This window comes from Micromonospora sp. SL1-18 (assembly GCF_047921505.1).
In the GTDB taxonomy this organism is placed as follows: Bacteria; Actinomycetota; Actinomycetes; order Mycobacteriales; family Micromonosporaceae; genus Micromonospora.
Window position 1 is genome coordinate 1 of record NZ_JBLROA010000027.1, and the last position, 83939, is coordinate 83939.

87 protein-coding genes are annotated in these 83939 nt (G+C 72.8%); 34 read left to right on the top strand and 53 right to left on the bottom strand.

From position 1 onward, the window contains the following. The 5 genes from ACNAW0_RS15090 to ACNAW0_RS15110 form a co-directional block, all read right to left on the bottom strand. The coding region (locus ACNAW0_RS15090; RefSeq protein ID WP_416288480.1) for a hypothetical protein at nucleotides 1-1151 on the bottom strand (1151 nt) is incomplete at its 3' end. Nucleotides 1152-1265: 114 nt separating this feature from the next. After that, nucleotides 1266-2096, bottom strand: coding sequence for a carbohydrate ABC transporter permease (locus ACNAW0_RS15095; protein ID WP_416288481.1), 831 nt, complete (start codon nucleotides 2094-2096; stop codon nucleotides 1266-1268). Further along, on the bottom strand, nucleotides 2093-3052 hold the full coding sequence (locus tag ACNAW0_RS15100; RefSeq protein ID WP_416288482.1) for a carbohydrate ABC transporter permease: 960 nt from the start codon (nucleotides 3050-3052) through the stop codon (nucleotides 2093-2095). The genes ACNAW0_RS15095 and ACNAW0_RS15100 overlap by 4 nt, the downstream gene beginning before the upstream one ends. Nucleotides 3053-3147: 95 nt before the next feature. Beyond that, the gene (locus tag ACNAW0_RS15105; protein ID WP_416288483.1) at nucleotides 3148-3402 is read right to left on the bottom strand and encodes a hypothetical protein; all 255 of its coding nucleotides are present in this window, start codon (nucleotides 3400-3402) and stop codon (nucleotides 3148-3150) included. 92 nt (nucleotides 3403-3494) lie between these two features. Further along, nucleotides 3495-4022, bottom strand: coding sequence for a hypothetical protein (locus ACNAW0_RS15110; RefSeq protein ID WP_416288484.1), 528 nt, complete (start codon nucleotides 4020-4022; stop codon nucleotides 3495-3497). A 145-nt stretch (nucleotides 4023-4167) separates the two neighbouring features. Between ACNAW0_RS15110 and ACNAW0_RS15115 the strand changes: the two genes are divergently transcribed. Genes ACNAW0_RS15115 through ACNAW0_RS15125 form a run of 3 tightly spaced genes read left to right on the top strand, consistent with a single transcriptional unit; the run spans nucleotide 4168 to nucleotide 6616 of the window. Beyond that, a complete protein-coding gene (locus ACNAW0_RS15115) occupies nucleotides 4168-5523 on the top strand; it encodes a BTAD domain-containing putative transcriptional regulator (RefSeq protein WP_416288485.1) in 1356 nt (451 codons plus the stop codon). 17 nt (nucleotides 5524-5540) lie between these two features. Further along, nucleotides 5541-5933, top strand: a complete 393-nt coding sequence (locus ACNAW0_RS15120; protein ID WP_416288486.1) for an MmcQ/YjbR family DNA-binding protein — start codon at nucleotides 5541-5543, stop codon at nucleotides 5931-5933. Then, complete coding sequence (locus ACNAW0_RS15125) at nucleotides 5930-6616, top strand: HAD family hydrolase (protein WP_416288487.1); 687 nt, start codon at nucleotides 5930-5932, stop codon at nucleotides 6614-6616. The genes ACNAW0_RS15120 and ACNAW0_RS15125 overlap by 4 nt, the downstream gene beginning before the upstream one ends. Nucleotides 6617-6628: 12 nt before the next feature. Here the strand turns inward: ACNAW0_RS15125 and ACNAW0_RS15130 are convergent, their stop codons facing one another. The 9 genes from ACNAW0_RS15130 to ACNAW0_RS15170 form a co-directional block, all read right to left on the bottom strand. After that, the gene (locus tag ACNAW0_RS15130; protein WP_416288488.1) at nucleotides 6629-7105 is read right to left on the bottom strand and encodes a TIGR00725 family protein; all 477 of its coding nucleotides are present in this window, start codon (nucleotides 7103-7105) and stop codon (nucleotides 6629-6631) included. A gap of 147 nt (nucleotides 7106-7252) precedes the next feature. Further along, nucleotides 7253-8494, bottom strand: a complete 1242-nt coding sequence (locus ACNAW0_RS15135; RefSeq protein ID WP_416288489.1) for a beta-ketoacyl synthase N-terminal-like domain-containing protein — start codon at nucleotides 8492-8494, stop codon at nucleotides 7253-7255. After that, nucleotides 8491-9759: a beta-ketoacyl-[acyl-carrier-protein] synthase family protein gene (locus ACNAW0_RS15140; RefSeq protein ID WP_416288490.1), complete on the bottom strand. Its 1269-nt coding sequence runs from the start codon at nucleotides 9757-9759 to the stop codon at nucleotides 8491-8493. The genes ACNAW0_RS15135 and ACNAW0_RS15140 overlap by 4 nt, the downstream gene beginning before the upstream one ends. After that, a complete protein-coding gene (locus ACNAW0_RS15145) occupies nucleotides 9756-10163 on the bottom strand; it encodes a cupin domain-containing protein (protein ID WP_416288491.1) in 408 nt (135 codons plus the stop codon). The genes ACNAW0_RS15140 and ACNAW0_RS15145 overlap by 4 nt, the downstream gene beginning before the upstream one ends. Further along, nucleotides 10156-10881 (bottom strand): SRPBCC family protein, encoded by a 726-nt coding sequence (locus tag ACNAW0_RS15150; RefSeq protein ID WP_416288492.1) that lies wholly within the window; start codon nucleotides 10879-10881, stop codon nucleotides 10156-10158. Before ACNAW0_RS15150 ends, ACNAW0_RS15145 begins: the two co-directional genes overlap by 8 nt. Next, entirely contained in the window at nucleotides 10878-12347 is a 1470-nt protein-coding gene (locus ACNAW0_RS15155) for an acetyl-CoA carboxylase biotin carboxylase subunit (RefSeq protein ID WP_416288493.1), read from the bottom strand. The genes ACNAW0_RS15150 and ACNAW0_RS15155 overlap by 4 nt, the downstream gene beginning before the upstream one ends. Beyond that, complete coding sequence (gene accB / locus ACNAW0_RS15160) at nucleotides 12347-12820, bottom strand: acetyl-CoA carboxylase biotin carboxyl carrier protein (RefSeq protein ID WP_416288494.1); 474 nt, start codon at nucleotides 12818-12820, stop codon at nucleotides 12347-12349. Before accB ends, ACNAW0_RS15155 begins: the two co-directional genes overlap by 1 nt. A 115-nt stretch (nucleotides 12821-12935) precedes the next feature. After that, the gene (locus tag ACNAW0_RS15165; protein ID WP_416288495.1) at nucleotides 12936-14651 is read right to left on the bottom strand and encodes an acetyl-CoA carboxylase carboxyltransferase subunit alpha; all 1716 of its coding nucleotides are present in this window, start codon (nucleotides 14649-14651) and stop codon (nucleotides 12936-12938) included. Continuing rightward, nucleotides 14648-15010, bottom strand: coding sequence for a TcmI family type II polyketide cyclase (locus tag ACNAW0_RS15170; RefSeq protein WP_416288496.1), 363 nt, complete (start codon nucleotides 15008-15010; stop codon nucleotides 14648-14650). The genes ACNAW0_RS15165 and ACNAW0_RS15170 overlap by 4 nt, the downstream gene beginning before the upstream one ends. A gap of 439 nt (nucleotides 15011-15449) precedes the next feature. On the opposite strand from ACNAW0_RS15170, the gene ACNAW0_RS15175 reads away from it, so the two are divergent. The 4 genes from ACNAW0_RS15175 (at nucleotide 15450) to ACNAW0_RS15190 (ending at nucleotide 18160) form a co-directional block, all read left to right on the top strand. Then, nucleotides 15450-16310, top strand: a complete 861-nt coding sequence (locus ACNAW0_RS15175; RefSeq protein WP_416288497.1) for an AfsR/SARP family transcriptional regulator — start codon at nucleotides 15450-15452, stop codon at nucleotides 16308-16310. A 163-nt stretch (nucleotides 16311-16473) separates the two neighbouring features. Then, nucleotides 16474-16830 (top strand): TcmI family type II polyketide cyclase, encoded by a 357-nt coding sequence (locus tag ACNAW0_RS15180; protein ID WP_416288498.1) that lies wholly within the window; start codon nucleotides 16474-16476, stop codon nucleotides 16828-16830. Between the two features lie 220 nt (nucleotides 16831-17050). Next, nucleotides 17051-17776, top strand: coding sequence for a helix-hairpin-helix domain-containing protein (locus ACNAW0_RS15185; protein ID WP_416288499.1), 726 nt, complete (start codon nucleotides 17051-17053; stop codon nucleotides 17774-17776). Nucleotides 17777-17953: 177 nt separating this feature from the next. Next, a complete protein-coding gene (locus ACNAW0_RS15190) occupies nucleotides 17954-18160 on the top strand; it encodes a hypothetical protein (protein WP_416288500.1) in 207 nt (68 codons plus the stop codon). Nucleotides 18161-18168: 8 nt separating this feature from the next. On the opposite strand, the gene ACNAW0_RS15195 is transcribed toward ACNAW0_RS15190, so the two are convergent. The 3 genes from ACNAW0_RS15195 to ACNAW0_RS15205 form a co-directional block, all read right to left on the bottom strand. Then, nucleotides 18169-20277, bottom strand: a complete 2109-nt coding sequence (locus ACNAW0_RS15195) for an amino acid transporter (RefSeq protein ID WP_416288501.1) — start codon at nucleotides 20275-20277, stop codon at nucleotides 18169-18171. Between the two features lie 402 nt (nucleotides 20278-20679). Then, the gene (locus ACNAW0_RS15200; RefSeq protein WP_416288502.1) at nucleotides 20680-21450 is read right to left on the bottom strand and encodes a DUF5995 family protein; all 771 of its coding nucleotides are present in this window, start codon (nucleotides 21448-21450) and stop codon (nucleotides 20680-20682) included. Nucleotides 21451-21563: 113 nt separating this feature from the next. After that, complete coding sequence (locus ACNAW0_RS15205) at nucleotides 21564-24521, bottom strand: helix-turn-helix transcriptional regulator (RefSeq protein ID WP_416288503.1); 2958 nt, start codon at nucleotides 24519-24521, stop codon at nucleotides 21564-21566. 190 nt (nucleotides 24522-24711) lie between these two features. On the opposite strand from ACNAW0_RS15205, the gene ACNAW0_RS15210 reads away from it, so the two are divergent. After that, nucleotides 24712-26643, top strand: coding sequence for an AAA family ATPase (locus tag ACNAW0_RS15210; RefSeq protein WP_416288504.1), 1932 nt, complete (start codon nucleotides 24712-24714; stop codon nucleotides 26641-26643). Nucleotides 26644-26741: 98 nt separating this feature from the next. On the opposite strand, the gene ACNAW0_RS15215 is transcribed toward ACNAW0_RS15210, so the two are convergent. The 3 genes from ACNAW0_RS15215 to paaK form a co-directional block, all read right to left on the bottom strand. Beyond that, nucleotides 26742-27308 (bottom strand): dienelactone hydrolase family protein, encoded by a 567-nt coding sequence (locus ACNAW0_RS15215; protein WP_416288505.1) that lies wholly within the window; start codon nucleotides 27306-27308, stop codon nucleotides 26742-26744. A gap of 84 nt (nucleotides 27309-27392) precedes the next feature. Then, the gene (gene paaI, locus ACNAW0_RS15220; protein ID WP_416288561.1) at nucleotides 27393-27785 is read right to left on the bottom strand and encodes a hydroxyphenylacetyl-CoA thioesterase PaaI; all 393 of its coding nucleotides are present in this window, start codon (nucleotides 27783-27785) and stop codon (nucleotides 27393-27395) included. Between the two features lie 37 nt (nucleotides 27786-27822). Further along, nucleotides 27823-29130, bottom strand: a complete 1308-nt coding sequence (paaK, locus tag ACNAW0_RS15225) for a phenylacetate--CoA ligase PaaK (protein ID WP_416288506.1) — start codon at nucleotides 29128-29130, stop codon at nucleotides 27823-27825. A 145-nt stretch (nucleotides 29131-29275) separates the two neighbouring features. On the opposite strand from paaK, the gene ACNAW0_RS15230 reads away from it, so the two are divergent. Then, nucleotides 29276-29755 carry a FluC/FEX family fluoride channel gene (locus ACNAW0_RS15230; RefSeq protein ID WP_416288507.1) on the top strand — a complete coding sequence of 160 codons (480 nt, stop codon included), beginning with the start codon at nucleotides 29276-29278 and terminating at the stop codon, nucleotides 29753-29755. Continuing rightward, a complete protein-coding gene (crcB, locus tag ACNAW0_RS15235; RefSeq protein ID WP_416288508.1) occupies nucleotides 29752-30114 on the top strand; it encodes a fluoride efflux transporter CrcB in 363 nt (120 codons plus the stop codon). The genes ACNAW0_RS15230 and crcB overlap by 4 nt, the downstream gene beginning before the upstream one ends. Before the next feature lie 55 nt (nucleotides 30115-30169). Here crcB and ACNAW0_RS15240 read toward each other — a convergent pair whose 3' ends face one another. Together ACNAW0_RS15240 and ACNAW0_RS15245 are read right to left on the bottom strand one after the other, a co-directional pair. Then, the gene (locus tag ACNAW0_RS15240; RefSeq protein ID WP_416288509.1) at nucleotides 30170-30502 is read right to left on the bottom strand and encodes a hypothetical protein; all 333 of its coding nucleotides are present in this window, start codon (nucleotides 30500-30502) and stop codon (nucleotides 30170-30172) included. 96 nt (nucleotides 30503-30598) lie between these two features. After that, nucleotides 30599-31813 carry an MFS transporter gene (locus ACNAW0_RS15245; protein ID WP_416288510.1) on the bottom strand — a complete coding sequence of 405 codons (1215 nt, stop codon included), beginning with the start codon at nucleotides 31811-31813 and terminating at the stop codon, nucleotides 30599-30601. A 256-nt stretch (nucleotides 31814-32069) separates the two neighbouring features. Here ACNAW0_RS15245 and ACNAW0_RS15250 point away from each other — a divergent pair, with 256 nt between their 5' ends. The 3 genes from ACNAW0_RS15250 (at nucleotide 32070) to ACNAW0_RS15260 (ending at nucleotide 34388) form a co-directional block, all read left to right on the top strand. Then, nucleotides 32070-33353: an RNA-guided endonuclease InsQ/TnpB family protein gene (locus ACNAW0_RS15250; protein ID WP_416288511.1), complete on the top strand. Its 1284-nt coding sequence runs from the start codon at nucleotides 32070-32072 to the stop codon at nucleotides 33351-33353. Continuing rightward, a complete protein-coding gene (locus ACNAW0_RS15255; RefSeq protein WP_416288562.1) occupies nucleotides 33290-33622 on the top strand; it encodes a substrate-binding domain-containing protein in 333 nt (110 codons plus the stop codon). Before ACNAW0_RS15250 ends, ACNAW0_RS15255 begins: the two co-directional genes overlap by 64 nt. A gap of 70 nt (nucleotides 33623-33692) precedes the next feature. Continuing rightward, nucleotides 33693-34388, top strand: coding sequence for an alpha/beta hydrolase (locus ACNAW0_RS15260; RefSeq protein ID WP_416288512.1), 696 nt, complete (start codon nucleotides 33693-33695; stop codon nucleotides 34386-34388). Between the two features lie 5 nt (nucleotides 34389-34393). On the opposite strand, the gene ACNAW0_RS15265 is transcribed toward ACNAW0_RS15260, so the two are convergent. After that, nucleotides 34394-35569 (bottom strand): FUSC family protein, encoded by a 1176-nt coding sequence (locus ACNAW0_RS15265; protein ID WP_416288513.1) that lies wholly within the window; start codon nucleotides 35567-35569, stop codon nucleotides 34394-34396. 226 nt (nucleotides 35570-35795) lie between these two features. On the opposite strand from ACNAW0_RS15265, the gene ACNAW0_RS15270 reads away from it, so the two are divergent. Beyond that, nucleotides 35796-37226 carry a cellulase family glycosylhydrolase gene (locus ACNAW0_RS15270; RefSeq protein WP_416288514.1) on the top strand — a complete coding sequence of 477 codons (1431 nt, stop codon included), beginning with the start codon at nucleotides 35796-35798 and terminating at the stop codon, nucleotides 37224-37226. A 113-nt stretch (nucleotides 37227-37339) separates the two neighbouring features. Here ACNAW0_RS15270 and ACNAW0_RS15275 read toward each other — a convergent pair whose 3' ends face one another. After that, entirely contained in the window at nucleotides 37340-39937 is a 2598-nt protein-coding gene (locus tag ACNAW0_RS15275; RefSeq protein ID WP_416288515.1) for a discoidin domain-containing protein, read from the bottom strand. Between the two features lie 235 nt (nucleotides 39938-40172). Further along, nucleotides 40173-40295 (bottom strand): 50S ribosomal protein L36, encoded by a 123-nt coding sequence (locus ACNAW0_RS15280; protein ID WP_416288516.1) that lies wholly within the window; start codon nucleotides 40293-40295, stop codon nucleotides 40173-40175. Nucleotides 40296-40606: 311 nt separating this feature from the next. Between ACNAW0_RS15280 and ACNAW0_RS15285 the strand changes: the two genes are divergently transcribed. The 3 genes from ACNAW0_RS15285 to ACNAW0_RS15295 all read left to right on the top strand — a co-directional run bounded on the left by ACNAW0_RS15285 (nucleotide 40607) and on the right by ACNAW0_RS15295 (nucleotide 41846). Continuing rightward, nucleotides 40607-40912: a hypothetical protein gene (locus ACNAW0_RS15285; protein WP_416288517.1), complete on the top strand. Its 306-nt coding sequence runs from the start codon at nucleotides 40607-40609 to the stop codon at nucleotides 40910-40912. Next, nucleotides 40909-41313, top strand: a complete 405-nt coding sequence (locus tag ACNAW0_RS15290; protein ID WP_416288518.1) for a hypothetical protein — start codon at nucleotides 40909-40911, stop codon at nucleotides 41311-41313. Before ACNAW0_RS15285 ends, ACNAW0_RS15290 begins: the two co-directional genes overlap by 4 nt. A 113-nt stretch (nucleotides 41314-41426) precedes the next feature. Then, nucleotides 41427-41846: a hypothetical protein gene (locus ACNAW0_RS15295; RefSeq protein ID WP_416288519.1), complete on the top strand. Its 420-nt coding sequence runs from the start codon at nucleotides 41427-41429 to the stop codon at nucleotides 41844-41846. 5 nt (nucleotides 41847-41851) lie between these two features. Here ACNAW0_RS15295 and ACNAW0_RS15300 read toward each other — a convergent pair whose 3' ends face one another. Then, nucleotides 41852-42235 carry a winged helix-turn-helix transcriptional regulator gene (locus ACNAW0_RS15300; protein ID WP_416288520.1) on the bottom strand — a complete coding sequence of 128 codons (384 nt, stop codon included), beginning with the start codon at nucleotides 42233-42235 and terminating at the stop codon, nucleotides 41852-41854. Between the two features lie 88 nt (nucleotides 42236-42323). Between ACNAW0_RS15300 and ACNAW0_RS15305 the strand changes: the two genes are divergently transcribed. Then, nucleotides 42324-43142, top strand: a complete 819-nt coding sequence (locus ACNAW0_RS15305; RefSeq protein ID WP_416288521.1) for an MBL fold metallo-hydrolase — start codon at nucleotides 42324-42326, stop codon at nucleotides 43140-43142. Nucleotides 43143-43168: 26 nt separating this feature from the next. Here the strand turns inward: ACNAW0_RS15305 and ACNAW0_RS15310 are convergent, their stop codons facing one another. Beyond that, on the bottom strand, nucleotides 43169-44302 hold the full coding sequence (locus ACNAW0_RS15310; protein ID WP_416288522.1) for an FAD-dependent monooxygenase: 1134 nt from the start codon (nucleotides 44300-44302) through the stop codon (nucleotides 43169-43171). Between the two features lie 76 nt (nucleotides 44303-44378). On the opposite strand from ACNAW0_RS15310, the gene ACNAW0_RS15315 reads away from it, so the two are divergent. After that, the gene (locus tag ACNAW0_RS15315; protein WP_416288523.1) at nucleotides 44379-44993 is read left to right on the top strand and encodes a TetR/AcrR family transcriptional regulator; all 615 of its coding nucleotides are present in this window, start codon (nucleotides 44379-44381) and stop codon (nucleotides 44991-44993) included. Nucleotides 44994-45003: 10 nt separating this feature from the next. On the opposite strand, the gene ACNAW0_RS15320 is transcribed toward ACNAW0_RS15315, so the two are convergent. Further along, nucleotides 45004-46077 (bottom strand): DUF4037 domain-containing protein, encoded by a 1074-nt coding sequence (locus ACNAW0_RS15320; protein ID WP_416288524.1) that lies wholly within the window; start codon nucleotides 46075-46077, stop codon nucleotides 45004-45006. A 98-nt stretch (nucleotides 46078-46175) separates the two neighbouring features. On the opposite strand from ACNAW0_RS15320, the gene ACNAW0_RS15325 reads away from it, so the two are divergent. Continuing rightward, nucleotides 46176-47096, top strand: a complete 921-nt coding sequence (locus ACNAW0_RS15325) for a 5'-3' exonuclease (RefSeq protein ID WP_416288525.1) — start codon at nucleotides 46176-46178, stop codon at nucleotides 47094-47096. A 44-nt stretch (nucleotides 47097-47140) separates the two neighbouring features. Here the strand turns inward: ACNAW0_RS15325 and ACNAW0_RS15330 are convergent, their stop codons facing one another. Continuing rightward, the gene (locus ACNAW0_RS15330; protein ID WP_416288526.1) at nucleotides 47141-49942 is read right to left on the bottom strand and encodes a DEAD/DEAH box helicase; all 2802 of its coding nucleotides are present in this window, start codon (nucleotides 49940-49942) and stop codon (nucleotides 47141-47143) included. A gap of 87 nt (nucleotides 49943-50029) precedes the next feature. On the opposite strand from ACNAW0_RS15330, the gene ACNAW0_RS15335 reads away from it, so the two are divergent. Further along, entirely contained in the window at nucleotides 50030-50785 is a 756-nt protein-coding gene (locus ACNAW0_RS15335) for an HAD family hydrolase (RefSeq protein WP_416288527.1), read from the top strand. Nucleotides 50786-50850: 65 nt separating this feature from the next. Here ACNAW0_RS15335 and ACNAW0_RS15340 read toward each other — a convergent pair whose 3' ends face one another. Next, complete coding sequence (locus ACNAW0_RS15340; RefSeq protein ID WP_416288528.1) at nucleotides 50851-51777, bottom strand: diacylglycerol kinase; 927 nt, start codon at nucleotides 51775-51777, stop codon at nucleotides 50851-50853. 188 nt (nucleotides 51778-51965) lie between these two features. Here ACNAW0_RS15340 and ACNAW0_RS15345 point away from each other — a divergent pair, with 188 nt between their 5' ends. After that, nucleotides 51966-52541 carry a TOPRIM nucleotidyl transferase/hydrolase domain-containing protein gene (locus ACNAW0_RS15345; protein ID WP_416288529.1) on the top strand — a complete coding sequence of 192 codons (576 nt, stop codon included), beginning with the start codon at nucleotides 51966-51968 and terminating at the stop codon, nucleotides 52539-52541. Between the two features lie 75 nt (nucleotides 52542-52616). Here ACNAW0_RS15345 and tatC read toward each other — a convergent pair whose 3' ends face one another. From tatC to ACNAW0_RS15370, 5 genes are all read right to left on the bottom strand, one after another. Continuing rightward, nucleotides 52617-53549: a twin-arginine translocase subunit TatC gene (tatC, locus tag ACNAW0_RS15350; RefSeq protein ID WP_416288530.1), complete on the bottom strand. Its 933-nt coding sequence runs from the start codon at nucleotides 53547-53549 to the stop codon at nucleotides 52617-52619. 17 nt (nucleotides 53550-53566) lie between these two features. After that, entirely contained in the window at nucleotides 53567-53866 is a 300-nt protein-coding gene (gene tatA / locus ACNAW0_RS15355; protein ID WP_416288531.1) for a Sec-independent protein translocase subunit TatA, read from the bottom strand. Nucleotides 53867-54083: 217 nt separating this feature from the next. Continuing rightward, the gene (locus ACNAW0_RS15360) at nucleotides 54084-54332 is read right to left on the bottom strand and encodes a hypothetical protein (RefSeq protein WP_416288532.1); all 249 of its coding nucleotides are present in this window, start codon (nucleotides 54330-54332) and stop codon (nucleotides 54084-54086) included. A 10-nt stretch (nucleotides 54333-54342) separates the two neighbouring features. Then, nucleotides 54343-55350, bottom strand: coding sequence for a helix-turn-helix transcriptional regulator (locus ACNAW0_RS15365; protein WP_416288533.1), 1008 nt, complete (start codon nucleotides 55348-55350; stop codon nucleotides 54343-54345). Beyond that, the gene (locus ACNAW0_RS15370; protein ID WP_416288534.1) at nucleotides 55347-56345 is read right to left on the bottom strand and encodes a helix-turn-helix transcriptional regulator; all 999 of its coding nucleotides are present in this window, start codon (nucleotides 56343-56345) and stop codon (nucleotides 55347-55349) included. The genes ACNAW0_RS15365 and ACNAW0_RS15370 overlap by 4 nt, the downstream gene beginning before the upstream one ends. Nucleotides 56346-56476: 131 nt before the next feature. On the opposite strand from ACNAW0_RS15370, the gene ACNAW0_RS15375 reads away from it, so the two are divergent. Next, on the top strand, nucleotides 56477-57562 hold the full coding sequence (locus ACNAW0_RS15375; RefSeq protein WP_416288535.1) for a DUF3866 family protein: 1086 nt from the start codon (nucleotides 56477-56479) through the stop codon (nucleotides 57560-57562). A 34-nt stretch (nucleotides 57563-57596) separates the two neighbouring features. Here ACNAW0_RS15375 and ACNAW0_RS15380 read toward each other — a convergent pair whose 3' ends face one another. The 3 genes from ACNAW0_RS15380 to pafA all read right to left on the bottom strand — a co-directional run bounded on the left by ACNAW0_RS15380 (nucleotide 57597) and on the right by pafA (nucleotide 59986). Next, on the bottom strand, nucleotides 57597-58145 hold the full coding sequence (locus tag ACNAW0_RS15380; protein ID WP_416288536.1) for a carboxymuconolactone decarboxylase family protein: 549 nt from the start codon (nucleotides 58143-58145) through the stop codon (nucleotides 57597-57599). 221 nt (nucleotides 58146-58366) lie between these two features. Continuing rightward, nucleotides 58367-58561: a hypothetical protein gene (locus ACNAW0_RS15385; RefSeq protein ID WP_416288537.1), complete on the bottom strand. Its 195-nt coding sequence runs from the start codon at nucleotides 58559-58561 to the stop codon at nucleotides 58367-58369. Between the two features lie 66 nt (nucleotides 58562-58627). Next, on the bottom strand, nucleotides 58628-59986 hold the full coding sequence (gene pafA, locus ACNAW0_RS15390) for a Pup--protein ligase (protein ID WP_416288538.1): 1359 nt from the start codon (nucleotides 59984-59986) through the stop codon (nucleotides 58628-58630). Between the two features lie 128 nt (nucleotides 59987-60114). On the opposite strand from pafA, the gene rfbB reads away from it, so the two are divergent. After that, complete coding sequence (gene rfbB / locus ACNAW0_RS15395; RefSeq protein WP_416288539.1) at nucleotides 60115-61092, top strand: dTDP-glucose 4,6-dehydratase; 978 nt, start codon at nucleotides 60115-60117, stop codon at nucleotides 61090-61092. A gap of 111 nt (nucleotides 61093-61203) precedes the next feature. On the opposite strand, the gene prcA is transcribed toward rfbB, so the two are convergent. The 6 genes from prcA to arc all read right to left on the bottom strand — a co-directional run bounded on the left by prcA (nucleotide 61204) and on the right by arc (nucleotide 67002). Then, a complete protein-coding gene (prcA, locus tag ACNAW0_RS15400) occupies nucleotides 61204-62037 on the bottom strand; it encodes a proteasome subunit alpha (RefSeq protein ID WP_416288540.1) in 834 nt (277 codons plus the stop codon). A 66-nt stretch (nucleotides 62038-62103) separates the two neighbouring features. Continuing rightward, a complete protein-coding gene (gene prcB, locus ACNAW0_RS15405) occupies nucleotides 62104-62943 on the bottom strand; it encodes a proteasome subunit beta (protein WP_416288541.1) in 840 nt (279 codons plus the stop codon). Then, the gene (locus tag ACNAW0_RS15410; RefSeq protein ID WP_416288542.1) at nucleotides 62862-63206 is read right to left on the bottom strand and encodes an endonuclease domain-containing protein; all 345 of its coding nucleotides are present in this window, start codon (nucleotides 63204-63206) and stop codon (nucleotides 62862-62864) included. The genes prcB and ACNAW0_RS15410 overlap by 82 nt, the downstream gene beginning before the upstream one ends. Before the next feature lie 6 nt (nucleotides 63207-63212). After that, nucleotides 63213-63419 carry a ubiquitin-like protein Pup gene (locus ACNAW0_RS15415; protein WP_416288543.1) on the bottom strand — a complete coding sequence of 69 codons (207 nt, stop codon included), beginning with the start codon at nucleotides 63417-63419 and terminating at the stop codon, nucleotides 63213-63215. A gap of 105 nt (nucleotides 63420-63524) precedes the next feature. Next, complete coding sequence (gene dop, locus ACNAW0_RS15420; RefSeq protein ID WP_416288544.1) at nucleotides 63525-65042, bottom strand: depupylase/deamidase Dop; 1518 nt, start codon at nucleotides 65040-65042, stop codon at nucleotides 63525-63527. 178 nt (nucleotides 65043-65220) lie between these two features. Next, on the bottom strand, nucleotides 65221-67002 hold the full coding sequence (gene arc, locus ACNAW0_RS15425) for a proteasome ATPase (protein WP_416288545.1): 1782 nt from the start codon (nucleotides 67000-67002) through the stop codon (nucleotides 65221-65223). A 178-nt stretch (nucleotides 67003-67180) separates the two neighbouring features. On the opposite strand from arc, the gene ACNAW0_RS15430 reads away from it, so the two are divergent. Further along, entirely contained in the window at nucleotides 67181-67477 is a 297-nt protein-coding gene (locus tag ACNAW0_RS15430; protein ID WP_416288546.1) for a ferredoxin, read from the top strand. A gap of 101 nt (nucleotides 67478-67578) precedes the next feature. On the opposite strand, the gene ACNAW0_RS15435 is transcribed toward ACNAW0_RS15430, so the two are convergent. After that, nucleotides 67579-67716, bottom strand: coding sequence for an Arc family DNA-binding protein (locus ACNAW0_RS15435; protein WP_416288563.1), 138 nt, complete (start codon nucleotides 67714-67716; stop codon nucleotides 67579-67581). Nucleotides 67717-67729: 13 nt separating this feature from the next. Between ACNAW0_RS15435 and ACNAW0_RS15440 the strand changes: the two genes are divergently transcribed. Next, entirely contained in the window at nucleotides 67730-68818 is a 1089-nt protein-coding gene (locus ACNAW0_RS15440; RefSeq protein ID WP_416288547.1) for an RNA-guided endonuclease InsQ/TnpB family protein, read from the top strand. A 34-nt stretch (nucleotides 68819-68852) separates the two neighbouring features. Here ACNAW0_RS15440 and ACNAW0_RS15445 read toward each other — a convergent pair whose 3' ends face one another. From ACNAW0_RS15445 to ACNAW0_RS15455, 3 genes are all read right to left on the bottom strand, one after another. After that, nucleotides 68853-69425, bottom strand: coding sequence for a hypothetical protein (locus ACNAW0_RS15445; RefSeq protein ID WP_416288548.1), 573 nt, complete (start codon nucleotides 69423-69425; stop codon nucleotides 68853-68855). 204 nt (nucleotides 69426-69629) lie between these two features. Further along, nucleotides 69630-70604: a tRNA (adenine-N1)-methyltransferase gene (locus ACNAW0_RS15450; protein ID WP_416288564.1), complete on the bottom strand. Its 975-nt coding sequence runs from the start codon at nucleotides 70602-70604 to the stop codon at nucleotides 69630-69632. Between the two features lie 41 nt (nucleotides 70605-70645). Then, nucleotides 70646-71737: a site-2 protease family protein gene (locus tag ACNAW0_RS15455; protein WP_416288565.1), complete on the bottom strand. Its 1092-nt coding sequence runs from the start codon at nucleotides 71735-71737 to the stop codon at nucleotides 70646-70648. Between the two features lie 131 nt (nucleotides 71738-71868). On the opposite strand from ACNAW0_RS15455, the gene ACNAW0_RS15460 reads away from it, so the two are divergent. From ACNAW0_RS15460 to ACNAW0_RS15480, 5 genes are all read left to right on the top strand, one after another. After that, nucleotides 71869-72786 (top strand): PD-(D/E)XK nuclease family protein, encoded by a 918-nt coding sequence (locus ACNAW0_RS15460; RefSeq protein ID WP_416288549.1) that lies wholly within the window; start codon nucleotides 71869-71871, stop codon nucleotides 72784-72786. A gap of 129 nt (nucleotides 72787-72915) precedes the next feature. Then, entirely contained in the window at nucleotides 72916-74202 is a 1287-nt protein-coding gene (locus ACNAW0_RS15465; protein ID WP_416288550.1) for an RNA-guided endonuclease InsQ/TnpB family protein, read from the top strand. Between the two features lie 147 nt (nucleotides 74203-74349). Then, nucleotides 74350-75036 carry a response regulator gene (locus tag ACNAW0_RS15470; protein ID WP_416288551.1) on the top strand — a complete coding sequence of 229 codons (687 nt, stop codon included), beginning with the start codon at nucleotides 74350-74352 and terminating at the stop codon, nucleotides 75034-75036. A gap of 275 nt (nucleotides 75037-75311) precedes the next feature. Then, nucleotides 75312-76079 (top strand): ABC transporter ATP-binding protein, encoded by a 768-nt coding sequence (locus ACNAW0_RS15475; RefSeq protein WP_416288552.1) that lies wholly within the window; start codon nucleotides 75312-75314, stop codon nucleotides 76077-76079. Then, nucleotides 76079-78628: an ABC transporter permease gene (locus ACNAW0_RS15480; protein ID WP_416288553.1), complete on the top strand. Its 2550-nt coding sequence runs from the start codon at nucleotides 76079-76081 to the stop codon at nucleotides 78626-78628. The genes ACNAW0_RS15475 and ACNAW0_RS15480 overlap by 1 nt, the downstream gene beginning before the upstream one ends. Nucleotides 78629-78681: 53 nt before the next feature. Here ACNAW0_RS15480 and ACNAW0_RS15485 read toward each other — a convergent pair whose 3' ends face one another. From ACNAW0_RS15485 to ACNAW0_RS15495, 3 genes are all read right to left on the bottom strand, one after another. Then, nucleotides 78682-79326 (bottom strand): HAD family hydrolase, encoded by a 645-nt coding sequence (locus tag ACNAW0_RS15485; protein ID WP_416288566.1) that lies wholly within the window; start codon nucleotides 79324-79326, stop codon nucleotides 78682-78684. A 158-nt stretch (nucleotides 79327-79484) separates the two neighbouring features. Then, entirely contained in the window at nucleotides 79485-79697 is a 213-nt protein-coding gene (locus tag ACNAW0_RS15490) for a hypothetical protein (RefSeq protein ID WP_416288554.1), read from the bottom strand. A 106-nt stretch (nucleotides 79698-79803) separates the two neighbouring features. After that, entirely contained in the window at nucleotides 79804-80022 is a 219-nt protein-coding gene (locus ACNAW0_RS15495; RefSeq protein ID WP_416288555.1) for a hypothetical protein, read from the bottom strand. Between the two features lie 444 nt (nucleotides 80023-80466). Between ACNAW0_RS15495 and ACNAW0_RS15500 the strand changes: the two genes are divergently transcribed. Together ACNAW0_RS15500 and ACNAW0_RS15505 are read left to right on the top strand one after the other, a co-directional pair. Next, entirely contained in the window at nucleotides 80467-80868 is a 402-nt protein-coding gene (locus tag ACNAW0_RS15500) for a YciI family protein (RefSeq protein ID WP_416288556.1), read from the top strand. A gap of 3 nt (nucleotides 80869-80871) precedes the next feature. Continuing rightward, nucleotides 80872-82104, top strand: coding sequence for an RNA polymerase sigma factor (locus ACNAW0_RS15505; protein WP_416288557.1), 1233 nt, complete (start codon nucleotides 80872-80874; stop codon nucleotides 82102-82104). A gap of 46 nt (nucleotides 82105-82150) precedes the next feature. Here the strand turns inward: ACNAW0_RS15505 and ACNAW0_RS15510 are convergent, their stop codons facing one another. Both ACNAW0_RS15510 and ACNAW0_RS15515 read right to left on the bottom strand, forming a co-directional pair. Beyond that, nucleotides 82151-82330, bottom strand: coding sequence for a hypothetical protein (locus ACNAW0_RS15510; RefSeq protein ID WP_416288558.1), 180 nt, complete (start codon nucleotides 82328-82330; stop codon nucleotides 82151-82153). Between the two features lie 362 nt (nucleotides 82331-82692). Next, entirely contained in the window at nucleotides 82693-83532 is an 840-nt protein-coding gene (locus ACNAW0_RS15515) for an alpha/beta fold hydrolase (RefSeq protein ID WP_416288559.1), read from the bottom strand. Nucleotides 83533-83717: 185 nt separating this feature from the next. Here ACNAW0_RS15515 and ACNAW0_RS15520 point away from each other — a divergent pair. Continuing rightward, a partial coding sequence (locus tag ACNAW0_RS15520; protein ID WP_416288560.1) for a hypothetical protein occupies nucleotides 83718-83939 on the top strand: 222 nt, incomplete at its 3' end.

Consider the following 83939-nt stretch of genomic DNA (forward strand, 5'->3'; position numbering starts at 1 on the left):
ACGTGCGCAGAACCTCTGCGCTCCGACACGCTTTTGAGGGCCTCGGCGGTGACTCCCTTGGTCCACGCGGCCAGGCGCCGGTTGACGTTCTTCCCCAGCTTCTTACGGGCAGAGAAGCGTTTGGTGAGGTCCTCGGCGACCACGGTGGCGGCCTTGTCGACGACCTCGTGCACGGCGGTGAAAATCTCCGTGCGCACCCGCGCCCGATGCCGGGCGGCCTGCCGGTCCCGCTTCACGGTCCCGAGGTTGTTGGCCTTGATCCGGTGGGCCTTCGCGTGGGCACCGCGCTGGGCGGCGGTGTTGGCTATTGAGCGGAGCTTCGCCCGCCGGCGGTTGCGCTCCTTCAGCCGGTCCGACTCGCTGGTCAGTAGCTCGCCGAGCTGTTCACCGTGGGGCTCGCCGTCGGAGTCGGTGAGGGCTTCGGTGTAACCCTTGTCCACACCGAGGGTTGCCTCGCCGTGGGGCCGCTGCGACGACCGCATTGCTGATGCGTCGATCTGGTAGTGCACCTCGACACGGCCGCCCCGAATGATTAGCCGCAGCGTCCCGGTTGGCGCGACGGTCGTGGACAGCGGGACCCGCACCATCTTGCGGCGTTGCAGGCCGGGAATGGCCAGCCACAGCCGACCCCGCCCGTCAACAACGGTGTTGTACTGGTCGGCGCGCACCACGATCTGATCGTGTCCATGGTTCTTGCCGCGCTTCCAGTGCTTGCGCATCTGTCGAGCCAGGAACGGGTCGACAATCCACCGGTCGGTCTTTAGTGCGGTGAACATCCGCTTCAGCTCGGTCGGGTCGTCGGTGTGCCGGGCGATCGCCCGCCGTACCTTGGCCTTGGCCGCCTCCTGATTCGCTCCGATGTCGCCGATCGCGTCGCGGATTGTTTCCTTCCACGCGTTCGCCAGCACCCCGAACTGCACGTGCGTGCCGTCGGCCAACCACCGGTCCCGCACCTGCCGATCGGTCAACCCGGACCCGACACCGTTGACCGACCCATACCGCTGCCATACCTCGCTGCGCACCCGACCCAGCCGACGGGCCTGCTCCTGCAGGGCGGCGTACTTGCTCGAATTCAGAGCGGCTGAATACGCGATGCGGGTGACGCGGGCCATGATCCGGCCCTCCCCCTCCCACCGACGCACCCTACTCACCGAGCGACCAACCCGCTTAGCGAACTTGCCGATCCGATAACACGGCGCACAATAGTCTATTGTAGACACTTCTCGCCAGACAAGCCACCACTAGTCGCTGCTCCTTCTCTCGGTTCAACGCAGCGCGCCGGCGGTGAGCCCGCGCACGATGTACCGCTGACCGAAGATCACGACGGCCAGCGTGGGGAGCAGGGAGAGCGCGACGCCGGCGAGCACCAGTCCCGGCTGGGCGACTTCCGCGTCGTTGAGCTGCGAGATACCGATCTGCAGCGTCTGGAACTCGCTGTCCCGGATCAGGATCAGTGGCCAGAAGTACTGGTTCCAGGCCGAGAGGAAGACGTACACCCCGACCGCCGCGATGGACGGCTTGGACAACGGCACGATGACCCGCCACAGCAGCCGCCAGTGGCCGCAGCCGTCGATCACCGCGGCGTCCCGCAGCTCGCCAGGAAACTGCAGGAAGGCCTGGCGAAGCAGGAACGTGCCGAACGCTGAGGCGAGGAAGGGCAGCACCAGGCCGACGTAGGTCAGGCCGCCGCGGGCCAGCCCCCAACCGGAGATGGCCAGGTAGTTGGGGATGATGATGGCCTCCCACGGCACCATCAGGGTCGCGAGGAACAGACCGAACGTGGCGGCCCGGGCCGGCAGGCGGAGGAACGCGAACGCGTAGGCGGCGACGATGCTGGTGACGACCTGGGCCACGGTGATGGCCCCGGCCTGGACCGCGGAGTTGAGGTAGAAGCGGCCGAGCGGCACCGACCGGAACACATCGGTGACGTTCTGCCAGTGCAGTTCGCTCGGCACCAGGGCGGGCGGGTAGGTCGCCAGGTCGCCCGGGCCCATCACGGCGCCGACGAAGCCGTAGTAGACGGGGAACAGGACCGGGATCGCGGCCACGCCGAGCACGACATAGACGGCGACCTGCCCGAGGGAGAGTTTTCTCATCGGTAGTGCACCCGCCGTTCGAGGATGCCGAACTGCACGGCCGTGATGGCGAGCATGATGACCAGCAGCACGACGGCCTGGGCGCTGGCCGCGCCGAAGTCCGCGGAGCCGAAGGCGAACGCCTTCTCGTAGATCGAGTAGACCAGCGTGGTGGTGGCCTGGTCCGGCCCGCCCTTGGTCAGGATGTGGATCTGGCCGAAGCTCTGCAGGGCGTGGATCGTGGAGACCACGACGAGGAAGAACAGTTGCGGGGAGATCAGCGGCACGGTGATCCGGGAAGCCAGCCGCCAGCCGGTCGCGCCGTCCAGCCGGGCCGCCTCGACGACCTCGATCGGGATGGCCGCCACGCCGGCGGAGAGCACGAGGATGTTGTAGCCGAAGTTCATCCACACAGTCGCCGCGCCGACGGCGGGCAGCGCGATCGAGGGGTCCGTCAGCCAGTTAACCCGATCGATCCCGAACGCACCGAGCAGGCCGTTGGCCACCCCGATCGCCGGGTTGTAGATGACCGCGAAGACGACCGAGGCGGTGGCCACCGAGAACGCGAACGGCAACGCGAACGCCGTACGCAGCACCCGTACGCCACGGATGCGCGCCTCCAGCAACAGCACCACGGCGAGCGCGCCGATGACGGCGGGCACCACCGAGAAGAGCGTGAACAGCGCGGTCGTGGCCAGGACCCGACCGAACTCCGCCGACAGCATCTCCCGGTAGTGCGCCGCGCCCACGTACGCCGACGGGGCGCCGAAGATGTCGTTTCCGTGCACGGACAGGTACACGGTCCGCCCGAGCGGCCAGAACACGAACAGGGCGAAGACCAGCACCGACGGCAGCAGCAGCAGCCAGCCGAGACCGGCTTGGCGGAGGGGTCGTCCGGACCGGTTTCCGGAGCGCGCCGGTTCCGCGGTCCGGACACGGCCGCCGGGTGGCGCGCTGACGGTGCGAAGTGGAGGCACGGCAGCACAGTACCAACGAGATCGACCGAGAAGGATCCCTAAGCTCCGAGGAGGTGGCCGCGCAGGGCTCGGATCTCGACGCCGGGGAAGCAGCGCTAACGGGTCAGCGGCCGCTTGAGGTGGTAGCGGTGCACCTCGGTGCTGCCCTGCACGTTGTTCACGTCCTCGGCCGCGGTGACCAGCTCCCAGCCCTCGCGACCGACCCGGTTGAGGTGCGAGACCGCGGTGTCGCCGTACGGCGTCACGTCGGTGCGAGACCCGTCCGGGCCGTACCAGACGAACGAGACGGTGAAATTGCGACCCTGCCCCTGATAGCGGCGGACCAGCAGCGCGTACTCCCAGGCAACCATTCGTCCATTATCTACGGTCACGCGGGCGGCCGGGAGCACGGGGGCTGACCGGCCGCCACGTCCGGCGCCGGCCAGCCCTGGGCCTGGGAGAGTCAGTCCAGGTCCGTGCAGACGTTGTGGGTCGTGCCGTGCACCATGGTGAGAGTCTTGAAGTTCGACGGGGAGAACTTGACGATGAACTGCCCGTCGATGAGCCACTCGCCGCGCGGGAGGGTCCCCGCGTTCTCACCGAAGCCGAACAGCACCGGCCCGGTCACGTACCAGGTCATGGAGCCGTCCAGGGCGTACTCGACCATCGCCATGCCGCCCGCGTCCACCAGGGTGCTGGCCCCGGTCGCGGTGTTCGTCACCCGGACCAGGAGCGCACCCTGGTACATCTCCCGGCGCGGCGAACCGTCTGGAAACTCCGCCAGCACCAGCTTGCGAACCTCGTCCACCACGGACTCCAGGTGGATCGGGAAGTCGCATCGGGCGCCGGCAGGCTGGTCGAACGACGGCTGCGGAGCCGGCACCCAGCCGTGCCGGCCCCCGTTCCCGGCCGCCACCACCGGGGTGGCGGACATCGTGGCCGCCAGCACGCCGGCGACGAGGACGGACCCGAGGCTGAACATCCGACGCATGATCACTCCCATTCGTTGACGTACGTTCGGGACCAGCCTCGCCAGCGCCGCTCACCAGATCCTCACCACGCGTTCGGCAGTCCCGTCAGGAGCCCGGTTCGCCGATACGACAACCTGAGCCGGGTGCCAGGTGGTCACAACTGATATGGAATTCCGACTGCTCGGCCCGTTCGAGGCGTATCACGACAGCCAACCGGTCAGGCTCAGCAACCGGCGACAGGAACGGTGCCTGCTCGCCGTCCTGCTGCTCGACCCGGGTCGACTGGTCCGCACCGACCGGCTCATCGACCTGCTCTGGAACGGCCAGCCGCCGGCGTCGGCCCGGGGCGCCGTGCACACGTACGTCGGGCGGCTCCGCGCCGCCCTGACGCCGTACGGGGTGACGATCGGCAGCCGCCGCGACGGCTACCTGGTGGAGGCCGGCGGTCACCGTATCGACGTCGACGAGTTCAGCCTGCTCAGCTACCGGGCCGACGACGCCACCGAGCCCGCCGAGCGGCTGCGCCTGCTCGACCGGGCGCTGGCCCTCTGGCGCGGCCCGCTGCTCGCCGACACCGCCGACGAGGAGCTGCGCGAGCGGCTGCACGGGCCACTGGAAGAGCTTCGGTTCACCGGCGTCGAGCTGCGGGCCGAGACACGGCTCGCACTCGGCCAGCACGCCCGGGTGACCGCCGAACTGACCCCGCTGGTCGCCCGACACCCGACCCGGGAGCAGCTCGTCGCCACTCTGATGACCGCGCTGTACCAGGCTGACCGGCAGGCCGAGGCGCTCAACATCTACGAGACCACCCGGCAAGCCCTGGCCGAGAACCTCGGCGTCGATCCCGGCACGCGGCTCCGCGAGGTGCACCGGCGGATCCTCCGCGCGGACCACCGGCTCGACCGCCCGGGCCGCCGGCTGTACGAGGTACGCGTACGCGGCGAGACCCTGCCGTGGAGCGTCGGCGGGCACCCGGCGCTCGACTTCTGCAACACCTTCGCCGGCTGGCGGCACCCGGCGCCGCTGCCCGGCGCCGAGTGGCTGCGGGGCTACCGGACCCTGGCGGTGTGGACCGGTCACGTCGGGCTGGTCGACGACGTCGCAGTGAGCCGGCTCATCGAGCTGGCCCGGCGGGATCCCCGGGAGGCTGCCGCCGTGCTCGACGAGGTCCGGGCGCTGCGTACCCGGCTGTACGCCTGCCTCACCGACCCGGCCGACCACCGCGCCTTCGATGCGGTGGCCCGCCACGCCGAGGCGGCCGCGCAGGTGCAGGTGTTCCGGCGCGGGGTGGACGGGCGCGGCCGGTGGTGGCCGGACCTGCGGGCCGGGCTGCGGCTGCCCGTGCACGCGGTCGCCTGGAGCGCCGCCGAACTGCTGGTCGACCCGCGCCGGCACACCATCCGGGCCTGCCCCGATCCGGCGTGCGGCTGGCTGTTCCTCGACGGCAGCGGAATGCGCCGCTGGTGCAGCGTGGGCACGTGCGGCCGGTCGGGCGCGGAGGCCCGGTGCCGGATCGCCTGATCCGCTATCGTCGGCCCATGGCGACCTGGGACGACGTACGCCGGATCGCGCTCGCCCTGCCGGAGAGCACCGAGCGGGGCAGCTACGACAACCGGCCCGCCTGGCGGGTCCGGGACAAGGCCTTCGTCTGGGAGCGGCCGCTGCGCCGCGCCGACCTCGACGCCCTCGGCGACGCCGCCCCCGACGGCCCGATCCTCGGCGTCCGGGTGCCCGACCTTGGCGCCAAGGAGGCGCTGCTGGCCGACGACCCCACGGTCTACTTCACCACCCCCCACTTCGACGGGTACCCGGCCGTGCTGGTCCGGCTCGACCGGATCGACGTCGCGGAGCTGACCGAGCTGATCACCGAGGCGTGGTACGCCCGCGCCCCGAAGCGGCTCGCCGCCGCCCACCGGCCGGAGAACCGGTGAGCGCTCCCCCGCGTCCCGACTCGCCGGGTCGGATCCCGCCGGCTCAACAGACGCGGGCGCGAGTGGACGGGATCGTCTTCGACATGGACGGCACCCTGATCGAATCCCACGCGGTGGTGCCGGCCGCGTACCGTGCCGCCATCGTGGATCGTGGGGGGCCGGCGCTCTCCGACGCCGAGATCATCGCCGGATATTCGCTCGGTCCGCCGGCCGCGATGCTCACGCACCTGATGGGACGACCGGCCACCGAGGCCGACCTGGCCTGCTACCACGATCACCTTGCCAACCTCGCGGAGCGGGTGACGGTTTATCCCGACATGGCGGAAGTGCTGGCGGAGCTCGCCGCCCGGGTGCCGGTCGGCCTGTTCACCGGTGCCAGCCACCGCGCGGCCGAGATCCTGCTCGATCGGGTCGGCCTGCTCGGGCACTTCCGCGTCGTCCTCGGCGGCGACGAGGCTCCGCGTCCCAAGCCCTTCCCGGACGGCGTAGAGCGGGCCTGCCGGCTGCTGGGGCTGAAACCCCGCCGCGCCGCGTACGTCGGTGACTCGCCGCTCGATCTCCAGGCCGCCTGGGCCAGCGGCGCGGTGGCGGTGGCGGCCGGCTGGGGCCACCAGTACGACGCCGAGGAGCCCGCAGACCTGACCGCCGGCCGCCCCGCGGATCTGCGGTCCCTGCTCGACTGACCGATGCCCCGGTCATCCCGGCGGGCGCAGCGCGACGGCGACCGCCTCATCCGGCGTGTCGACGTGCCGGGGGCCAGGCACCGGGTTGCCGGCCGGGTCGAGGACGCGCCAGCCGCCGAGTACGACGACCGGGATGCCGCCCCGGCGCATCGCCAGCGCCACCTCACTCAGCGTCCCCCACGAGCCGCCGACGGCGATCACCGCGTCGGCGCTCCACACCAGGATCGCGTTGCGGGCCTGGCCCATGTTCGTCACCACGGACACGGACGCCTCGGCGGGGCCGGGGTCGCTGCCGTCGTCGGGGCGTACCCCGATCACCAGGCCGCCGCGGGACCGGGCGCCGGCCGCCACCGCGGCCATCACCCCGCCGCCCCCGCCGCAGAGCACGGTGACCCCGCGCTCCGCCAGCAGCTCCCCCACCCGCCGGGCGTGCGCCACCTCGGCCGGCGCCGCCTCCGCCGGCCCGCACACCGCCACCTGCACCCGCATCCCGCCATTGTCGCCACGACCCGCCGCGCCGGATGGCGACAAACTAGGAGAGGCGGGCCAGGATGCGATCGGTGGCGTGGGCGGCGATGCCCCCACATCGCGGTCGGGGAAATCGCCGTCGAGGGGCGAGTACGACCCCCTGGCCGGTCAGTCCGTCTGGGGTGGCGCGGCGCCGCGCAGCACCAACGCGCTGTTGAAGCCGTCGAAACCGCGCGCCCCGACCAGCGCGATCCGGCTGCGCGGCCGCCGCGGCGCGCCCAGGAAGGGCAGGTCACAACCCTCGGCGGGCCGTTCCGGGCCGGCCGAGGCGGGCAGCAGTTTGTGGTGGAAGGCGAGCAGCGCGGTCGCCGCGTCCAGCGCCGACCCGCCCTGGTGGGCCCGGCCGGTCAGCGGCTTCTGGGTGGTGACCGACGGGGTGCGCTCCCCGAACACTGCGCGCAGGGCCGCCGCCTCCGCCCGGTCGTACGCGGGCACGCCGAGCGCGTCCGGCCAGATCACGTCCACGTCGTGCGGGCGTATGCCGGCCCGGTCCAGGGCCAGCCGCAGCGCGCGGGCGTAGTGGGTCGGGTCCGGGCCGGCCGCCGGGTCGGTGGGCGCGGCGTCGTGGGTGGCCGCCCAGCCGGTGATCTCGCCGTAGATCCGGGCGCCCCGGTCCAGCGCGTGCCCCAGCTCCTCCACTACGAAGACGGCACCGCCCTCGGCCGGCACGTAGCCGCTGGCCCCGGCGTCGAACGGCCGGTACGCAGCCGCCGGGTCGGCGACGTCGCTGAGCAGCCCGGAGCGGAGCTGGCAGGCCAGCGCGTACGGGCTGAGCGGGCACTCGGTCGCCCCGGCGACCACCAGCGGGGTGCCTCGCCGAACGGTCCGCACCGCGTGGGCGAGGCTGTCCAGTCCGCCGGCCGCCTCGGACACGGTCACCCCGCACGGCCCCTTGAGCTGGTGGTGGATGGAGAGCTGCCCGACGCTGGCCGCGTAGAACCAGGCGATCGACTGGTACGCCCCGACGGTCCGGGTCGGGCCGCCCCACAGCCGTTGCAGTTCCCGCTGCCCGAACAGGTTGCCGCCGGAGGAGCTGGCCAGCGTGACCGCCCACCGGTACGGGTCGGGGGCCTGCTCGGGCAGGCCGGCGTCCCGCAGGGCCAGCCGGGTGGCGGCGAACCCGAGGTGGGTCCACCGGTCGGTCTGCACCCGCTGCCGGGTGTCGGCGTACCCGGCGGCGTCGAAGTCCGGCACCTCCCCGCCGATCCGCGTCGGGTAGCCGGTCGGGTCGAACAGGGTGATCGGCCCGGTGCGGCGGGTGCCGGCAAGCACCGCGGCCCAGTGCGCGTCGTTGCCGATCCCGGTCGGCGCCACCACCCCGATGCCGGTCACCACCGCTCGCGCGGTCACTGCCCCACCGCCAGCCGGCGGAAGATCATCGCGGACTGGAAGCCGCCGAAGCCGCTGCCGACCGACAGGGCCACGTCCACCGGCACCTCCCGCGCCTCGTTGGGCACGTAGTCCAGGTCGCACTCCGGGTCGCGAGTGGTCCAGTTGGCGGTGGGCGGCACCACCCCGTACTCGATGGCGAGCGCGCAGGCGGCCATCTCAATCGAGCCGATCGCGCCGAGCGAGTGCCCGACCATCGACTTGATCGAGCTGATCGGCACCCGGTACGCGGTCGCCCCGAGCGCCCGCTTGAACGCGGCGGTCTCGTGCCGGTCGTTCTGCCGGGTGCCGGAACCGTGCGCGCTGATGTACGACACGGCCGACGGGGCGAGCCGGGCCTGCCGCAGCGCGTCGGTGATGGCCAGGCCCATCTCCACCCCGTCGGGGCGCAGCCCGGTCATGTGGAAGCCGTTGCTGCGGCTGGCGTACCCGGCCACCTCGCAGTAGACGTGGGCACCCCGACGGCGGGCGTGTTCGGCCTCCTCCAGCACCAGCACGGCCGCCCCCTCGGCGAGCACGAAGCCGTGCCGGTCGGCGTCGAAGGGCCGGGACGCGTGCTCCGGGTCGTCGTTGTCGGGGCTGGTGGCCTGGATGGCGTCGAAGGAGGCGACGGTGACCGGGGAGATCGGGGAGTCGGCGGCGCCGGCGAGCACCACGTCCGCCTCGCCGTCGGCGACGAGCTGGTGGGCGTACCCGATGGCGTCGATGCCGGAGGTGCAGCCGGTGGAGATCACCTGCGCCGGGCCGTGCAGGCCGTGCCGGCAGGCCACGTCGGCGGCCAGGCTGCTGGGGACCAGCGCCTGGTAGAGGTAGGGCCCGCCGAGGGTGTGGTCGACCAGCCAGTGCCGGCCGGAATCGCTGACCCGGACGTACTCCTTCTCCAGCGCCATGGTGCCGCCGACCGCGGTGCCGAGCACCACGCCGGCCCGCTCCCGCTCGGCGTCGGTGAGGGTGAGGCCGCTGTCGGCGAGCGCCTCGGTGGAGCAGGCGAGCGCGAACTGCACGTACCGGTCGGCGCGCTGCCGTTCGGCGAGGGTGATCCCGGCGGCATCCGGGTCGAAGTCGCACTCGGCGGCGATCTGGGAGCGGAACGGCGACGGGTCGAAGAAGGTGATCCGCCGGGTGGCGGTGCGCCCCGCGGTGACGGCCTTCCAGAACCGGTCCCGGGTGGCGCCGCCGGGTGCGACGACGCCGACGCCGGTCACCACGGTGCGCCGCCCGGTCACGACGGTTCCCGGGGCGGCGTGGCGACCTCGGTGTCGACGTGGCCCAGTTCCGGACGGGGGGCGAGCGGCCCCAGGTGGAACACCACCTCGGCCGGCTCGTCGCCGGTGTTGCGCAGCCGGTGCCGCACGTCCTTCGGCACGAAGAGCGCCGCCCCGGCGGCGAGCGGCACCGGCCGGTCGTCCAGGTCGACGGTGATCGCGCCGCGCGCCACGTAGAGGAACTCCTCACTGTAGGGGTGGTAGTGCTCGGCGATCCGCTCCCCCGGGTGAAGGGTGGCCACACCCATGAACCCGGAAGTGCTGCCGACGGTGCGGGGGCCGAGCAGCACCCGCAGCTCGCCGCCGCGCCGCCGGTCGGCGGGGACGTCGCGGGCGCAGACCGGGGCGGTGGTGGTCTCAGGCATCCCGGCCTCCGTTCCCGGTCGAGGCGGCCGCCCGCCGCTCGATCCGCTCCTTGATGACGGCCAACTGGATCTTGCTGTTGGCGTTGATCCGGTCGGTCATGCCGGCGTTGTCCACGGGCGCGTCGCGCCTCATGGCGAAGTCCTGCACCCAGGCCATCCGGGTGCCGCCGGGGATCTCGTCGTAGCGCCAGTGGATGTGCATGTACTCGAACGGGCCGGTCTCCACCCGGTGGGCGTGGACCTGCCGGGTGGCCGGGTCGACGGTGCGTTCGCTGACCCAGCTCCACGCCACGCCGTTCTCGTCGGGGTGCATGGTGAGACGGAACCGCACCGTGTCGTCGGTCCGATCGAGGATCTCGACCACGGCGTACTCGGTGAACAGGTCGGTCCACCGGGCGACGTCGTTGGTGACCTCCCAGACCAGCGGCAGCGGCGCGGCGATGTCGATCGCGTTCTCGGTGTGCCCGGGCGGGTCGATCCTGCGGGCCACCAGGTCGGCCACGCCGGGGATGCTGAGCTGCGCGGCCTGCTCGGGGATCTTGACCCGCCACCGGTCGGCGACGACGGCGGACAGTTCGAGCAGGGCGAGGGAGTCCATGCCCAGTTCCTCCAGGCTCGCGGCCGGGGTACGGGCGGCGGCCTCGGCGTCCAGGCCACAGTGCGTGACCAGGATGTCGGTGATCTCCGCGGCGAGCGGTCGGTCGGAAGCGACGGTCATCGGAACCTCCTTTGGGCCGCGGCGGGCGCGGCGATGACGGGGGTACGGCCGGCCGGGTCGGCGTCGGCGCGGGCGGTGGGCCCGGTGGGGACGGTGGGGCCGTCGGCGGGCTCGACGTCGGCGGTGAGCAGCCGGTCGACCAGGCCGGTGGTGTGGCGCCCGGCGCGGAAGGCCGCGTCGTGCAGCACCCGCCGGACGAACGGAATGGTGGTACGGACGCCCGGACCGGCCACCTCGAACTCGCCGAGCGCGCGGTCGAGGCGGTCAAGCGCGCCGTCCCGGTCCGGCGCCCACACGGCCACCTTCGCCAGCAGCGAGTCGTAGTGCGGGCTGACCAGGTAGCCGACGTGGCCGTGGGTGTCGACCCTGGTGAACGGGCCGCCGGGTGGGCGGAAGCGGTCGAGCCGCCCGGGGGCGGGGGCGAAGCCGCGGTCCGGGTCCTCCACGTTGACGCGGCACTCCACCGCCACCCCGCGGAGCCGGATCTCCTCCTGCCGCAGCCGCAGCCGCGTGCCGGCGGCGACGTGCAACTGCTCGTGGACCAGGTCGACGCCGGTGACCATCTCGGTGACCGGGTGCTCGACCTGGATCCGGCAGTTGATCTCCAGGAAGTGGCTCTGCTCCGCCTCGTCGACGAGAAACTCGACGGTCCCCGCGCCGGTGAAGCCGACCGACAGCGCGCCACGCAGCGCCGCCTCGGCGAGGGTGTCCAGGGTGGACGGTCGCAGCGCCGGGGCGGGGGCCTCCTCGACCAGCTTCTGGTGGCGGCGCTGCACCGAGCAGTCCCGGGTGCCCAGGTGCACCCCGTTGCCGTGGTTGTCGCAGAGCACCTGCACCTCGACGTGCCGGGCATCGGCGAGGTACCGCTCGACGTACACCCGGTCGTCGCCGAAGGCGACCTGGGCGGCGGCGCGGGTGCGGGCGTACGCGCGAGGCAGCTCGGCGGCGGACCGGACCACGGTCATCCCCCGCCCACCCCCGCCGGCGGCCGCCTTGACGATCACCGGATACCCCACCTCGGCGGCCACGTCGAGGGCGTCCGCGGCCGTCGGCAGCGTCTCGACACTGCCCGGCGGCAGCGGCAACCCGGCCTTGCTCATCAGCGCCCGCGCGGTGGACTTGTCGGCCAGCGCGGACATCACCTGCGGCGGCGGGCCGACGAAGATCAGCCCGTTCTCGGCGCAGATCTCGGCGAAGTCGGCGTCCTCGGAGAGGAACCCGTAGCCGGGGTGGACGGCCTGCGCGCCGGTCTGCCGGGCGGCCTCGACGATCGCGGCCGCGTTGAGATAGCTCTGTCGGCTAGCCGCCGGCCCGATCCGGACGGTCTCGTCGGCCAGCCGCACCGGAAGCGTCTGGGCGTCGGCGCTGGAGTGCACCATCACCGTACGAATGCCCAGTTCCCGGCAGGCCCGCAGCACCCGCAGCGCGATCTCGCCCCGGTTGGCGATCAGCACCTTCTCGAACATCACTCACCCCGCCCGGCGAGTGGTTCCAGGGCGAGCAGTGGCTGGTCGTACTCGACGGGCTTGCCGTCGGAGACCAGCACCTCGACCACGTGGCCGGCCTGGTCGGCGGTCACCTCGTTCATCAACTTCATCGCCTCCACGATGCCGACCACCTGGCCGGGCCGGACCACGTCGCCGACGGCCACGAAGGGCGCGGCACCGGGTTCCGGAGCGCGGTAGAAGGTGCCCACCACCGGTGCCCGCACAGCCAGCCGATCCGGCGCCGGCACCGTCTCCGCGACCGGCTCGGCGACCGATCCCGGGCCGGTACGCGGCGCGGGATCCGCGTCGGCCGGGCCGTGCCACTCCACCTCCAGCACGGTCTCGCCGCTGCGCAGCCGGACCCGACGGACCGGGCCGGCCAGCTCGGCGACGAGCTTGCGCGCGTGCCGGCGCAGCCCGTCCAGTACCTCGTCGGAATGGCCCGCGCTCACTGCTCCTCCTCCGTTCGCGACTGCGAGGCTCGCAAACCCGGCTCACTCCTCGCGCTCACCGCGCCGCCTTCCGTTCGCGACTGCGAGGCTCGCAAACCCGGCTCACTCCTCGCGCTCACTGGCACACCTCGGTGGTGTGGGCCGCGCCGTAGCGGCGGAAGCGGTAACGGCGGCGGCGGACCAGCGTGGCCGCCGGCACGTCGAGCAGCGGGGTGAGGTTCGCCGCCACCGCCCGGCGCAGCAGCTCGGCGGCGCCGGCCGGATCGTCGTGCGCGGCGGGCCGCGGTTCGGGCACCACCTCGTCGACCACGCCGAGCCGGCACAGGTCGGCGGCGGTGAGCCGCAGTGCGCGGGCGGCCTGCGGCGCCGCGGAGCTGTCCGACCAGAGGATGGCGGCACAGCCCTCCGGGCTGATCACCGAATAGACGGCGTTCTCCAGCATCAACACCCGGTCGGCGACCGCGAGGGCGAGTGCCCCGCCGCTGCCACCCTCCCCGGTGACCACCGCGACGACCGGCGTGGACAGCACGCTCAGCGCGAGGATGTTCTCGGCGATCGCCGCCGCCTGCCCCTGCTGCTCCGCGCTCACCCCCGGGTCGGCGCCGGGGGTGTCCACCAGGGTCACCACCGGCAGGCCGAGCCGGGCGGCGAGGCGCATCAGCCGCAGCGCCTTGCGGTGCCCGGCCGGGCTGGCCATGCCGAAGTTGCGCGCCACCAGCTCGGCGGTGGTGTGTCCCTTCTGGTGGCCGATCACCATCACCGACCGCCCGTCGAGCCGGGCCACCCCGCCGACGATCGCCGGGCAATCCGCGCCCAGCCGGTCGCCGTGCAGCTCGACGAAGCCGTCGAAGGCGGTCTCCAGATAGTCCAGTGTGGTGGGCCGGCCGGGGTGCCGGGCCGCGCGTACCGTCGCCCAGGCGTCCCGCTCCGGGCCGGCCGCCGTCGCCAGCGCGGTGGCGTCAGCCCCGGGCGCCGGTCGCGGTGCCGGCTCCTGCCGGGGTACGGACAGACGCCGGGCGGCCCGACGCCCCGCCTGCGCAGCGGCGAGCAGCGCGGTCAGCCGGCCGCGCAGCGCGTGCCGGGGCACCACCATGTCGATCTGTCCGTGCCGGAGCAGGAACTCGGCCGTCTGGAAGCCCTCGGGCAGCGTGGCGCCGGTGACCTGCCGGATGACCCGGGGGCCGGCGAAGCCCAGCCGGGCGCCGCTCTCCGCGAGCACCACGTCGGTGTTGGTGGCGAAGGACGCTGCCACCCCGCCGTACGTCGGGTCGGTGATCACGCTGACGGTGAGCAGGCCCGCCTCGCGCAGCCCGGCGATCGCCTGGCTGACCGTGGCCATCTGCATCAGCGACAGCGCGCCCTCCTGCATCCGGGCACCGCCGGAGGCGGTGACCAGCACCAGCGGCACCTCGTCAACCAACGCCCGCTCGGCGGTGGCCGTGATCAGCTCACCGACCGCGCAGCCCAGGCTGCCGCCGAGGAAGCGGAAGTCCATCACCGCGAGGGCGACCGGCTGGCCGCCGATGCGGGCGGTGCCGCACAGCACCGCCTCGTCCAGCCCGGTGCCGGCCCGGGCGGCGCTGAGCCGGTGCGGGTACGGCAGGGCGTCGACGAAGCCGATCGGGTCGACCCGGACCGCCCGGTCCGGCAGCGGGATGAACGAATCCGGGTCGGCCAGTTGCGCCACCCGGTCGGGCGCGTCCAGCCGGGCGTGCGTTCCGCACTCCGGGCAGACGTCGAGGTTGCGGCGCAGCCGCTTGCGGTACAGCAGCGAGGCGCAGCCGTCGCAGCGCGACCAGAGCTGCTCGTCGCGGGGCGCGGTGGTGGTCACGGCCGCCGTCCCGGGGCGTCGCGACGGTGGGATTGCCGCCCTGGGGCGTCGTACCGGTAGAAGCAGTGGGCCATGGCGTCCCGGGGTGAGCGCCAGGTCGGCAGGTACGGCGAGATGTACGGCCGCAGCCGCTCGCTGACCCGGACGAACTCGGGATGGCCGCGGACGTCCTCCACCGCGCCCTCCGCCGGCAGCTCCGTCTCCAGCAGATGGACGTAGAGGTCGTGCAGCCGGTAGAGCGACCGGTGCCGGACGCCGACCAGGCCAGGCAGTTCGGTCGCGTCGGATTCGGCGAAGATCTCGGCAACCCGATCCTCGGCGGCCGGCACCACCTTGGCGACGATGAGCGAGCGGTCCATGGACAGCCTCCCCTGGGGCGCGTTCCCGCCGGCGGGTGCCACCGGGCGCGCCGGACGACTTCCGCCACGGTGCCGCCGGCACCGTCAACGCGGCGTCACCCACCGGCCATCCAGAACGGAATCTGGTGACGCTGCGTTGACGGAAGCTGTGTCTAAGCTATGCAAAGATCATCTGGCATCAATCTCATAACGACACTTTTTCGCAGTTCAGCACCCGGTTCGCCGGGCCGCTGTGGATAGTCGCCTTGCCGATAGCCCGTTGACGCAGCGTAACCTTGATTGATAGCCTCCGTTGCGGTCAGCCCGGCGAAAACGCCGTCCGCCGCCGCGGCGGAGCCGTTCCGACACCGAGGTCGCGGGCCGCCGCGCCGGGCAACAGAAACGGTCGGGACGAGGGTTCCGGCGCAGGAGGGTTGCACCCGTGACCGGTGGATCGAGGATGCCGACGGCCGGGGACCCGTCCGCACCCCACGTGTCGCTGCACCTGCTCGGCGGCTTCCGGCTGCTGCACGACGACGTGCCGGTGGTCGTGCCCCGGGGGCTGCAACGGGTCATCGCCCTGATCGGACTGCGGCCGGGCGCCACCCGCAGCCACCTGGCCGGGCTGCTCTGGCCGGAGGCCTCCGAGGAGCGTGCGCTGTCATCGCTGCGTACCGCCCTGTGGCGGCTGCGGCAGGACCCGTGTTGCCCGCTGCTCACCGACGGCGACACGGTACGGCTCGGCGACACCGTCCACCTCGACGTCGACGAGCTGGTCGACATCGCCGCCCGGGTCCGGCAGGGCGAACTGCCGCCCGCGGCCAGCAACGCCGGCCGGCACGACCTGCTACCCGGCTGGTACGAGGACTGGGTGCTGCTGGAACGCGAGCGCCTGCGCCAGCTACGGCTGCACATGCTGGAGCAACTCGCCGGCAACCACCTCGCCGCCGGCCGGCACGGTGAGGCCCTCGAGGCGGCTCTGGAGGCGATGGCCGCCGAACCGCTGCGGGAGACCCCGCACCGCCTGGTGGTCCGGATCCACCTCGCCGAGGGGAACGCGTTCGAGGCGGTACACGCCTTCTACGTCTACCGGGACCTGCTGCTACGCGAGCTGCGCCTGGAACCGTCCCCGGCGATGTGCGCGCTGCTCGACGACACCCTCGCCCCGATCCGGCACGCCACCCGGCGTCAGGCGCCCGACCCGAGACGGCGACCCGAACGCCCCGCCCCGCCCGGCGGTCCGGCCGCTCCCGCCCCGCCCGGCGGTCCGGCCGCTCCCGCCCCGCAGCGGGGTCCCACCGCGCCCACCGCGCCCCGCTGAACGACGGCCGCCGGCCCGCCGACGCGACGTCGCATTCACCGCCGTCACCGAGCGACCGCCGTTGGTGACGGAGAGGTGACAGCCGGCCCGGCAGGCTTTCTGCACACGGTGTCCGACGCCCCACATCTGCTGGCCGGGGCGATCACCGGCGAGAGGGGTCCCGATGAGTCGACTGTTGGTCGTCAGCCGGATCGTGCCGGGCGCGGAAGGACGGGTGGCGCAGATCTTCGCCGAGTCCGACGCGACCGAACTGCCCAGTCTGACCGGCGTCCGGCACCGGTCGCTGTACTGCCTGCACGACCTGTGCATACATCTGATGGAACTCGCGGACGTTGACCCGGACGCGGCCACCGGGGCTCGCGACCACCCGCTCTACCGGCGGGTCAACGAGCGACTGTCGGCGCACACGTCGGCGTACCTGCCGACCTGGCGCTCCCCTCGGGACGCCGTCGCCGGCTGCTTCTACAGCTGGGACGCCGTTGACGCGACCTTCTACGCCCGCCCTGGCGCGGAGGGCTGAGACCGGGCGTCCCGGACCCCTGATACGGCACCAGGGTCCGGGACCGCCCACCCCTGTCCGCTGGTGACACACTCTCGGTCACCCCACCGCCACCCCCCGGTACGAGCTCGTCCCATCGCAGACGAAAGCCGCGGACCGCCCTGTCATCCTCGACGTACGTGTGGGAAGCTGCCCCGAGTTTCTCGCGACTTTCGTTCACGTAATGAGGAGGAGGTTGGCCGTGCCGCCGAGTTTCGCGCTATGGCTGGTCGGGATCCTGACTGTGGTGACGGGCCTGGTGATCTGGCGGGTGCTGGCCGGAGGCCGCACCACCACGGGCCCGGCGGCGTCCATCGTGGAGGGTAACCCCGCGACCGTCACTGCTGACCAGGAACGGCACGCCGTGGCCGTCGACGAGGTTTCCCCGCCCGCCGCGGTGACCGAGGAACCGGCCCCGGCCCAGGAGGACGCCACACCGGCCGCCACCGCCATCCCGGTCGCCGAGACCACCGCCCCACCGGCCACCGACGCCGCCGGGCCGGCCGACTCCGCCCCGGCTGAGACGGAGCAGCCCGCCGCCGTCGCGGCCGAGCCGGTCAGCACCGCGGCCGAGCTCGTTGCCGCCGAGGTAGAGCCGGCCACGGCTCCCGCCGAGCCGGCCGCCCCGGCGACCATCCCCGCGCCGCGCGCCACGGCCGAGAACAGCACGTCGGCTGCGGCGGAGCCCGCCGCGACCCCGGTCGCCGCGAACGTGGGCGGGCCCGCCGACGACTTCCGGAAGATCCAGGGCATCGGGCCGAAGATGGCGGCCGGACTCCAGGCCGCCGGCGTCCGCACCTACCAGCAGCTCGCCGAGCTGGACGAGGCGGCGCTGCGGGAGGTCATCAAGGCGGCCGGCCTGCGCGCCGCGCCGGGCCTGGCGACCTGGCCGCAGCAGGCGAAGTCGCTGGCCAGCGCAGACGCCTGAGCCCGTCCCGGGCCGGTGCTGACGATGTCGTCACCGGCCCGGGCGGGATCCCGGCCCCGCCCGTTCTGCCAACCGGCAGGTCACGCCGCGCCGGTGTCCCGGCGCTGTTTGACGATTCCACCGCTCTGGGTACATGGCTTTCACCTCAGATCCACCACACCCCCGTGGAGGCAACCCATGCGCGGCACCTCGATAGTTGGCGTCCTGGTCGTCATCTGGCTCATCATCGGCGCGATCGCCGCCGGACAGCGCGGGTACTACACCAGAGCCGAGAAGAACTGCGCCGAGGCGAGCACGATCCTGGTCACCATCGTGGCCGGTCCGCTGAACTACATCGGCACCAACCCCAAGGTGGACTGCAAGCTCCCCGAGCCGTCCAAGTGACCGCGCCGTCAGCCGACGTGGATGCCGGGACGGCGGGTGGGGTCCGGCTCGGACTTGCGGATGATCTCACGGACCACGGGTGGGGTGTCGCCACGGCCGAGGATCAGATAGCGCAGCAGATGCGCGATTGGATTCCCCTCGGACCACTCGAAGTGGCAGTGCGGGCGCACCCCGGTGGCGTCGCGGAGGGCCAGCAGGATGGCGGCGATCGCGTTCGGCGCGGCGGGGCTGCTGGCCCGCAGGATCCGGTACCCCCCGACCTCCACCCCGTGCACCCGCAGGACCTGGCTGAACTGCGACGGGTCGGTCACGTCGATCTCCAGGAACAGCACGTCGGCGGCGCCCGGCACGGGGTTCATCCCGCGCTGCGCGCGCTCCTTGAACCGGTACTCCTTGAGCGAGCCGCTCTGCCGCTTGTTCGCGATCAGGTGCAGCCGGCCGTCGTGGGCGATCGACTCGGCGACGAACCGCCGGGCCGGCTCGTCGAGCTCGATCCGCTCGGCGCGCAGCTCGGTGGTCCGGGACACCCGGGAGATCAGTGAGACGGCGATGATGCCGGCGATGAACAGGCCGGAGATGGCGATGCCGTCCGGTTTCTCGATCACGTTCTCGGTGAGGGCGTAGAGCAGCACCGCGCTGAGCACCGCGAAGCCGAGCCCGGCGAACGGGTGCCGCGCCCGGTACGCGGAGATGGTCACCGCGATCGCACCGGAGACCATCATCGCCAGGATCCCGGTGGCGTACGCGCCGGCCTGCGCGTTGACGTCCGCTCGGAAAGCCACCGTGAGGGCGATGCTGATCACCGTGTAGACGAGCACCACCGGACGGATGGCCCGTCCCCACTCCGGCGCCATGCCGTAGGCAGGCAGGTAGCGGGGCACGATGTTGATCAGACCGGCCATCGCCGAGGCGCCCGCGAACCAGAGGATGAGGATGCTGCTGATGTCATAGATCGTGCCGAACCCCTCGCCCAATTGCTCGTGGGCCACGAAGGCCAGGGCCCGGCCGTTGGCTGCTCCGCCGGGCTGGAACTCCTTGGGCGGGATCAACACCGTGGTGACGAACGTGGTGGTGATCAGATAGGCGGTCATGATCAGCGCCGCGGCCGCGAGCAGCTTGCGGGTGTTGCGGATCCGCGCCCCCAGCCGCGCCTCGGTGTCCAGGCCGTTTCCCTTGATCAGCGGCATCATGCTGACCCCGGTCTCGAAACCGGAGAGCCCCAGCACCAGCAGCGGGAAGGCCAGCACGGACGTGCGAACCAGGCCGCCGATCCCACCGGCGGTGGTGGTCAACCGCTGTGTCCAGTCACTGACCACCGCCGGGTTGGCGAGAATGTGCGACAGGCTGACGACCACGATCACCGCGTTCAGCGCGAGGAAGACCGCGACGAGGGGGATGGCGACGCGCACCGCCTCACGGAACCCCATCAGGAACACGCCACCGAGGATGAGCAGCAGCACCCCGGTCACCACCACTGCGGCGGTGTCGCCGTGCGGGAACGACTTCGGCAGGTACGGGTTCTCCAGCAGGTGCACCGTGGCGTCGGCGGACGACAGCGTGATCGTGACGATCCACGAGGTAGCCACGAAGCCGAGCAGCACCAGTACGAAGATCTTGCCCCGCCAGAACGGCAGCAGCCGCTCCAGCATGGCCACCGAGCCCTGGCCGTGCGGGCTCTCCCCGGCCACCCGTCGGTACATGGGCAGCATCCCGAACAGGGTCAGCGCCACGATCAGCAGGGTGGCCAGCGGGGAGAGCGCCCCGGCCGCCAATGCGGCGATACCGGGCACGTAGGAGAGGCTGGAGAAGTAGTCGAGGCCGGTCAGGCACATCACCTGCCACCAGGGGTGCGAGGCCGCCTGGTGCTCCCGGGTCTCCGGGCCGACCGGCTGCACCCGGTGCTGGGACAGCCACCGGGTCAGCGAGCTGGCCGGCTCGTGCGGCCGTACCGGGCTCTCCATGCAGGCGGGGATGTGGATCGCCCCACTGCCGGCGCGGTCGCCGTGGTCCGGGTCGCGGGCGGCACGCAGCGCCCGATCCGCCGCGGCGGCCTGCGCCTGGTTGCGCCGCCCCCGCGGGCGCCGGGGCTGCGACGCCCCGTCCCGTCCCTCCGCCATGTGCACCCCTTCAGGCCCTTCACCGACGTTAGGCGGAATATCAGGCGCCATCCGGCCGAACCCGACAACCGGCAGAGATCGTCAGGGCGCACGGAGTGGTGGACCGCCCCCCCGATGGCGGGCGGATCGGTCAGCCGACGGGAGGCGGGCGCAAAACGTCGCGCAGCTTGCGCGCCCACGGCTGCACCCCGTCGCGGGCGCCCTGACGCAGCAGCTCGGACATGGCCCGGGCCCGCCGGCCGAGCAACGCGGCCCGCGCCGGCCAGGAACGCGCCGATCGACGCCAACTCGTCGAGGGAAGTACGTGCGGGCCGGGTCGCCCAGCTCCCCCGGGACCCACCCAGCGCCGCTGATGTACGGCGCTGGAAGCGGGAGTCTCTCGCCTTTAAGGGGGAGAGGATGTCACTGGAGGAAGGCGCCGAGCGGCGAGAGCAGCAACTGGCCGAACCGCGCGGCGTTGTCGTCCAGCCGCTTCCGCTCGCACTCGCGGGCCTCCGGGTCGTGCCGGCAACGCCAGATCTTCTGCGCGTTGCGCCAGGCGACGTTCCGGGTGTATTCCACCAGTTCACCCTGGTACCAGTCGTCGATGTCGCCGTTCAGCATGTCGATCATCAGCTGCCAGTGGTCCAGGTAGCCCCGGCGCAGCCCCGGGATCCGCTCGGCGAAGATCTTGTTGATCTCCAGATAGTCGCGGTGCTGCTCGCTGCCGTCGACCGGCTCGGACTCCAGGCTGTCGAACGTCGTCACCAGCGCGAACGGCAGGTCGTAGTTGATGTGCGCGTTCACCCCGGCGGCGGCCGACGGCAGCGGCCGGGCGTCCGGGCCGCGCATCCGCTGGAACAGGCACACCCACGCCTTCGGGGTGTTCGGGCTGGACTCGGTCCAGAACCGCAACGCGTCGAAATAGCGGGCGGAGAACTCCACGTCCAGCCGGGCCAGGAACACCGGGTCGGTGAAGCGATCGTCGTAGAGGCCGTCCAGGACGCTGCTGGTGATGGTCAGGTAGAGCTTGTTGAAGTCCGCCAGGGGGCAGCTCTCCTCCAGCGGAGGCAGCCGGACCAGCAGATCCTGGAGCTTGGTGAGGTGGTCGACGACCGCCGGCACGTCGGCGGGGTGGTCGGCGAGCAGCCCGACGATGTCCTGGTGCACAGGACCCCATACCGGTTCGGTCATCGTTCCTCCACTGTGGTGGGACGCCCACGTCGTCACCGGTGACGCTGGACAGCCTTCCAGCCGGCGTCGACCGGCCGGATCGGTAGAACGACGTATTCGCAGCGGCGTACGCCTCACTCGGGGCGGCTGCGCAGGAAGATCGCGCTGGCCTGCACCCGGGTACGGACCTGGAGCTTGTCGAAGATGTGCGACACATGCACCCCGATGGTCCGTTCGCTGATGAACAGCCGCTGGCCGATCTCCCGGTTGGTCAGTCCCTCGGCGACAGCGGCGAGCACCTCGCGTTCCCGGGCGGTGAGCGCCGCCAGCTCGTCCACCGCCGGCGCGGCGGCCGGCGTCGCGGCCGGCGCCGCGGCCCGGGGCCGGGGCACGTGACGGGCGGTGGGCGGGCTTTCCTCCAGGGTCACCCGCGCCCGGCCGGCCAGCGTCCGGATCTCCGAACTCAGCGGCATCGCGCCCAGCGCCTGCGCCATCCGGTACGCCTGCCGCAGCAGCTTGCCCGCGGTGGCCACCCGGCTGCGCCGGGCCAGCAGCGCCTCGGCCTGCCGCAGCCGGGAGTAGGCCGCGGGGTAGGGGTGGTTACGCCGATCCCACTCGGTCGCCGAGCGGGCCCACAGCTCCGGGTCGCCCCGGCCGTCGTCGAGCCGGCTGATCTCGGCGTCGCAGAGCGCCAGGAAGGCGTCCGCGACGTAGCGCACCGGGGCGGGGGCCTTCTCGCTCTTGCCGGCCACCCGGTCGACCACCTCGCGGAGCCGGCGTACCGCCGTCGGGTCCACCGCGATGGTCCGGCTCGCGTACGCCTCGGCCTCCGCGCGCAGCCCGTGCCAGGCGAGGGTGGCGAGCACGATGACGTCGTCGGAGCGGCTCTCGGTCAGTCCCCGCTGGACGGCCTGCCGGGCCAGGTCGTGCCGGCCCTCCCACATGGCCAGCCCGGCCCGCAGGATGAGCATCGGCAGCACGTGCCGGGCGCCGCCACCGGCGAGCATCATGGCCACCGCCTCCAGGTCCCGGTCGGAGGCCTCGATGTCGCCGTACCCGACGGAGAGCCGGCAGCGGGCGAGCAGCAACTCCACCGCGTCGGCGCCGGAGGGGCGGTGCCGCAGCGCGGCGGCAACCACCTTCTCCGCCTCGGCCCACTGCCCGACCCGGAACAGCCCGTTGGTGGCGATTGCCAGCAGCCGGGTCTCCCAGGTCCGGCCGAGACCCAGCTCGGCGACCCGCTCGGCGCCGCGACGGGCCACCACCACACCCTCCTCGAGGATGTTCAGCGGCCCGGTCAGCAGCTCGGCCAGGTGCAGATACGCGCACGCCACGTCCTCCGGCCGGCCGGACCGCTCGGCGGTCTCCAGAGCCTGCCGCATGACGGCCAGCCCGCCGTCCGGGTCCTCCAGGAAGGCCTCGCTGTAGCCGAGCGCGGCGCTGGCCAGCACCACCTCCGACGTGGTGCCGTCCACCGCGGCGGCCAGCTCCAGCGCCTCCCGGGCCTGGTCGCCGGCCTCGGCGTACCGTCCGAGGTGCAACAGCAGCTCGGCCAGGCGCGCGGCGGCGGTGGCCCGCTCGTGGGGCGTGCGGTCGGCGGTCGCCAGAGCCTGCCGGTACTCGGCCTCGGCAAGCGCGGACCGGCCGGCCGCGGCCAGGTATCGGGCCCGCCGGATGTGCAGGCCACAGGCCTGTGGGCCGGCCGGCTCGGCGGCCAGCTCCTCCAGTAGGGCCAACGCCCGGGCGTGCTCGCCGCAGTGGTGCGCCGTCTCGGCGGCGTGCTCCAACAGCTCCGCACGGTCCACCCCGACGGGAGCCGGCCGGTCGGCGCTCGGCGAAACCGCCGCCGGGGCGGTAGCCAGCTGCAACGCCGCCGACCAGTGCCGGTGTGCCTCGGCGTACCCGTGCAGCCGCTCGGCCTCGCGCGCGGCGGCCATCGCGGCCGGCAACGCCCGCCCCGGTTCGCCGGCCAGCCGCCAGTGATGGGCCAGGCGGGCCTGGTGCAGCTCGGCGGTGGCCGAGGTGAGCACCTCGGCGTAGCGGCGGTGCAGCGCGGCGCGCTCGGCGGGCAGCAGCTCGTGCGCCAGCACCTCGGCGACCAGGCGGTGCCGCAGCCGGTAGCCGTCGTCGGCACTGACCAGGAGCCGGTGCGCCACCGCGGCCCGGACCGCCTCGATCAGCTCGGCTTCGGGCAGCCGGACCACCTGGGCCAGCAGCCAGTGCTCGACCGGTTCGACGCCCGCGGCGACCGCGTGCACCACGGCGTGCGCGTGCTGCGGCAGCGCGTCGACCCGGGCCAGGAACACCTCGCGCAGCGTGTCGGAGAGCCCGTCGCGGCCGTCGCGCAGGTCCCGGGCCAGCTCCTCGACGACGAACGGGTTGCCGCCGCTGCGCCGCCACATCTGGTCGGCGGCGTCCCCCGGCAGCGGCGCACCGGCGATCGCGGCGGCCAGCTCGTCGGTGCCGGCGCGGTCCAGCGGCGCCAGGTCGAGCACCCGGACCGATCGCAGCCGGCGCAGCTCGGTGAGGACCCGGCGCAGCGGGTGCGCGCCCTGCAACGCCTCGGCTCGGATCGCGGCCAGCACCGACAGCTGCAGGTCGCCGAGGCCGGCGAGCAGGTACAGCAGGAGTTGGCGGGTACTCCGGTCGACCCACTGCAGGTCGTCCAGGACGAGGACCAGCGGACGACCGCCGGCGACCACGTGCAGCCCCTGGGACACCCGATCCAGCAGCGCGCCCGCGCCGTCCGGCCCCGGGTTCTCCTCGTCGAAGACCTGGAGCAGCTTGCGCACCGCCGAGGAGGTACGGGCGTCGGTGAGTTCGGCGTCGAAGCGGCGCAGCGCCTGCCGCAACGGGTGCAGCGGGGACGCGTCGCCGATGTCCAGGCAGGAGCCGGTGAGCACCAGCGCGCCCCAGTCCCGCAGCCGGCCGCTGACCTCGGCCAGCAGGCGGGTCTTGCCCACCCCGCTCTCGCCGGTGAGGAAGACCGCCGCGGTGTGCCCTGGGGCGACGTCGTCGAGCAGCGCCGACCGGAGCATCGCCAGAGTGCCGGCACGGCCAACAAGCGGTGCGGTGTCCACATCGCTGCCCATGGCCTGCAGCCTAGTCACCGGTCCCCGCACCCTTCTACGGGCTCGAGGTGCCAGTGGTACCTCTCTCGTCGACATTGCGACTAAAGGTTGCGGGTGGTCGACATACGTCGTCTTACCGATCCCCCGACAATCCGCTGGTGAAAGTCTCCGGAGGTCGTCAGGCACCGGTCGGGGAGGAAGGGTGGGTGCGATGCCAATGACCACAATCGTGGGAAGTCGGGAAGCCGTCACCGCCGCGCGCTGGCCGGTCCCCGAGGAGCGACGTACGGTCACCGTGCTCTTCGCCGACATCGTCGGCTCGGCCAGCCTGGTCGAGCGGCTCGACCCGGAAGAGGTCCGGGAGCTGCAACGGGCGTACTTCGGCACCGTCGCGGGGGTGCTGCGCCGGTGGAACGGCGTGGTGGAGAAGTACATCGGCGACGCGGTGATGGCGCTGTTCGGGGCGCACGGCTCCGACGGGTTCGACGCGTACCGCGCGGTGCGCGCCGGGCTGGAGATCCAGGACGCGCTGGACCGGCGGTCACCGGCCGGCACCCGGCTGCGGGTCCGGGTCGGCGTGGCGACCGGCGAGGTGCTGGTCGACCTGGCCGCCACCCACGACGGCGCACACGGCACCGCCAGCGGCGCGGTGATCACCACCGCCGCCCGCCTGCAGGAGTACGCCCCATCGGGAGGGGTGGCCATCTGCGCGGCCACCCGCCGGGCCACCGCCGGCCTGGTCGACCAGCGCCCGCTGGCGGCGATGGCGGTGACCGGCAGGGCGGTGCCGTTGGATGTGTGGCGGGTGACCGGGGTGTCCCGGCCGGAGCCGGCCCGCCACCACGGCCCGTTGGTCGGCCGGCGGCGGGAGCTGGCCACCGCCGGCGACGAGATCGCCCGCGCGGTCCGGGACCGCCAACCGCGCTGGATCTCCCTGGTCGGGCTGGCCGGCAGTGGCCGCAGCCGGCTGCTGCACGAGCTGGCCCGCGTGGTGTCGACCGTGGACGGACGTCCGGTCCGCTGGTGCGCGGCGCAGTGCCCGCCGTATCCGGAGGGGGAGCTGGCGCCGCTGGCCGACATGGTGCGTGCCTTCGCCGGGGCCCTCGACGCGGACTCCACCGCGACCGTACGTCGACGGCTGGTCACGGCCCTGGACGGACTGCTGCCGCCGGCCCGGTGCGGCGCGGCGGCGCACGAGCTGGCCGACTTCGTCGCGGCGCCGCGGGACGCGGGGGCCGCGGGCCGTGGCGCCGAGGTGTGGCGGGAGGTGCTTCTCGCCCTGGCCGCCGGAACGCCGGTGGTGGTGGCGGTGGACGACCTGGACCGCGCCGCCCCGACGCTGAGCCGGTTCCTGCACCGGCTCTTCGCCACCGCCAGCGAGCGGCGGTTGCCCCTGGCCGTGGTCGCCACGCACGGCCCGGGCTGGGCCGATCTGCTGCCCGGGGCCGCCGGCCGGCGTCGCCGCGTGCCACTGCCCGCGCTGGGCGCCGTCGACACCGGACGGCTGCTGCGGCAGCTGCTGGACCGGGCCGGCCGGCCGGCCGCGCTGGCCGCGGAGCTACTGCCCCTGGTCGGTGGCAACCCGGCCGTCGCGCGGGCGTACGTCCGGGCCCTCGGCGAAGACGATGACCCGGCCGGCGTGCCGGAGGCGGTACGGCGCATGGTCGACGCCCGGCTGGACCGGCTGGACGGGGACCAGCGGGCGGTGCTGATGGTCGGCGCGGCCCACGGGGCGGACTTCACGGCCGCGACACTGGACCAGCTGCTCGGCTGGACGGCAGGCCGGGCCGAGCCGGTGCTGTGCACGCTGGTCGCGGCGGGCCTGCTGCGCCGGACCGTCGCCGGGGGGTACGCCGTCGCCGACCCCACGGTCGCCGGGGTGGTGCGGCACCGGCTGCCCCGCGCGCTCCGGGCGGAGTTCGCCCGCCGCGAGCGGACCACCCCGCAGCCCACGGTGGCCTGCCTGGCGAGTCGCCCGCCCCGGGCGGGTTGCGGATCGCCCACGCATTCCGCGTCCCACCGCGCGGGGCTGGCTCACGCCGGGCCGTCCCGCAGCAGAGACGCACCGGTGGGAGGTCACCCGTCGGCCCTGCCGTCGGTCGGGCCCCCGGCCGGTCCCGCCCTCCTGGGCTGGGCGGCCTGAGACCGGCGTCGGGGTGGAGGGGGCACGGGGCTGCTCCACCCCGGCGTCGTCCCGGGCGGCTGCGGGCCGGGCCCGCCGCGGTGACCGGCGCCGACGGCTCAGCAGTCGGCGAGGAACGCCAGGGTGCGGTCCCAGGTCAGGGCGGCCGCCAGCGCGTCGTGATCGGTCAGCTCGGGGTCGGTGTAAAGGTGCCCGGGGCCCGGGTACCGGTACACGGTCAGCGCCGCGCCGGCCGCGGTCATCGCCCGCCGCCACTCGTCCAGCTCGTCCGACGGCTCGTACTCGTCGGGATCGGCGAGGTGCAGCTGCACCGGCAGACCCGGGCGCACCGACTCCGGGGCGCCGCCGGTGCCGTGCAGCAGGAGCAGCGCCGCCGCCTGCGGCCGTTCGGCGAGCAGCGCTCCGGCCACCCCGGCGCCCATCGAGAAGCCGGCCAGCACCGTCTCGGCGGGAAGCTCACGCGCCGCCGCGCGGGCCCGCTCCAGCACGATGTCCCGGCCGACCTTGTCGAGCAGCGCGAAGCCCTCCTCGACGGTGTCCGAGGCGGGCAGCCCGTACAGGTCGGGGGTGGTGACTTCGTGCCCGGCGGCGCGCAGCCGGTCGGCGGCGGCCAGCACGGCGGGGCGCAGCCCGTAGACGGAGTGCAACAACAGGATGTGTGCCATCGGCTCATCCTGCCCCCGCACACCGACACAAGGGGCAGCCGCGCCGAGGGAACCACCAGCTGGCCGACCGGAACAGCCGGGGGCTCAGCCGGCCGCGCCGCCCCTCGCGTCCCGGGACAGCGTGCGGCTGCGGCCGCGGAACTCGGCGACCACCTCGTCGCCCCGCCAGACCGTGACGTCGTAGATGCCGCTGCGGCCGTAGCGGACCCGCTCGGTGGCCCGGGCCTCCAGCAGGTCGCCCTCGCGCACCGGACGCAGGAAGCTGATCTCGCCACCGGCGGCCACGGTGGCCGGGCCGTGACTGTTGCAGGCCAGCGCGAACGCGGTGTCGGCGAGCAGGAAGACAAAGCCGCCGTGGCCGATGGCGTGCCCGTTGAGCATGGCCGGAGTGACCCGCATTCGGGCCACCGCCGCGCCGTCAGCAGCCGAGACCAGCTCGATGCCGAGCCCCTTGGAGGCCACGTCGGCGTCGAACATGTCGTTGGCCGCGGTGCGGCTGTCGTGCTCTGCCACCTCACTGCCCCCGCCGCTGGTCGACGATCCGGCGCATCTTGCCCATCGACCGTTCCACCCCGTCGGGCTCGATGACCTCCACCGCCACGCTCACCCCGATGGTGTTCTTGACCTGCTGCACCAGGGCCACCCCGGCCCGTTCCGCCTCGTCGGCGGCCACCCCGATCCGCCGCTCGACCCTGACGGTGAGGGTATCCATCCGGCCCTGCCGGTCCAGCACGCACTGGAAGTGCGGCGACAGCGCGGGCGTACGCAGGATCAGCTCCTCGATCTGCGTCGGGAAGACGTTCACCCCACGGATGATCATCATGTCGTCGGTCCGGCCGGTGATCTTCTCGATCCGCCGCATCGTCCGGGCGCTGCCGGGCAGCAACCGGGTCAGGTCGCGGGTGCGGTAGCGGACCACCGGCATGGCCTCCTTGGTGAGCGAGGTGAGCACCAACTCCCCCTGCTCACCGTCGGGCAGCACCTCGCCGGTGACCGGGTCGATGATCTCCGGATAAAAGTGGTCCTCCCACAGGTGCAGGCCGTCCTTGGTCTCCACGCACTCGACGGCCACCCCCGGCCCCATCACCTCGGACAGCCCGTAGATGTCCACCGCGTGCATGTCCAGGCGCTGCTCCATCTCGCGGCGCATGTCCTCGGTCCACGGCTCGGCGCCGAAGATGCCGACCTTGAGCGAGGTGGACCGGGGGTCGACGCCCTGGCGTTCCATCTCGTCGACGATGGCCAGCATGTAGCTGGGCGTGACCATGATGATGTCCGGCTCAAAGTCGCGGATCAGCATCACCTGCCGCTCGGTCATGCCCCCGGAGACCGGGATGACCGTGCAGCCCAGTTCCTCGGCGCCGTAGTGCGCGCCGAGGCCGCCGGTGAAGAGTCCGTAGCCGTACGCCACGTGCACGCGGTCGCCCGGCCGGCCGCCGGAGGCCCGGATGGAGCGGGCCATCAGCTGCGCCCAGGTGGCCACGTCGGCCCGGGTGTAGCCGACCACGGTGGGTCGGCCGGTGGTGCCGGAGGAGGCGTGCAGCCGGGCGATCCGCTCCCGGGGCACGGCGAACATCCCGAACGGGTAGTTCTCCCGCAGCTCGGCCTTGCTGGTGAACGGGAAGCGGGCCAGGTCGGACAGCTCACGCAGCTCGTCCGGGTGAACCCCGGCCGCCTCGAAGGCCCGACGGTAGTGCGGCACGTTGTCGTACGCGTGCCGCAGCGACCAGCGCAGCCGGTCCAGCTGCAGCGCCCGCAGTTCGTCCACAGACGCCCGCTCGACGGGTTCCAGCTCATCGGGACGAGGGGTGCGGTCCTGCACGGTTGCCTCCTGCGCAACGGTCCCAACGTCGCCTCGCGTCGGACGATGCCGCACACCGTACGCCCGTACTCCTCGTCCCTGCCAACTCAGGCCAGCAGGTGGCCGGGTCCCGCGGGTGGCCGGCGGAGGTTATCCTCGGCGCACCGTGACACGACCACCCGAGTTCCCCATCGACCCCGATGTCGACCTGCACGTAGCCGCCGACCGGGTGGAGTTGACCGTCCACCCGGCTACGGTGCTCGGCGTGATCGCCGGCGGCGGTGTGCTCGGCGCACTGGCCCGTGCCGGCCTGCAGGCGGCGTTCCCGCACCCGCCCACCGGGTTCCCGTGGGCCACCTTCGGCATCAACGTCGTCGGCTCCCTGCTGATCGGCGTGTTGATGGCGGTGCTGACCGCCCGCCCGGCCGGCCCGCTGGTCCGGCCGTTCCTCGGCGTCGGCGTGCTCGGCGGTTTCACCACCTTCTCCACGTACGTCGTGGACACGCAGCGGGCGGGGGCCGCCGGAGCGCCGGGCACGGCGCTGGCGTACCTGGCGGCGACCCTGGTCGGGGCGCTGCTGGCGGTCTGGACCGGGGACGCGATCGCCAGCCGGCTACTGGCCCGGGCCGGTGGGGCCGCCCGGTGATCGTCCTGCTGATCGCGATCGGGGCCGCGCTGGGCGCCCCGCTGCGCTACCTCACCGACCGGGCGGTGCAGGCCCGCCACGAGTCCGCCTTCCCCTGGGGCACGCTGACCGTCAACGTGGCCGGGTCGCTGCTGCTCGGCGCGGTGGCCGCGGTGCCGGCGAACCCGGCGCTGACCGCGCTGATCGGCACCGGCTTCTGCGGCGCACTGACCACCTGGTCCACGCTCAGCTACGAGACGCTGCGGCTGGCCCGGGCCGGCGCCCGTCACCACGCGCTGGCGAACGCGCTGTTCAGCGTGGTCGCCGGTCTCGCCGCAGCGTCCCTCGGCTACGCGTTAGCCCGCACGGTGGCCGGCTGACCAAGGGGACACCTCCGGCAGGATCCGCACGGCCGGCCGAGCCGGAACCGGGTGATCAGCGGGCGCGGCGCTCCGGGTGGGCCCGGTTCCAGGCCCGCATCCGTTCCGGGTAACCAATACGCGCCGCCTCGTACAGCGGCACCCCGTGCCGACGAGCGATCTTGGCCGCGGCCCGGGGCGAGCCGGTGCGACGGCGGATCCACTCACCGTCATCGGCGATGGCGACCACGGTGGTGTCGGTGGCCGTGGTCTCCGGTTCCAGGTAGAACTCCACGCCGCGGCGGCTGGTCACGAACGCCTCCAGCGCGGCCAGGTCCTCCCGGGTCGCCTCGCGGTCGAGCTTGGTCGGAGTGGTCGGGTCGGCGGCCCGTCGGCTGAACCAGCCCATGCCGGCCTCCTCTCGTCGGGTGCGTCCCAGTGCAGCACCCGTACCTGGCAGCCGGCTGCGAGCGCGGTGGGAGTCCGCTGACCGGACCGGCCCCGGTCAGCGGGCCGGCGGACGCAGCACCGGAACCAGGGCGAGGGTGGGCAGCAGCAGCAGCGGCACGACACCCAGGGCGTGCAGGGTGCCCAGATGGTCGCCGAGGAAGCCGAGCAGCGGCGGGCCGCCGAGGAAGGCGGTGTAGCCGATCACGGCGACCACGCTGACCCGGGCCGGAGCCCGGTCCTCGTCGTCGGCGGCGGCGCTCATTCCGACCGGGAAGCCGAGCGACGCCCCGACCCCCCACAGCACCACGCCGACGACGGCGAGCGGCCCCGAGCCGCCCAGCACGGCCAGAGCGGCGCCGGCGGCGGCCAGCCCGATGGTGCCGAACAGCACCGGCACCCGCCCCCAGCGGTCGATGGCGAGCGTGCCGGCGGTCCTACCGAGGGTCATACCGACCACGAAGACGCCGAACACGGTCGCACCGACCGCCTCGCTGACGCCGTACCCGTCGACGAAGGCCACCGCCAGCCAGTCGTTGGCGCTGCCCTCGGTGAACGCCATCACCAGCACCAGCAGGCCGATGAGCAGGGTGCGTGGCTCCCGCCAGGTGGCCAGCAGCGCCCGGCGCCGGGCCGCCGGGTCCGCCGGGCCGTCCGGCTCGGCGGGGGCGGGCAGGAACGCGCGGGTGCCGAGCAGCGTGCCGACCAGGACCACGGCCGCGAGCGCCGACAGGTGCACCCCGACCGGTACGTCCAGCCGGGCCGCCCCGGCGCCGATCCCGGCCCCGGCCACCGAGCCCAGGCTCCACGCCGCGTGGAATCGGGGCAGGATCGTCCGGCCGAGGCGCTTCTCCACCGCCGCGCCCTCGACGTTCATCGCCACGTCGCAGGTGCCGGAGCCGTAACCGAAGGCGACCAGGCCCAGCGCGACCCCGACCACCGAGCCGATCAGGCCGGCGGAGAGGCCGGCGACGACCGTGCCGAACGCGACGAGCAGGACCGACGCCGCCACCGTGCGCGCCGGGCCGAGCCGTTGGGTGACCAGCCCGGCGACGGGCATCGCCAGCACCGCGCCGGCCGACATGGCCAACAGCAGCAGGCCGAGCTGCCCGGCGCTGAGCCCGAGCGCCTCCCGCACCGCGGGCACCCGGGAGAACCACGTCCCCAGCGCGAGCCCGTTGAGGGCGAACACGACCGCGACCCCGTTACGCGCGGCCAGGACCGGCCGCGGCACGTCGTGCCGGTCGGCGACCGCGTCGACGATGCTGCTCAATGCGTTGTCTCCCTCTGCCCGAGCGGCCCGGCGATCCCCGGCCGGCCCGACGACCATCGCACACCGGAGAGCGCTCCCACCACAACCGCCGCCACGCCGTACCGCGACCCCCTCCACGTAATGCAGGTGTTCGTCGGTGAAGACCCTTGCCCGGTACTTCGTGATGAAAACCAAATGGGCGTGAAGCAGGAAAGCCCAATGCCTACGGCACGAAGCGGTATTCGGCGATCATGCAACCAAGGATAGGATGAGGGGTGTGAAAGTGGACGTCGGCCGACGATACCGGCTGTACCCCAGCCAGGGGCAGGCTGAGCGTCTGATCTCGTGGGGGCATACCTGCCGGTGGCTGTACAACACCGCTCTGGAGCAGCGTCAGTTCGCGTGGCAGCAGCGCAAGATCACCCTCGGGGTGACCGCGCAGTGCGCCTTCTTGACGGAGGCGCGTAAGGATTTCGACTGGGTGGCGGACCTGCCGGCGCAGTCCGGTCAGCAGGTGTTGCGTCAGTTGGATCAGGCGTACCGCAACTGGTGGGATCCGCGGCATCCCGCCGGGCCACCGACACGCAAGCGCAAGTCGGCGCGGTTGTCAGTCCCGTTCCCTGGTCAGGCGATTGCGGTGCGGCGGGTCAACCGGCGGTGGGGCGTGGTCAACCTGCCGAAGATCGGCGATGTCAAGTTCCGTTGGTCTCGTCCGTTGGGCGGCGTGGTCCGTAACGCGGTGGTGTCCTTCGACGGTGTTGCCTGGCACGTCGGGTTCGGCGTCCACGCCGGCGTCAAGACGCCCGAGGTGCACGCCCGGCCGGGGATGGTCGTGGGTGTCGACCGGGGCGTCAAGGTCGCCGTGGCGATGTCCGATGGGCGCATGTGGAACCGCACGTTCGTCAGCCCCGGTCAGGAGCGGGAGTTGGCCAGGCTGAAGTCGAAGGCCGGCCGGCAGGAGACAGCCCGCCGCAAACGAGGCGCGACAACCTCGAACCGGGCCCGTAAGATCCGTGCGGAGATCGCCCGAACCGAGGCGAAGGCCCGTAATCGGCGCCGCGACTTCGTGATGTGGGCGGCGAACCGGCTCTGCGGCCAGCACGCGACGATCAAGCTGGAACGTCTCGGCGTCAAGGCGATGACCGCTACCGCGAGGGGCACCATCGCTGAGCCTGGCATCAGCGTGGCCGCGAAGGCCGGGCTGAACCGGGCGGTCCTCGACAAGGGCTGGGGTCTGTTCGAGGCGGCCTTGGCTAATCGTGCACGGACCACCGGCACCCGGATCGTGAAGGTGCCAGCCGCGTTCACCTCTCAGCGTTGCAGCCGCTGCGGGAACACGGATCGGAACAACCGCGAAAGCCAAGCGATGTTCCGGTGCGGGTCCTGCGGATACCAGGCGAACGCTGACGTGAACGCGGCGATCAACGTCAGGGACGCCGCCGAGGCGCCGTCTCCACTCACCGGGCGGGCAGTCCGGGACAGGAGCCGCAAGGCGTCCTGTCGACCACCCACCCAGCGCCGGCAACGCACAGCGCTGGAAACGGGAATCTCCCGCCGCTAAGCAGGAGAGGATGTCAAGCGGCGAGCGACGCCACCGCGCTCGGCGCGATCGCAGCCCTGCGGGGAGGCGGGTTCCGGGTGCCGCACGACGTGGCGGTCGCCGGCTTCGACGACATCCCGTACGCCGCTGTCAGCAGCCCGACGCTGACCACCGCCACCCACCCGGTCGGCCGGATCGCCACGGCCGCGGCCACCGCCGTGCTGCGGGGGCGGCGGGTGCCGCCGGTCACCGCGACCCCCTCCGCCCTGGTCGCCCGGGAGAGCGCCTGACCGGAGCGGTTGGGCGACCGGGGGCCGGGTATGCGCCGGCCGACCCGACCGACGGCGAAGGGAAGCAGAGGTGACCGAGCCCGCGCCGCCGCACCGGCAACCCGAGGAGGGGCACCGGCACGGCCGGTTGAGCGCCGACCACGTCGCTGTCGCCGCGCCCGGTCCGACCGGGCTCACGTCCCTCCCCGACCCCGAGGGCGGGCCGCCGGCGCTGCAGTACGTCCCCGCCGACGGTACCGAGCCCTACCGGCTGGTGCTGCTGCTGCACGGTGCCGGCGGCACGGCCCGGCAGGGGTTGGACCTGCTGCTGCCGCTCGCTGACGCGGGGCGGCTGCTGCTGCTCGCGGCACCCGCCACCGCGAGTACCTGGGACCTGATCGCCGAGGGGTTCGGCCCGGACGTACGCCGGATCGACGCGCTGCTGGGCGCGGCGCTCGCGGAATACCCCGTGGCCGGGGTGACGCTCGGCGGCTTCTCCGACGGTGCTTCGTACGCCCTCTCCCTGGGCCTGACCAACGGCGACCTGGTCGACGCGGTGGTGGCCTTCTCCCCCGGCTTCGCCGCGCCGCTGGTCACCCACGGCCGGCCGCGCGTCTTCGTCTCGCACGGCGCCGACGACCGGGTGCTGCCGGTGGACGTGTGCAGCCGGCGGCTGGTCCCGCGCCTGCACGCCCTCGGGTACCCGGTCGAGTACGCCGAGTTCGCCGGTGGCCACGAGGTGCCGGCGGAGATCCGCCGGCGGGCGGTGGACTGGCTGGCCGGCTGAGCGGGTCAGTGCGCCGGCCCGGCGACCGCCGCGTCGACCCGGCTCAGCACCGACGCGTCGTCGTCCACGCCGACCCCGCGCAGCAGGTCGATGGCGGTGGCCCGGATCTGCCCGATGATCATCGCGAGCGGCAGGGTTTGGCCCGGGGTGAACAGCTGACCCGCCGACCGGACCGCGTCCAGCGCGGCGACGTCCGCGCGCTCGGCGTGGGTGTCGGCGACCCGGTCCTGCCCGTTGAGGTCGGCCGCGAGCGCGTCCCCGGCCGAGCGGACGGCCTCGGCCAGGGCCCGGACGGCGGCGCCCAGGTCGGGCGGCACCGGCGCCATTCCCCGGGTGAGGGTCACCGCGGCGCGCGCGAGCACCCGTACGTTGCGGACCGCATAGTCGATCTGGCGGATCGAGCCCTCCACCGAGCGCAGCCGCCCGAGGTGCTGGCGGCGGCGCAGGTTGAGCCGGAGTGCCTCGCCCGCGGCCTGCACCGCGTCGCGCAGCCGCTCCACCCCGGCGTCGGCGCGCCGGGCCCGCTCCAGCGCGGCCAGGGCCGCCGCGTCGTCGCCCCGGTCCAGCGCCGCGGCGATCTCGTCGAGCACCCCGGCCAACTCCTGGAAGGTGTGCCGGAACTCGGTGACCAGCGGGGCGAGCGGCCGCCGGGCGTCGACGAGCTGGCTCGCCACGACCGCTACCGCGCCGCCGATCAGCGCGTCGACGAACCGGAACGGGACCAACGTCTCGGTCGGCGGCGCGACGACCACCAAATAGAGGGCGGAGACGGCGGCCTGCACGACGGTGACCGAGCTGGCGCCGATCGCCACCGCGAGGGTCACGGTGAGCAGGATGACGGTGAAGACCGTCCAGGTGGTACGCGGGCCGAGCGCCTGCACCACCACGTCGGCGACGAGCACGCCGGCGGCCACGCCGAGGACCACCTCGACCGCCCGGCGGATCCGTTGGCCGCGGGCCTGGCCGAGCACGATCAGCGCTGCGGCCGGCGCGAAGAACGGCTGCGGGTGGCCGACCAGCCGGGCGGCGAGGATCCACGCGACGGTGGCCGCGAGGGTCGCCTCCGCCACCGGCAGCCAGCGCCGCCGCAGCCGCCCGGCGGCCTCGCGGACGACAGCTCCCGGTCGCCGCGTGGCAGACACGCCGAGCCGGAGCAGTCGCCTTCTGCCCCACAACGCCATCCTCGCCTCCCGTCGCCGCGTCGAACCCACCCATGGTGCGCCCCGCCAAGCCTGACCGCAGTGCCTGCGCCCACGGTGCGATCGCAGTCGATGTGTTGCACGGCGACGCAGGGCCATCTACCCTCTCGATGGGAGCGCTCCCGAGGCTGCCGCGCCGAACTGTCCGGGCGAGTTCGTGACGGCACCGCCATGATTCACCACCACCCACCAGATGGGACGATCCCGCATGACATCGATTCCGCGCTCGTCGCGGCGCCCTCTCCTCGCGGCGGGCGCCGTGGGCGCGCTCGCCCTGGCCGCGGCGGCCCTCCTGCCGTCCACGGACGCCATGGCCGCGACCGGATGTGCCGTCACCTACACCACCAACTCCTGGCCGGGCGGTTTCACCGCCAACATCACCATCCAGAACCTGGGCAACCCGGTGAACGGGTGGACCCTCGGCTTCACCTTCCCCAACTCCGGTCAGCGCGTCACCCAGGGCTGGTCGGCGACCTTCCAGCAGAACGGCAGCGCGGTCACCGCGCAGAGCCTCGACTACAACGGCGCGCTGGCCACCGGGGCGAGCGCCACCATCGGCTTCAACGGCTCCTGGACCACCGCCAACCCGGACCCGACCACGTTCACCCTCAACGGCACGACCTGCACGGGGAGCACCACTCCCCCGACCAGCCCGCCGCCGACCAGCCCGCCGCCGACCACGCCCCCGCCGCCGACCGGCACCACACCGGTGGCGATCAACGGCCAGCTGCGCGTCTGCGGGGTCAACCTCTGCAACCAGTACGGCCGGCCGATCCAGTTGCGCGGCATGAGCACCCACGGGTTGCAGTGGTTCGCCCAGTGCTACAACGACGCCTCCCTCGACGCCCTGGCCAACGACTGGCAGGCCGACCTGCTGCGGATCTCGATGTACGTGCAGGAGCAGGGCTACGAGACCAATCCGACCGGCTTCACCAACCAGGTCAACAACCTGGTGGACAAGGCGACGGCGCGGGGCATGTACGCGCTGATCGACTTCCACACCCTGACGCCCGGCGACCCGATGTACAACCTCGATCGGGCCAAGACCTTCTTCGCCGCGGTCTCGGCCCGTAACGCCGGCAAGAAGAACGTGATCTACGAGATCACCAACGAGCCGAACGGCGTCAGCTGGTCCACCATCAAGAACTACGCCGAGCAGGTCATCCCGGTCATCCGGGCCAACCATTCGGACGCCGTCGTCCTCGTCGGCACCCGCGGCTGGTCGTCTCTGGGCGTCTCCGAGGGCGGCAACTCCGACGAGATCGTCAACAACCCGGTCCGGGCCGGCAACATCATGTACACGTTCCATTTCTACGCCGCGTCGCACAAGGACAACTACCGGAACGAGGTGCAGCGGGCCGCGAGCCGTATCCCGCTGTTCGTCTCCGAGTTCGGCACGGTGACCTACACCGGCGACGGGGCGGTCGACAGCGCCAGCAGCACCGCCTGGCTCGACCTGCTCGACCGGCTGAAGATCAGCTACGCGAACTGGACGTACTCCGACGCCAACGAGGGCAGTGCCGCGTTCCGGCCGGGCACCTGCGCCGGCGGCCAGTACGCCGGCACCGCGAACCTGACCGCGTCGGGGAACTTCATGCGCAACCGCATCCGTACCCCGGACAACTTCCCCACCAGCTGATCGCCCGTCCGGCGGCGGCCCGGGTGCGGACCGCCGCCGGACGCGGACCTGGCGGGCCGGGGCGGTGGCCCCGTGGCCGGGGGCGGCGCGGCGAGCGCACCGCCCCTGGTCGGTCAGGGATAGCTGACCAGGTACACCGGCACGGTGTTCGTGCCCTGCGCCGTGGCACCGGTGTCGTTGATGACGTGCGTGATCGACCCACTGCCACCCAGCGAGACGGTGAGCAGGTCGTGGAAGCGGACGCCGGCGGCGGTCGGCGCCTCGAAGCCGTGGTACGCGGCGATGGTCGGATCGACGTTGAAGTAGCAGTAGCTGCCCATCCCCCATCCCTCGAACGAGGTGACCGTGTTGGCCACCTTGAACGCGGCGTAGCCGACCATCCCGCCGTTCATCCAGGCGCCGGCGTTGGGTGGGTCGTACGGCAGCTCGTTCTGGAAGAAGATGGTCCGGCCGTTGTTGCCGTTCCAGATCACCTCGTACTTCTGGTAGTGCTCGACGAACAGGCCGAGCGCGGTGACGTTGTTCCCGTTGACGATCAGGCCGGTGTCGGCGGTGTTGACGGTCCAGCCCACGCCGGTGCCGTGGTCGGCCCGCCAGGCCCAGATGTGGTCGATCAGCGCGTCGTTCTGGTTGACCACCAGGCTGGTGGTGGCCTTGCCCGCGCCGGCGCCGCCGATCCGGAAGAAGACGTCATGAATCGAGGTGGGGTTGGCGGCGTGGCTCGCGGTCGAGCCGGTGGGCCCGACCTGGAGCAGGACCGGCGAGTTGACCGGTCCGGCGTCGAAGAGCATCCCGGCCAGCCGGACCCCGTCGACGTCGGCCACCGACATGGCGGTGACGCCGTTCTGCGGGATCAGCGTCGGGAAGCCGATGCCGAGGACCACGGTGCCCGGCCGGTTGACGGTGATGGTCTGGGTGACCGGGTAGACCCCAGGAGTGAACAGCAGGTTCAACCCCTGCGCCAGGGCGGCGTTGATGGTGGCGGTGGAGTCGCTGGGCCGCGCCACGTAGAACTGGCTCAGCGGGACGGAGGTGCCGGGGGTGGCGCCGCCCAGCCAGGAGGCCCCGGAGGCGTTCGTCCGGGTGGACGGGACGAAGACCTGGTAGTTGCCGGACGCGTCGAGGTAGAGGTACGGCACGTCCCGGCTGACCGGGGTCTGGGCGAGGGTGGTGTAGGGCGGGTTGGGGAAGCTGGTGGCGGGAGCACCCGCGACGCCGGACTGGACCATGTTCCACACCGCGTTCTGGTAGCCCCCGACGTTGCTGTCCCGGGTGAACCACTGCTGCTGCGAGTACGGCTGCACGGTGCCGGTGACCCGGCTGTCGGCGATGTACCCGCCGCTGGCCCAGCCGTAGCCGTTGGGGGCCAGGTTCAGGTTGCCCTGGATGTCCATCCGGCGGAACGGGGCGGCCTGGGAGACGGCCCAGCGGGTGAACCCGGCAGACGGGAAAACCTCCATGTTGGACGCCGACCGCCAGAAGTTCTGGGTGGCGTTGCCGTTGAACCAGCCCGCGTCGACGGTGACGTCGCCGTGGATGCGGACGTCGTCCGGGTTCCGGCCGAGCCCCATGATCGAGGTGTAGAAGCCGATCTGCGCGTTGATCCCGCTGTAGTCCCCGGGCTTGAACATCAGCGCGTACCGCTGGGTGCCGAACTGGTTCGACTCCTGGGCGTGGAAGACGGTGTCGAGCTGGCTCTGGATCGTGGCGCTGGACATCGACGGGTCGAAGGTGATCACGTTGGGTCCGAGTGGCCCGCCGCCCGGAATGCCGCCTCCTCCAGTGGTGTTCACGGCGAACTCCCAGAGCGAGTAGCCGTAGCCGGTCGCCCGCACGGTGCCGTACACGCGCACGTAGCGGCCGCTGCCGGTCAGGGTGAGGGTCTCGGTGCCACCGGGGCCAGTGGTGGTGGAGTAGACGGTGGTCCAGCTCGTGCCGTCGGTCGAGGTCTGGATCTGGTACGCCCGCGCGTACGCGGGCTCCCAGGTCAGCACGACCCGGCAGAGCGTTTGGACGCTGCCCAGGTCGACCCGGAGCCACTGCGGGTCGCTGGCGGCGCTCGACCAGCGGGTGCCCAGGTTGCCGTCGAGCGCCGCGGTGGCGGGGAAGCCGGCACTCTGGGTGGAGGAGGCGGTCGCGGGCCGGCCCAGTGCGGCGTTGTTCGCGGTGTCGCAGCCGGTGCCCCCGCCGGTGCTGCCGTAGACCTGGAACTCCCACAACGAGTAGCCGTACCCGGTGGCCCGGGCGGTGCCGTACATCCGCACGTAGCGGCCGGTGCCGCTGACGGTGAGGTCGATGGTGCCGCCGGTCCCCGTCGTGGTGGACCAGATGGTGGTCCAGGTGGCGCCGTCGGTCGAGGTCTGGATCTGGTACGCCCGCGCGTACGCGGCCTCCCAGACCAGGGTGACCCGGGAGACAGTGGCGGTGGCGCCGAGGTCCACCTGGAGCCATTGTGGATCGCTGAAGGCGCTTGACCAGCGGGTGCCGGTGTTGCCGTCGGTGGCGTTCGCCGCCGCGGTTCCCGCGTTCTCCACCGACGACGCGGTGGTCGGTCGGCCCTGCGAGAGCAGCGGGTCGGCCGCGCGGGCCGCGGACGGCGGGGCGACCAGCGCGGTCGCGACGAGCAGCGACGCCAGCGCGGCAAGCAGCCGCCGGGCCGGGCGCGGGGGTGGGGGTGGGGGTGGGCTGAGGTGCGGCGGGACCGGTGACATGGGCCTCTCCAGGACGGGGTGGGGAGCCGGGATGCGAACGGGTGTCCGCCGTACTGCGGACACCCGCCCCGGTCGGGTGGAGATTCCCCGCCATAGTGGCATCTGTCAATGGATTCGCCGCACTCGCCCGCCTTTTTTCACCTCTTATGAAAAGACTAGAAACAACGACTGAGCTTCCATCCATCCTGAGAGGACAGTCAGATCCGGAGCCGGCGCGCCGGCCGGCCCCGTCCGGTCAGCCCTGGCGGGCCTTCTGCCGAGGATTCGCCTTGTTGATCACGAAAACCCTGCCCCGGCGGCGTACCACGATCGAGTTGATCTTCTGCTTCAGCCCGCGTAGCGAGCTTCGGACCTTCATCCCGGGTCACCCCCGTTCCTGCTGGATCTCGGCTGTCGGCTCCGCGTACCCGGCCACGGCGGGCTCATGCGGCATGTGCCCGCAGCCGGCCCGCCGAGAGGCAGGAGCGCCACCAAGGCGGACAGTGCGTGCATTCCGCGCACACTGGCTACTCCTGGCCTGCGCCTACTGCTGAGCGTCGCCGACCAGCAGCGCCGTTCTACGGCGTGCCGCTGCTGCGCAGCGAGGAAACGGGCTACCGGCGAGCCGTGGCGGCTCCCTCGGTGTGTGTTGCTGTACGTGTCGGGTATGACGGGAGTACCGTGTTCCGTATGACAAAGCGGCGAGTGACGGTCTCCGTCCCCGAGGACGTAGCCGAGACCCTGGAGCAGCAGCCCAAGGGCCAGGCGAGCGCCTACGTGACCGAGGCGGTGCGCGGCCACAGAGCGTGGGAGCAGTTCCGCGCCGAGCAGGCCCGCCGGGGCGTCCCGCTCACTGAGCAGGGCATGACTGAGGCCCGGGCCCGCCGGTACGACCTGCGGTCCCAGTGGCCGGCCGAGCGCTACGAGGCCCTGCGCGAGCGGGTCCGCCGGCACGTCGAGGACGGGCAGGCCGACCAGCAGGCACCGGCCGCGTGACCCGGAAGGACGAGGAGCACCGGTCGATCACCCTGGTGCTGGACCGCTCAGCAGCGCTGGCATACCTGGCCGGGTCGATCCACGTCACTGAGCCTGTGGGCGAGGTCATCAACGACCGCCAGCGGTTCGGGATCACCGCCGTCACCGCGGCCGAGGTGCTGGAGCTGGTGACCGGCCCGAAGGATCGGGGCGACCTGCACGTGCTGCTCGGCATGGAGGCCTGCACGGTGCTGCCCACCTGGGGCGAGGACTGGCAGGAGCTGGGCTACTGGCGCGGTGTCACCGGCCGCGCTGACCTGGCCACCACAGTGATGGCGGCGCTGGAGCATCGGGCGTCGATCCTGACCGGCGAGGGCCACCGTTACGGCGATGGCCTGCCGGTGATCCACATGCCCGGGTGATCGGGGCGCTGACAGGGCGCGGCTGGCGCTGACCGACAGCCCGGACAACATCAAGGCCGGCGGCGAGTCGACCGCTGGTCCGGGAGCTGCACGTCCCGGCCGCGCTGGTGGGCGTGCTGCTCGCGGTCGAGGGGGCCGGATCACTGGTCGGTGCGACCCTGACCCCGTGGATCACCAGACGCTGGGGCACCGTCCGATCTCTGGTGACGGGCAACGTGGCCTTCGCCGGGGGCGCGGTGGTGCTCAGCGTGACCACCCGTACCTACCGGCAGACCGCCAGCCCGCCCGACCTGCTGTCGCGGGTGATGGCCACGGTCCGCTTTGTCTCCTGGGGCGGGATCCCGGTCGGCGGGCTGATCGCCGGGGCGCTCGCCGGACTGGCCGGGGCGCGTGCCACCCTCTTCGTCTTCGCGGCGGCAACGGTGCTGGCACCGCTGGCGCTGATCCTCTCCCCCGTGCGCGGGCTGCGCGACCTCGCCGACCTGCGGGTCGACGATCCGCCCGAACGGGAGATGGCCGCAGCGGCCGGTTGAGCCGGCTACCTGCCCCGGGGACCCGCCGGGTCCGCTCCCCAGTCCCACATCGCCTGGAGTACCGGGAGCAGTGCCCGCCCACGGTCGGTGAGGGTGTAGGTGACGCGAGGCGGCCAGGACGGGGTACGGCGACGGACGACGACCCCTGCCTCCGCCAGCTGGGCCAGCCGATCGGCCAACACTTTGTCGGACAGAGCGGGTAGCGCCTGCGCGAGCGCGGTGAAGCTTCGGGGACCGCGGGCGATCTCGCCGATCACCAACGCGGTCCACCGACCGCGCAGCGCAGCGAGGGTGACCTCCACCGGGCACGACGGGTCGGGGCGGACATCCGGACCGGAGCACAGGTCCAGCAGTCCCGCCCCGGTGTGGCCAACCGTTTGGTGAGTCACGAGAGCGCCTCCTAGCGTTCGGCGCGACCGCATCCGACGCGCCAACTCAGGGGGAAACGTGCGAATCCATCATCTCAACTGCGGGTCCATGCGGGAGATCGCCCCGGCCACCGACCCGAACGGGGCGCTCCGACCGCTGCCCGCGGTCTGCCACTGCCTACTCATCGAGACCGCCTCCCACGGGCTGGTGCTGGTGGAGACCGGCTTCGGCATGCTCGACATCCGGGATCCCGAGGCGAGGTTGGGGCAGGACTTCCTCGCCTGGGCCCAGCCCGTCCTCGATCCGGAGGAGGCGGCCGTACGCCAGATCGAGCGGCTCGGCCACTCGCCGGCCGACGTCCGCCACATCGTGGTGACCCACCTGCACCGGGACCACACCGGTGGTCTGGCCGACTTCCCGCACGCACGGGTGCACCTGCACAAAACCGAGCATCGGGCGGCGACGGTCACCGGCAGCGACCGGTACCCCCAGGCGCACTGGGCCCACGATCCGCGCTGGATCACGTACTCCGGGGCCGACGGCGAGGGCTGGTTCGGCTTCGACAACGTCCAGCAACTCGCCGGCCTGCCGCCGGAGATCCTGCTGGTGCCGCTCGCCGGCCACACCGAAGGGCACCTCGCCGTGGCCGTCCGGCGCCCCACCGGGCCCGGACCGGCGTGGCTCGTGCACGCCGGCGACGCGTACTACTACCGGGGCGAGATCGCGCCGGGCCTGCCCCCGAACCCACCGATGTTCGACGCGCTGCAGGCGTCCGTCGAAACCGACCGCCCACTGCGGCTGGACAACCTGGCCCGGCTGCGGGCTCTGCTGGCGGAGCAGCCCGACCAGGTGGAGGTCGTCTCCGCCCACGACCCGTGGGAGTTCCAGCGGGTGTCCGCCGTGGACGGCGTCGGATCGGCCGCCTGAGGAGACGGGAGCGGGGAGCGCGGGCGCTACCGGGCCGGGGGCGGACCCGGGGCGGCCGGCCGGACGCCGGCAAGCGCCCGGGCGGTGGCGTTGCGGGCCGCCAGGCCGAGCCGGGTACGGGGCACGAGCAGCTCGGCCACGTACCGGGCGGCCCGCCGCTTCGGCTCGGTGCGGAGGCGGTGCACCGCCTCATAGCGGCGGAACGCCGCGCCGTGCTCGCCGTCCGCCAGGGCCTCGGCGAGGGTGTGCGCGCCGGCGATGGCAAGGCTGGAGCCCTCGCCGAAGAGCGAGACGCAGGAGGCGGCGTCACCCACGAGCACGATCCGCCCCCGTGACCAGCAGGGCAGGTGCACCCGGCTCACGCTGTCGAAGTACAGGTCGTCGGCGGCGCGCGCCCGGTCGAGCAGCTCCGGCACCCGCCAACCCCGGTCGCCCTGGCATGCCTCGACGACGAGCCGCTTGTGCCGCGCGAGGTCGCGGTGGTCGAAGCCGTCGACCATCCGGCCCCAGAAGATGAACGCGGCCATGGCGTTGCCCCGGGCCGGGTGCACCGAGGTGAGCCGCCCCGGCGTGTTGTACAGCAGCACGTCGTGCGGGTCGTCGGCGGGCCGGCCCAGCGGTAGGCCGGCCACCCACACGCCGAGATGGCGAACGTGCCGCGCGTCCGGCCCGAAGGTGAGGCGGCGCACCATCGAGTGCAGGCCGTCGGCCCCGACGACCAGGTCGAAGCGACGGGGCTCGCCCCGGGCGAAGGTGACATCGACGCCGCCCGCGTCCTCGGTCAACCCGGTGATCGTGTCGTCGTACCGGAACTCGACCTCGTCGGCGGCGGCCCGGTGCAGGATCGCGGCCAGGTCGGCGCGGGGGGTCTCCAGCTCGGTGCGGCCGGCGGGGCCGCCCATCGGGAGCCGGGCGATGGGCGCGCCGGCGGCGTCCACCAGCCGAGCGCCGGTCACCGAGGTGGCGGCCGCGCGCAGGGGCTCCAGCAGGCCCATCGCCTCGACCACGGGGAGGGCGGGACCGCGCACGTCGACCGGGGCGCCGCTGGACCGCTGACCGGCGGCGAGCTCCACGACGGTGGGCCGGAATCCGTGCCGGGCAAGCCACCAGGCGAGCGTGTTGCCCGCGATGCCGCCGCCGGAGATGAGCACTGCCCGCATAGGAACGACGTTACTGGCATCCAGTGCCATTTTGCAATGGCTGCCATCCGACTATCAGTGCCGTATCATCGCCGGCATGTCGTCGCTACGTGACCGAAAGCGGGCCCGGACCCGGCAGGCGCTCATCGCCGCCGCCGTCGACCTCTTCGAACGGCACGGCTACGACCGCACCAGCGTCGCCGACATCGCCGCGGCCGCCGAGGTCGGCACCCGGACCTTCTTCCGATACTTCCCGAGCAAGGAGGCGCTGCTCTTCCCCGAGAGCGACGACCGGATCCGGGCCGCCGTCGAGGCGATCACCGGCCGCGGGCCGAACGAGGGGCCGGCCGAGGTGCTGCTGCGGGCGCTGCGCACCGTGACCACCGACAGCGAGGAGCTGGGCAGCCGACTCGCCGCGCTGCGGCTACGGCTGATCCGCGACGTGCCGGTCGTGCGCGGGCGCGCCCTGCAGCTCCAGCTCGACGCCCAGCGGGAGATCGCCCGGCACCTCGCCGCCGCTTACCCGGAGCAGCTCGACCCGGTGACGGCGGCGGCGCTGGTCGGGGCGTTCGTCGGCGCGGTGGCCGGCGCGCTCCAGGTGCTCCTCGACGACCCGGACCAGGCCGCCGACCCGGCGACCGTCCAGGCCGCCCTGCGCCGGGCCACCGAGATCGCCCTCACCGGCTGGACCGCCGCCGCCCCGGCCGGCTGACGCTCGACGATCAGGCCGGCAGCACCGCCGCCGCGACCTGGCGTACCCGCTCCGGGTGGGTGAGGACGTCGACGTTGTCGAGGTACTGGTCGACGGCCCCGACCGGCGGGCAGGCCCGCAGCGCCGGGTCCTCGACCGCGGCACGAAGCGCGGCGACGAACCGGTTCGCGTCCAGGACCAGGAAGGGCCGGTCGTGGAACGGCCGGACGGTCGGGTCGACCGGAGCGGCCAGCCCGGTGTCGTTGGTCCAGGTCGCGACGGTCTCCAGCGCCCGGGCCAACCCGGCCTGCCGTTCCGGCCAGGCGCCGGGCCCCAGGGCGGCGGAGAGGGCGTCCCGCACCGGGTCCGCCGCCGGCAGCGCGGCGAAGACCGTGCCGAGCCATTTCGCGTACGGGGGCCAGCGCCGGTGCAGCAGCAGCCCGAGGCGCATCAGGTCCCGGGCCAGCCCGGCCGCCACCACCCGGCTGCCCAGTTCGTCACCGACCTCGGCACAGCGGCCGGCCAGGTGTTCGGCCTGACCGATCCGTTGCCAGCCGGCCGCCAGCACGTACCGCCAGACGTCGTCGGGATACCAGGCCAGCCTTGCACGGGCGGCGGTCAGCGTCCCGTCGAGCCCGTCGTGGAAGACCGCCCCGCCGGTCAGCTCGGCGAGCCGCTGGGTGGGTACGGACAGCCAGTCCGCCGCCGCCATCCCGGCACGCGGGTCGCAGCCGAGCCGCCCGCGCAGCCATCCGCCCAGCTCGTCGACGCTCACCCCGTGCCGGTCGCCGTCGGCGCACACCACGCCTAGCCGGACGTCCGGGCCACCGGCGAACCGGGTCGGCCAGCCGAGAAACTCCCCCGGCAGCTCCGCGTTCAGGACCGCCCGTGCCGGTGCGACGTCGGCGGCATCGGCGACGAAGAGTTGTGCGCGCGGCCCCCAGTCGTGGTCGGTGGAGCGCGGGGTGTCCAGCCCCAGCAGCTCCGAGCCGCCGTCGAGCAGCCCGGCGGCGTAGCGGAGGCCGGGCAGGCGGCGGGCCAGCAGCGGTGCGAGGACCTCGTCGTGGAAGCGGCGGCAGAGCGTCAGGCCGGGTACGAAAGCCATGCCGTCAGTCTGCCGGCCGCGCACCGGGCCACCCGGCGGTTATCGGCCCACCGCCCTCGGTCCCCCACCTCGTCACACCGCTGTGCCAGGCTGTCGGCGTGGCACAGCGACCCCCGATCCTGCTGATCGACTCCCCCAGCCTCTACTTCCGCGCCTACTTCGGCATTCCCGAGTCGGTGGCGAAGACGGACGACGGCCAGCCGGTCAACGCCGTCCGCGGTTTCCTCGACATGCTCGCCCAGCTCATCCGCACCCGCCGGCCCGATCGGATGGTCTGCGCGCTCGACCACGACTGGCGGCCGGCGTGGCGGGTGGAGCTGCTGCCGTCGTACAAGGCGCACCGGGTCGCGCCGGAGGGCGGCGAGGTGGTGCCGGACACGCTGTCCCCCCAGGTGCCGATGATCCTGGAGGTGCTCGACGCGTTCGGCATCACCGCGGTCGGCGCCGCCGGCTACGAGGCCGACGACGTGCTCGGCACCCTCTCGGTGACCCAACCCGGCCCGGCGGAGGTGGTCTCCGGCGACCGTGACCTGTTCCAGCTCGTCGACGACGCCCGCCAGGTGCGGCTGCTCTACGTCGGGCGTGGCGTGGCCAAGCTGGAGGACTGCGACGACACCGCCGTCCGCGCCCGTTACGGCGTCCCCGCCGACCGGTACGCCGACTTCGCCGCCCTGCGCGGCGACCCGAGCGACGGGCTGCCCGGTGTGCCCGGCGTGGGCGAGAAGACCGCCGCCCGGCTGATCGACCGGTACGACGGGCTGCCCGGCATCCTCGCCGCGCTCGACGACAAAGCCTCCGGCTTCGCCCCGGGGCTGCGTACCAAGCTGGAGGCGGCCCGGGACTATCTGGCGGTCGCGCCGAAGGTGGTCCGGGTGGCCACCGACATACCGCTGCCAGAGCTGGCCACGGCGCTGCCGACGGCGCCGGCGGACCCGGACCGGCTGCTGGAGCTGGCGCAGCGATGGAACCTGGCCGGTTCGTGCCGGCGCCTGGTCGACGCCCTCGCCGCCACGTCCTGAGCCGAGGGCGACACCCAGGCGGCGCCGCGACGGGGCATGGAGGTTCAGGCGGTGCCGTGGTAGGCCAGCACGCCCCGGTTGACCGCGGCGATCGCCTGCCGGGCGGTGGCCCGCAGCTCGGTGGACGCACCGCCGGAGTCGGCGAGCTGGCCGAGCAGGTCGACCACCTGCCGTGCCCAGCGGACGAAGTCGCCCGCCGGCATCTCGCCGTCGATCTGGTGGCCGCTGGCGAGCACCTTGGCGAGCGCCTCGCCCCGCGCCCAGCGGTAGATCGGCCAGGCGAATCCGAGGTCCGGTTCCCGGGTGACGGCGAGCCCCCGGTTGGCCTCGTCCGTTTCGATGTCGGTCCACAGCTTCAGCGTCTCGTCGACCGCGTCGGCGATCGGACCGCGTGGCAGGGAGGCCCGTTCGTCGACGTCCCGGCGGGCCTCGAAGACCACCACGGACACGGCGGCGGCCAGTTCGGCCGGCGACAGCCCGTCCCAGACCTTGCGGCGCAGGCACTCGGCGACCAGCAGGTCCGCCTCGGTCCAGATCCGGCCGAGCATCCGCCCGGCGTCGGTGACCTCGCCCTCCGGGGAGAGGTAACCCCGCGCGGTCAGCAGTGCCACGATGCGGTCGAAGGTACGGGCCAGGGAGCCCGTCCGGCCGGCGACCCGCTGGCGCAGCTCCTCGGTGTCGCGTTCCAGACGGCGGCGCCGCTCCGCCCAGCGGGCGTGCTCCTCCCGCTCCGGGCAGGCGTGGCACGGGTGCCGGCGCAGCTCAGTGCGGAGCTGGCTGAGCCGGTGGTCCTCGCCGGTGGCCTGCCGGGACCGTCCGCCGCGCCGGCCGCCGTGCCGGTCCAGCCCGGTGCCGCTGACTGCGGCGGCGAGGTCCCGCCGGGCGGCCGGGGACCGGTGGTTGAAGTGCTTGGGCACCCGAATCCGGGCGAGCACCTCGGCCGGGGTGGTGAAGTCGCCGGGGCTGACCCGGCCGGCCCACCGGTCCTGGGTGAGCACCAGCGGGCGCGGCTCACCGAAGCCGCCGGCCGCCGGGTCGAGCACCACGGCGAGGCCGGCCCGCCGCCCGGCGGGCACCCGGATCACGTCACCGACCCGCAGCCGCTCCAGCGAGGCGACGGCGGCGGCCTTGCGCTGGGTCTGCCCCTGCCGGGCGATGGCGCGTTCCCGGTCGGCGATGGCCACCCGCAGGGCGAAGTACTCGTCGAAGTCGCCGTGGTGGCAGGCCGCCTCCGCGCCGTACGCCTCGACGGTCTCGGTGTTGCGCTGCACCTGCCGGGCCAGGCCGACCACCGACCGGTCCGCCTGGAACTGCGCGAACGAGGACTCCAGCAGAGCCCGGGCGGGCTCGGCGCCGACCGTGCCGACCAGGTTGACCGCCATGTTGTACGACGGCCGGAAGCTGGACCGCAGCGGATAGGTGCGGGTGGACGCGAGGCCGGCGACGTGCCGCGGGTCGGTCTCCGGCGACCAGACCACCACCGCGTGCCCCTCCACGTCGATGCCCCGGCGCCCCGCGCGGCCGGTGAGCTGCGTGTATTCCCCGGGGGTGAGGTCGACGTGCGCCTCACCGTTGAACTTGACGAGGCGTTCGAGCACGACGCAGCGGGCCGGCATGTTGATGCCCAGCGCCAGCGTCTCGGTGGCGAAGACCGCCCTCACCAGGCCGCGTACGAACAGCTCCTCGACGACCTCCTTGAACGCGGGCAGCATGCCGGCATGGTGAGCGGCGAGGCCGCGCTCCAGGCCGTCGAGCCACTCCCAGTAGCCGAGCACCGACAGGTCCTCACCGGGGATGGCGGTGATTCGGGACTCCACCACCCGGCGGATCTCGGCGCGCTCCTCCGGGGAGGTCAGCCGCAGCCCGGCGGCGAGGCACTGCTGCACGGCCGCGTCACAGCCGGCCCGGCTGAAAATGAACAGGATCGCCGGGAGCAGCCCCTCCCGGTCGAGCCGGTCGACGATGTCGGGGCGCATCGGGCCGCGCCAGCGCGGGCCACGCCGCCCGAAACCGGGGCCGGCGCTGCGCCCCTCCCCCAGCTCGAGCCGGCGCATCGTGTCCCGGGTGTAGCGCAGCAGCTCCGGATGCACGTCGTGCTTGCGGGCGGCGTCGGCGTCGTGGAACAGGTCGAACATCCGCCGGCCGACCAGCATGTGCTGCCACAGCGGCACCGGCCGATGCTCGCTGACCACCACGGCGGTCTCGCCCCGCACGGTGACCAGCCAGTCGGCGAACTCCTCCGCGTTGGAGACGGTGGCCGACAGGGAGACCAGGGTGACCGAGGCGGGCAGGTGGATGATCACCTCTTCCCAGACCCCACCGCGGAACCGGTCGGCCAGGTAGTGCACCTCGTCCATCACCACGTACGCCAGGCCCTCCAGGGTGGCCGAGCCGGCGTAGAGCATGTTGCGCAGCACCTCGGTGGTCATCACCACCACGGGCGCGTCGCCGTTGATCGCGTTGTCGCCGGTGAGCAGGCCGACCTGCTCGGCGCCGTAGCGGTCCACCAGGTCGTGGTACTTCTGGTTCGACAGCGCCTTGATCGGTGTGGTGTAGAAGCATTTGCGCCGGATGTCCGGTCCCTCGCCGCCGCCGGCGGCCTCCGGCTTCCCCGGCCGGCCGCGCAGGGCGAGGTGTACGGCGAACTCGCCGACCACGGTCTTGCCGGCCCCGGTCGGGGCACAGACCAGCACGCCGCTGCCCCGTTCCAGGGCCTCGCACGCCTCGCGCTGGAAGTCGTCGAGGTCGAACCCCAGATCTCGGGCGAATTCGTCCAGGGCCGGGAAGGCGGAGGCCTGCGCGGCCCGGCGGCGCGCCGCGGCGTACCGCTCGGCGGGGCTCGACATGTATCCAAGATTAATCGGTCCGTCCGACGGCCACCCGGCCAAGGCCATCCGTCAAGCCGGTCGGAGCGGGTCGGTAGGGTGCACGACGTGCCGGATCATGCCGAACCGTCCCACGCCTCGAGCGGCGCCGCCCACCCGAGCCCGTCCCGCCGGCCCGTGGAGGCGGTGCTCTTCGATTTCCACGGCACCCTCGCCCAGGTGGAGGAGCCCCGGGAGTGGGTGCTGGCCGCCGCGACGGCGTGCGGGGTGGAACTGGACCGGGTCCGAGCCACCTCGCTGGCCGACCGGCTGCTCACCGCGGGCCGGGCAGGCGGGCCGCTGCCGGCCCGGGTGCCGCCCCGGCTGGCCGAGCTGTGGGCCGACCGTGATCTCTACCCGCACGCCCACCGGGGCGCGTACACGGGGCTGGCGGAGACCGTCGACACGGGCATCGACGGGTTCGCCGACGCGCTCTACGAACGGGTGCTCGTCCCCGAGGGCTGGATGCCCTACCCGGACACCGAAGCGGTGCTCAAGACACTGCGCCGGGCCGGGGTGAAGGTGGCGGTGGTCAGCAACATCGGCTTCGACATCCGGCCGCTCCTCGCCGCCTGGGGGCTCGACGGGCTGATCGACGCCTACGCCCTGTCGTACGAGGTGGGGCGCTGCAAGCCGGACCCGGGGATCTTCTGGCGGGCGTGCGGGATGCTCGGCGTCGACCCGGAGCGAGCGCTGATGGTGGGCGACACGCCCGCCGACGCGGGGGCCGTGCAGGCCGGCTGCGCGGCGCTGGTGCTGCCCTGCACCGACGCCGGCCGCTCCAACGGGCTCGGTGCGGTGCTCGACCTCGCCCTGCGGGCCTGAGCGCCTCCTGTGGCCGCCCGTGCCGGCCGCCGCGCCGCCCGCCGAGGTCGGCACCGGCGACCTGGTCAGCGCAGCAGCCGCACCGCTGCCGGCACCGCGGTGATCCGTACCGGCAGGTCGGCCGAGCGTTCCCCGTCGGCGTACGTGGTGATGCCGGCGGCGTCCAGCTCCACCGTCCGAGCCCGGTGGACGTGGACCAGCGGGTGCGCGACGTGGGTGCCCTGATAGATGCGGGGCTTGACCCGGATCAGGGTGCGCCGGTCGAAGCGCCCGCCCACCACCACGTCCAGCAGCCCGTCAGTGGGGTCGGCGTCGGGGCAGATCCGCATACCTCCGCCGTAGCTGGCGCAGTTGCCAACCGCGACGAGTACGGCGTCCACCTCGTGTTCCTCGCCGTCGAGGCGCAGCCAGTAGCGGCGCGGCCGCAGCCGGGCAAGCTCGACCAGGATGGCCAGGTCGTAGCGGCGCGGGCCACGGGGCCAGCGCATCCGGTTGGCCCGCTCGTTGACGATCGCGTCGAAACCGGCCGCCAGCACCGCCCCGTACCAGCGGTCGCCGCCGTCGGCGGTGGTCAGCCGGGCCAGATCGACGGGGTGGGTCCGGCCCTCCCGCAGCGCGTCGACGATCACCTCGACGGCCGCGACGGGGTCGGCGGGGAAACCGGTGTCGGCCGCGAAGTCGTTGCCCGTACCGGCGGGGACCGGGCCGAACGGCACCGCCGTACCGGCGACGGCCTGCAACGCCCGATGGATGGTGCCGTCCCCGCCCACCGCGACCAGGGCACCAGAACCGTCGGCGACCGCGGCGTGGCAGGCCGCCTCGGCCTCCTCCGGGGTACGCGCCTCCAGCAGCCGGACCGGTCGGCCGGCCCGCGCCAGGCGGTCCAGCAGCCGGGGCAGCAGGCCACGGTGCCGTCCCCGGCCCGCAGTTGGGTTGGCGAGCACGGCGACGGGGCCGGCCGGAACAGGATCGTGCGCGGTCACGGCGAGCACCGTACGGCACGGCTGACGCCACCCACCAGGGAGACGCCGAGGCTACGAGCGGACCGGCGCCGACGCGGCGGCGAGCGGTGACGGGTCAAGAGCCAGGAAGGCGAGGTGCCGGATACCCGGTTGCCGGCGCCCGCTCGGCGGGGCAGGGTGACGGGACGATGTCAGCCGCCGACCCGGGGAGCCGTGAGATGGACCTGCGACGCACCCTGACGGACGCTGCCGGCCTGGACGCCCGGACGGTGGTGCTGGTCGAGGGCGACAGCGACCGCCGCGCCATCGAGGCGGTGGCGCGGCGGCACGGCCGCCCGCTGAACGGGGTGGCGGTGGTGCCGATGGGCGGCGTGACGAACGTCCGGCACTTCGTCGAGCTGTTCCGCGACCGCCGGCTGGCCGGCCTCTACGACGCCGCCGAGGAGGGGTACGTCCGGCGCGCCCTGACCGACGGCGGGTTCGACGCGGCCCGGTCCCCGGCGGGGCTGGCGGAGCTGGGCTTCCACGCCTGCCGGGCCGACCTGGAGGACGAGCTGATCCGGGCGCTCGGAACCGGCGCAGTCGAACAGCTCGTCGAGGCCGTAGGGGACCTGCGCTCCTTCCGGCTCTTCCAGGGGCAGCCCACCCAGCGGGAGCGTCCGGTCGCCCGCCAGCTCCACCGCTTCATCGGCACCCGCTCCGGACGCAAGAGCCACTACGCGGCCCTGCTCGCCGACGCCCTCGACCCCGCCCGGACACCGCCGCCGCTGGAGCGCCTGCTGGCGCTGCTCTGACTGCCCGGTCCCGATACGCGGAACGCCGCCCCCTGCTGGGGACGGCGTTCCGCGTGCTGCTCCGAGCGACCCGGATCAGGTCATGTCGTCGTAGCGGCGTTCGATCGGTGCCGGCGCCTCGATCGGCTCGGGCGCCTCGACGCGCCCGCCGGCCTCCACCGGCTCGGAGGACAGGTCCAGCGGCGACACCTCGTCGTCGGCGACGCCCGCGTACAGCTCCCGGCCCCGCCCGCGCCGCTTGTCGTTGATGAAGGCCACCCCGACCGCGACGAAGTAGAGCAGACAGAGCGCGCTGGCCAGCAGCGTCATGCCGAACGGGCCCGGGTCCGGCGTGGCGAGCGCGGCGAACGCGAACGCCACGAAGATCACCACACGCCACCAGCTCAGCAGACGACGGCCGGTCGCGATCCCGGTGAAGTTGAGCATGAGCAGGATCAGCGGGAACTCGAACGCCACCCCGAACAGCAGGATCATGTTCGTGACGAACGAGATGTACCGCGTCACCTCCAGCTGGCTGGACAGCCCGCTCACCCCGGCGTCCATCAGGAACCCGAGGCCCTTGTCCACCACGAAGTAGGCCAGCACCGCCCCGGCCGCGAACAGCGGCGCGGCGATCGACACGAAGACGTAGGCCCACTTGCGCTCGCTCCGGTGCAGACCCGGGGCGATGAAGGCCCAGAGCTGGTAGAGCCAGACCGGCGCCCCGACGATGAGACCGATCCACAGCGCCAGTTTCAGCTTCAGAATGAAACCGTCCGCCGGCGACAGCTGGAGGAACTTCTGGCACTCGCCGTTGACAATCGCCGCGGGGATTCGGCAGTACGGCTTCTGGAGGAGGTCAAATGCCGGCTGAGCGAGCCAGAATCCGGCGATCAGGCCGCCGACGATCGCCAACGACGCGCGGAACAGCCGGTTCCGCAGCTCACGGATGTGCTCCATGAGCGTCATTGAGCCGTCGGAGGCCCGCTCGAAGTCGCTCGGGCCGCGCTTCTTCAAGGCGAAGGCCACGGTGGTGGGCCCTCCGGTCAGTTGTCGCGGACGCGCTGCACCGGGTCAACCGGCGGGGCGTACTGCTGCTGCGGTGGCTGCTGCGGCGCGTACTGCTGCTGGGCCGTGTTCGGCGGCAGCGGCTGGTAACCCGCCTGCGCGTCGGCCTTCTCGGCCAGGTCACGGTCGTCGTCATCGTGCAGGCTCTTGGTCTCGGCCTTGATGATCCGCAGCGAGCGGCCCAGCGAACGGGCCGCGTCGGGGAGCCGCTTCGCGCCGAAGAGCAGGATCAGCACGACCACGAGTACTGCGATGTGCCACGGCTTGAGGGCACCCATGGGAAGCTCCAGTCGCTCAAGTGTCGGTCAGGGGTGGTCCGAACCCATCGTACGTGCGTCGCAGTGGGTTGCCACCCCTCCGGGCCTGCTAGTGCGGGCCTGGCCGGTGAAGTCTCGACCAACCCGGAGCATCCCGTCAACCATCCACGACAGCGCGATCATGCCCGAAACCGTCGACGAACGCGCGGCTACCGCGTGCTCGACCGACCGGCGTCGATCACTTCGCCCGCCTGGCCTTGATCAACGCCAACCGTTCCTGCGTGACGGCCGCCCGCTCCTGCAGCGCGCCGGCGCGCTGCTGCAGTGCCTCCGCGGCGGGTCGCAGCGCCTCCGCCTCGACCTGCCGACGCTGCAGGGCCACCGCCGCCCGGCGCAGCCGGGGCAACCGAACCAGCACCAACCGGACCGCGAGGGCCAGCACGACCAGTGCGAACAGCACGACCCCGAGAACGATCCACGTGACCACGGCGGTCAGCCTACTGGGTGGGACCGGCCACCGCCGGGTCGGCGCGCTCCACCGGCGTCGCGTACGCGTCGAGCGCGGCGACCGCCTGGGCGCGGACCTGCTCGGCCAGCTCGGCCGGGGCGACCACGGCAACGTCCGGGCCAAGCCCGAGCACGAACCGTCGCGCCCACCCGAGGTCGGTCACCCGCAGCGACACCAGCCACTGCTCACCGTCGGCCTCCACCCGCTCGCACGGGTAGTACTCGGTGATCCACCGCTCGCCCCGGCCGATCCGCAGGGTGATCAGCGGCAGATCCGGCGACGGGCGGAACACCCCGTCGCTGAGGTCGTGCGGGCGGGCCTGCGGCGGCACCACCGCCCGCTCCGCCAGCTCGGTGACCGCGTCGACCCGGTCGGCCCGGAACAGACGGACCGCCTCGGCGCGGCGGCACCACGCCTCCACGTACGCCCGGCCGCCGACCATCAGCATCCGCAGCGGGTCGATGGTCCGCTCGGTGGTTTCGTCCCGGGCAGCGGTGTAGTAGGTGATCCGCAGCGCCCGGCCCCGCTCCACGGCGGCCCGCAGCTCGCGTACCCGGGCGGTGTCGCCGGGCAGCCGGACCTCCACCGGGGCGCCGGCCAGGTCCCCGGCCGCGCTCTCGATCTTGGCGAGGGCGCGTTCCACGGCCTCCCGGTTGGCCACCCCCGGCGTCTCGGCGAGCATCCGCAGCGCCACCAACAGGGCGAGCGCCTCGTCCGGGGTGAGCCGCAACGGCCGGTCGATCCCGGCGTCGTAGGTGATGGTGACCCGGTCACCGTCGAACGCCATGTCGATCAGGTCACCCGGGCCGTAGCCGGGCAGCCCGCACACCCAGAGCAGCTCCAGGTCCTCGCGGAGCTGCCGCTCGGTCACCCCCAGGTCCCGCGCCGCCTCGGCGATCTCGATGCCGGGGCGAGCCAGCAGGTAGGGCACCAGGTTGAGCAGCCGGGCGAGCCGGTCCGCCGAGGCACGGCCACCGCGGGCCGCCGGCCGGGTCACCGGGCACCCCCGGCCACCGCCAGCTCGTCGTGCCGGGCGGCGATCTCCTTCAACCGCTGGATGACCGCCTCCCGCACCTCCGGCGGCTCCAGCACCCGCACATCCGGGCCGTACCCGACGATCTGGCCGGCCAGGAAGTCCGCGTCGGCGTACGGCAGGACCAGGCGGTCGCCGTCCGGCCCGGAGCTGCTCTCCGCCGCCCAGCGGCGCAGCCCGGCGGCCCGCCCCGCAGCCACCAGCACCGTCGCCCGGCCGGTCCGTTCCACCGGCCCGGACCAGCGGGCCACGTGACTGATCAGATCCACCCCGGCGGGCGGCTCGTACGCCCCGGGGCCACCGGTCACCCGGACCGCGCCCACCACGCGGGAGAGCCGGAAGCAGCGGGTCGCCGCGCGGTCCAGGTCGTGGCCGACCACGTACCACCGGCCGCGCCAGCAGACCACGCCCCACGGCTGCAGACGCCGGCGGGTCGGGGCGTCCCGGTCCGGCACCCGGTAGTCGAAGTTGACCTCCCGCCGGTCGCGGGCCGCGGCGGTCAGCGGGGCGAACGCCGCGTCGACCGTCACCATCGGCTCCAGCCCCAGGGTGGCCTGCGGGTCCACGTCGATGCCGGCGGCGCGCAGCTTCGCCAGCCCGGACGAGGCGGCGGCGGCCAGGCCGGCGTGCTGCCACAGCCGCGCCGCGATGCCCACGGCGGCCGCCTCGTCGGGTTCGAGCGGGATGTCGGGCAGGGCGTACTCCCGGGGGGCGATCCGGTAGCCGGGCTCGGCGTCGAAGACGCTTGCCGTCCCGGTCTCCAACGGCACCCCGAGCTCCCGCAGCTCGGCCTTGTCCCGCTCGAACTTGCGCTGGAACGCCTCGTGGTCCTTGGCGTCCTCCGGATCGTGCTCGTATCCGGGCACGGTCGCGGCGATCTGCGCGGCGGTGAGGAACCGTCGCGTGGACAGCAGGCAGATCACCAGGTTGACCAGGCGTTCGGTACGGCTCCGCGACACGTGTGAACGCTAGCAGCCCTCGCGCCGTGGGCGCGCACCCGCGCGGGCGCGCCGCGCGCAGGCCCGCCGGAGCCGCCTGCCGGACCACCCGGCCGTGCCCCGCCCCGCCGCCGGCCGATACCGTGCCCGGCATGGTGCGATGGCGGTCCGGCACGGTCACGGCGGTACGGCGACGATGGGCCGGCGCGACGGAACTCGACGTCGACCTGCCCGACGGCGGCCGGATGCGTGCGCTGGCCTACCCGGCGCTGGTCGGCGACCCGGAACCCGGCGACCGGGTGCTGCTCAACGCCGGCGCCCTGCTGATGGGCCTCGGCACCGGCGGGTACGCGCTGGTGGTCGCCCTGCCCGACCGGCTCCCCGCCGACCCGCCGCAGGCCGCCGACAGCCGCGACGCCGGCCACCTGGTCAAGGCCCGCTACACCCCGCTGCAGCCGATCATGCTCGGCGTCGACGAGGAGGCTTCCCCGCACCACGCCCTGCTGGCCGCCGCGGAGAGCCTCGACGGGATGCCGGTGGTCACCGCCGACCTGCACTCCGCCCTGCCGGCGATCCTCGCCGGCGTACGCGCCGACGCCCCCGCCGCCCGGGTGGCGTACCTGCTCACCGACGGCGGCGCGCTGCCGGCCTGGTTCTCCCGCACCCTCGCCGGGCTCGCCGGCCACCTCGTCGGCACGGTCAGCGTCGGGCAGGCGTTCGGCGGCGACCTGGAGGCGAGCACCCTGCACAGCGGCCTGCTCACCGCCCGGCACGTGCTCCGCGCCGATGTCGTGATCGTCGCCCAGGGCCCCGGCAACCTCGGCACCGGCACCCGCTGGGGCTTCTCAGGCGTGGCGGTCGGCGAGGCGGTCAACGCCATCGCCACCCTCGGCGGGCGGGCCGTCGGCTCGCTGCGCATCTCCGACGCCGACCCGCGCCCCCGGCACCGCGGCGTCTCCCACCACAGCCTCACCGCGTACGGGCGGGTGGCACTCGCCGCCGCGGAGCTGGTCGTGCCGGACGGCCTGGACCCGGCCCTGGCGGCCGAGGTGGCCACGGCGCTGGCCCCGCTCGCGGAGCGGCACCGGATCGTCACCGTGGCCACCGACGGGCTCGACGCGGCGCTGCGGGCCAGCCCGGTGGGACTGTCGACGATGGGGCGCGGCCTCGACGCCGATCACGCCTACTTCCTCGCCGCGGCCGCCGCCGGCCGCCACGCTGCCGGACTGCTCGGCTGAGCGCCGCCCGCCCCGGCCGGCGGCAGGTCGGTGCTCAGCTCGCCCCGTAGCCGTGCGCCACGATGTGCTCGGCGGACCGCGCGTACGCCTCCGGGTCCTGCGGCGCCCAGGTACCCAGGCCGTCGACGTACCGGTTGAACATGCAGAACGCGGCGGCGATCAGCACCGTGTCGTGGATCTCCAGGTCGGTGGCGCCCTCCGCGCGGGCCGCGTCGACCAGGTCGATGGTGACCTCCCGTCCGCTGCGCTGCACCGCGGCGGCGATCCGCAGCAGCGCCCGCAGCTTTCCGCTGACCGGCGCGGTGGCCACGTCGCGGCGCACCTGCTCCACCAGCGGCATCCCGGTCGGCAGCTGCGCGGCGGCGAACGCCGAATGCGACGAACAGCAATAGGTGCAGTCGTTCAGGCCGGACACGTAGGCCGCGATGAGCTCCCGCTCCCCTGGCGTCAGTGTCGGGTGCGGGGCGCGCAGCAGTTGCTCGGCGAGCGCGTTGAGCGGCTTCGAGGTCTCGGGACGGAACTGCATGGGCCCTCTGATGCCCGGGTAAAGCTTCTCGTCCAAACCAAGATCGATGTGTGCCAAACCGCCACCCTCCCCTGCCCGCCGGCCCGACCAGCGGCATCAGCGTCCATCCAGCAACCTGCCAGGCACTCGACCAGGGCCGCAACTTCCGGATTGCGCATTCCGCAGCACCAGTCGGCCCACGCCTTCCGGACTACGCGGTCCGCGATGCCGATCCCGCCCGGCGCTGCCGGCGCACCACGGCCGCGAGGCGCCCTCGACGTCCTGCTCGGCGACCCGGATCAGCCGGCGAGGAAGATCAACGCCAGCCAGGCGCCCACGATGATGATCAGGATCGCCGCCAGCACCCAGGTCGGCACCTTGTGCTCGCCGCGGCGGTTCCGCTCGATCTCGGCGCGGATCTTCTCCCGGCGCCGGTCGATCCAGTTGAGCTTCTCGGTGCCGCTGTCGCGGCCGGAGGGTTCGGAAGTGTTCATCGCGCCGCCAGCGTACCCGTACGCCGGCGGCCGGTGTCCCCAGCACCGGCCGCCCGGACCCGCTGCTCACATGCTCGCGATCAGCCGCTCCACCCGCTCGTCGTACGCCCGGAACGGGTCCTTGCACAGCACCGTCCGCTGCGCCTGGTCGTTCAGCTTCAGGTGCACCCAGTCGACCGTGAAGTCCCGCCGCTTCTCCTGCGCGTGCCGGATGAACTCGCCCCGCAGCCGCGCTCGGGTGGTCTGCGGTGGGGTCTCCTTGGCCTCGAAGATCTCCGGGTCCGTCGCCACCCGGTCCACCTCCCCGCGCCGCTCCAGCAGCCCGTACAGGCCCCGCCCGCGCCGCAGGTCGTGGTACGCCAGGTCCATCTGCGCCACCCGGGGATGCGACAGCGGCAGGTCGTGCTTGCGCTGGTACCGCTCGATCAGGCGCAGCTTCGTCACCCAGTCGATCTCCCGGGCCACCGGGTCCAGGTCACCGGTCTCCACCGCCCGCAGCACCCGGCCCCAGAGCTCCACCACCCGCTTCGCGGTCTGGTCACCGCCGCGCCGCTCGACGAATTCCGTCGCCTTGGCCAGGTACTCCTGCTGGATCTCCAGCGCGCTGATCTCCTTGCCCGAGGCCAGCCGCACCTTGCGCCGGCCGGTGATGTCGTGCGACACCTCGCGGATCGCCCGGATCGGGTTCTCCAGCGACAGGTCCCGCATCACCACCCCGGCCTCGATCATCCGCAGCACGATGTCCGCGGTGCCGACCTTCAGCAGCGTGGTGACCTCGTTCATGTTCGAGTCGCCGACGATCACGTGCAGCCGCCGGTACCGCTCGGCGTCGGCGTGCGGCTCGTCCCGGGTGTTGATGATCGGCCGGCTCCGGGTGGTCGCCGAGGAGACGCCCTCCCAGATGTGCTCGGCCCGCTGCGACAGGCAGTAGACCGCCCCACGCGGCGTCTGCAGCACCTTGCCCGCGCCGCAGATCAGCTGCCGGGTGACCAGGAACGGGATCAGCACGTCGGCGAGCCGGCCGAACTCCCCGTGCCGGGACACCAGATAGTTCTCGTGGCAGCCGTACGAGTTGCCGGCCGAGTCGGTGTTGTTCTTGAACAGGTAGATCTCACCCGCGATGCCCTCGTCGTGCAGCCGCTTCTCCGCGTCGACGAGCAGCCCCTCCAGGATCCGCTCCCCCGCCCGGTCGTGCGCCACCAGATCGGTCACCGAGTCGCACTCCGGCGTCGCGTACTCCGGGTGCGAGCCCACGTCCAGGTAGAGGCGGGCCCCGTTGCGCAGGAACACGTTGCTCGACCGACCCCACGACACCACCCGCCGGAACAGGTACCGCGCGACCTCGTCGGGGGACAGCCGGCGCTGCCCGCGATAGGTGCAGGTGACGCCGTACTCGGTCTCGAGGCCGAAGATTCGCCGCTCCATGATGTGACATTAGCCGCCCGGAGCCCCAGATGGGCACCGCTCAACCCAGCCGTCTCGGCGGCGCCCTTCGCCGACCGTCCAGGGCATCCCACCGCCCACACATCCCGCATTCGGTACGGTCGGCCACCGTGAGGATCCTGGTCACCGGCGGCGCCGGCTTCATCGGATCGGCGTACGTCCGGCGACTGCTCACCGGCGCCGAGCCGGACCTGCCGGTGGACGCCGTCACGGTGCTCGACGCTTTCACGTACGCAGCCACCGAGGGCGCCCTCGACCCGGTCCGCGCCGACCCCCGGCTGCGGATCGTGCGCGGCGACATCCGCGACGTCGCCCTGGTCGACGCCACCGTCCCCGGCCACGACGTCGTGGTGCACCTCGCCGCCGAGTCGCACGTGGACCGCTCCATCACCGAAGCCGCCGACTTCGTCACCACCAACGTGGTCGGCACCCAGATCCTGCTCGACGCCGCCCTGCGGCACGGCGTCCGCCGTTACGTGCAGGTCTCCACAGACGAGGTGTACGGCTCCATCGCCACCGGCTCGTGGACCGAACGGGCGCCCCTGGACCCCAGCTCCCCGTACTCGGCCAGCAAGGCCGCCGGCGACCTGCTCGCCCTCGCCTACCACCGCACCCACGGCCTCGACGTCGTCGTCACCCGGGGCGCCAACACCTACGGTCCGTACCAGTATCCCGAGAAGATCGTGCCGCTGTTCGTCACCAACCTGCTCGACGGACACGACGTGCCGCTGTACGGCGACGGCGGCAACGTCCGGGAGTGGCTGCACGTCGACGACCACTGCCACGGCATCGCGCTCGCCCAGGCCCACGGTCGGGCCGGCGGCGTCTACCACCTGGGCGGCGCCGCCGAACTGACCAACCGCGAGCTGACCGACCGGCTGCTGGCCGCCTGCGGCGCCGGCTGGGACCGGGTCCGGCCGGTCGCCGACCGCAAGGGCCACGACCGGCGGTACTCGCTGGACTGCACCACCACCCGCCGCGAACTGGGCTGGACTCCCGCCGTCGACCTCGACAAGGGGCTCGCCGCCACCGTCGAGTGGTACCGCGACAACCGCGCCTGGTGGCAGCCACTCAAGCCGCACCGCTGACCGTGCCCGGCGCGGCCTAACCTGTGCAGGCGTTCGGGGCGGTGCCCGCCCGGCGCCGCTCAGGACTCGACCGGTGTGGAGGTTCGGGCCGGCGGGCGCCGACCCGGTCCGTCACTCCGCGGACTGCTCGCCCTGCTGGCCCTCCAGATCCGCCGAGCCGGCCGACGTGATCGGCTTCTTCGCCTCCTCGGTGGGCACCGTCGGCGTCTGCGCCCGCCCCGGCGAGGGCGCGGTGTCCGCGCTCGTGTCGCCCTCCAGCAGCGCGGTCAGCGTTGCCCCGGTCACCCGCCGGAACGTCCGCCCGATCCTGCGCCGGTCCAGGACCGCCACCTCCATCTGGTTGGCGGCGATGTTGCGGGCCGCCCCGCCCTCCCCGCCAACGCTGCCCAGCGCCTTGACCGCCGCCCGGATCGCCTCCGACAGCGACATGTCCGGCCGATGCTCGTTCTTCAACACCCCGGTGATCGCCTCGGCCTGGCCGCCCATCGCCATCCGGCCCGGCTCGTCGTTGACCGAACCGTCGTACGTCACCCGGTAGAGCGAGTCGTCGTCCGGCGTCGCGCCCACCTCCGCCACGCAGATCTCCACCTCGAACGGCTTCGACTGCTCGGTGAAGATGGCACCCAGCGTCTGCGCGTACGCGTTGGCCAGGGCCAGACCGGTCACGTCCCGGCGGTCGTAGCTCAGGCCGTTCAGGTCGGCCATCCGCACCCCGGCGCGGCGCAGGTTCTCGAACTCGTTGTACCGGCCCACCGCGGCGAAACCGATCCGGTCGTAGATCTCACTGACCTTGTGCAGGGTGCTGGACAGGTTTTCCGCGACGAAGAGCACCCCGCCCTCATAGCTCAGGACCACCGCGCTGCGGCCCCGGGCGATGCCCTTGCGGGCCAGCTCGGAGCGGTCGCGCATGATCTGCTCGGGCGAGGCGTAGAACTGCATGGCCACGGCGGCGGTTCTCCTTCGGCGCTGTGCTGCGGGACTGCTGGATCAGGTGAGGATGGGCGCGCCGGCTCAGCCGCCCGGGTTCTCCATCCGGCCGGCCACGACGCTCTCCGCGATCGCTGCCGTCTCGGCGTCGGTGAGCCGGTGGGTGCCCTCCGCCGTCGCCGTCATCACCACCGGGTAGATCCGGCGGATGAGATCCGGGCCGCCGGTGGCGGTGTCGTCGTCGGCCGCGTCGTAGAGCGCCTCGACGGCGAACCGCACCGCGTCGTCGATCGGCAGGCCCGCGCGGAACCGCTTCTTCAGCGCCGACTTCGCGAACAGCGAGCCGGACCCGATCGCGTCGTAGCCGGTCTCCTCGTACGGGCCGCCGGTCACGTCGAAGCTGAAGATCCGGCCGGCCCGCGCCGGGTCGCCGGCCGCCAGGTCGAAGCCGGCGAAGAGCGGGATCACGGCGAGGCCCTGCATGGCCGCGCCCAGGTTGCCCCGGATCATCGACGCCAGCCGGTTGGCCTTGCCGTCGAGCGAGAGCATCGCGCCCTCGATCTTCTCGTAGTGCTCCAGCTCCACCTGGAACAGTCGAATCAGCTCGATGCCGATGCCCGCGGTGCCCGCGATGCCGACCAGCGAGTACGCGTCGGCCGGGTGCACCTTCTCGATGTCCCGCTGGGCGATCAGGTTGCCCATGGTGGCGCGCCGGTCGCCGGCCATCACCACGCCACCGGCGGCTGAGATGGCCACGATGGTCGTCGCGTGCGGCGCCAGGTCGGCGGCCATGCCGGGCGGCAGCGGCCGCCGGCCGGGCAGCATCTCGGGGGCCACCTTGCTCAGGAACGCTGTGAAGGAGGACGTCCCCGCGTTGGTGAACACATCTGGTAGACGCCCGGATGGATCAAAACCCGCTGCCACGTGGTTCCTCTCAGGTACGTGATAGCCCTGGCCAGCCTCACGGGACTGTCCCGGAACTGGCCAAGACCACCATTACAGTTGAAGCAGAGTATCCCGCGCACGCATCCGGTGCGATGATCGTGGTCCACATGTTCCGGATCGGGGTCGCCGCAGAACCGCGCAGACGCCGCCCTGCTCGGCGAGGAGCTCCTGGAACTCAGTGACGGGCAGCAGCCGCTCCCCCTGGGGCACCGCTTGTCCGACCCGCTAGACGGATCGGACATTTAGGCCTATTCTCCGCCTTTCTGGACGTATCCTCTCACGAACTCTTCTGCATTTTCCTCGAGGACGGAGTCGATCTCGTCGAGCAGGTCGTCGACGTCCTCGGTGATCTCGGCGTGCCGCTCGGCAACCTCGGGGTTGGCCTGCGCGGTGACCTCCTCGACCTCTTCGTGCGTCTTGCCGTGCTGGGTCTGGCCGCCTTCTTGGGTCGCCATCGTTGCCTCCTCCACGATCGCCTGCGATCAACCTACCTCGCGCGGACGACGAAAAGCCCGCCGCGCGCCGGGTTCCGGCACGGGACGGGCCTTCCGGTATACGGCTCAGCCGCCGGTCAGCGTCTCCAACAGGTCCTTGGCGCTCTCGCACCGGTCGAACAGCTCCCCGACGTGCTTACGCGTGCCCCGCTCGGGTTCCATCATCGGCACCCGGACCAGCGACTCCCGGCCCACGTCGAAGATGACCGAGTCCCAGCTCGCCGCGACCACCTCCGAGGCGTACTTGCCCAGGCAGCGACCGCGGAAGTAGGCCCGGGTGTCCTCCGGCGGCTCGGTCATCGCGGTGCGCGTCTCCTCCTCGCCGAGCAGGGTCTTCATCGCCCCGCGCGAGACCAGCCGGTGGTAGAGGCCCTTCTCCAGCCGGACGTCGGAGTACTGCAGGTCGACCAGCTGGAGCTTGTGCGCGCCCCAGCCGAGCTGCTCCCGCTCCCGGTAGCCCTCCAGCAGCCGCAGCTTGGCCACCCAGTCAAGCTCGTCGGCGCAGAGGAACGCGTCCCGGCCGAGCCGGTCGAGCACGCTCTCCCAGCGGTCGAGCACGTCGGCGGTCTGCTCGTCGACGTCGTCGCCGTACCGGTCGTCCACGAAGGACCGCGCCCGCTCCAGGTACGCCCACTGCACGTCCAGCGCGGTCAGCTTCCGGCCGTCCCGCAGCCGCATCAGGTACTTGAGCGACGGGTCGTGGCTGACCGCGCGCAGCTCGCTGACCGGGTCGGCGATGCCGAGGTCGGGGCCGAGCGCCTTCTCCTCGATCATGGTGAGGATCAGCGCGGTGGTGCCGACCTTGAGATACGTGGAGATCTCCGACAGGTTGGCGTCGCCGATGATGACGTGCAGCCGGCGGTACTTGTCGGCGTCCGCGTGCGGCTCGTCGCGGGTGTTGATGATCGGCCGCTTCAGGGTGGTCTCCAGCCCCACCTCGACCTCGAAGAAGTCCGCCCGCTGGGAGATCTGGAAGCCGCTCTGGCCGCCGTCCTGGCCGATGCCGACCCGGCCGGCGCCACACACCACCTGGCGGGTGACGAAGAACGGCGTCAGGTACGCCACGATGTCGGCGAACGGGGTCTGGCGCCGCATCAGGTAGTTCTCGTGGGCACCGTAGCTGGCGCCCTTGTTGTCGGTGTTGTTCTTGTAGAGGTGGATGGGATGGGTGCCCGGGATGGTGGCGGCCCGCTTGGCCGCCTCGGCCATCACCCGCTCGCCCGCCTTGTCCCAGCGCACCAGGTCGAGGGGGTTGGTCACCTCGGGGGTGGAGTACTCCGGGTGGGCGTGGTCGACGTAGAGCCGGGCCCCGTTGGTGAGAATGACGTTGGCCAGCCCCAGGTCCTCGTCGGCGAGCGCCTCGGCCGGGTCGTAGGCCGCCCCGGAGTAGGTGAAGCCGCGGGCGTCGCGCAGCGGCGACTCCTCTTCATAGTCCCAGCGGGCCCGGCCGCCCCGGTTGAGTTCCGGGCGCGCCCCGTAGGCGTTGACCACCTGCGAGGAGGTGACCATCGGGTTGGCCCCGGCCTGGCCGGGCACGGAGATGCCGTACTCGACCTCGGTGCCCATGATCCGTCTGACGCTCATCGACCTGCCGCTCCGCTCGCCGTCCCGGTCCCCCCGTCATGTCGAGCGTAGTCGGCGTCTCGCACGAAAAGGGCGTGGCCGCCTCGCGGCGTACGGTGTGGCGGACACGCCGGGGTCGGACGGGGACATGCGGAGGCCCGCGACGCGGTGCGTCGCGGGCCTCCGTCGTGCCGTCGGACTACAGGTACTGGCCGGTGTTGCTGGCGGTCTCGATCGACCTGCCGGCCTCCGCGCCCTTGCCCCCGGAGACGAGCGTGCGGATGTAGACGATCCGCTCGCCCTTCTTGCCGGAGATGCGCGCCCAGTCGTCCGGGTTGGTGGTGTTGGGCAGGTCCTCGTTCTCGCGGAACTCGTCGACGCACGCGTCGAGGAGGTGCTGCAGCCGCAGCCCCTTGCGCCCGGAGGTGAGGAACTCCTTGATGGCCATCTTCTTGCCCCGGTCGACGATGTTCTGGATCATCGCGCCGGAGTTGAAGTCCTTGAAGTAGAGGACTTCCTTGTCGCCGTTGGCGTAGGTGACCTCGAGGAAGCGGTTCTCCTCGGTCTCCGAGTACATCCGCAGCACGACCGCGTCGATCATCGCCGCGACCGTGGCCAGCGGGTCGCCGCCGTGCTCGGCCAGGTCGTCGGCGTGCAGCGGCAGGCCGGAGAGGATGTACTTGGAGAAGATGTCCTTGGCCGCCTCGGCGTCCGGCCGCTCGATCTTGATCTTGACGTCGAGCCGGCCAGGGCGCAGGATCGCCGGGTCGATCATGTCCTCCCGGTTGGAGGCGCCGATGACGATGACGTTCTCCAGGCCCTCGACGCCGTCGATCTCGCTGAGCAGCTGCGGGACGATGGTGTTCTCCACGTCCGAGGAGACGCCGGACCCGCGGGTGCGGAAGACGGAGTCCATCTCGTCGAAGAACACGATCACCGGGGTGCCCTCGCCGGCCTTCTCCCGCGCCCGCTGGAAGATCAGCCGGATGTGCCGCTCGGTCTCGCCGACGTACTTGTTGAGCAGCTCGGGGCCCTTGATGTTGAGGAAGTAGCTGGTGTGCTTCTCCTCGCCGCGTCGCTCGGCGATCTTCTTGGCCAGCGAGTTGGCCACCGCCTTGGCGATCAGCGTCTTACCGCAGCCGGGCGGGCCGTAGAGCAGGATGCCCTTCGGCGGCCGGAGCTGGTGCTCGCGGAACAGGTCGGCGTGCAGGAACGGCAGCTCCACCGCGTCGCGGATCTGCTCGATCTGCGCCTGGAGGCCACCGATGTCCTCGTAGTCGACGTCGGGCACCTCCTCCAGCACGAGCTCCTCGACCTCGCTCTTCGGGATCCGCTCGTACGCATACGCCGAGCGGGGCTCGATCATGAGCGAGTCGCCGGCCCTTATCGGCGTGCCGATCAGGGTCTCGGCCAGGTGCACGATCCGCTCCTCGTCGGAGTGGGAGACCACCAGCGCCCGGTCGCCCGGGGCGTCGCCGGGCCCGGCGAGCACCTCCTTGAGCATCACGACCTCACCGACGCGCTCGTAGCCGAAGGCGTCGACGATGTTGAGCGCGTCGTTGAGCAGGACCTCCTGGCCACGCCGCAGATCGTTGACGTCCAGCGAGGGCGAGACGGCGACCCGCAGCTTGCGCCCGCCGGTGAAGACGTCCACCGTGCCGTCGTCGTGCTTAGCCAGGAAGACGCCGTAGCCACTCGGCGGCTGGGCGAGACGGTCGATCTCCTCCTTGAGCGTCACGATCTGCGCGCGAGCCTCCTTGAGGGTGCTCACGAGCCGTTCGTTGTTCTCGGTCAGCCGCGCCAACTGTGCCTGGGTGGCCGCCAGCCGCTCCTCGAGCTGCCGGACGTGTCGGGGGCTTTCGGTCAACTTGCGCCGCACCAGGGCGAGTTCCTCTTGCAGGAACGCAACCTGCGTGGAGAGATCGTGGGCCTCCTTCTCCCACCGTGCGGCGCGCGAGTCCGCGTCGTCGCTGCGTGCCACGTCCCACCTCCCCGGGGGGCTTGAACGTTCTGAGCTAACACTAGCCGCAATGAGCCGGATTCGGTCCCGCGCAACGCGCCCGTCACCGAAGCTTGATCGCCAAGGGCTGGTCGCCGGGCGGGTACCGGCGTTCGGGTACCGTCGGACCGTGGTACGGGAGAACATGGGGGGTGCACCGGTGGCGGAGGTCGCGACGGACCAGCTTCAGGTCTGGGTGGATCAGGATCTCTGCACGGGCGACGGGCTGTGCGTGCAGTACGCGCCCGAGGTCTTCGAGTTCGACGTCGACGGCCTGGCGTACGTCAAGGGCCCCGACGGCGAGCTGCGGCTGGACGCGGGCGCCCGCGTCGACGTGCCGGAGCACCTGCGGCTCGAGGTGATCGACTCGGCGAAGGAGTGCCCGGGCGAGTGCATCCACGTGGTGCGCGGCAGCGACGGCGTCGAGGTGGCCGGGCCGGACGCCGAGGAGGATTGATCCCGGAACGGGATGTTCGGCGCGGGCCGGGGACGAACATCCCCGGCCCGCGCCGCGTTTCACCCAGGAACTCCCGAGGATGCCCCGGTCTTTAGGTGTCTTTAGGTCGGGGAGGAATCGGGGGCGGCGCCGCGCTCGCCCTCCAGTCGGTAGAGGATCTCTGAGTTGAGTGATCTGCGGGCGGACTTGGCCTGAGCGACCAGCCATGCGTGAAGGTCGGCGGGCAGTCTGAGCGTGATGCGCTGCCGGTGGGTGTGGAACCAGTGCGTTGCCGCGTCCCGCGCCGCCCATCAGGCCAAGCAGCCGTGCGGCCTGGCCTGGCTCGACAAGCAGCTGACCGGATGGCGCGCCGAGCATGCCTGGCTGCGCGACGGCGCTTCGGTGCCTCAACAGCAGACGATCCGCGATTTCGCGACGTCGCGCGTCAAGGCCATGGCGGACATCAAGGCGCGGCTGCCGATCAAGCAGCGGGCGGGGATGCCCCGGTTCAGGAAGAAGCACGAGGCTGCTCCGACGCTGAACTACACCCGGCGCGGCTTCCGGTTGAAGGACGGCCGCCTGCATCTGGCCGGGGACGTCGCGTTGACGGCGGTGTGGTCCCGGGAGCTGCCGGCCGAGCCGTCGAGTGTGCGCGTATACCGAGACAGCCTCGGCCACTGGTGCTGCTCGTTCGTCGTTCCCGCCCAGGTGCAGCCGCTGTCGCAGGCGGGCGCGGTGATCGGCATCGACTGGGGTGTGGCGGAGATCGCGACCACCACCAGCGACGACCACGACCTGCCCCACCCCGAGCACGGGAAGAAGGCCGCGGAGAAGCTGTCTCGCTACCAGCGGATGATGGCTCGCCGCAAACCCAAGAAGGGGCAGCCGCCTTCCAAGGGCTACCGCACGGCGCGGCGGCAAGCCGCCAGGGTGCACAAGCAGGTCGGCCGGCAGCGGCAGGGCACCGCCCGCAAGTGGGCCAAACGGGTCGTGACCGACCACGACGCCCTCGCCGTAGAGAACTTCAAGCCGAAGTTCCTGGCCAAGTCCACGATGGCTCGCAAAGCCGCCGACGCTGCCATCGGCGCCGCCAAGCAGGCCCTGATCGAGATGGCCCGCAAGCACGGGCGGGACATCCGCCCGGTCCACCCCGCATACACCACGATGGATTGCGCGTCGTGCGGAGCGAGAACCAAGCACGCACTTCCTCTTTCCGAACGTACCTACACCTGCACCGCGTGCGGCATGGTCTCCCCCAGAGACAAGAACTCCGCCCGCGTAATGCTGATCCGGGCTGGTCTGGCCCCGGCTGGTGTTGAGGGCGTAAGACCTCCTGGAGCGCTGCTCCAGGAGGCGGCCTGAGCCAGGAATCCCCCTCGTTCACGAGGGGGAGCAGTCAAAGCAGGGGACGGCCGACGACCGAGGCGACCAGGCGCGCGAACTCCTCCAGCCGGGCGATCTGCCCGGCTCCCCCGTCGTCGAGGGTCTTGCCGAAACGCAGCGCGTCGTGCCGGGGCGCGCCGGCCATCTCGTCACCGGGCGGCGCCTCGTCCAGGGAGCTGAGCAGCAGGTAGACGTCGATGCTGTCGACCCGGATCTCGCCGGTGTCCGAGCGGGTGAGCCGCCGCCGGCAGCCGACCTCGGTGACCGTGGAGACCGGCACCACCCGCAGCGACGAGGTCATCGAGCCGGGCGGCCCCTCCCCCGGCGGCACGTCCTCGCCGTGCCAGAGGATCAGCCGGCTGCCGTCGCAGACGACGACCTCCTGCCACACGCCGTTGACCTCGTTGACGAAACGTTCCAGCGTGAAGCCGAGCACGGAGGCACCGCGCAGCACCCCGCCGAGGGCCTCCAGGGCGATGTCCGGGTCGCGCAGGTACGCCCGGGCGGCCGACTCCAGGTCGGCGTAGGGCGACCAGTCCGGGAAGACCGCGGGCAGGTCGCCGTTGCCGTAGCCGGGCCGGCTCATGCCGCCGCCTCCCTCCGGTCGGCGACGGCATGAGGCACCAACGCGCTGAGCCTGTTGATCCACTCGCTCATGCCACCGTCTCCACCCGTTCCGGTGTCGTCCCCGCCGGGACGCCTGCTCCCTACGACGACCTCAGCTCGGCACGCCTCACGCCGCGCCGCGACCTGAAGCCGTCGCCCACTCATACCCGTCCGTGCCACCGGGTCACGAATGGTCCGGCTCCGGCCCGGCCGGGTCGGGACCGGCCGCCGCCTGCCGGGCGACCTCCGCCTCGCGCAGCGCCTGCCGGCGCTGGACGTACGCCTCGGTGCCCTTGCTGGGCTTGCGGCGCCGTGGCGGGGCGGTGACCCCGGGGGCGAGCTTGCGCGCGGAGACCAGGAACGCCGTGTGGGCGATCATGCGATGGTCGGGGCGCACGGCCAGCCCCTCGGCGTGCCAGTCCCGGATCAGGGACTCCCAGGCGCGCGGCTCGGTCCAGCCACCGCGCTCGCGCAGCGCCTCGACCAGCTCGGACAGCTGCGGGGTGGTGGCCACGTACCCGATGAGCACGCCCCCGGGGACGAGCGCCCGCTCGACCATGTCGAGCATCTCCCACGGGGTGAGCATGTCCAGGATGATGCGGTCGAAGCCGGTCTCCCGGCACTCGGCGACGTTGCCGACGTGCAACCGCCAGGCCGGGTGCGGGCCGTCGAAGAACGCCTCGACGTTGCGCCTGGCGATCTGGGCGAAGTCGTCCCGCAGCTCGTACGAGTGCAACTCGCCCGCGACACCGACGGCGCGCAGCAGCGAGCAGGACAGCGCCCCGGAACCCGCGCCGGCCTCGAGGACCTTCGCACCGGGGAAGATGTCGCCCATGGCGACGATCTGCGCCGAGTCCTTCGGGTAGATCACCTGGGCGCCGCGCGGCATGGAGAGCACGTAGTCCGACAGCAGCGGCCGCAGAGCCAGGAACGCGGTGCCGCCGCCGGTGGTGGTGACCACACTGCCGTCGGGCAGGCCGATCAGCGTGTCGTGCCGGAGGATCCCCCGGTGGGTGTGGAACTCCTTGCCGGGCTCCAGCGTCACGGTGTGCATCCGCCCCTTGGGGTCGGTCAGCTGCACCCGGTCGCCGGGCCGGAACGGCCCCCGGTGACGGCTCCGGCTCGGCGCGTCTGACGCCGCGCCGCGACCTGGAGTCATCGGAACGGGCGGCAGCGCCGGGTCGGCGGGGGAATGTGCGGTCACGTGTTCGTCTTCCGTTTGGGTTCCAAAAGCTGTGCCAGATCCGCGATGTGCAGAACGCCGACGACATCTTCGCCTGCGGTCACCACGTACTGCGCGCCCGGGTGGGTGCGTACGGTCTCCAGCACGCGTTCGCCGTCCGCGCCGACCGGCAGGGCGGGCAGGATGTCCAGGCCGTGGGAGACCGCGTCCACCGCGAGCCACGGCCGCCGTTGCGGGGGTACGGCGTCGGCCCGGGCCGGGTCGACCAGGGCGATCGGCCGGCCGGCGCCGTCGACGACGGCGAGCGCGGCCTCGGGGGTGGCGGCCTCTGCTCGGCGGCGCTGCGCCTCGGCGAGCGGGGTGCCGCTGGGTACGGGGAACATCGGGCGGGCGAGCCGGGCCAGGTCGACCAGCGGGAGGCGGCGACTGATCCGCGCCATCCGGATGGACTGGCCGGCGCCGCGCCAGAGGGTGACCGCGACCAGCAGCATCAACGGCAGCGCCATCGGGGCGACCACCCGGCTCGAGGTGAGCGGGACCAGCACGGCCACGGTGGCGACCGCGACACCACGGCCGATCCAGCCGGCGACCTCGGTGCCGCGGTGCCGGTCCCGGGTGAGCGCCCAGACGGCGGCGCGCAGCGCCCGGCCGCCGTCGAGCGGCAGCCCGGGCAGGCTGTTGAAGACGGCGACCACGACGTTGCTCACCGCCAGTTGGAAGGCGAACTGGTGGGCCAGGGTGCCGGCGGGCAGCGCCAGGGTGGCGGCCACCGCGGCGCCGCCGAGCACCGCGGACACGGCCGGGCCGGCGAGAGAGACCAGCAGGTCGACGCGGGGGCTGGGGGCGTCCCGATCCATCTCGGTGTAGCCGCCGAGCAGCTCCAGGGTGATCCCGCGCACACCGATGCCGTAGCGGCGGGCGGTCAGGGCGTGGCCCAGCTCGTGCAGCAGCACCGAGCCGAGCAGGGAGACCACGAAGCCGAGGCCGACCAGATAGCCGCCGAGGTGGCCGAGGTCGAGCTGACTGCGGACGAGCCTGGCGTAGAGAACGGTGACGACCAGGGCGAGCAGCAACATCGAGGCGTCGATGCGCAGCGGCACCCCGCACACCCGACCGACGGTCAGGCCGGGCCGGCGCGGCGGCCGGGACCTCTGCTCCACGGGTCGATGCTACGCGGCGCGGATCATGCCTCGGTGCGGCGGCGGGACCCCTGTCACACCGGTGCCCTAACCTTCCGGGCATGACGGCGGAACCGGTGATCGACACGCAGGACTCCCCCACGGCGCCGGTGGTCGTGCCGCCCACGGTGCGGGCGTCGCTGTCACCGTCGCGGGCGGCGGATTTCAAGACCTGCCCGCTGCTCTACCGGTTCCGCAGCATCGACCGGCTGCCCGAGCGCCCCACCGTGGAGCAGGCCCGGGGCACGCTGGTGCACGCGGTGCTGGAGCGGCTGTTCGACCTGCCGGCGGCGGCGCGCACCCCGCAGTCCGCCGGTGACCTGGTCGCCCCCCAGTGGGACCGGCTGGTCACCGAGCAGCCGGAGCTGGGGACGCTGTTCGCCGAGGGCGACCCCACGGGGGTGACCGAGTTCCTCCGCTCGGCCACCGCGCTGCTGGAGGGCTACTTCGCGGTGGAGGACCCGCGCCGGCTGGAGCCGGCCGAGCGGGAGGCGTTGATCTCGGCGGTGGTCGACGAGGAGTTGCTGATCCGGGGCTACCTGGACCGGCTCGACGTGGCCCCGGACGGCGCGCTGCGGGTGGTCGACTACAAGACCGGCGGCGCGCCGCGGGAGGCGTTCGAGGCGCGGGCGCTTTTCCAGCTGAAGTTCTACGCCCTGGTGCTGTGGCGCACCCGCGGGGTGGTGCCGCGGATGCTGCGGCTGCTCTACCTCAAGGACGCCGAGGTGTGCGACTACACCCCCGACGCGGAGGAGTTGCTGCGCTTCGAGCGCACTGTGGTGGCGCTCTGGCAGGCCATCGAACAGGCCACCGAGCGGCAGGATTTCCGTCCCCGACCGAGCCGGCTCTGCGACTGGTGCAGCCATCAGGCGCTCTGCCCCAGCTTCGGCGGCACCCCACCGCCGTTCCCGGCGACCAGTGCCGGGGATCCGCTGACCGACGCCCGCTCCCGGCCGGTCGTGCCCGGGGCGGACGAGTGATCCGCCTCCTTGCGGCCGCAAAGACGCGTGCCCGGTATTTCGTGCCGAAAACGAGATGGGCGTGGAGCAGGAAGGTGCGCTGTCTGCTGGTGCGGACCGGGTAGTCAGTGGCTATATAGAATGACATGTGTGGAGGCGGACACGGGTCGCCGGTATCGGCTGTATCCGACCGGCGAGCAGGCGCAGCAGCTGACCTCGTGGGGACACACCTGCCGGTGGCTGTATAACACCGCCTTGGAGCAACGTCAGTTCGCGTGGCGGCAGCGGAAGGTCACACTCGGGTACTCCGCCCAGTGCGCCTTCCTGACCGAGGCGCGTAGAGAACTGGACTGGGTTGCTGGCCTACCGGCACAGTCGGGTCAGCAGGTGTTGCGTCATCTGGATCAGGCGTATCGGAACTGGTGGGATCCGCGGCATCCGGCGGGACCGCCGACGCGGAAGCGGAAGTCGTCGCGGTTGTCGGTGCCGTTTCCGGGGCAGGCGATCTCGGTACGGCGGCTGAACCGCCGGTGGGGTGCGGTCAAGCTGCCGAAAATCGGCGAGGTCAAGTTCCGGTGGTCACGCTCGTTGGGTGGGGTGATCCGCAACGCGGTGGTGTCGTTCGACGGCACCGCGTGGCACGTCGGGTTCGGCATCCACGCCGGCATCACCAAGCCGAAGACCCATGCCCGACCCGACACAGTCGTGGGTGTCGACCGGGGAGTCACGATCGCGCTGGCGATGTCCGACGAGCGCCTGTGGAACCGCACCTTCACCAGCCCGGGCCAGGAGCGGACGCTGGCCAGGTTGAAGTCGAAGGCGGGCCGGCAGGAGACCGCCCGCCGCCAGCTCGGCGCGGCGACCTCGAACCGGGCCCGCAGGGTGCGGGCGCAGATCGCCCGGATCGAGGCGAAGGTCCGTCACCGGCGGGGTGACTTCGTCGCTTGGGCGGCGAACCGACTCTGCGGCCGGTATGCGATCGTCAAGATCGAACGCCTCGACATCCACGCTATGACCACCACCGCGAAAGGCACTATCGAAGAGCCTGGCATAAATGTGCGGCAGAAGGCCGGGTTGAACCGGGCGATCCTCGACAAGGGCTGGGGTCTGTTCCACACGGCCCTAGACAATCGCGCACGGTTCACCGGCACCCGCATCGGCAGGGTGCCTGCCGCGTACACCTCTCAGCGGTGCAACCACTGCGGGTTCACGCACCGGAACAACCGCGAAAGCCAAGCGGTGTTCTGGTGCCGGTCCTGCGGATACCAGGCCCACGCTGACGTGAACGCGGCGATCAACATCAGGGATGCCGCCGAGGTGGCACCCCCATACACCGGGCGGGCAGTCCGGGACAGGAACCGCAAGGCGTCCTGTCGACCACCCACCCAACGCCGGCCACAACCGGCGCTGGAAACGGGAATCTCCCGCATTCTTTAGGCGGGAGGGGATGTCAAGGTGGGATTCTGCGGACCGGTCCGCGGACCGGCGGTGGCTTCCGGGTGTACGCCCGGATCCCGCTCGAGTCCGCCGGGGCGGTGGCGGCCTGACCGGTCCCGGCCCGGCCGGCACGACGAGGGATGACGGATGACCGACAGCACGGCGAACTCGCGACCGGTGCGGATCCTGCTCGCCGACGACCAGCCGCTGCTGCGCACCGGCTTCCGGATGGTGCTCGGCACCGAGGACGACCTGGACATCGTCGCCGAGGCCGGGGACGGGTTGGAGGCGGTGGAGCTGTCCCGGCGACTGCTGCCGGACGTGGTGCTGATGGACATCCGGATGCCCCGGATGGACGGGGTGGCGGCGACCCGGGCGATCGTGGACTCCCGGCTGCCGGTGCGGGTGCTCATCCTCACCACCTTCGACCTGGACGAGTACGTGGTGGGGGCGCTACGGGCGGGGGCGAGCGGGTTCCTCGCCAAGGACGTGCCGGCCGAGGACCTGGTAACCGCGATCCGTACGGTGGCCGCCGGGGAGGCGGTGGTGGCACCGCGGATCCTGCGGCGGCTGCTGGACCGTTTCGCCGACGCGCTGCCCGACCCGGCGGCGGCCCCGCCGAAGACGCTGAGCGCGCTGACCGAGCGGGAGCGTGAGGTGCTGGTGCACGTGGCGCGCGGGCTGTCCAACGCCGAGATCGCCCGGGCGCTGACGGTCAGCGAGACCACCATCAAGACCCACGTCGGGCACGTGCTGACCAAGCTGGGCCTGCGTGACCGGGTGCAGGCGGTGGTCCTGGCGTACGAGACGGGCCTGGTGCGCCCGGGAGCCTGACCTGCGTACGGGGTGGCAACCATCACCTACCGTGACCATCGGCGGCGCGGCAGGGTTGACCATGACGCGACGTGACGTCCTAGCGTCGGCGACGCCATGCCGGCCACGGGGTCAGGGAGGACCCTGAGCCGGCCTCGGGGGCGACCCTCACCGCGATTTCCGGCGGCGGCTCCGCCCGGGGTCGGACGGAAATTCGGCCGGCGGCACCGAGGATGAGAACTGCCGCACCGGCCAGCGGGGGCGGTGCGGATCGGTAGATGGAAGAGGTAGATGACGTGACCGCGACGACAGGCCAGCAGGCGCAGGCCGCGGCCCGGGCGAACGACGTGTGGAAGGTGTACGGCACCGGTGAGGCGCAGGTCACCGCGCTAGGAGGGGTGACCGCCGAGTTCGAGCGGGGCCGGTTCACCGCGATCATGGGCCCGTCCGGGTCGGGCAAGTCGACGTTGATGCACTGCCTGGCCGGCCTCGACTCGGTGACCCGGGGCACGGTCTCGATCGGCGAGACGACGGTGACCGGGCTCAACGACGCCGGGCTGACGAAGCTGCGCCGGGACAAGGTGGGCTTCATCTTCCAGCAGTTCAACCTGCTGCCCACGCTCACCGCCCAGGAGAACATCCTGCTGCCGATGTCGATCGCCGGCCGCAAGCCGGACCCGGCCTGGTACGACACGGTGATCACGACGGTCGGTCTGCGGGACCGGCTGGGGCACCGGCCGGCGCAGCTCTCCGGCGGCCAGCAGCAGCGGGTGGCATGTGCCCGCGCCCTGGTCGCCCGTCCCGAGGTGATCTTCGCGGACGAGCCGACCGGCAATCTGGACTCCCGGTCCGGCGCCGAGGTGCTGAACTTCCTGCGCAACTCGGTCCGCGAGCACGGCCAGACCATCGTGATGGTGACCCACGATCCGACCGCCGCCGCGTACGCGGACCGGGTGATCTTCCTGGCCGACGGGCAGATCGTCTCCGAGCTGATCGAGCCGACCGCCGACACGGTGCTGGACACGATGAAGAAGCTGGACGCCCCGGCCGAGGTGGCGAACTGATGTTCCGGGCCACACTGAAGAGCCTGCTGGCGCGCAAGGTCCGCCTGCTGCTTTCCGGCCTGGCGGTGGTGCTGGGCGTCATGTTCGTCTCCGGCGCGTTCGTGCTCACCGACACCCTCGGCCGGTCATTCGACGCGGTCTTCGCCGACGGGTTCTCCGAGGTCGACGTCAACGTCGCCGCGAAGCCGAAGATCGCCGTGAAGGAGGCCGAGGGCGAGCAGGTCGCCGCCCCGGTGCCCACCTCGGTCCTTGACCGGGTGAAGGCGGTGCCCGGCGTGGCCGAGGCCAAGGGCGTGGTCAACGCCGACGGCGCCCGCCTGATCGGCAGCAACGGCAAGGTGGTGACCTCGTTCGGCCCGCCGCAAATAGGCGAGAACTGGCTGGGCGAGAGCGACCTGGTGCAGCTGCGCGAGGGACGCGCGCCGCAGGCCGACGACGAGATCGTGGTCAACGTCGCCCTCGCCAACGCGGCGAAGGTCAAGGTCGGTCACCGGGTGGGCGTGCTGACCCTGGCCCCGAAGAAGGAGTTCACGCTGGTCGGCGTCTTCGGCTACAGCGGGGGCCGGGACTCGATGGGCGGCGTCAACGAGGTCGCCTTCACCACGCCGGTCGCCCAGCAGTTGATGCTCGGTAAGCCGGACGCCTTTTCCAGCGTGACCGTCCAAGCCGCCGACGGGACCACCCCGGAGACGCTGCGCGACGAGGTGGCCCGCACCGTGGGCGGGGACTACGAGGTCAAGACCGGCAAGCAGGTCGCCGCCGACGCGTCGGCCGGCCTGAAGGAGGGGCTGGCCTTCTTCAACAAGATCCTGCTCGGCTTCGCGGCGGTGGCGCTGCTGGTCGGCACCTTCCTGATCCTCAACACGTTCTCGATCATCGTCGCGCAGCGGACCCGTGAGCTGGCCCTGATGCGGGCCGTCGGGGCGAGCCGCCGGCAGATCATCGGGGCGGTCGTGCTGGAGGCCATCGCGGTGGGCCTGATCGCCTCGGTGTTCGGCCTGGCCGCCGGCATCGGCATCGGCGCGTTGCTGGCGTGGGCGTTCGGCAACCTGGCCGGGGGCCTCACCCTGGCCGGGATCGGCGTACCGGCAGCCGCGGTGATCGGCGCGTTCTCGGTCGGCCTGGTGATCACCGTGGTGGCGGCGCTGCTGCCGGCGCTGCGCGCGTCCCGGATCCCGCCGATCGCGGCGATGCAGGACGTGGCCACTCCCGACCGTCCGCTGACCCGGATCACGGTGGCCGGCACGCTGGTCACCGCGGTCGGCGCCGCGCTGCTCTTCCTCGGGCTCAGCGGCAACGCCCGGGGCAACACCCTGACCACCATCCTCGGCGGCGTGCTCTTCGCCTTCATCGGCGTGGCGCTGCTGACCCCGTTGATCAGCCGCCCGGTGGTCTCCCTGCTGGGGGCGATCTTCGCCTGGTCGGTGCCGGGCAAGCTGGGCCGGCTCAACTCCGGGCGCAACCCCCGCCGTACGGCGATCACCGCCGCCGCGCTGATGGTCGGCATCGCCCTGGTCACCGGGGTGACGGTGATCCTGGACTCGGCGAAGGGGAGCATCAGCGCGCTGGCAAAGGACACCATCAAGGCAGAGCTGGTGATCGCCGGGGTGCAGGGCGGCCCACGGCCGCCGAGCTTCGACCCGGCGGTGCTGGACAAGGCGACCGCGCTGCCCGGCGTGCAACTGGTCGACGGCGAGTACGGCGACATGGCCGTGGTCAACGGCCAACGGACCTGGGTGGCCGCGTCAAGCAACATCGCCGCGCTGGAGCGGATCTTCGGGGCGAAGCCCACCGCCGGCGACATCAGCCGGCTGGGCCCGGACCAGATGCTGTTCAGCTCCGACACCGCCAAATCCCGGGGCGTCTCGGTCGGCTCGACGGTGACGGTGCAGCTGTCCCGCGGCGAGGCCCGCACCTACACGGTCAGCGGCATCTACGAGAGTTCACAGCTGACCAACCCGGTGGTGCTGCCGCCGCAGGCGGCCCGTGACTTCGCCATCCCGCAGCCGATCCAGGGCTTCGTGCAGCTCGCCCCGGACACCCGGGTGGCCGACGTCCAGCCGCAGGTGGAGCGGCTGCTCGCCGACTCTCCCGAGGTGTCGGTGGCCGACCGGGACGCGTTCATCAAGCAGCAGACCGGCTCGCTGGACGGCCTGCTCCAGATGATCCAGATCCTGCTGGCGCTGGCCATCGTGATCGCGGTGCTCGGCATCGTGAACACCCTGGCGCTGTCGGTGCTGGAACGCACCCGGGAGCTGGGCCTGCTGCGGGCGATCGGGCTGCGGCGGGCGCAGACCATGCGCATGGTCACCGTCGAGGCGGTGGTGATCTCGGTGTTCGGCGCGCTGCTGGGCGTCGCCGTCGGCAGCGGCCTCGGCGCCGCCGTGGTCCGGGCGCTGAAGGACGAGGGGATCAAGGACCTGATCCTGCCCTGGGGTCAGATGGGGGTCATGCTCGGCCTGGCCGCGATCGTCGGGGTGGTCGCCGCGGTCCTGCCGGCGATCCGGGCCGCCCGGATCAACGTGCTGGGCGCCATCGCCCACGAGTGAGAGGAAAGGAGAGGCCCTTTGTCAACGCCCGGCGTTGACAAAGGGCCCCTCCTTCAGCGGGCGTCGGCCAGCAACGCCGCGAGCAGCTCCAGGTCCGCCCCGGTCAGGCTCTCCAACTGGTGTACGCCGTCCGTCGGCGGCAGCGGCACCTCGGTCGGCACGGCCAGCACCGCCGCCCCGGCGGCCAGGGCGCTGGCCACCCCGGTCGGCGAGTCCTCGATCGCCACGCACCGCTCGATCGGCACGTCGAGCAGCCGGGCGGCGGTCAGGTACGGCTCGGGGTGCGGCTTGGGCGCACCGACCTCGTCCCCGCACACCACCACCTCGAAGCTGTCCCGACCGAGGGTGTCGAGGGCGACCTCGACCAGCGGCCGGCCGCTGGAGGTGACCAGGGCGGTCGGAACGCCGGCCACGCGGACCGCCCGCAGCAGCGCCAGCGCGCCCGGCCGCCAACGCAGCCCGGTGCGGAACAGCTCCAGGATCCGTACGTTGATCCACTCGGCGCTGGCCTGCGGGTCCCGTTCCGGTTGGCCGAGGTCGTCGTGCAGGATCCGCATCGAGTCGTCCATGCTGGTGCCGGTGATCGCCTGACGGGCGGCATCCGAGAGGGTGCCGCCGTAGACCGCGGCGAGTTCCTGCAACGCCACGTCCCACAGCTTCTCGCTGTCGACCAGGGTGCCGTCCATGTCGAAGAGCACGGCGGCGGGATGCTTGCTGATCAGCGGGGCCTCCTTCACGCGCTGGGCGTACCCGCCGATCCTCCCAGCCGGGCCGGGGCCGGCGCCCGGCCCACCCCGTACCGGGTGACCTACGACATCGACCCAGCCCGCACGCGCCCAGCTCGCCGCCGGCGCGTTCAGCCGGTGAAACCGTGGCCGCCGTTGTTCCATCCGTCGTGCTGCGCGTGTTCCCGCTCGGCCGCCCGCCGGTGCCTCTCCGCCCGGGCGGCCCGCAGCACCGCCGGGTCGTCGTCGGAGCTGACCCGGCGGCGGTCCCGCCAGCCGACGTACCCGAACACCGTCGCGAGCAGCGCGGCCGCCATCGCCAGCACCACCATGACCGCCGTCATGAGGTCACGGTAGAGCAGTCGCGCTTCACCGCGGGAGTCACGCTTCGACCGGCTGCCTGAGCACGACCAGGACCAGTCCATCGCCGCCGACTCCCGGCGGCGGAGCTCACCACACACCGCCCTCGGGGAACTGACCACGGCGTACCGTGTCGGCCTGGGCGCCGTGGCGCTCGCGCTCGTACCGCTGCTGGTCGGCCTGCGCGCTGCGCGCGGCCGTCCGGTCCTCGTCCGGAATGGACCGCCGCCGGTCCCGCCACGACACGTACCCGACCGCCGCCGCGACGACCACGGCCACCACCGTCACTGCCACCACAATCGTCGTCATGGCCGTCAGGATAGGACCGCCGCGCACCCCGGGAGAGGCGCCGGACGGGCTACGCTGCCCCGGACCGGGACTTCCCGCGCACCGAGGCGGGCCTGATCGGCCTGCTGGCTGCGGCCGGGCTGTCCGACGTCCGGTGCGTCACCCTGGCCTGGGAACACCGCACGGATCCGGAGAGCTGGTGGGCCGGCCCGGCCCATGGCATCAGCACGATCGGTCTGCTGCTGGAGCGGCAGCTTGCCGCCGTGCGGGAGCGCGTCCGGCAGGAGTACGACCGGCTCAGCGCCCGCTACCGGGACGCCGACGGGAACCTCGCCCTGCCCACGGCGGCGCTGCTCGCCTCCGGCCAGCTCGGCTGACCCGCCCCTACGCTGGTGTCCGGGGCGGCTCTCCGGCTCCGACGTCCCGGGTGAGCGGCGCGAGCGGCGCCGGCCGAGAGGAGACACCGTGAAGTACCTGATCATGCTCTACGGCACCCAGCAGGACTACGACACCCTGGCCGGGCGACCGGGCGACCGGCCGCCGATGAGCCCCGAGCAGATCGCGGCGATGCACGCCCACATGGAGTCGGTGCACAAGGAACTGGCCGAGTCCGGCGAACTGGTCGACGCGCAGGGGCTCACCGCCCCGGTGCACGCCCGCCGGGTCCGGCTGCGCGGCGGCGCACCCGTGGTCACCGACGGCCCGTACGCCGAGACGCAGGAGGTGCTCGCCGGCTACACCCTGGTCGAGTGCGACAGCTTCGACCGGGCCACCGAGATCGCCGCCCGGTTCGTCAACCCCGACGCCGAGGGCGAGTACGTCGACGTACGCCCGGTCGTGGACGGCATCGAGGAGCTCCAGGGCTGACCGATGGCCGACGGAGGCGTCGAGGACCTGCTGCGCGCCCTGGCGCCGCAGGTCCTCGGCGCGCTCGTACGCCGGTACGGGCACTTCGACACCGCCGAGGACGCCACCCAGGAGGCACTGCTCGCCGCCGCCACGCGGTGGCCCGACACCGGCCCGCCCGACGACCCGAAGGCGTGGCTGATCACCGTCGCGTCCCGCCGGCTGACCGACCTGCTCCGCGCCGAACAGGCCTGCCGCCGCCGCGAGGACACCGTCGCCCGCCAGCTCCCGCCGGACCGGTGGCTGGCGCCGCCGGCCGACCACGGACCGGACGACGCGGACGACACGCTGATCCTGCTGTTCCTCTGCTGCCACCCGTCGCTGCCCCCGGCCGGGCAGATCGCGCTCACCCTGCGCGCCGTCGGCGGACTGAGCACCGCCGAGGTGGCCCGGGCGTTCCTGGTGCCGGAGACCGCCATGGCCCGGCGGATCACCCGGGCCAAACAGCGCATCCGCGACAGCGGCCTGCCGTTCGCCCTGCCCGCCGGCCCCGACCGGTCCGCCCGGCTCGACGCGGTGCTGCACGTGCTCTACCTGGTCTTCAACGAGGGGTACGCGAGCACCGCCGGGGAGCGGCTGCACCGGGCGGACCTGCGCGTCGAGGCGATCCGGCTGGCCCGGCTGCTGCACCGGCTCACCGAAGACCCCGAGGTGGCCGGGCTGCTGGCGTTGATGCTGCTCACCGACGCGCGTACCCCCGCACGAACCGGGCCGGACGGGACGCTGGTGCCGATGGCGGAGCAGGACCGGCGGCGCTGGCGCGGCGAGCAGATCGCCGAGGGGACGCGGCTCGTCGAGGCCGCCCTGCCCCGGGGCGCCGTGGGCCCCTACCAGCTCCAGGCGGCCATCGCCGCCCTGCACGACGAGGCGCCCAGCGTCGAGGCCACCGACTGGCCGCAGATCGTCGCCCTCTACGAGATGCTGCTGGCCATCTCCGACAACCCCGTCGTACGCCTCAACCACGCGGTGGCGGTGGCCATGACCCGCGGCCCCCGGGCCGGGCTGGAACTGCTCGACGCCCTCGGCGCCGACCGCCGGGTCGCCGAGGATCCCCGCCGGTACGCCGCCCGCGCGCACCTGCTCGAACTCGCCGGGGAGACGGACGCCGCGCGGCAGGCGTACCTGTCAGCGGCCCGCCGGTCGATGAACCTGGCCCAGCAGCGCTATTTGCACGCCCGCGCCGCCCGGCTGGCCTGACCGGGGCAGCCGGGCGACCTCCGCGCCGGCCCCGCAGCCCCGACCGTCAATCGAGGCCGCGCAGGATGTGCGTCTCCTCGTCGTCCTCGCCGAAGCAGCGGTGCAGCACCTGGGCCTGGGCCCACAGATCCAGGCTGCTCGGCGGTTCCTCAGGACGGGATTCGGCCGGCACGCCGACGATCGTGGTCGTGCCCGGCCGAGCCTTGACTGGCGTCTCGTCGGCCATCGTCGCCCCCTCCTCGTCCCCTCATCGTCGCCCCGCCCCCCGACGCCGGCATCTCGCGGGCTGCCCAGGGTCGGGGCGATCCGCCTGGGCGTTTACCCCCGGCCGGCCGCTCGACACCCGCCCGGAGTGGGGGTCGGCGGACCGAGCAGTCTGCGCACCGGCGCTGGAGGGCAGTTGGCACCGAGGTCGACACGGCAGTGGCCGGCCGCCGCCCGGCACCCGGGTCCCACAGCGTGGTGCCAGACACGGTACGCCAGACACTCACCGCTGTTCACGGAAATATGCGGCCAGGCCCAGCCACCCGACGACGCGTGTCGTTCACACCTGTCCATGGTGCGCTCCCGGCGGGCTCCCCCTGGCCGTCAACCGGCCAGGAACGCCTCCACCGACGCCGCGAAGGCGGCCGGATCATCGACCCAGGGAAAGTGACCACTGTCCGGCTGGATCACCGTCTCGACGTCGCCGAGGAGAGCGGCGAGCTGCCGCACGGCGGCCACGGTCGGCCAGATGTCGTGCTCGCCGACCAGGAGCAGGGTGGGAACGGTGAGCTCCGCCAGGCGGGCGGGCAGCATCGGATCGGGTTCGAACCCCGCGTAGAACCCGTCGGTGGCGGCCGGGGCGAACTGGACGGGTTCGGCCGCCGCCTGCGCCTGAGCCGCGGCACTCCAGCGCCCGTACAACAGCGGTGCCGCCTGCCACCGGTACCGCTGTTGCTCCTGCGGGGTCGTCGGCTCGGCGTACAACGCCGCCACCGCGGCGGCGTGCCACGGCTCGTACGCCCGCCGGGCCAGCACGCTGTCGACGTCGAGGTCCGAGGGCAACCCGACCACCCGCAACGACGGGGCGACCAGCACCAGACGGGCCAGCCGCCCGGGGTGCCGGGCGGCGTAGAGCAGGCAGGTCCCGCCGCTGGCGGAATGCCCGAACAGATCCATCCGGTCGAAGCCCAGGTGCTGGCGCAGTGCTTCCACGTCGTCGACGAGGCGGTCGACCCGATAGGTGTCGGGATCTGCGGGCGCACTCGACGCGCCCGTCCCCCGGTTGTCCAGCAGGATCAGGGTACGGCGGCTGGTGAGCCCGCCCAGCTCGCCCAGATACTCCACCGCCTGCCCCGGGCCGCCGGGCACGCACACCAACGGCGGCCCGGAGCCGGCGACTCGGTACGCCAGCTCGGTGCCGTCCCAGGACCTGAAGCTCTCCACTGCGACGATCTTGCCACTCGCCGCCTCGGTGGGCGTACCTTCATTTCCGGCAACGGCCGGCGCAACTCCACCATCAGCTTGGAAGCCATCACGTGAGAAGCCATCCTGGTGACCGACCCACTAGACGTTCCTTTTGGCTTCCGCTGCTGACGGGATCGGCCATAGGCGGCGGACTCCATACGCTGTTGATCGCGATCATCGGGATGTTCCCCCAGCGCGGCGACGATCCGCACTCGTGGTCCATCTATTTCATCTACGCCAGCGCGGTGCCCGTCTTTATCGTCGTGGTCGTTGGGCTCATCCTCGCACCACTGGGTTCGCGTCTTGCCCCATTGGGGATCGGCATGGTGGTCGGTGCGGTCGCGTCTCCCCTGCTGTGGTTGGTTAGCGGGTCTGCCTATCACAGC

Bases quoted from the DNA above. Each gene is read 5' to 3' on its own strand.
- ACNAW0_RS15095 (WP_416288481.1), bottom strand. From the start codon at position 2,096: ATGAGAAAACTCTCCCTCGGGCAGGTCGCCGTCTATGTCGTGCTCGGC.
- ACNAW0_RS15105 (WP_416288483.1), bottom strand. From the start codon at position 3,402: ATGGTTGCCTGGGAGTACGCGCTGCTGGTCCGCCGCTATCAGGGGCAG.
- ACNAW0_RS15110 (WP_416288484.1), bottom strand. From the start codon at position 4,022: ATGCGTCGGATGTTCAGCCTCGGGTCCGTCCTCGTCGCCGGCGTGCTG.
- ACNAW0_RS15115 (WP_416288485.1), top strand. From the start codon at position 4,168: ATGGAATTCCGACTGCTCGGCCCGTTCGAGGCGTATCACGACAGCCAA.
- ACNAW0_RS15120 (WP_416288486.1), top strand. From the start codon at position 5,541: ATGGCGACCTGGGACGACGTACGCCGGATCGCGCTCGCCCTGCCGGAG.
- ACNAW0_RS15130 (WP_416288488.1), bottom strand. From the start codon at position 7,105: ATGCGGGTGCAGGTGGCGGTGTGCGGGCCGGCGGAGGCGGCGCCGGCC.
- ACNAW0_RS15145 (WP_416288491.1), bottom strand. From the start codon at position 10,163: ATGCCTGAGACCACCACCGCCCCGGTCTGCGCCCGCGACGTCCCCGCC.
- ACNAW0_RS15150 (WP_416288492.1), bottom strand. From the start codon at position 10,881: ATGACCGTCGCTTCCGACCGACCGCTCGCCGCGGAGATCACCGACATC.
- ACNAW0_RS15155 (WP_416288493.1), bottom strand. From the start codon at position 12,347: ATGTTCGAGAAGGTGCTGATCGCCAACCGGGGCGAGATCGCGCTGCGG.
- ACNAW0_RS15170 (WP_416288496.1), bottom strand. From the start codon at position 15,010: ATGGACCGCTCGCTCATCGTCGCCAAGGTGGTGCCGGCCGCCGAGGAT.
- ACNAW0_RS15175 (WP_416288497.1), top strand. From the start codon at position 15,450: ATGCCGACGGCCGGGGACCCGTCCGCACCCCACGTGTCGCTGCACCTG.
- ACNAW0_RS15180 (WP_416288498.1), top strand. From the start codon at position 16,474: ATGAGTCGACTGTTGGTCGTCAGCCGGATCGTGCCGGGCGCGGAAGGA.
- ACNAW0_RS15190 (WP_416288500.1), top strand. From the start codon at position 17,954: ATGCGCGGCACCTCGATAGTTGGCGTCCTGGTCGTCATCTGGCTCATC.
- ACNAW0_RS15195 (WP_416288501.1), bottom strand. From the start codon at position 20,277: ATGGCGGAGGGACGGGACGGGGCGTCGCAGCCCCGGCGCCCGCGGGGG.
- ACNAW0_RS15200 (WP_416288502.1), bottom strand. From the start codon at position 21,450: ATGACCGAACCGGTATGGGGTCCTGTGCACCAGGACATCGTCGGGCTG.
- ACNAW0_RS15205 (WP_416288503.1), bottom strand. From the start codon at position 24,521: ATGGGCAGCGATGTGGACACCGCACCGCTTGTTGGCCGTGCCGGCACT.
- ACNAW0_RS15210 (WP_416288504.1), top strand. From the start codon at position 24,712: ATGCCAATGACCACAATCGTGGGAAGTCGGGAAGCCGTCACCGCCGCG.
- ACNAW0_RS15215 (WP_416288505.1), bottom strand. From the start codon at position 27,308: ATGGCACACATCCTGTTGTTGCACTCCGTCTACGGGCTGCGCCCCGCC.
- paaI (WP_416288561.1), bottom strand. From the start codon at position 27,785: ATGTTCGACGCCGACGTGGCCTCCAAGGGGCTCGGCATCGAGCTGGTC.
- ACNAW0_RS15240 (WP_416288509.1), bottom strand. From the start codon at position 30,502: ATGGGCTGGTTCAGCCGACGGGCCGCCGACCCGACCACTCCGACCAAG.
- ACNAW0_RS15265 (WP_416288513.1), bottom strand. From the start codon at position 35,569: ATGGCGTTGTGGGGCAGAAGGCGACTGCTCCGGCTCGGCGTGTCTGCC.
- ACNAW0_RS15270 (WP_416288514.1), top strand. From the start codon at position 35,796: ATGACATCGATTCCGCGCTCGTCGCGGCGCCCTCTCCTCGCGGCGGGC.
- ACNAW0_RS15275 (WP_416288515.1), bottom strand. From the start codon at position 39,937: ATGTCACCGGTCCCGCCGCACCTCAGCCCACCCCCACCCCCACCCCCG.
- ACNAW0_RS15280 (WP_416288516.1), bottom strand. From the start codon at position 40,295: ATGAAGGTCCGAAGCTCGCTACGCGGGCTGAAGCAGAAGATCAACTCG.
- ACNAW0_RS15285 (WP_416288517.1), top strand. From the start codon at position 40,607: ATGACAAAGCGGCGAGTGACGGTCTCCGTCCCCGAGGACGTAGCCGAG.
- ACNAW0_RS15305 (WP_416288521.1), top strand. From the start codon at position 42,324: ATGCGGGAGATCGCCCCGGCCACCGACCCGAACGGGGCGCTCCGACCG.
- ACNAW0_RS15310 (WP_416288522.1), bottom strand. From the start codon at position 44,302: ATGCGGGCAGTGCTCATCTCCGGCGGCGGCATCGCGGGCAACACGCTC.
- ACNAW0_RS15315 (WP_416288523.1), top strand. From the start codon at position 44,379: ATGTCGTCGCTACGTGACCGAAAGCGGGCCCGGACCCGGCAGGCGCTC.
- ACNAW0_RS15320 (WP_416288524.1), bottom strand. From the start codon at position 46,077: ATGGCTTTCGTACCCGGCCTGACGCTCTGCCGCCGCTTCCACGACGAG.
- ACNAW0_RS15330 (WP_416288526.1), bottom strand. From the start codon at position 49,942: ATGTCGAGCCCCGCCGAGCGGTACGCCGCGGCGCGCCGCCGGGCCGCG.
- ACNAW0_RS15345 (WP_416288529.1), top strand. From the start codon at position 51,966: ATGGACCTGCGACGCACCCTGACGGACGCTGCCGGCCTGGACGCCCGG.
- tatA (WP_416288531.1), bottom strand. From the start codon at position 53,866: ATGGGTGCCCTCAAGCCGTGGCACATCGCAGTACTCGTGGTCGTGCTG.
- ACNAW0_RS15375 (WP_416288535.1), top strand. From the start codon at position 56,477: ATGGTGCGATGGCGGTCCGGCACGGTCACGGCGGTACGGCGACGATGG.
- ACNAW0_RS15385 (WP_416288537.1), bottom strand. From the start codon at position 58,561: ATGAACACTTCCGAACCCTCCGGCCGCGACAGCGGCACCGAGAAGCTC.
- pafA (WP_416288538.1), bottom strand. From the start codon at position 59,986: ATGGAGCGGCGAATCTTCGGCCTCGAGACCGAGTACGGCGTCACCTGC.
- ACNAW0_RS15410 (WP_416288542.1), bottom strand. From the start codon at position 63,206: ATGTCCGATCCGTCTAGCGGGTCGGACAAGCGGTGCCCCAGGGGGAGC.
- ACNAW0_RS15415 (WP_416288543.1), bottom strand. From the start codon at position 63,419: ATGGCGACCCAAGAAGGCGGCCAGACCCAGCACGGCAAGACGCACGAA.
- dop (WP_416288544.1), bottom strand. From the start codon at position 65,042: ATGAGCGTCAGACGGATCATGGGCACCGAGGTCGAGTACGGCATCTCC.
- ACNAW0_RS15445 (WP_416288548.1), bottom strand. From the start codon at position 69,425: ATGAGCCGGCCCGGCTACGGCAACGGCGACCTGCCCGCGGTCTTCCCG.
- ACNAW0_RS15450 (WP_416288564.1), bottom strand. From the start codon at position 70,604: ATGACTCCAGGTCGCGGCGCGGCGTCAGACGCGCCGAGCCGGAGCCGT.
- ACNAW0_RS15460 (WP_416288549.1), top strand. From the start codon at position 71,869: ATGACGGCGGAACCGGTGATCGACACGCAGGACTCCCCCACGGCGCCG.
- ACNAW0_RS15470 (WP_416288551.1), top strand. From the start codon at position 74,350: ATGACCGACAGCACGGCGAACTCGCGACCGGTGCGGATCCTGCTCGCC.
- ACNAW0_RS15480 (WP_416288553.1), top strand. From the start codon at position 76,079: ATGTTCCGGGCCACACTGAAGAGCCTGCTGGCGCGCAAGGTCCGCCTG.
- ACNAW0_RS15490 (WP_416288554.1), bottom strand. From the start codon at position 79,697: ATGACGGCGGTCATGGTGGTGCTGGCGATGGCGGCCGCGCTGCTCGCG.
- ACNAW0_RS15495 (WP_416288555.1), bottom strand. From the start codon at position 80,022: ATGACGACGATTGTGGTGGCAGTGACGGTGGTGGCCGTGGTCGTCGCG.
- ACNAW0_RS15505 (WP_416288557.1), top strand. From the start codon at position 80,872: ATGGCCGACGGAGGCGTCGAGGACCTGCTGCGCGCCCTGGCGCCGCAG.
- ACNAW0_RS15510 (WP_416288558.1), bottom strand. From the start codon at position 82,330: ATGGCCGACGAGACGCCAGTCAAGGCTCGGCCGGGCACGACCACGATC.